Origin of the sequence: Streptomyces sp. 8N706 (assembly GCF_052245415.1) — a bacterium.
Taxonomy (GTDB): domain Bacteria; phylum Actinomycetota; class Actinomycetes; order Streptomycetales; family Streptomycetaceae; genus Streptomyces.
Genome location: NZ_JBQQBW010000018.1, coordinates 1 through 90185, shown reverse-complemented (window position 1 = coordinate 90185; position 90185 = coordinate 1). Strand labels below are relative to the sequence as shown.

The following is a 90185-nucleotide window of genomic DNA, read 5'->3' as shown; positions in this document are numbered from 1 at the left end:
GGGGTTTTTTTCCCGCTGCCGTGGGACCGGATCGGGTCAGGCGCTGAGAGCGCTGACCTCCACACCGTGATCGGCGGCCAGGCGGCGCAGGTCGTCCAGTTCGGACTGCTCCACCTCGGCGAGGAAGTCGTCGCCCGTCTCGCGAGCGCGCGTCAAATCGGACTCGGTGGTTCGTATACGCTGCAGAATTCCTGCGGTGAACGCGTCCATTGCGCCCCCTCGTCGTGGGTCGATGGCACGGGGGTGTGCCGACGGCGGGTGATCACGCCCCAGGGTCGTGCGGGGACAGCAGACCGCGGCGTGCCGCGAAACTGGGCGTGATCTCGGGTGTGCAATCGTCCTCCCCTCCCCCCGCCTCAAAGAAACCTCAACTCCCCGAGATTCCTGAATTTCCCGTTCGCCCGTAATCCGGCAGGCACCTTACCGCCGGTTTATCAGCGTTCGGGGCAGGATGGAGGGGCTCACCGAGAGACATCCGGCCTGCCCACAGGCCCGTAGGGAAGGACAAGCGCCGTGCGCGTACTCGTCGTCGAGGACGAGCAGCTGCTCGCCGATGCGGTGGCCACCGGACTGCGCCGGGAGGCCATGGCGGTCGACGTCGTGTACGACGGGTCCGCCGCCCTGGAACGCATCGAGGTCAACGACTACGACGTCCTCGTCCTCGACCGGGACCTCCCCCTGGTCCACGGCGACGACGTCTGCCGCAAGGTCGTCGAGCTCGGGCTGCCGACCCGGGTGCTGATGCTGACCGCCTCCGGCGATGTCAGCGACCGTGTGGAGGGGCTGGAGATCGGCGCGGACGACTATCTCCCCAAGCCCTTCGCCTTCAGCGAGCTCACCGCGCGCGTACGGGCCCTGGGGCGCCGTACGACAGTGGCGCTGCCGCCGGTGCTGGAGCGGGCCGGGATCAAGCTGGACCCGAACCGGCGCGAGGTGTTCCGGAACGGCAAGGAGGTGCAGCTGGCCCCGAAGGAGTTCGCGGTGCTGGAGGTGCTGATGCGCAGCGAGGGAACCGTGGTCTCGGCCGAGCAGCTGCTGGAGAAGGCCTGGGACGAGAACACCGACCCGTTCACCAATGTCGTCCGGGTGACCGTGATGACCCTGCGCCGCAAGCTCGGTGAGCCCGCCGTGATCGTCACGGTCCCCGGCTCCGGATACCGGATCTGACCCGCGATGGCACAGACCCCCGCGCCCCCCGCGGCGCCGCCCAAGCCCACCTGGGACCCCCCGCACCAGCCGGCCCGCCCCTTCCCCTGGCTGCGCCCCACCATCCGGATACGGCTCACCCTGCTCTACGGCGGGATGTTCCTGATCGCGGGCATCCTGCTGCTCCTGATCATCTACCTGCTGGCCGCCCAGACCCTGAACGTGGGCAACGAGCCGCTGTTCAAGCTCCTTCCCGAAAGCAAGGTGGCGCTGACCAGCAACGCCTGCCCGGGCCTGAAGGAGGGGATGTCGGCCAACGAGGCCAACGCCGTGCTCGACGCATGCATGGACCACCAGCGCCAGGTGGCACTGGACGATCTGCTGCGCCGTTCGCTGCTGGCCCTGGTCGGCCTGAGCGTCCTCGCCTTCGCCTTCGGCTACGCCATGGCGGGCCGGGTTCTCTCGCCGCTGGGCCGGATCACCCGCACCGCCCAGGGGGTCGTCGGCTCCGATCTCTCCCGCCGGATCGAACTCGACGGGCCGGACGACGAGTTGAAGGAGCTGGCCGACACCTTCGACGAGATGCTGGACCGCCTCGCCCGTGCCTTCGACGCCCAGAGACGCTTCGTGGCCAACGCCTCGCACGAGCTGCGCACCCCGCTGGCGATCAACCGCACCCTGCTCGAGGTCCAGCTCTCCGACCCGGCGGCGCCCCCCGAGGTGGCCCAGCTGGGCAAGACCCTGCTGGCGACCAATGAGCGCAGTGAGCAGCTGGTGGAAGGGCTGCTGCTGCTGGCGCGCAGCGACCACGAGATCGTCGACCGCAAGCCCGTGGACCTCGCCGAGGTCGCACTGCGCGCCATCGAGCAGGTCCGCGCGGAGGCCCGGGCACAGGGCGTGGAGCTGCGGGGTGAGCGGGCCGCGGTGATCGTCCAGGGCAACGGGGTCCTGCTGGAGCGGATCGCCCTGAACCTGGTGCAGAATGCCGTGCGCTACAACACGCCGGACGGCTGGGTCGAGGTCACCACCGAGGCCCGTGCGGGCCAGGCGGTGCTGCTGGTCTCCAACACGGGGCCGGTGGTGCCGGCGTACGAGGTGGACAACATCTTCGAGCCGTTCCGCAGGCTCCGTACGGAGCGGACCGGGAGCGACAAGGGTGTCGGTCTCGGTCTGTCGATCGCCCGGTCCGTGGCCCGGGCGCACGGCGGCCGGATCACCGCGGAACCGCGGGCGGACGGCGGTCTCGTGATGCGCGTCACTCTCCCTCTCTGAGATGCTGGGGCGAGTTCGCTTTGGGCGGAATTTTCGGAGTCCTCCCCGGGCGATTCGGTGTGCGATCGCTCACATGCGCGATTTCCAGCCATCTACGCTCCGTGGTCGTAATGGTCGTTGGAAAGCCGGGAAAATCCTGGTTTCCCGGGCCCCCGATCACGGGAAGTACACGGGGTGGCGCCCGTGAGTGCGACATTCGGACCGTGTACGGTCCCGATCGCCATCCAAGCCGATCACCTCTTCAGGGGTGCGGTTGGGTGTCGATTGAGTAACAGACCTTGATGTGAGGCAAAATCTCCGCCTCGGGTCGGGCACAAGTCCGGCCTCTCACGCGTTACGTGCGCTGAGACACTGCAGACACCCAGAGGGGGAGAGCGACATGGCAACGGACTACGACACTCCACGCAAGACCGATGATGAACTCAACGAGGACAGCATCGAAGAGCTGAAGGCTCGACGGAACGACAAGTCGACGTCCAGCGTCGACGTCGATGAGTTCGAGCAGGCCGAAGGCCTCGAGCTGCCCGGCGCGGACCTCTCCAACGAGGAGCTGTCCGTGCGGGTGCTGCCCCGCCAGGCGGACGAGTTCACCTGCATGAGCTGCTTCCTGGTGCACCACCGCAGCCAGCTGGCGGCGGAGAAGAACGGCCAGCCGATCTGCCGCGACTGCGCGGCCTGAGACCGGGTCGGGCCGTGACAGGCTCAACGCCGCCCCGGAAGGATCCCTCCGGGCGGCATGGCTCCCCTGCGGGCGCACGCGACGAGCGGGGCCGGGCGGCCTCGCTCGCAGCAGCCGCGCGCCGCGGCGTGAGGGAGGGGGGCAGAGGGGCGCGCCACGGACTCTCGCTGATCGTTGACCGGATCATCGAGAACGCGCCGCGGATCCCCGTGCGCGACCTGGCCACACTCCGCCGCCAGTTTCCGGGCATGGGCCCGGAGCAGATCGCCGACAAGCTGGTGGCGGGGGCCACCAGGAGCTCCGCGGCGGTCGGTGCGGGTGTCGGCGCGGCGGCGATGCTGCCCGTGCCACCCGCCATGCCTGCCGAGCTGGCGACCGAAGTGGTCGGCGTCGCCTCGGTGGAGTTCAAGCTGATCGCCGAGTTGCACGAGGTCTACGGGCTGCGGGCGCCCGGAGGCGTCACCCAGCGGGCCGCCGCGTACCTCGGCTCCTGGTCGGACGAGCGCGGTGTCGACGTCTCCAAGCCGTCGAGCGTGAACTTCGCCCTGGGCGGGCAGATGCGCCGGGAGCTGCGGCAGCAGATCCTCAAGCGCACGGTGCGCAATATGCCGAACCTGCTCCCGTTCATGGTGGGCGCCGCCGTCGGCGCCATGATGAACCGGCGCAGCACCAAGAAGCTCGCCGACAGGATCCGCAAGGACCTGCGCGGACGCCAGGTCCCGTGGGACGCGCTCCCTTCCCAGGACCTGGGCCTCATCGAGGGACTCGACGAGCTGGGCAGCCCCAAGGCGCTTCAGCACCCGGAACCCGAGAGCTGACCCGGCCCCGGGCAGGCGTGCGGGCCCGGACGGGATCAGGCCCGTACGGCCGCGAGGGCGGCCGCCAGGCCGCGTGGGTCCCTGGTCGAGAGATAGACGTACGGCGTCGGGTCCGCCGGATCCGTGACCTCCACCCGCAGCGCGGTGGGGATGTAGCTGCGCAGCAGCATGAACGCCCGGGGATCGGCCTTGTACGTCCGCCAGGCGGCCGCCTCTCCGGCGTCCAGCACCTCGGTGGCGCCCAGGGCCTGGACCGGGATCCGAGCGTCTCCGGCGACCAGCGAGCCCGCGACCACCCGGATTCGCGCCGAGCCGTACGCACTCACCGCGGCGGCGGCCACGGCGACGCCGCCGATCACCCCGCCCAGCATCGGCAGCACGCCGAGGGGGAGCAGGACGAGCCCGAGGGAGACCCCCGCGAGGGCCGCCACGAGCCACCACGAGCGGGGGGCCGTCAGGCGTTCATCGTAGGACTGCATGGCCACAAGCTTGGCACGGCAGCGCTGTCCCGACGCCCGCGCGGGTAGGGTCAGCACTCGTGAGTGCACCGACTTCATCGCTGAGGCCTCCGGCCGAGGCCACACCGCCTGTACGGCACCCCGACGCCCCCGCGCCCGGAGAGCTCCTCGGAGCCCACTACGACCACTGCTTCGGCTGCGGCGGCAGCCAGGCGCACGGGCTGCACCTGGAGACCCGTGCGGCGGAGGGCGTCGGCGTGGCCGCCGAGTTCACCGTCATGCCGGCGCACCAGGGCGCCCCGGGGCTCGCGCACGGCGGCGTACTGGCCACGGCGCTGGACGAGACGCTGGGCTCCCTCAACTGGCTGCTGCGGGTGGTCTCGGTGACCGGGCGCCTGGAGACCGACTTCGTCCGGCCGGTGCCGGTGGGTACGGTGCTGCACCTGGAGGCGCAGGTCACCGCCGTGGCGGGCCGCAAGATCTACGCGTCGGCGGTCGGCCGCATAGGCGGCCCGGACGGGCCCGTCGCGGTGCGTGCGGACGCGCTCTTCATCGAGGTGAAGACGGACCACTTCATCGAGAACGGCCGGGCCGAGGAGATCCGGGCCACGCTGGAGAACCCCGACTTGGACAAGGTCGCACGCGCGTTCGAGGTGAATCCGTGAGTCGTGCTCCTGTCGATGTACTGCTCCGGCGGCTGGACCCGGAGGTGCCGGTTCCCGCGTACGGGCACCCGGGGGACGCCGGCGTCGATCTCGTGACCACCGAGGGGGCGGAGCTGGCCCCGGGGGAACGGGCGGTCCTGCCCACGGGCGTGTCCCTCGCCCTCCCGGACGGGTATGCGGCGTTCGTGCATCCGCGCTCGGGACTCGCCGCGAGCTGCGGCGTCGCCCTCGTGAATGCGCCCGGGACGGTCGATGCCGGGTACCGTGGAGAGATCAAGGTGATCGTGGTCAATCTGGACCCGCGCGAGAGCGTGCGGTTCGCACGGTTCGACCGGATCGCCCAACTGGTCGTCCAGCAGGTCGAGAAGGTTCGCTTCCATGAGGTCGAGGAGCTTCCCGGCTCGGCACGGGCCGAAGGGGGCTTCGGGTCCACCGGTGGCCATGCCGCGGTGGACGGCTCCGTCGGGGGACATTACGCAGCGGTCGTTGCCGACCGGGAAGGACAGTGACGTGTTCGGACGTCGTCGCAAGGAAAGCGCAGACGCCAAGAGGACCGCGGGCGCAGCCGGCGAGCCGGTCGACGGCGTGGGCCCGGACGAGCACGAGCCGGACGAAGCCGCGCCGGACACGGGCCAGCACCGGGTGAACCTGCCGCCGGCGCCTCGCCCCGACGGCCCGTGGGACGTCTCCGAGGTCAGGAACCCCGCGGAGGGACGAGTCGACCTCGGCGGCATCCTCGTGCCCGGGATCGAGGGCATGGAGCTGCGGGTCGAGGTCGCCGGTGACGCGATCGTCGCCGCGACCGTGGTCGTGCGCGACAGCGCCGTACAGCTGCAGGCGTTCGCCGCACCCAAGAAGGAAGGCATCTGGGGCGAGGTGCGCGAGGAGATCGCCACCGGCATCACCCAGCAGGGCGGTGTGGTCGACGAGGTCGAGGGCCCGCTCGGCTGGGAGCTGCGCGCCCAGGTTCCGGTCCAGCTGCCGGACGGCACCAACGGTGTGCAGATGGTGCGCTTCGTCGGGGTCAACGGGCCGCGCTGGTTCCTGCGCGGCGTGATCTCCGGCCAGGGCGCGGTGCACCCGGAGGCCGCCGGTCTGCTGGAGCAGATCTTCAAGGACACGGTCGTGGTGCGGGGCGACGCGCCGATGGCGCCGCGCGACCCGATCGTGCTGAAGCTGCCGAACGACGCGCAGATGGTGCCCGAGGGCGTTCAGCAGGAGCAGGCGGACGAGGGCTCGCGGTTCGCGGGCGGCGTCGACCGGCTCACGCGCGGACCCGAGATCACCGAGGTGCGCTGAGGCACGGCGCGCCGGCAGTACGCGCGGAGGCCCGGCTGTACGCGCGGGGCTGTACGCGTGCGTGCGGGCCCGTGACCGGGGACTGTCCGGGCTAGGGCCCGCCTGCGCGCGTATGCGTGAGCGGGCGGCCGGAGCGCAGCGCGGACGGGGGACGGCCGTCGCCGGCAGTGACAGCGGTCCCCATGCGCCGCCTGCTGCCGGACGAGTGGATCCGACGCTCTATCGTGTGCCTATGCCCGTTGAGCTGATCCGTATCGTCTCCCGTTCGTCACCGATGGCTCTGGCCCAGGTCGAGCGCGTCCGCACCGAGCTTGCCGCCCTGCACCCCGGGATCCGTACGGAGGTCGTGCCGGTCACGACCTCCGGCGACCGGTGGATGGGCGATCTGTCGAAGCTCGGCGGGAAGGGCGCCTTCACCAAGGAGGTCGACGCGGCTCTGCTGGCCGGCGAGGCGGATCTCGCGGTGCACTGCATGAAGGACGTGCCCGCCGACCGGCCGCTGCCCGCGGGCACGGTGTTCGCGGCGTACCTCAAGCGCGACGACATCCGGGACGCGCTGGTGCACCCCGGCGGTCTGACCCTGGACGAGCTGCCGGCCGGGGCGCGGATCGGCACCTCGTCGGTGCGGCGCGTCGCCCAGCTCGCGATCTCCCACCCGCAGCTGGACTGCGTACCGATGCGCGGCAACGCCAACCGCCGCCTGGAGAAGCTGTACGCGGGCGAGGCCGACGCGCTGCTGCTCGCCGTGTCCGGGCTGGAGCGGATCGGCCGGACCTCGGAGATCACCGAGATCCTCCCGGCGGAGACGATGTGTCCGCCGATCGGCGCGGGTGTCCTCGGGCTGCAGTGCCGTGAGGACGACACCGCCACGATCGAGGCGGTGTCCGGGCTGGGCGACCACGACGCGTGGCGGGAGACCACGGCCGAGCGCATGTTCCTGCATGTTCTGCAGGGGCACTGCAACTCGCCGATCGCCGGATACGCGAAGGCCGAGCGCGACGGCCGGCTCTCGCTGCGCGCCCGGGCCTTCTCGCCGGACGGCAAGACCGTGCTGGACGCCCATGAGTGGGCCGGACCGCTCGACCCCGCCACGCTCGGCACCTCGGTCGCCGTGGCCCTGCTCCGCCAGGGCGCGCGGGAGCTGATCGACACCATCCCGCACTGACGTCCGGGGGACGGCCCGAGTGCGGCGCCGGCCGTCCGACTGGAGCGGCGGATGCCGCGCGCCGGTGCAACGGTGGGGCGTACTCCCTGGCGCGCGGGGGCCCACTGCCCTGTCGGCGGTCGCTCGACGGCCACCCCTCGGCGCATCCCGGGCTCCGGTGGCGCGGGCCGCCCTGCGCGGCGCCCGCCGTACCCGTTGGTGCCGTGCCGGCCAAGGCTTGCCGGTAGCGAGGTGACCTGGTGCGGTCAGTCGCAAGGCACCGGATCGGCCTCTGGGCCCCGTGCCGAAGGCCAGGGGTGCCTGCTCGGTCGATCGGGCAACACAACTGGGGGCCGCCCCTCCCAGCGGAAGCTGGGGGCCATGCCAGGGCGGCGAGCGGGGCGAACCTCGGCTGTCGCGGCCACAGAGCCGCCGTGGCCCGCTGCCCGGCCGCCGCACTCGCTACCAGACGTCGCCGTCCCGCCAGTCGCACACCAGCACGCCGTGGAGGTCCGGTACGGCACCCACCGGCAGTACGTAGGTGCTGCCGTCGTCCTCCGGGGTGCGCTCGATACCCGTCGGTGCCAGCACACACGTCCGGCCCTGCCAGAGCTGCCAGCCGCGGGCCCGGTAGAAACCGGCCGCTCCCTCCGCCGCGGACAGTGCCCCCAGGTCGTAGGCGCTCCGCACCACCCGCTCCAGCGCCGTCATCACGGCCGCGCCGTGTCCCTGCCCGCGCCGGTCCGGGCGGACCGCCACACCCTCGACGTAGCCGGTGCGCACGGCCCTGCCACCGAGCAGCAGGCGTCGCTGCACGACGGACCCGTGGCCGATCAACTCGCCGTCCTCCCGCACCAGGGCATGCATCCCGCCCAGGGTGTGGTCCCAGTCCGTTTCGGCGAAGTCGTCCTCGAACGCGGCGTCGAGCAGCATCCGTACCGCCTTGAGCTCGTCGGCGCCCAAGTCCGCGCTGTGCACGGTCCGTACCTCTGTCATACGGCCATCCTCGCAGCCCGGAGCCTCGGGTACTACTGATGGTCGCGGTGCCTCGGGGACCCGTGGGGTCCGGGCCCTGGGGCCCGGCACGGAGGGTCTCGAGGCCGTCGGGGAGCGGGCGGCGGACCTGGGCCCGAAGGCGTCGTGCGCTCCCTGTGCCGGAGGCGCGCGGTGCCGCCGCGGACCGGCCGGCTCCTCGCACCCACGGCAGCCGGGCACCGGCCCCGGCACGGGTTACCGCCGCGAGCAGTGATCCGGCGGGCCCGCCCCCGGTACGCTTCCCGTATGAGCGCTGTTCCCCGATCCGAGAAGCCGCCCGGCCGTTTCCGCCGGATGCTCGACCGGCTCTCCTCCAGCCAGGAGGAGCTGCACGCCGACGAGCTCCAGGAGGACGCCCGGGCGGAGGGCTGTACGCGGATCTCCGACTGCGACGACCGGCAGATCGTGAAGGTCACCGGCACCCTGCGGACGGTCACCCTGCGGCCGCGGGCCGGGGTGCCCGCGCTGGAGGCCGAACTGTTCGACGGCTCCGACGCGCTCGACGTGGTCTGGCTCGGCCGTCGGTCGATCGTCGGGATAGAACCGGGGCGCAGGCTCATCGCATCGGGCCGGATCTCCATGAGCCACGGCCGCCGGGTGCTCTTCAATCCGAAGTACGAACTCCGACCGCTCGGACAGGAGTAGCCGGTGACCTCTCCGGACAAGCAGACCGACCAGGACGCCGAATCGAAGGCCGTCACCGAGGCGGCCCTTTTCGAGGCCTTCGGCGGCGTGCGGGGCATGGTGGAGACCACCGTGCCGGGACTCGTGTTCGTCGCGATCTACACCGTCAACCGGGACATCCACTTCTCGGCCATCGCCGCGCTGGGCCTGTCCCTGCTGCTCGGCATCGCCCGGCTGGCGCGCAAGGACACGCTCAAGCACGCCTTCAGCGGTGTTTTCGGGGTCGCCTTCGGCGCGGTCTTCGCGATGATGTCGGGCGACGCCAAGAACTTCTATCTGCCCGGGATGCTCTACACCCTCGGGCTCGCGGTCGCCTACCTGGTCACGTCCATGACCGGCTACCCGCTGCTCGGGCTGATTCTCGGCCCGGTGTTCAAGGAGAACCTCTCCTGGCGCACCCGCAACCCCGGCCGCAAGCAGGCCTACACCAAGGCCAGCTATGCCTGGGGGCTGATCCTGCTCGCCAAGTCGGCCATCCTCTTCCCCCTGTACTGGTGGGGGGACGCCACCCAGCTGGGCTGGGTCAAGGTCGCGCTCGGCATCCCGCCGTTCCTGCTGGCCGTCTATCTGACCTGGATCTTCCTGGCCAAGGCGCCGGCGCCGATCGATGTGTTCGCCGAGATGGAGGCGGAGGAGCAGGCGGAGAAGGAGAAGGAGCGGGCCCGGGCCGCCGCGGCGGACTGACCCCGGGACCGACGCCGGCGGGCGGCTTCGGCTCCGGCGGCCAAATACGTCCCGTAGCGCGCCTGCGCCCTCCGTACCGCGCACACGCCCGCTGTACCGCGCACATGCCGGGACCCGGGAACCGCCGTCGGTTCCCGGGCCCCGGCCCTGTCCGGAGTGCTCCTCCTCCCGCCGGCTCAGCCCTCGACGGACTCCCGGCGGACCGAGAGCAGGTCCTCCAGCTGCTCCTCGCGTGCCTGCGCGGCGACGAACAGCAGCTCGTCACCGGCCTCCAGCGCGTCCTCGGGGTTCGGCGTGAGCACCCGGTTGCCCCGGATGATCGTCACCAGGGAGGTGTCCTCCGGCCAGTCGACCTCACCCACCCGCGTACCGGCCAGCGCCGATTCCGGTGGCAGCGTCAGCTCGACCAGGTTGGCGTCGCCATGGCTGAAGCGCAGCAGCCGCACCAGGTCGCCGACGCTGACCGCCTCCTCGACGAGCGCCGACATCAGACGCGGCGTGGACACCGCGACGTCGACGCCCCAGGACTCGTTGAACAGCCACTCGTTCTTCGGGTTGTTCACCCGGGCCACCACGCGCGGCACCCCGTACTCGGTCTTCGCGAGCAGGGAGACGACCAGGTTCACCTTGTCGTCTCCGGTGGCCGCGATGACCACATTGCAGCGCTGGAGCGCCGCCTCGTCCAGCGAGGTGATCTCGCAGGCGTCGGCCAGCAGCCACTCGGCCTGCGGCACCCGCTCCACCGAGATGGCGGTCGGTGCCTTGTCGATCAGCAGGACCTCATGGCCGTTCTCCAGCAACTCACCCGCGATCGAGCGGCCCACGGCGCCCGCGCCCGCAATGGCGACTCTCATCGCTGCTCCTCCTCGGGCCCCTCGGCGAACGCCGCCTCGACCTTCTCGACCTCGTCGCTGCGCAGCATCGCATGGACCAGGTCACCCTCCTGCAGCACGGTCTGCGAGGTCGGCAGTATCGCCTCGCCCAGCCGGGTGAGGAACGCGACGCGCACCCCGGTCTCATCCTGGAGCTTGCTGATCTTGTGGCCCACCCAGGCGGGGGAGGTGTGCACCTCTGCCAGCTGCACCGCGCCACTGGGGTCGCGCCACAGGGGCTCCGCGCCGGACGGCAGGAGCCTGCGCAGCATCTGGTCGGCGGTCCAGCGGACCGTGGCCACCGTCGGGATGCCGAGACGCTGGTAGACCTCGGCGCGGCGGGGGTCGTAGATACGGGCCGCGACGTTCTCGACGCCGAACATCTCGCGGGCCACCCGGGCGGCGATGATGTTGGAGTTGTCGCCGCTGCTCACCGCGGCGAACGCACCCGCCTCCTCGATGCCCGCCTCACGCAGGGTGTCCTGGTCGAAGCCGACACCGGTGACCCGGCGTCCGCCGAAGCCCGAGCCGAGGCGGCGGAAGGCTGTGGGGTCCTGGTCCACGACCGCTACGGTGTGGCCCTGCTGCTCAAGAGTCTGCGCGAGGGCGGATCCCACCCTGCCGCAGCCCATGATCACGATGTGCATGAGGCCTCTACCTTGCACCTTCCCCTAGTGCCGTGACCTGGGCAAACATCGCCATCATCCTTCCGTGCCCCCAGCGGGGGCAACCACTGGACCGAACCGTCGCCGGTAACGCTACCCGTCATGACCGGATCCGGGCCCCTCGCGGTTGCTCGGCCGCCGCCGCGATGTTCCGCGCCATCCCGCCGAACACCAGGGCGTGGAACGGCGACACGCTCCACCAGTAGGCATGCCCGGTCAGCCCGCGCGGATGGAAGACGGCCCGCTGCCGGAGCACGCTGCCGTGGGTCCCCTCGCGGGCGACGGTCATTTCCAGCCAGGCCGTACCGGGCAGCCGCATCTCCGCCCGCAGCCGCAGCAGTCGTCCCGGCTCGATCTCCTCCACCCGCCAGAAGTCCAGGGAGTCACCGACCCGCAGCCGCGCCGCGTCCCTCCGGCCCCGCCGCAGCCCGACCCCGCCGACCAGCCGGTCGAGCCGGCCGCGCACGGCCCACGCGTGGGGAGAGGAGTACCAGCCGTTCTCCCCGCCGATGCCCTCCACCACCCGCCACAGCGCCTCCGGCGGCGCGTCCACCGCGCGCTCCCGCCGGTCGCTGTAGAGGCTGCCGCCCGCCCAGTCCGGGTCGGTGGGCAGCGGATCGCTGGGCGCCCCCGGCACGGAGGCCGATGACCACCGGGTGGCCACCTCCGCCTCCCGGATGCGCTGGAGCGCCAGCCGCAGGGCGCGGTCGATCCCGGTCAGGCCCTCGGGCGGATCGGGCACCCACCGGGAGATGTCGTGTTCGCCGCAGACCACCTCGTGCCGCAGCGACTCGGCCAGCGGACGCGCGAGGGCACCCGGAACGGGCGTCACCAGGCCGACCCAGAGGCTCGACAGCCACGGGGTGAGCACCGGCACGGGCAGGATCAGCCGCTTGGGCAGCCCGGCCACGGCCGCGTACCGCTGCATCATCTCCCGGTACGTCAGCAGATCCGGGCCGCCGATGTCGAACGTCCGGTTCACCTCGGCGGGAAGGCGGGCGCACTCCACCAGGTACCGCAGCACGTCCCGGACGGCGACCGGCTGGATACGGGTGCGGACCCAGCTCGGTGTGACCATCAGCGGCAGCCGCTCGGTCAGATAGCGCAGCATCTCGAAGGAGACCGAGCCGGACCCGATGATCACCGCGGCCCGGAGCACGGCCGTCGGCACCCCCGAGTCCAGCAACACCCGGCCGACCTCGGCGCGCGAGCGCAGATGCGGCGACAACTCGCGCTCCGGCACTCCGGCCGGGGTGAGTCCGCCGAGGTAGACGATCCGCCGCACCCCGGCGGCGCGTGCCTGCTCGCCGAAGATCCGGGCCGCCCGCTCGTCGGTCCGCTCGAAACCGGAGCCCGTACCCAGCGCGTGGACCAGGTAGTACGCGACGTCGACACCCTCCATAGCGGCCCGTACCGACTCCTGGTCCGTCACATCGCCCGGTACCGCCTCCGCCTGTTCCGCCCAGGGGTGGTCACGCAGCTTGTCCGGGGTGCGGGCCAGGCAGCGGACGGAGTGGCCGGCGGCCAGCAGCTCGGGGACCAACCTGCCGCCGATATAGCCGGTCGCGCCCGTCACCAGGCACCTCAGGGGTGCGCCGGCCGGGGGCGAGGAAGCGGAGTCCGCCATAAAATCCATGCTGCTCCCGTCGCCTGTCAGCGGCGAGTGCGCATGCGGGTGGGCACGCGTCGGACCGAACGCTTACGATCCTCAGCGTGTCCAAACTGACCGACCTCCCTAAACGGATTCTGATCGGCCGGGCGCTGCGCAGTGACAGGCTCGGGGAAACACTCCTCCCCAAGCGCATCGCGCTCCCCGTCTTCGCGTCCGACCCGTTGTCGTCCGTGGCGTACGCGCCCGGCGAAGTACTGCTCGTGCTCTCCGTTGCGGGTGTGTCGGCATACCACTTCAGCCCGTGGATCGCGGCCGCGGTCGTCGTGCTGATGTTCACGGTCGTCGCGTCGTACCGGCAGAACGTGCACGCGTATCCGAGCGGGGGCGGTGACTACGAGGTCGCCAACACCAACCTCGGCCCCAAGGCCGGGCTGACCGTCGCCAGCGCCCTGCTGGTCGACTACGTCCTCACCGTCGCCGTATCGATCTCCTCCGGCGTGGAGAACCTCGGCTCGGCGATCCCCTTCGTCGTCGAAAACAAGACGCTCTGCGCCGTCGGCATGATCGTGCTGCTGACCCTGATGAACCTGCGCGGGGTCAAGGAGTCCGGCAAGCTCTTCGCCATCCCCACCTATGTCTTCGTCGCCGGTGTCTTCGCGATGATCGCCTGGGGGGCGTTCCGCGGGCTCGTGCTCGGTGACGACATGAACGCCCCCACCGCCGGCTTCGAGATCAGGGCCGAGCACTCCGGGCTGGCGGGCTTCGCGCTCGTCTTCCTGCTGCTGCGCGCCTTCTCCTCCGGCTGTGCCGCGCTCACCGGTGTCGAGGCCATCAGCAACGGCGTGCCCGCCTTCCGCAAGCCCAAGAGCAGGAACGCGGCCACCACGCTGCTGTTCATGGGCGCCCTGGCCGTCACCATGTTCTGCGGCATCATCGGCCTGGCCATGGCCACGGATGTGCGGATGGCCGAGAACCCGGCGCGCGACCTGCTGCGCGACGGTGCGCCGGTCGGTGCGGGCTACACCCAGAACCCGGTGATCTCCCAGGTCGCCGCGGCGGTCTTCGGCGACGGCACGTTCATGTTCGTGGTGCTGGCCGCGGCCACCGCGCTGGTGCTGTTCCTCGCGGCCAACACCGCGTACAACGGCTTCCCGCTGCTCGGCTCGATCCTCGCCCAGGACCGATACCTTCCGCGTCAGCTGCACACCCGCGGCGACCGGCTCGCCTTCTCCAACGGCATCGTGCTGCTGTCCGCCGCCGCCGCGCTGCTGGTCCATCTCTACGGCGCCGACTCGACGAAGCTGATCCAGCTCTACATCGTGGGGGTGTTCGTCTCCTTCACCCTCAGCCAGACCGGCATGGTGCGGCACTGGAACCGTCATCTGCGGACCGAGACCGACCGGGCCAGGCGCCGCCATATGATCCGCTCGCGCGCGATCAACACCTTCGGCGCCTTCTTCACCGGTCTCGTGCTGGTCGTCGTGCTCCTCACCAAGTTCACCCACGGCGCGTGGGTCGCCCTTCTCGGCATGGTCATCTTCTTTGTGACCATGAGCGCGATCCGGCGCCACTACGACCGCGTCGCCGAGGAGATCGCCGCCCCGGACGTGCCGGGCGACGACGCGGTGCGCCCCTCCCGGGTGCACTCGGTCGTCCTGGTGTCCAAGCTGCACAAGCCGACGCTGCGGGCGCTGGCGTACGCCAAGCTGATGCGCTCGGACAAGCTGGAGGCGCTCACCATCAACGTCGACCCCGAGGAGACGAAGGCGCTCCGGGAGGAGTGGGAGCGGCGCGGGCTCGACGTGCCGCTGAAGGTCCTCGACTCTCCGTACCGCGAGATCACCCGACCGGTCATCGACTACGTCAAGCGGCTCCGGCGCGAGAGCCCGCGGACCGCGGTGAGCATCTTCATCCCCGAATACGTCGTCGGGCACTGGTACGAGCATCTGCTGCACAACCAGAGTGCGTTGCGGCTCAAGGGCCGGCTGCTGTTCACCCCCGGCGTGATGGTGACCTCGGTGCCGTACCAGCTGGAGTCGTCCGAGGCGGCCAAGCTGCGGGCGCGCAAGCGGGCGGAGTGGAACGCACCCGGCTCCGTGCGGCGCGGCCCGGTGAACAACGCCCGGGACAAGGACCGGGACAGGGCCGCCAACCGGAAGTGAGGCCGAAGGGGCCGCCAACCGGACGTGAGGCCGGCCGCGGGCCGTAGACTGGACGGCTGCGGTCCGCAGCCGGACCACCCCGCCCCCACCTGCTCAGGAGCACCTCTTCCGTGACGAATCCATCCACCGCTTCGCTGGTCGGCGAGGAGTACGAGGTCGAGGTCGGCCCCGTCGCGCACGGCGGGCACTGCATCGCCCGGACACCGGGGGGCCAGGTGGTCTTCGTACGGCACACGCTGCCCGGCGAGCGGGTCGTCGTCCGCGTCACCGAGGGGCAGGAGGACTCCCGCTTCCTGCGAGCCGACGCCGTGCGGGTGCTGGAGGCGTCGGCGGACCGGGTCGAGGCCCCGTGCCCGTACGCGGGCCCCGGCAGGTGCGGCGGCTGCGACTGGCAGCACGCCGCCCCCGGAGCGCAGCGCCGGCTGAAGGTCGCCGTCGTCGCCGAACAGCTGAGCCGGCTCGCGGGGCTCACCCCCGAGGAGGCGGGCTGGGACGGCACGGTCGAGCCCGCGCCCGGGGACAAGGTGGCCAAGGGCGAGGTCCCGCAGTGGCGTACGCGCGTGCAGTACGCGGTGGACGCCGAGGGCCGGGCGGGTCTGCGGAAGCACCGTTCGCACGAGGTGCAGCCGATCGACCACTGCATGATCGCGGCGCCGGGGGTCAGCGAACTGGGCGTCGAGAAGCGGGAGTGGCCGCAGATCGCGGCGATCGAGGCCATCGCGGCGACCGGCTCGCACGACCGCCAGGTGATCCTCACCCCGAAGCCGGGCGGTCGGCTGCCGATCGTCGAGCTCGACAGGCCCGTGTCGGTGATGCGGGTCGAGGAGAAGGACGGAGGCGTGCACCGGGTGCACGGGCGCCCCTTCGTACGGGAACGCGCCGCCGGCCGTACCTGGCGGGTCGGCGCGGGCGGCTTCTGGCAGGTCCACCCCAAGGCCGCGGACCTGCTGGTCGAGGCGGTTCTCGACGGGCTGTCGCCCCGTGAGGGCGATATGGCGCTCGATCTGTACTGCGGCGTCGGGCTGTTCGCGGGCGCACTCGCCGAACGGGTCGGCGAACGGGGCGCGGTGCTCGGCATCGAGTCCGGCAAGCGGGCCGCCGAGGACGCCCGGCACAACCTCGCCGACCTGGAGCGGGTCCGTATCGAACACGGCAAGGTCGAGCAGGTGCTGCCGCGGACGGGGATCACCGAGGCGGATCTGGTGGTCCTGGACCCGCCACGGGCAGGCGCGGGCAAGCCCACGGTGGCGCACCTGTCGGGCCTGGGCGCACGCCGCATCGCCTACGTCGCCTGCGACCCGGCTGCCCTCGCCCGCGACCTGGCGTACTTCCGGGCCGAGGGCTACGAGCCGGTCGGGCTGCGGGCGTTCGACCTGTTCCCGATGACGCACCATGTGGAGTGCGTGGCGATCCTGAAGCCTGCGGCGGAGGGCGCCTGACCTCGGGTTTTTCGCGTGTGCGCCATGTGCGGTGTGGGGGTTGCGGGCGATCTCCTGGAGCGGAAATGACGCCCGTAACGCTCATGTGCCGCTCGTTCTGACATGGTGTCAGGTATGTCGTTGTGATGGTCGGGTGCCCGCGGTCGCTCCGACTCGACGGGTGGCTTACCGAAATGTTGCCGCCGATAGGCCCGGCTACCGCTTTCGCGGGGGCGGCCGGGCCTGTGGCATGTGGCGGCTTCGCGGCTCAGCGCGTACGCCACCGGTACGCATCGGCGAGTAGCCCTTCACATCCTGCAGGTAGTGCGTCAGGAAGAGGAAGACGAGACGCTCGGCGTCCGTCGTCGCCGAGCTTGGCCGGGCCGGCCAGGAGACCGGCGACGTCACTGGAGTCCGGAAGGAGCTCAGCAACACGCCTGTGCCGTGTGCGTTGCCGCGTGACAGAACGCGCGGATCTCGGCGGCCTGATGTCACGCCTTCACCTGCTCGATCAGGGCCGTCGCTCGGTGTGTTCCCTTGGTGCTCACGTGCCTGCGCAATGACCACGTACCACCGGCGCCGCTCCGCGGCCTCGTGTCCTCGTAGCCGGATTGAGGACGGTGATCTTCCCGAAGGCGGATCGCGCCGGGGCCGGTGCCGGACGGAAGGCGGTAGCGGGCGAGTCCATCTGGGCTCTCACAGCGGGTGTTATGAATGGGGTCATGAGGGATTTTTTCCGGCTGTATCGGAAGTCGTCGCGTCATCCGTACGCCGGGCGGCCGCGCAAGCGTCGCGAGTCCCTGCTGAACCCGCGCAGTGTCGCCGGGCAGGTGTTCCTTCTCGAGATCATTATCGTTCTGCTGCTGGTCGTGGGCGGGGTGGCGACCGTGGTGGTTCAAGGGGCGCATGACGCCCTGGAGCAGGGGCGTCGGGAGTCAGTTGTCGCGGCCCAGGCATTCGCGAATGCCGAAGGCACGGTCCAAGCGCTGCGCAGCCGAAACCCGACGGCGGTGCTGCAGCCGCGCGCGGAAGCGGCTCGGAAGCGTGCGGGGGTGGATTTCATCGTTGTCATGAACACAAAAGGGATTCGCTACACATACCCCTACCCGAAAGAGATCGGGAAGAAGTTCGTCGGCGATATCGAACCCGCGCTGGACGGCCGCACCACCGTCGAGGAGGCAGGCGGACCGCCCCTGCCGGCGGGCCGGGGAACGGGCGTCCAGGCGGTGGTACCGGTGACCGATGCCGGCGGCGAGGTCGTCGGCCTGGTGTCCGCCGGGATCACGGTCAAGAACGTGGCGAAACGGTGGGGGCCGCAGCTGCCGATCGTCTTCGGTACGGGCGCGGCCGCGCTCGCGGTGGCCACCGCCGGGACAGCGCTGGTGTCCCGGCGGCTGCTGCGGCAGACCCGTGGTCTGGGTCCGGCGGAGATGACGCGGATGTACGAGCACCACGAAGCGGTCCTGCACGCGGTGCGGGAAGGGGTGCTGATCTACGACGCCGAGGGGCGGCTGCTGCTGGGCAACGACGAGGCGAAGCGGCTGCTGGGCCTGCCGGCGGACGCGGAGGGGCGGCATCTGCGGGAGCTGGGACTGCCGGAGGAGATCACGCGCATGCTGGCGTCGGAGGAGGCGGTCACGGACGAGGTGCATCTGGCGGAGGACCGGTTGCTGGCGGTGAACAAGCGCCCCACGTTCCCGGACGGGACCCAGGGGGGCACCGTGGTGACGTTGCGGGACACCACGGAACTGGGGGCGGTGTCGGGGCGGGCGGAGAGGGCGCGGGAGCGGCTGCAGCTGCTTTACGAGGCGGGGGTGCGGATCGGGACGACGCTGGATGTGGTGCGTACGGCGCAGGAGCTGGCTCAGGTGGCGGTGCCGCGGTTCGCCGACGTCGTCACGGTGGATCTGCTGGACGCGGTGATGCGGGGGCAGGAGCCGACGGCGAAGCGATGGGGGCATCTGCGGCGTGCGGCGATCAGCGGTGAGCAGCGGATTGTGCCGCTGTTCCCGGTGGGCGAGAAGAGCACGTTCTCGTCGGCGACGCCGCAGATGCGGGCGTTGGAGCAGGGGCGGGCGGTGCTGGAGGCGGACCTGCGGCAGGCGCGGGAGTGGCAGGAGCAGGACCCGGATCGCACGAGGAGGGCACGGGAACACGGGTTGCATTCGCTGGTGACTGTGCCGCTGCAAGCGCGGGGGGTGCCGCTGGGCGTGGCGAATTTCTACCGAATGGGGGATTCGCCGGTGTTCGAGCAGGAGGACCTGTCCGTCGCGGAGGAGTTGGCCGTGCGGGCGGCGGTCACCATCGACAACGCGCGGCGGTTCACTCGGGAGCATGCGATGGCGGTGACGCTGCAGCGGAGTCTGCTGCCGCGGGGGCAGCCGGAGCAGGATGCACTGGAGGTGGCCTGGCGGTACCAGCCTGCGGAGGCGGGGGTGGGTGGGGACTGGTTCGATCTCATCCCGCTGCCGGGCGCACGAGTGGCGCTGGTGATCGGCGACGTCGTCGGTCACGGGCTGCACGCGGCGGTGACGATGGGACGGCTGCGCACCGCGGTGCAGAACTTCTCCGCGCTGGACCTCCCCGTGGACGAGGTGCTCTGGTACTTGGACGAACTGGTCGTGCGTATGGACAGCGAGGAGAACACCGACGAGGCCGCGGAAGCCCACGAGGGAGTGGGGGTGGCCGGAGCGACGTGTCTGTACGCGATCTACGACGCGGTGACGGGGACATGCACGATAGCCCGTGCGGGACACCCCGAGCCGGTGCTGGTGTACCCGGACGGGACCGTCACCTGTCCGGACGTCCCGGCCTCAGCGCCGCTCGGACTGGGGGACTACCCCTTCGAAACCGCCGAGTTGCACCTGCCCGAGGGTTCACGACTGGTGCTGTACACCGACGGGCTGGTGGAGGACCGGACCCGCGACATCGAGGTCGGGCTGGATGGGCTGCGCCGGACGCTGGAGCGAGCCGGGGGGCGCACTCCTGAAGAGACGTGCCAGGTGGTGATCGATGCGATGGTGCCGACACACCCCTCCGATGACATCGCGCTCCTGGTGGCGCACACCCGGTTGTTCCCGACATCGCACGTGGCGGAGTGGGACGTGCCGCCGGACGCGTCGGCGGTGGCCTCGGTGCGGGCGGGCTGCAGGGAGAAGCTGGGGGAGTGGGGGCTGGAGGAGATCGGGTTCACCATGGAACTGATCGTCAGCGAGTTGGTCACGAACGCGATCCGGTACGGATCACCTCCGATCAGGGTGCGGCTGCTGCACGGGCGCTCTTTGACCTGCGAGGTGTCGGACGGCAGCAGTACCTCGCCGCGTCTCCGGCGGGCGGCGACCACGGATGAGGGTGGGAGGGGGCTGTTCCTTGTGGCGCAGTTCGCTCAGCGATGGGGGACGCGGTACACACCCGGCGGCAAGGTCATCTGGACCGAACAGTCCCTGGACGACGGCGCGTCCGCCGCCGCGGTCAGCGCACCGGCCGACGTTCTCCTCGAACAGTTCGATCTCCTCGAGTAGTTCCCGTGGCCCCACCCGCTGAACTCGGACGGCGCTGCCCGCTCGTCGCGTGAGGAGGCGTGCCCGCCCTCACCTCGTCGGCCGACCACGCCCGGCTGACCAGGGGTGCGGTTTCCGGACGTGGGGTTATGCGCCTGGTGAGCGGCCTGCTGGAAAACGTACGGATTCCCCCAGAGCGGCACGGGCTCCGTCGAAGTCGGCGAGCCGGGCAGCGAACCGAGGACGAGGCACTGGGCGGGGAAGTGACCGTCGCGCACATCTTTTCGCGAACGGCCTAAGTGTGGTGTGCCGTCGCGGATGGACGAGGGGGCAGCTTCGCGCCGACGGTCTTGAGTCTCAGGAACAGCTCCCGGCGAAGATCCTGGGCCTCCACCTGAGGGGTCCCCAGCGACAGGTGCGCCGAAGAGGCACCGCCCGAAACGGCGGCGTGGGGGAACCCTCTGGGAACGTTTGTGAGGCGTACCGCAATTCGCGAGGTTTGCCACATCACTGGCGTACGTGGCGCGCCGGTGGCTGGCGGGCCAGGGTGAGGATGGGCGAGCAGCCATTCGAAGGGCGCGTGCCGGACGCGGCGCTCCAGGGTCCGTCTTCGGTGATCATCCGAGGTGGACGGCCGAGGATGTCTCGCCACGGCTGCGGCCGGACGCCAACACCTGCCCCCACCCGGCCTTCTGTCACATGTTCGGCCGGGGTGAGGGCAAGCACCAGATGGTGCCCGGCTGGCCGTATTCGGTCGTGGCAGCGCCGGAGACCGGCCGCACCTCCTGGACGGCGGTGCTGGATGCGCTCCGCGGCGTGACCCTGCGGGGGACGGGGGAGTCAGCCACGGCGGGAGAAGAACACGGTGGAGAGGATGTAGGTGATGCCGAGCGCGGCACCCAGCAGATCCCAGGGGTGACCGCTGTGCCCGCGAATCAATTCGATCACGAAACCGGACAGCAGCACCAACACGAGAACGTGCAGCGTGAACGCGGAAGCACGCTGGCTGATGGCCTGACGACGCTCGTCAGTGACCTCGCCGCGAAGCAGAGCGACACCCTCCCACCGGCGAGAGGCCGCGACGAGGAAGAGCGTATAGGCGGCCATGATCACAAAGCCACCGGCTGCCATTCCAGGCTCATTCCGGGCCAGGAAGATCGCCACATAGCCAACGCCGATTAACAGACCCACGGCCGGGACGACCCAGCGCCGGCCTCGGGTGGCCTCGGGCTTGTACTCAATCGACATGAAAGATCTCCTCCACCGTCTTACCGAAGTAACGGGCCATGCGGATCGCCAGGGGCAGTGAGGGGTCATAGCGGCTCTGCTCAATGGCGTTGATCGTCTGCCGGGAAACGCCGAGCGCCCGTCCCAGCTCCTGCTGAGACAGTGCCTTGACCATGCGCAGCTCACGTACGTCGTTCCGCATGCATGGAAAGTACGCTTTACATGCGCTCGCTGTCAAGCATGCTTTACATCAGGCGACACCGCGGCCGGCGGCGACTGAGCGGCGTAGTCGCCCGGTCCCACCAACTGCCCGTCGGCGTCCCAGGCGACCTGCCCGGACAGATACACCAGCCGCATGCCTTCGACGGCGACGACTTGGCTGATCTGGTCGGTCGGGGTTGAACACGGCAGGGGGATTGATGCGGGTCAGGTCATGGAGGATTCGGCCTGCGCCTGCTCATCCAGGGCCTGCGGGGACTGGCCCGGAACTACCCCTGACGTGACGCGGACCGGAGTGTCATGGGGCCTTGGCCCCGAATCTTGGACATCCGAGACGCTTGGATCTTGAAGGTCCGGGAGGACGGATGTCGCCCCGGGAGCGGACGGAGCGCGCGCTGCCCGTCCCTCCTTCCTTCCCCGTCCCGCCCCTCCTGCCCGTATCGCTCAGCAGCCGTCCCTCCGGCTGCGGGCGTTCGCCTCCGCGACGCGAGCGCTCAGGAGCTCGGCCGGACTGAGCAGTCGGACGCGGCTCGGGTCGGCGTCCCACTCGCGACCGCCGCTGAGCGGGCGGAGCTGGAGGTACGGACCCTCCTGGCCCATGACGACGCCGACGCGGTCGAGCACGGTATCGCGGACAGAGGCGCCGACTGCCGGTTCCGGTTGCGGGATGCCCGGCCCCGGCGGTGGGCTGCCGGTCACCGGCCGGCTCCCTTCACGATCACGGCGGCCAGGGCATGGGCGACGGGGGCGGAGCAGACGCCGAGGTGGACGAGGGCGTAGCGGACGGCTGATCCGGCATCTGATCCACCGTCGCCGTCGTCGGCGCGGCCCACCAGGTCCTGCCAGGGGGTACGTACGTCCATCGCGGGGAGCTGGATGCCCGCCCGGGTGAGGGCGGCAGCGAGGGCGTCGCGGGCCTCGACCGCCTCCTGAACCTTGGCCCTGCCGGCTCGCGCGGTGGTCGTGGCGGCCGGGTCTTCGGTCGTCCGGACGCCGGCGTCATGGATCGTGCGTCGCTGGGTCGCCATGGGCGTACTCCCTTAGCCGTTCGGTTGCGCGGTTTCCCTGCCCTGGTCGCGCAGGCTGAATTACCGTGCGTGATGAGGGCATCACGAGAATGCGTCCGGAGCGGGACGGGCACACCGCCGACGGGATGTGCTTCCCCGCAGGACAGCGCAAGTTCCACACCTTCCACGGAGAAGCACCATGCCGACGAGACGAGCGGTCACGGGCCGCAGCCGGGAACCACGCGCGCGGTTCGCGGAGGAACTGCGGTTACTGCGCACGCAGCGCGGTGACAGCCTGCGGCAGCTCGGCGAACGGCTCGGCTGGGACTGGTCGTTGTTCGGCAAGATGGAGAACGGGGAGACGGTGGGCGGCCCGGAGGTCGTCCAGGCCCTCGACCAGCACTACGGGACGCCGGGGCTGCTGCTGGCGTTGTGGGAGCTGGCGGTGAGCGACCAGACCCAGTTCCGGGAGCGGTACCGGCGGTACATGACACTGGAGGCGGAGGCCACGAGCCTGTGGCACTTCGCGGTGAGCGTGCTGCCGGGCTTGCTCCAGACGCCGGGGTACGCGCGTGAGGTGCTGGCCGCGGGAGGCCTCAAGGGCGAGGAACTGGAACAGCAGGTCGAGGCACGGATGGGACGCCGGGAGCTGCTGGAGGGGGACGATGCACCGCCGTTCCGGACGATCCTGTCGGAGGCGGTGCTGCGTACGCCGTTGCGCGACGCGGGGGAGTGGCGGGGGCAGTTGGAGTACTTGGGCGAGGTCGCGGAGCAGCCGGGGGTGACGGTTCATGTGCTGCCGCAGAGTGCTGGTTTGCACGGCTTGGTGAGCGCTGACATGTGGTACCTACGACTGCCGGACGGGCGTACCGTGGCGTACACGGAGAACGGCTACCGGGGCGAACTCATCGAGGAAACCGGCCCGGTTGAGCGACTACAGCTCGCGTACGATGCGGTGCGCGACTTGGCGCTGTCCCCGGCCGAGTCGCGGAAGTTCGTCCTGCGGATGTTGGAGGAAGTACCGTGCGATCCGTCGACCTGAGCGCCGCGACGTGGCGCAAGAGCAGTTACAGCAATCAGGACGGTGGCGCGTGCGTCGAGGTCTCCGACGACTTCGCCGCCGTCGTCCCTGTGCGTGACAGCAAGGACCCGCACGGCCCGGTGCTCGTGTTCCAGGCGGACGGCTGGTCGTCGTTCGTCGACGCCGTGAAGAACGGCGAGCTGGGCGCCTGAGTCGGGCCCGCACGGGGGCCGAGTCCCATGGGCCGGAGGTGATGGAGCCTCGGCTCCGCCTTGGATGTGGCCCTGGCGGCGGCATGGGCGCGGACTGCCTGGCCGATGTGGCGATGCTGGGGGCCGAGCCGGACCTGTTGGCCGGTGGCCTCCGCCCCGGCCGTCTCCCAGCTGATCGCTAATCGCCAGCGGGAATCGCTGGCTCAACGTGAGCCGCAGCGCGCGCTCCCACGTCCGCGTGTGCGTCCGGGCGCTCGGTTGATCGCACCGGGAATGATCGCGTCCGCCGTGTGCGTTGTGCGAAACGAAGACTTTTCGACAGCATGGAGATGGGCGACATGCCACTCAAGGGCGAGTACGAGCCGAGCACGGCGCAGTTGGTACGTGACCAGGTAGAGCTGTACGAAAGCTCCGGAGGTACGGAAGGAACGACGCTGAGCAGCCTGGTCGGTCCGGAACACCCGAAGCGGGACCTGCCTGTCATCATCTTGACCACCCTGGGCGCGAAGAGCGGCAAGATCCGCAAGACCCCGCTCATGCGGGTGGAGCACGACGGCTCCTACGCCGTGGTCGCCTCCTTGGGAGGAGCCCCCAAGCACCCGGTCTGGTACCACAACGTGGTGGCCGACCCCCGGGTAGAGCTTCAGGACGGCCCGGTGCGCCAGGACATGCTGGCACGCGAGGTGACCGGGGACGAGAAGGCCGTGTGGTGGGCTCGAGCCGTCGAGGCGTACCCTGATTATGCCGAATACCAGAAGAACACGGACCGTGAGATCCCGCTCTTCGTTCTGGAACCAACGGCCGAGGAGCACTGACGCGGCACAGCCGGTTGACAACTACTTCTTGGCTGTACGACGTCCGCGTGCCGCCGCTGGCGGGCGCCAGGCGCGCAGGTCGTCGGTGAGGCCGTGTTCGCCCTGGACTTCTGCCGGTCACCCCGGAAGAACGTGGCCGGAGAGGCACCGAAGATGGAGTCGAACTCGTCGTGCCACTGGTCCAGCCAGGGCTGGAGTTCAAGCAGTCCCGCGAGGAACGGCGTCAGCTCATCGGAGGTCAGTAGGCGGCAGGCCAGTGGGCCGGGATCTCGGTAATGGGCGTGGATCATGCCGCTTGAACCACTCGCCACTGACTTCACCTGCGACGACCCGGCGAGCGAGACAATCTCGAATTCCCCCTCCCCGAGGGCGAGTTCCGGGCGGTCGGGGGAGTTGGGCTCCCCGGAGACGCGGAGGTCTTCGGCGTGCAGGTTGTAGAGCGCGTAGACCTGCCAGTCCAGCTCCTCTTGGAGAGCGATCATGCGGGCGCGGGTGGAGTGCCAGGTGGCGCGGGCTTCGCGGAGGGTGGGGGCCGTGGGCAGAGCCTCTGACGCGACAGTAGCGGGGACTGTGGCAGAAAGCCGTGCAGCCCAGTCCGTCGCCTAACGAATTGGCGGCACACGAGTTGGTCGTGACACAGGAGGCAACGGGCGGGCGGCCTGCCCGGTGAGGGACCTGGTCACTGTCGTCCACATGCCTTGAACGCCTCCGGCCGGTCCGCGAGGCCGGGTTGGCCACAGTCGGGAAGCTCGGCATCGGCGGCGGAGAGGACGGCGAAGGCGACCTCGCGGCCGAGGTGCGCAGACGCCGGCATGTCGTCCGGAAACTGACGACCAGGAGCGGCAGCCTTCGGCGGGCTGGATCCGCTGGTGGGCCGTACCGCCGCCCGAGAGTGCCGACATCTCGAACAGGTTCAGCCACTGCGCCATCGCCTTCTCGCCGTCACCAGGCATCGCAGACAACAGCCGCCAACGCCCCAGTAGAGTCGACGAGTTAACAGCGCTGGTTCACGAAGGGCAGGTGCATTTCGATGGGACACAGAGCTTAACGCTCTGGCACGTCCGGCGGCCGCGGACGCTCGTGGAGAACCTGTTCCTTCGGTCCTGACCCCGAATCAGCCGCATTCGTGCCGAGAGGGGAAGGCCATCGGTCGCAGTCGGGACTCCGTGTGACGACGCTCTATGACGTGCTCGCCTTCATCTGCACCGTGGCGGGATTAGCCGCGTTCTGCTACAAGGTGCCCGAGTTGATGCGTCGGAGAACCGATCCGGCTCTCTGGGCGCTGGCCCTGTATTTTCTGTCCTCGGGACTGAGCTATGTGATCGACCTCAACTGGCTGCGGAACGATGTGTCCGAGCTCTTCGGATACGTGAACATCACCTCTCTTCTGACTCAATCCCTCGTGGTGATACTCACTGCGGCCCAGCAGGTTCTGCTCATTCACTGGTCCCACCCGCCCGAGCAGGCACGGATCACGGCGAGACGGCGGATCCTCGTGTTCTGCGTGGCCCTTGCTGTTCTGGTCACTCTGTTCTTCGCCATCGATCCGTACCGCCAGGACGTACGTGCCCAAGGGGCCCTCCCGGGCAGCATGCACAACGTGCAGTACGCGTCGTACACGCTCTTCTACATCACGATCTGTGCGGTCGGGCAGGTCGAGACCGTCCGTCTCTCTGCCCGCTACGCGCGTCTCGCGCATCGAAGCTCGCTCCGGGTGGGCATGTGGGCGGTCGCTGCCGGCGCCACGCTCGTGCTGGCGTACTGCCTGATCCGGTACATCCAGATCATCGGCACCCAGCTCGGTTTCGACATGGGCGCCTGGGACCCGGCCTCATGGCTGGCCGGTGATGTGGGTTCGCTTCTTCAGCTGTTCGGCTGGACGTTTCCGTCCTGGGGGGAAACTCCGTCCGCCTGGGTGGCCAACTGCAGGGCCTATACTCGGCTGCGACCTCTCTGGTGGGCCATGTACGAGGCGATGCCGGTTATTGCGCTGGAACCGCCTCCGAAGATGTGGCTCGACTGTTTGCCAGGCAATCTCGAGTACCGTCTCTACCGGCGTGTGATCGAGATACTCGACGGATATCTCGAACTTCGCCCCTACCTTTCGGATGTCGCGGCCCAACGCGGCATCGCCCTGCGGGAGATGCGAAATTCCCCCCAACGCGAGGCGTCTTTCCTGCATGCCGCGCTGAAGGCGCGAGCCGAAGCGGTGGATGCGGCGCGACCGGCCGAAGTGACCTCCGTGAAGGTGGAATCCGTCAGACCCATCAGCCCTTCTGCAGAAGGGTTCGAAGAAGAGAAGGAATGGCTGACACAGGTGGCCAAGTCGTTTACGCGCCTGACCCCGTGAGATGGAGAGCACACCGGATGACGAATCTGTCCGCAACGGAAATTGCCGCCATGACCGCCAGGCTCATCACGCTCGATGTAGCGTCCGGGGCCCGCCAGGCGGTACCCGCCGTGATGGATGTCATCAGAGAGGTGGGACGGCACCCCTCCCCGGTGCATGACCGGGAGCGAGCGGCTCTCGCGGAGTTGTTACAAGCCGCAGCGTGGATTCTTTTCGACGCCGAGGAACACGAAACATCGCACCGTCTCCATCTGAGGGCACTCGCCATGGCGCGAGATGGCAAGGACGGGCCCGCCCCCATCGAGCCCCTGATCCTCGCTGTGTTGAGCATGCAAGAGGCGCACCTCGGTCGGCCGGGCCGGTCTCTTCGGATCGCTTCGTCCGTCCTTGCCAGGAAGGACATCCCGGACCGCGTGGCGGCGATTTTCCATGTGCGGGCTTCCCGCGCGCTCGCCGGGCTCCAGCGGAGGACAGAGGCTTTGAGTTCCCTCCGTACTGCCCAGAACCTTTTCATGAGGGACCGTTCCGACCACGATCCCGCGTGGTGCTGGTGGTTCGACCAGACGGAACTCGACGGTCACCACGGGCTCGTACTGGCCGAGTTGGGCGACTTGGAGGACTCGGCGACGCTGCTGCACCGGGCTTCACATCCCGACGAGGGGCCTGCCTACCGTGCGCTGTTCGCCGGCGAGCTCGCTCGGGTTCTGGCGCTGGGGTCCGCCTGGCGGGAAGCCGACAGGGCCCTTTCCTCTCTGATGGGTACCGTTCCCACCATCGGCTCCGTGCGTGCGCTGCGCTCCCTGGGGCGGACGACCCGGATCATCGAGCAGGGCCGCGGCGTTCCGCGTGGTGCTCGTGACACTGCGCGGCACCTCGCCTTTCTGCTCCGGGAGATGGCATGAGACGACTGGCTTTCCTACGGCGTCTTCTCCTCACCGCTTTCGTCGCCGCCATCGCCGCTGTCGGTGCCGGCGCAACCACAGCCTGCACGCCGGCGAACCAAGACGCTTCGGTGCTGTCGCCCCCCCAAGTCGGCGAACCGTACGTGGAAACACAGCTCTTTCTCGGCACCGGTCGGCATGACGGTGCACCGCCGATCACCGAAGACGAATTCATGGAGTTCGTCCGCCAATACGTCACACCACGCTTCCCATCCGGGTTCACGTTACAGGAAGGCCGTGGTCAGTGGCGGGACCGCCAAGGCTCCATCAACCGTGAGCGTTCCTATGTGCTCACCGTGCTCTATCCGCGAACCGTTGCTGAGGGAAAGGACAATGACATCGAATTCATTCGCGATACGTACAAGCGGCTGTACGGCCTGGAGTCGGTCGGCAGAGCGGATGCCGGGGTAACAGCGGACTTCTGAGGGCCGAGCCCATCACCTGGGTTGAATCCCGGTCTCCTTCCGCGTCGTGTGAAATCCGATGGGCCACTGCGGTGCAGAGGACACCGGAGCAATGAGCACTGCCGTGACGCTCTTCGACGCTCCTGGCTCCTGCATTCAGTACCTGTGCCTGTTCCCCGGTTCTGAGTAGCCTCGGGGCCTACGCCGGCGTGATGTCCGAGGGTGCCCGGGCGGGTTGGGGAGAGGAGCCTGGTGCCCGGCCTCCTCCCACGTTCTGTCTCCTCATCGCCAGTGCCTGACCAGCCGTGGTGGCTACCCCGCGGGCAGCCACCACGGCTCCTAGCCAAGGATCGTCATGCGCCGTCCCCGCTATCTCCCGGGCAACCTTCGGCGCCGAGTGGACCCTGATCGAACCTCTCCTGCCGCCACTGGCCTGCGACACCCCCGCGAGCGGCCGCCCGGAAATGCACGTGCCCGCGGCGTCGCGTCTCCCCGAGGGTTTGTCCCGGGAATCAAGATCACTAAGTGTTCGAACAGTTGAACCTCCCGCCGTCTCCCCACTTTCCATCACCTCTCCCGACTCGCTGCCCGTACTCTGGATGATCGAGGTTTAGGGGCGAGGGGGACGGATGAGTCAGGAGCCGTGGGCAGAGCTTGCTGAGGCGATCAGCGCCGTCCGCTCAGAGCTGGAGCGGGCCATGGAGACCGGCAATGGAAAGAAGATTCAGTTCAAGACCGGGCCGGTGGAGATGGAATTCGTCGTGGACGTCAGGAAGGATGCCGAGGCTCGGGCGAAGGTGATGGTGCTGCCTTGGAGTGCCGAAGCCAAGGGCGGCTATGCGACGGGGCGTATGAGTCGCATCGTGCTCACCCTCCAGCCGGTTGACGAGAAGGGGGAGGACAGCACCATCAACGCACACACCGAAACCCGCCCGGAGTAGGCGTACGCGGCAAGCGCAGGCACAGGGCGGCTACTCGGGGGAGCGGGATGGACAAGCAGCGGGTCGTGGAGGTCTGGTTCTCGGCGGGGAAGGCCGGTACCGGCTATCTCGTCGCCGACGACCTCATCCTGACGGCCCACCACAACGTATGCGCGGATGATCCCGCGCACAGCATCGAGATCAGGCCGCTTGGTGGCACCGCGTGGGTGACGGCCGAGCGCATCTGGCCGGCGCAGGAAGGGGGCCCAGCACGGCCCCCGGGTGCAGACGCCGCCTTGTTGCGCATCACCGACCCGACATGGCGGCCGCCGTCCGGCAGTGCGCCCGTACGGTGGGGGCGTGTCGTCGGCCAGGACCGGATCTCGTGCCTGGCTGTCGGCTTCCCCGACGCGGAGCAGCGCGCCAGGACACGCGACACGAAAGAGATCCGCGGCCATGTCGAGACATTGACCGGTATCAAATCCGGCCTCATAACGGTCCATGTGGACCAAAGCGCCGTGCCGAGCGCGTTTGATGGTGGCTCCGGCTGGTCGGGGAGTTCTGGGGCCGCCCTCTTCTGCGGCCCGCTGCTGATCGGCGTGCTCACCACCGACCGCTCTGGCGCCTACCCGGCGAACCAACTCACCGCCGTTCCCATGGCTGGACTCGCCGACCGCCCCGGGTTCGAGGCGACGCTGAAGGACGCCGGAGTCGACCTGATCTTCAAGGACATCGCCCCGCCCCCACCGCCGCCGGCTCGAGGCGCGCCGTGGCGGCGGAAGGCGGCCGAGGACCTCGCCTCCCAGGTAGAGAAGCAGTGGCAGAAGGAGGAGCAGCGGCGGCAGGTGCACCATCCGTTCCCACTCGCCGTGCGCTTCCAGCCCGCCGAGACGGGCCTGTTCGATCACTGGGCCAACATCCGCCAAGCCCCGCCCGGGACGGACCCAGGCCCCCTTCCGCTGACGGGCCGGCTCGACCAGATCCTGGACGTGTACCGGTCCGTCCCGTCCCGTCGGTTGGTGGTGCTCGGTGCGGCCGGGTCGGGCAAAACGGTTCTGACCCTGCGTTTCGTGCTCGACTGGCTGGGCGACCGCGCCCCCGGCAACCCCGTACCGGTGATCTTCGGGCTGGGTTCATGGGACCCGACCACCATCTCGCTGCGCGACTGGATGTGCGGTCAGCTGGTGCGCGACTACGCCGGCCTGGCAGCCCCGGCCCCAGCCGCGCACGGAGGGAATCTGGCCGGCGCCCTGGTCGACGCGGGCTGGATCCTGCCTGTTCTCGACGGGTTCGACGAGATCGCAAGCGGCCTGCAGTGCAAAGCGCTCAAAGCGCTCAACCACACCACCACGGCACTGCTGCTCACCAGCCGCTCTGCGGAATACGCCGCAGCCGTGAAGCAAACCGCCGTGCTCACCGGCGCTGCCGTCGTCGAGCTGGACGCCCTCACTCCGGACGACCTCGCCGACTACCTGCCTCGCGCCAGCCGTCCGGGCAGAGATGGCGGCCTGCACAGCACCGCATGGGAACCCGTCCTGGCCAAGCTGCGCAAACCGTCGCCTGGCCCGGACGCGGTGAACGTCGCCACGGTGCTCACCACCCCGCTGATGGTCGCCCTGGCGCGCTCCGTCTACAGCGGCGCTCCCGGGCATGACCCTGCAGAGCTGCTGAAAACCGCCCGGTCCGCAACCCCCGAAGACCTACGGAAACATCTCCTGGCCGCGTTCACCCCCACCGCCTACGACCACCCGCCGACCGACCGCGGCACCGGCCGTCGCCGCCGGCGGCACTGGGACCCTGACCGTGCCCAACACTGGCTCGGCTACCTCGCCGCTCATCTGGACCAACTCGACACACCCAACCTCGCCTGGTGGCAACTGGGCACCACCATGAGCCGTGCTTCACGCATGCTCGTGGTCGGGTCCCTGGCCGCACTGGCCTTCGGGGTGACGACCGGGGTCGGGAACCTGCCCGTGGACTTGATCGGGACGTCGCACGGGCTCAAGTTCGCGCTCGTGCGGGGCCTCGTGGTGGGGCTCCTGCACGGGCTCGTGGCCGGGCTGGCCTTCGGGCTCGTATACGGGTTCGTATCCCGGGGTGCGGCAGAGCCGTCGCGCGTGCGCATACAGATCTTCGGCGGGACCAGGAAGGTGCGTGCGAGGTTCGTCCCCCGATTCATGGTCGGGTTCGGACTCGGGCTCCCGGCCGCGCTTGTGTTGGTGCTCGTGGACAGGTGCGTGGTCGAGCCGCTCGGGCTCGGGGACGGGCTCGATGGCGGGCTCGTGGGCGCGCTCGTGTTCGGGCCCCAGGTCGGACTCGGGGCCGGGCTGGTGCTGGGACTCATGGCCTGGCTCGAAGTTCCCATTGACATCAGATCTGCCGTCAGCCCCTCCGACCTGTTGGACATCAACCGCAGGAACGTGGTCTTCCATTTGCTCGTGTGGGCGCTCGTGTTCGGGCTCCTGGCCGGGGTCGTCAACGGGCTCATGGCCGGGCCTGTGTACGGGCTCCTGGCGGGGCTCGTGTTCGGGCTCGTAGCCGCGTTCGGGTGCGGACTCGGATACGGGCTCAGTTTGACTGCTTGGGGTCAGTGGGTGGCCCTATCGCGTATTTGGTTGCCGCTGACCGGGCGGTTGCCCTGGGCGCTGGTCGCTTTCCTGGAAGACGCCTGCGAGCGAGGTGTGTTGCGCCAGGCCGGTGCGGTCTACCAATTCCGCCACGCTCAACTCCAAGATCACCTGGCTCATGCATTCCAGGCGCGCCGCGACCAACAACCTGTCGGCTCCCGATGAGTTCGTATGCCGTGATCAACCAGGGACTTGCTTGCAGCCAGAACGTCGACCCTCCCGGCAACCCTGGTATGGGCACCACCAATTCCACGCAGGGCATCGCCGGCCCCCCGTCGGTCCGATGATGAGCTGGACCCGGATTCAACAGACCCGTCACTGCGGATTGTGCAATCCTTGTCCACACACCCACATGCCTGACGGGGGAATCGAGATGGCACCTGACAAGTGGATCCAGAACCTGCTTGAGCGGCGCGGGACATCCCGTGCCGTCCTGAGCGGTGCAGGGGCTCGTAGAGCTTTAGGATTGACGACGGCTGTAGGGGTTGCGGGCGCAATTGTGGGAGTTCCCGGAGCCGGACCCGCAGCCGCCGACCCGGTGTCGCTCACGCTGAGATACACCTGCTCAGTTCCGGCGATCGACGACCGGCCCGTCACAGTCATGATGCACTCGGATATCCCGCGGTCGACCGCGGTCGGCGAGCCCACCCCGAAATTCGTCATCCGTGCGGCGTTGCCGGTGAACGCGGCTGACACGAAGGGGCTGGGCAAGGCCGGTATCAAGACCATCGAAGGCACAGTGGACGCGAAAGTCCGCGTGGCAGCGCCGGAGGGCGACAGCGACGTCAGGGTGCCATTCCACGTGGCCAGGACCAACGTCCCGGCGTCCGGACCGTTCTCGGTCAAGGCGACCGGCGTCGCGCCGCCGCGCACCTTCAGCCAGCCGGGCAGGGCGAAGATCACCGTCGGTGACCTCGTCATGCGCGTCACCGCGAGCGGCGTCATGACTGTCAAACTCGACGTGCCGTGCAGGCTGGACGCCGGGCAGAACAACGTCGTGGCGTTGTTCGACATCACGGGGACGAGAACGACGGCCGGCCGGGCCACGTCCGGGACGACTGATACGTCCACCTCCGGCGCGACTCTGTCGCAGAACCCGAGCGAAGGTGTGAGGGAGGGCGCGACCACGAAGGGCTCGACCGCCTCCTCCGGCAGCCTGGCGACGGCCGGCAGCCAGGGCATCAAGAGTCTGCTCCCGCTGGCCGCAGGAGCTGTTGTCCTAGGCACTCTTGCCGTGGCCGCCGCCTTCCGCTTCCGATCACGCGTAAGGTAACCCTCTCCCACTCTCCGGGGGCGCGCGCACCCACACCGCCCGAGGCGCCAGGGAACGGAACGCGTGCTGGAATTCCTGGACTCATGGACGGTCCTTTGCGCCCGCCGACCCGCCGAGGGGATTCAGGCCCGCCCGACGGCGCCGGGCGGCTGTGCCGGAAAATCCGCGCGCTCTCCAGGTCGGAGCCGGGCCCGGCAGCCGTGCCCAGGCTCCCGCGCCCGGCCGTCCGGCTCAGCGGCCGCCGGGCCGTCGGGCTCAGCGGCCGCGCGCTCAGCGACCGGCGGCGCGTACGGTGTGCTGCAGCAGAAGCGCTGTCGTCACCGGGCCCACCCCGCCCGGCACCGGCGTCAGGGCGCCTGCCCTGGCGGTGACGGAAGCGGTGTCGACATCGCCGGCCAGCCCGCCGTCCTCGGTCGGGTTGGTGCCCACGTCCACCACGACCGCACCGGGCGCGATGTGCTCGGCGGTGAGCAGTCCGGCCCGGCCGACCGCCGCCACCACCACATCGGCCGCCGAGGTGACGGCCGCCAGGTCCTTCGTCCGCGAGTGGCAGACGGTGACCGTGGCGTTCCTGTCGAGGAGCAGGTGGGCGGCGGGCTTGCCGACCACCGTGGAGCGGCCGACCACGGCGATGTGCCGACCGGTCAGCTCGATCCGGTGTTCGTCCAGGATCCGGACGACAGCCTCGGCGGTCGCCGGAGCGAACGCCGGGAGACCGGCGGCGAGCCGTCCCAGGGACAGCGGGTTGGCGCCGTCGACATCCTTCTCGACGGCGATCGCGCCCGCCAGATCCTCGAGGACCGCGCCCTCCGGAAGCGGCGTCTGCAGCATGATGCCGTGCACGCTCGCGTCGGCGGAGAGTGCGGCCAGCCGTGCTCGGATGTCGTCCGGGGTGGCCTCGGGGCCGAGGTCGACGATGTCGCAGAGGACCCCGGCCTTCCCTGCCGCCCTGGCGATCGACCGGACGTACCAGGCGCTGGACTCGTCCGCGGTCGCGACGACGACCGACAGCTTCGGCGGGGTCCCGGCAGAGGTCAGCGAGGCGGCCCGCTCGGCGGCCTCCGCCCGGATCGCGGCGGCAAGTTCCTTGCCGGACAGGGCAATGGCGCTCACGTGGTGATCTCCTTGCGTACGGCCGCCGTGACCCGCTCGGCACGGGCGGCGATGTCGTCGGTTTTCGCGGCCTCGGCCGACAGCTCCGTGCGCACCTTCTCGTCCTTGATGCCGCCGACGTTGATCTCGACATTGACCCGGGCCGTGGTCGCCGCGGCACGGGCGGCCTCGGTGGCGGCGGCGATGTCCGTGATGACGTTGCGGTTGCCGATGGGCAGCAGCTCCTCGGCGAGGGCGACCGCCTCCTGGGCGACGGCGATGACCTCGGCCGGCGGCCTGCCCGCCCCGGCCAGGGCCTCCGCGATGGCGGCCGAGCGGGCCGCCTTCGCCTCGTCGGTGTCCTTGGGCATCTTGTAGGCGTCCGTGACGGCGGTGAACGCCGCCGCGTCCTCCTCCGCGAGACGCAGAGCGGTGGCGCGCAGCCGGTCCGTCGCGGCGATGATGCGCTCGATGACCGGCTTGTGTTCGGCGTACCGGTCCCCGGTGCTGTAGCGGGCGACCATCCCCAGCAGGGCGGCGGCCTGGGCGGCGTGCAGGGCCGCGGCGGCGCCTCCGCCGGGGGCTGGTACGCGATCGGCCAGTCGGGCCAGAAAGTCGCTGATGGTCTCGGAGCGCATGGGCGGTCTTCCTCCGGGTCGGTGGTTCGTCACGAACGCCCCGCCATCCTCCCAGGCCCGGCCCGGGGCGTGTTCACGTTCCCGTCAGTGGCCCTGCCGCCACCTCACCGGACGCGGGACCTCGGCGCGGAACGTCGTCTCCGGCCCCCTCCTCCGTTGCTCGAATATTGAGACAGACTGTCTCACCTGTCGGTAAGGCTGGCATAGTTGCGCTGAGTTGGCAGGCGAACGAGGAGGTCCCATGCGGCGTTGGATCATGCTCGCTCTCGGGACGGCCGCACAGACCGTCGCGTGCGTTTTCGTCTATGGGATCCCCTATATGTCGGACACCTTGCGACGGGATGAGCATCTGACGCTCGCCGAGGTCGGGCTCGTTGTCGCGTGCCCGACCCTGGGTCTGGTGCTCGCGCTCGTCGCCTGGGGCGCCCTGGCCGACCGCTACGGCGAGCGGAGTGTCATCGCCTCGGGGCTGTCCGCCTCGGCCCTCGTCCTGGCGGGTGCCTCCGCTGTCCACGGGATGGTCGTGCTGGGTGCGCTGTTCGCCCTCGCCGGGGCGTGCGGGGCTTCGGTGTTCGCGGCGAGCGGACGTCTGGTCGTCGGGTGGTTCCCGGCGCGGGAGCGGGGCTTCGCGATGGGGATCCGGCAGACGTCGACCCCCCTGGGTATGGCGGTCGCGGCCCTCGCCATGCCGCCGCTGGCCGGGCACTGGGGCGTACGGGGAGCCGTGGTCTTCACCGCGGTTCTGTGCGGACTGCTGGCCCTTCTGGTGCGAGTGCTGGCGGCCGACCCGCCCCGCCCGGAGCCTGCGGCGGACACCTCGCCGTCCGGCAACCCGTACCGGAACCCGGCCCTCTGGCGCGTCCATGCGTCGAGCGCGCTCCTGTGCGTACCGCAGTTCACCGCCGGTGCCTTCGCCCTGGTGCTGTTGGTGGACCTGCGGGGCTGGAGCGCCGTCCACGCGGGGCAGTTGCTCGCGGCGGCCCAATGCCTGGGTGCCCTGTCGCGCATCATCGCGGGCCGGTGGTCCGACCGCGTGGGAAGCCGGTTGCGCCCGATGCGTCAGTTGGCGCTGGGCATCGTGGCCATGATGGTGCTGACCGCGCTGGGTACGGCCTGGCCCTCGCCGGCGACCGACATTGCCCTGGTCGTCGCGTGCGGCATCACGGCGAGTACGAACGGCCTCGCGTTCACGGCCACCGCGGAGCTGGCGGGGCGGGCGTGGTCCGGACGGGCGATGGGGATCCAGAACACCGGGCAGAATCTCACCGCGTCGATCACTCCTCCGCTGCTCGGAGGGCTCATTTCGCTGTCCGGCTACACCTGGGGGTTCCTGGTGGCCGGTGCCATGGCCGCGGTGGCGGCGATGCTGATACCGGTGCCGAGTGCGGACCGCCCGAAGACCCGGATGGGCTCCGACGACGTACCCGCTGGAGTGGGTGGCCGAGTTCAGCCGCGCAGCGTCGCTGAGCCGCCTGCTCTTCCGCGGCGCGAGTGATGGACGTCGGATCCGTCGGCGGCACCCGAGCCGGAACGCGGCCATGGCCAACGGTCGGCGCGCCCCGTACGGCCCGGCGCGCCCCGACGACGTACGGCCCGGCGCGCCCCGACGAGGCTCCGGTACGGCCCGACGAGCTCCGTACGCCCAGGCGACCCTGGGGGGCGCCCAGGCGAGCCCCGGGTACGCCCCCGACGAGGTCCGGCGCGACGGACGCGATCCGGTCTGCGGCCTACGGGATCCGGCCCACCGGCGCATCTTCGAATTCCCACCCGTGAGGGGCACCGATGAGGGCCCGACGGCCGCGGTCACCCGACTGGCCGTAGTGCCGGACGACGGCCGAGGCGGCGGTATCGGCCGCCTCGGGGCCATCCTGCCGCCCGAGCCGACGGGGCTCCTCATACGGCTCGCGCCGCAGGCGGCCGGGGCCCAAGTGCCCTCCGTACGGCGGCAAACGGCCCCGGGCGGATACGAGTACCGGCGCCCAGGCGCGTTCCGTTCGGAACCGTCACGTGCCGCCCCCTGGCCCCTGCCGGTCCCTGCCGCGCGTGGGCACGGAGCGGCCCGGCAGCACCACGGTGGCGGGCCACTTCGCGCATCGGGCGGGTAATTTGGCTGAGTATGAGACGTTTTGTTTCCCTGGCCTCGCGGGCCTCGGCTGCTGCTTCGACCGCGGTCGCGGTCGGCACAAGCCTCATCCGTGCCCGTGGGCCGAGGGCCATCAGCAGCCTGCCGGCCGCCGCTACCGCCGCTGTCGTCCTGGGAGCCGTACTCCTCCCGGCCGGCGCGCACCCCCCCGCGGCCGCCGCTTCCATGGTGCGCACGGCGGCGGATTCCGGCGCGGTCGCGCAGCCGAGCGGCACGGCGGATCCCGTTCCGGCCGACGAACTGTTCGGTACGGACGTCCGGAGGATTCCCACCACGCGACGGGTGGTCGCGCTGACGTTCAACGCGGCATGGAACGGCGCCGGAGTGGATACGGTCCTGAAGGTCCTGCGCGAGCGGAAAGTACCTGCCACGTTCTTCCTGACCGGGCAGTTCGCCGACGCTCACCCCTCGGTGGCCCGGGCGATGGCGGCGGAGCACGGGATCGGCAACCACTCCTACAGCCATCCGCGGTTCGACGACCTCAGCAGTGAGGGGGCGCGGCAGGAGGTGCTGGAGGCGGACCGGGCGATCCGTGAGGCGACCGGGGCGGTGCCGCTGCCGTTCTTCCGCTTCCCCTACAGCGAGACCAGCCCGGAGAGGATCGCGGACGTCAACGCACTGGGATTCGCGGACATCGAGTTCACCGCGGACACCAACGGCTACCTCGGAACTGCCGGAGGCATGAGTGCCGACACGGTCGTCGCTCGGGCGCTGGACGCCCTGACACCGGGCGAGATCGTCCAGATGCACGTCGGCGCGCCCGACGGCGGTGGAACCGTCCTCGATGCCCAGGCACTGCCCCGGCTCATCGACGCCATCCAGGCCCGGGGGTACGAGATCACGGACCTGCGCACGCTGCTGAGCACAGCCACCCCGTAGCCCGACCGCCCCCGACCGTGAGGGGCCCGGCACAGGCACGCGGAGGAGCAGGACTGACGTCCGCCGTCCTGTGCGTGAGTCCGGACCCCTGACAGCGGTAGGTCAGGCCTCCGCCACGGCCGGACCCTGCGGCTTCCTCCTCGTTGCGATCCCTCGGGCTGCCTGATCGCGCGTCAAATCGGCGTGCGGCGCCCGCGGTTCAGAGCACAGATTCCAGAAGCTCCGCTTCCCCCTCCGGCGACAGTCCGACCCGGGGACGGTCGGGCCGTAGCGGCGGCTCCCCGTCCAACTCCCGCAGCCAGGACCACGTATCGGCCACCGTCTCCGCGACAGGGCGGCAGCGCAGCCCCGCGGAGACCGCCTTGGCAACATCCCCGCGGTGCATCGTGTCGTGATCCCCGCCCGGCGGTATCCAGATCGGCAGATCGGTCCAGGGCCGGACGTCGGCGGCGAGGACGCGTTCGGGGGCGATCCAGCGCAACTCGGCGTCGGCGCCCGTGACCTGCACACATGTCTCCAGCAACTCACCCATGGTGGTGTGTCCCGGAGGGCTGACGACGTTGAAGGGGCCGCCGAGCCCGCGTTCGACGGCGTGCAGGATCCAGCGGGCGAGGTCACGGGCGTCGATGTACTGGAGCTCCAGGCCGTGCGGTCCCGGCGCCGGCACCGGGCCGCCCCGGGCGATCCGCAGCAGCCACCAGGGCAGTCGTCCGATGTTCTCCCGGGGCCCCAGGACCAGTCCCGCCCGTGCCAGCAGAGCCCGGTCACCGAAGGCCTCCGATACGGCCAGTTCGCCGCCCCGCTTGGCCCGCGGATAGTCGGCCTCGCCGCCGTCGTCGGGGGAGGCGTCCACCAGCGGGCCGTCCTCGGCGAGACCCGCCGCGCACGGGAAGGGGTGCACGGACCGGCTCGACACATAGACGTAGTGTCCGGCCCGGCCGGCCAGCAACCGGGCCGAGTCCCGTACGGCCGCGGGCGCCCCCGTCCAGGTGTCGACGACGGCGTCCCACTCGCCGCCCCGCTCCAGGGCCGCCAGGCCGTCCGCCGCCGTGCGGTCGCCCCGCACGGCGGTCACACCGGGCGGTGGTTCATGGTGCCCTCGGTGGAAGACCGTCACCTGCCATCCATGCTCCAGCGCGGCATCGGTGACGGCACGACCGACGAACTCCGTCCCGCCCAACATCAGTAGTCGTCTCATGGCTGTGACTGTGCCCGCCGGTCGCCGCCGGGAGAACGGCAGCACGCTGACAGCGGAATCGCCAGGAGCGGAATCGGAATCGCCCGGAAAGGAATCGGAACCGCCCGGAACGGAAGTCGAAGCACCCTTGGCCCCCTCGCGGCCGGACGGCGTTCCGTGAGATGGGGCGTCCACCGGGAAGCCCGGGAGGCCGGGGGCCCGCTCGGACAGGGAGGCTTGTCCGGGGGCGGCCGTCGTGGAAGGGGGCCACGGGGCGTGCCGTGTCATGGTGTCGTCGTCCGCCGGTCACCCCCGTGATGGTCCTCATCACACCTGCGGTGCGCGAGACTTGTGTCGCTCCGCCCGATCTCGGTGTGGTTATCACTAGGCTGGCGGGATGCTGATATCCAGCCAGCTCACCTGCGGGGAGGTCCGGTGAACCGGCGAGACGTGACCGATGAGCAGTGGGAAGGGCTCGCCGAGGTCGTTCCCCTGCGCGGGGGCGACGCCTGGCCCTCCTGGTCCGGTCACCGCACCCTTCCGGACCAGCGGCGCGGCCAGGACCTGCGGCGCTTCGTCGTGATCCGGGTGCAGTGCTTCGCCGACGCCCGCGAGGTCGGGGAGTACCTCATGGGACAGGTCCCGGTGCTGCTCGATCTGACGGGTTCGGATGCGGATGTCGCCAAACGCATCCTCGACTTCGCCAGCGGAGTCGCCTTCGGTCTGAACGCGAAGATGCACCGTGTCGACACGAATGTCTTCCTGCTGACCCCGGCGGGCACCGAGGTCGAGCAGCCGCGGCTCGGGGCGCGGGCCGGCGCACTGGATTGATCAGGTAACTCGATCGTAGGAAGGGCGTTACGGCGGAACGGTTCAGCCGACCGGACACTGCATACGGTCCGATCATGGATCCCAACAGTGCGTGTGCCGGAACCGCGGACCGCCCGGCCCTGACCGAACTGCGACTCTCCTCCTACAAGTCGCACCGCGGCGCCGTCTTCCCGCTGAGTCCGATGACCGTGTTCGCCGGACCGAGCGGCAGCGGCAAGTCCACTGCCTTACAGGCCTGTACGGCGCTGGCCCGGCTCGGTGGCGGCGATGTGCTCGACGACGTGTTCGACGATGCACCGGCCTGTGTGCCCGAGCAGGCCAAGCCCGACGCCCAGCGGCGGCGCGGGTTCCGGATCGGCTGCACCGTGGACGGTCCCGTGGGCGCGGTACGGCTCGATCTCGCCGTCCAGGCCGAGCCGGAACTGCGCGTGGTGGGCGAGAGATTGACCCTGGGCGGGCAGGTCCTGCTGTCCACCGCGCTGCGCGATCCGGCCCGCCGTACGGTCCAGGCCGCCTGGCACACCGCCGGTGCCGTACCGGTGACGCGGGCACCCCTGCCGGACGACCGGCTGGGCACCGCGCTGCTGCCGTTGCGGGTCGCGGGCAAGACCGCGGGGCAGCGGCTCGTGCTGGCCGCGGCCGAACAGGCCGTCGTCGCGCTGCGCTCCGTCTTCGCCTGCGACCCGCAGCCGGAGCGGATGCGGACGCCGGTCGCCGTCGGGGCGGGCAGGCTCCAGGGCGGCTGCGGCAATCTGGCGGAGGTGCTGCGGCGGACCCGCACGGAGTGCGTCACCCGGCACGCGGCCCTGGTCGCCGCGGCGCGTACGGGGTGTGTGGGCGTGGTGGAGGATCTGGCGGCCGAGGATCTCGCCGACGGGACCGTACGGGCCGTACTGGACCGGGGAGCGCTCGGGGTCACGCCCCTCGGGCGGCTGGGCGACGGGGAGTTGCGGTATCTGGCGCTGGCCCTGGTGCTGTTGACCGGCCCCGGCGTGCTGGAGATGGAACCGGTGGCCGAGGTGCTGCCGGCCCGGCAGGCGCTGACGGTGCTCGCGGACGGCTTGGACCGCTGTCTGGACCGGAGGCAGGTGTACGAACTGCTGGAGCTGGCGGTACGGATGGGGCAACGCGGGCATGTGCGGCTGGTCGGGGCGGTGCAGGACGGGGCGGCCGCCGCCGGTGTGGCCGGGGTGTCGGTGGTAGACCTGGGGTGTGAACGACGCTGTTGAGAACGGCCCGGAGGGCCCCAGGAACGGCCCTGGGAACGGCCTTGCGAACGGCCCTGAGTCCGCCCGCGGAACCGCTCTTGAGACCGGCCCCGGGAAGGCCCCGGGGCGCGGACGCGGGGACGCTGCGGGGGTGGGACGCGTGGACGACTCGGGCCCCGGACCGGGGAACGCTGCGGGGGCCGGACGCGTGGGCCACACGGGGCCTGGATCCGGGGACGCTGCGGGGGTGGGACGCGAGGACGTCTCGGACGCCGGATCCGGGAACGCTCCCGGGTCCGGACGCGAGGACGTCCCGGGGGCGGGCCCCGGGAGCCGGCCCGGACCCCGGGGTGCGCCGGGGCCCGGATCTCCCGGGCAGGCCGGATCTCGGAAACAGACCGGACCGCCGGGGCCCGGGCCTGCGACCGCTCCTTCCCCCGGCAGCGAGGGAGCCCAGTCGCCCGGCCCCGTGACCGCACCTGCGCCCTGGCCTGCGACGGACCCTGACCCCGTCCCGGAGGGCGCGCACCGCCCCCCGACCACCGTTGCGTCCGGCCCGGAAGGCGCCGAGGCGCCCGGCTCCGGTAGCGGTCACGACGTGCGGAGGCTGCAGCGCCGGCTCGCCGAGTTCGCGGCGGTACGCGACTGGCAGCCGTACCACACGCCCAAGAACCTGGCCGCGGCGCTGAGCGTCGAGGCCTCGGAGCTGGTGGAGATCTTCCAGTGGCTGACGCCGGAGGAGTCGGCCCGGGTGATGGAGGACCCGGAGTCGGCGCACCGGGTGGCGGACGAGGTCGCGGACGTCCTCGCGTATCTGCTGCAGTTCTGCGAGGTGTTGGGGATCGACGCGCTCGCGGCGCTCTCGGCGAAGATCGACAGAAACGAGCAACGCTTCCCCGCGCCACCCGGAAAGTGAACCCTGTCGTCACTCCTTGGAGTGGCCGGGATATCAACAAGGGAACAGTTGTCCACAGATTTCGGAATCCCCCTAGCTTTTCGGGCCGTTCGGTATCACTCTGGGTAGTGGCAGGGCTACGGCTGGCGGTTGCCGCGCTGAGCGGGGTACGGGGCGAGGGGAACGGGCGGATGGACGCGGTTCGGTTGATCGGTGCCACCCGGCATGCCCTCGCGCAGTCGCGGGTGGCGGAGGAGATCGTCGCCGAGGCCTGGCAGGCTCAGGCGCTGGCCCAAGCTGTGGGCAGCCATCTGGCGCTCAACGGACCGGCGGAGCTCCGGTCGGAGGCGCACGGCCTGGAGGAGGCGGGTGGCAGAGCGTGCGGCGCGCTGTATGCGCCGGGGCAGCGGGACGGCGGTGTGCGGGCGTCGCAGCTGTCCGGGCTCCGGGATCCGCGGAGCGTGCTGCTGGGGCTGGGCGGACTGCTCGGAGAAGTGGGGATAGCACTCGTCGGCGTGGCCTGCTCGGCGGACGAGGAGACGCTCTACTGGCAGTGCATCGAGGCAATAGACGCCACGGACGAATCCAACGACCGGGTACGGGGGCTGCTGGCGAGGCTGGCGGCGAGGGAGCGCTCGCAGCCCGACTCGGCGGCGGAACCGTCGTGAGACGTCCTGATGCCGGCCGGCCCCCATGCCGGGAGTCCTCAGACGCAGGACGGTCCGGGCGAGGCACCATGGCCCGATGAGGGTCGACAGGCGCTCGAGCATGCAGGATGGGGATATGGAGCTTCGCATCTTCACAGAGCCCCAGCAGGGGGCGAGCTATGAGACCTTGCTGACCGTCGCCCAGGCCACCGAGGATCTCGGGTTCGACGCCTTCTTCCGGTCCGATCACTATCTGAGCATGGGAGGCTCCGGCCTTCCCGGGCCCACAGACGCCTGGATCACCCTTGCGGGACTCGCCCGTGAGACCCGGCGGATCCGGCTCGGCACGCTGATGACCGCGGCGACGTTCCGGCTGCCCGGTGTGCTGGCCGTCCAGGTGGCCCAGGTCGACCAGATGTCCGGCGGCCGCGTCGAACTCGGCCTGGGAGCCGGTTGGTTCGAGCAGGAGCACAAGGCCTACGGCATCCCCTTCCCCAAGGAGAAGTTCGGGAGGCTGGAAGAGCAGCTGGATATCATCACCGGGCTGTGGCGGACGGAGGCCGGCCGGACGTTCAGCTACGACGGGACGTACTACCGGCTTCAGGATTCCCCGGCGCTGCCGAAGCCGGCCCAGGCCACGGTGCCGGTGCTGATCGGCGGGCACGGTACGACCCGTACACCGCGGCTCGCGGCGCGATTCGCCGATGAGTTCAACATCCCCTTCGCCTCCGTGGCCGACAGCGAGCGGCAGTTCGGACGGGTACGGGCCGCCGCAGAGGAAATCGGCCGCGACGGCGGCGACCTGGTGTACTCGAACGCGCTGGTGGCCTGTGTCGGCAAGAACGACGCGGAGGTCGCGCGCCGCGCCGCTGCCATCGGCCGGGAGGTGGACGAGCTGAAGGAGAACGGCCTCGCGGGCTCGCCCGCCGAGGTCGTCGAGAAGATCGGCCGCTACACCGAGGCCGGTTCCTCCCGGATCTACCTTCAGATCCTGGACCTCGACGACCTCGACCATCTGGAGGTGATCTCGTCCGACGTCCAGTCCCAACTCACCTGACCTGACTGACCTCTGACCTCACGGACCCGACCCGACTTCACGGACCCGACCTCATCAACCTGACCTCACCGATACCCGACCCGACCTCATCAACCCTGACCTCACCGACCCCGACCGGCATCCGGCCCGTCCCGACTGGTCGGGAGACCCGAGGAGCCCACGATGACCGCCCCCGCCGCTCCGCTCGCCGCGGCTCTTGCCGAGGGCCCGGTCGTGCTCGATGGCGGGCTGTCGAACCAGCTCACCGACCAGGGCTGCGATCTGTCGGACGAACTCTGGTCGGCGCGGCTGCTGGCCGACGCGCCCGAGCAGATCGCAGCGGCCCATGCGGCGTATGTACGGGCAGGCGCGCGGGTTCTGATCACCGCCAGCTATCAGGCGACGTACGAGGGCTTCGCCCGGCGAGGGTTGGGGCGCGAGCAGGCCACGGCCCTGTTGCGGCGGAGCGTCGGCCTGGCACGGCAGGCGGCGGGGAGCCGCGAGGACGTATGGGTGGCGGCCTCCGTCGGGCCGTACGGTGCGATGCTCGCCGACGGCAGCGAGTACCGCGGGCGGTACGGGCTGAGCGTGCGTGAGCTGGAGCTCTTCCACCGGCCCCGTATCGAGGCGCTCTGCTCCGCCGGGCCCGATGTGCTCGCACTGGAAACGGTGCCGGACACCGATGAGGCGGAGGCGCTGCTCCGCGCCGTCGAGGGGACCGGGGTGCCCGTCTGGCTGTCGTACACCGTTTCCGGAGGCACGACACGCGCCGGGCAGCCGCTGGAACAGGCCATGGAGCTCGTGGCTCACGCGGACCACGTGATCGCGGTCGGCGTCAATTGCTGTGATCCGCTCGACGCGGACCTGGCGGTCGCCATCGCGGCCGAGACGACCGGTAAACCGGTCGTGGTCTACCCCAACAGCGGGGAGACCTGGGACGCGGAGCGGCAAGGCTGGCGGGGCGGCGCCACCTTCGACCCGGCCCGGGCCGGGGACTGGCAGGCCGCGGGCGCCCGGCTCATCGGCGGATGCTGCCGGGTGGGCCCGGACGCGATCGCCGCACTCTCCCGCCGGGTGGTGCCGCCCACCGGCCTGCAGTAACGGCAATGGGCGTCGGTGGCTGGAGCGCTGCGGGTCCGGCACGTGGGGCACAAACGCTCGCCGGCCTGGCGACGGGCCCCCGGGCGCGTACACCTTCGGGCTGAGGCCGGCGCCGGTGCAATCTCCGATGGGGCTGTCGGATTCGGTCCCGTCAGCGGCCCCCTTTCGTCCTCGCTTGAGGGCCCGATGCTCGGGGTGTGCCGGTGACCAGGAAGTGCGGGAAGTGGACTTGTCGATCTGTCCGTACATCGATCACGGCCTCATAGGGCCGCGTACCCGCGTTCCGGCCGGGCCGCATTCCCGGGATGCGGCGGGGAGAGCCCCGTCAGGTGAGTGAGCCACGTCTCACCGTCGTCGCGCGCTCTTGCCTATGCAACGAGTTGCATAGCAGGATGCCGGGCATGGCACTCGAGCACGCGATCCTTGTCTCCCTGCTGGAACAGCCGGGGTCCGGCTACGAGCTGGCCCGGCGGTTCGACCGGTCCATCGGCCACTTCTGGACCGCCACCCACCAGCAGATCTACCGCGTCCTCAAGCGCATGGAGGGCGACGGCTGGATCGATGTGCGCGACGTGCCCCAGGACGGGCGGCCGGACAAGAAGGTCTACTCCGTCGCCACCACCGGCCGTACCGCCCTCTCGGACTGGCTGCACGAGCCGGTGGAGCCCGAGAGCGTCCGCCACGACCTGGCGGTGAAGATCCGCGGAGCGGCCTTCGACGACCCCGCCGGCCTGATCGCCGAGGTCGAGCGGCATCGCACCGTCCACGCCGAGCGACTCGCCCGCTATCTCGCGGGGGAGCGGCGCGACTTCCCGGATTCCGGCGCGCTCGACACCGGCCAGGAGCTCCAGCACGTCGTGCTGCGCGGCGGAATCGAGTACGAGCGGATGACCCTCGCCTGGCTCGACGACGTGCTCGCGACCCTGCGCCGTATCGGCGACCCGACGAACTGACCACCTCACCCCTCCTCCAGGAAGGTGCCCCGCATCATGGCGGACCCCCTGCTCTTCAACCCGCGCACCTATGACCCCGCCCACTTCGACCCCGAGACCCGCCGGCTGCTCCGCGCCACGGTCGACTGGTTCGAGGGGCGTGGCAAGAGGCAGCTCATCGAGGACTACCGCTCCCGGGCCTGGCTCGAGGACTTCCTCGCGTTCTCGAAGAAGGAGGGCCTGTTCGCGACCTTCCTCACCCCGGCCCCCGACGCCCCCGGCCACCAGGACAAGCGCTGGGACACCTCCCGTATCGCCGCTCTCAACGAGATATTCGGGTTCTACGGTCTGGACTACTGGTACGCCTGGCAGGTCACCATCCTGGGTCTGGGGCCGGTCTGGCAGAGCGGCAACGCCGAGGTCCGCGCTCGTGCCGCCGAACTCCTCGAGCAGGGCGAGGTGTTCGCCTTCGGCCTCTCCGAGAAGGCCCACGGCGCCGACATCTACAGCACTGACATGGTGCTGACCCCGGACGCGGAGGGCGGCTTCCATGCGACCGGCTCCAAGTACTACATCGGCAACGGCAACGCCGCCGGACTGGTCTCCGTCTTCGGCCGCCGCTCCGACATCGAGGGCCCGGACGGCTATGTCTTCTTCGCCGCCGACAGCCGTCACCCCGACTACCACCTGGTCAAGAACGTCGTCGACTCCTCGAAGTACGTCAGCGAGTTCCGGCTCGACCGGTACCCCGTACGGGCCGAGGACGTGCTGCACACCGGCCGCGCCGCCTTCGACGCCGCCCTCAACACCGTCAACGTCGGCAAGTTCAACCTGTGCACCGGTGCCGTCGGCATCTGTGAGCACGCGATGTACGAGGCCGTGACGCACGCCCACAACCGCATCCTCTACGGCCGCCGCGTGACCGACTTCGCCCATGTGCGCCGCGAGTTGACCGACGCGTACGTGCGCCTGGTCGGTATGAAGCTGTTCAGCGACCGCGCTGTCGACTACTTCCGCAGCGCCGGGCCCGAGGACCGCCGGTACCTCCTCTTCAACCCGATGACGAAGATGAAGGTGACCACCGAGGGCGAGAAGGTCATCGACCTGCTGTGGGACGTCATCGCCGCCAAGGGCTTCGAGAAGGACACCTACTTCGCGCAGGCGGCCACCGAGATCCGCGGCCTTCCGAAGCTGGAGGGAACCGTCCATGTCAACCTCGCCCTGATCCTGAAGTTCATGGGGAACTACCTCCTCGCCCCCGCCGAGTACGCCCCGGTCCCCACCCGGCGCGACGCGGCCGACGACGCGTTCCTCTTCCGTCAGGGCCCGGCCCGCGGCCTGGGTGCCATCCGCTTCCACGACTGGCGTGCCGCCTACGACGCCCACGCGGACGTCCCCAACGTCGCCCGCCTCCGGGAGCAGGCCGACGCCCTGTGCACCTTCGTCACCACCGCCGCGCCCGACGAGGAGCAGGCCAAGGACCTCGATCTGCTTCTCGCCGTCGGACAGCTGTTCGCGCTCGTCGTGCACGGCCAGCTGATCCTGGAGCAGGCAGAGCTGACCGGCCTCGACCGCGATGTGCTGGACGAGCTGTTCGGCATCCTCGTCCGTGACTTCTCGGCGCACGCGGTCGAGCTGCACGGCAAGGACTCGGCGACCGACGCCCAGCAGCGGTGGGCGCTCGGCGCGGTCCGCCGGCCCGTCACCGACTCCGAGCGCACGGCCCGCGTCTGGGCCCGCGTCGAAGCGCTGTCGGACGCGTACGAGATGCGGCCCTGAGCCGCGGAAAACAGGCCCCATGGGCCGCGCGGGCCGCCTGCCTCGGCCAGGATGGAGAGATGGCATTCCATGTGGATTCCGAGGCCGGGCGGCTTCGCCGTGTCATCCTGCACCGCCCGGACCTGGAGCTGAAGCGGCTCACCCCCAGCAACAAGGACACGCTGCTCTTCGACGATCTGCTGTGGGTACGACGGGCGCGCCAGGAACACGACGGTTTCGCCGACGTGCTGCGCGACATGGGCATCGATGTGCACCTCTTCGGGGATCTGCTGGCCGACTGCCTGGAGATCCCCGAGGCGCGCAAACTCGTGCTGGACCGGGTCTTCCACGAGAAGGAGTACGGCCCGCTGGCCACCGACCATCTGCGGGCCGCCTTTGATGAACTGCCCGTCCCTGACCTGGTCGAGGCGCTCGTCGGCGGTATGACGAAGCGGGAGTTCCTGGAGCGCCACGCCGAGCCGACCTCCGTCCGCTTCCATGTCATGGATCTGGACGACTTTCTGCTCGCTCCGCTGCCCAACCACCTCTTCACCCGGGACACCTCGGCCTGGGTCTACGACGGTGTGTCGATCAACGCCATGCGCTGGCCGGCCCGGCAGCGCGAGACGGTGCACTTCGAGGCGATCTACCGGCACCACCCGCTGTTCAACCAGTCCGGCGCCTTCCACGTCTGGTCGGAGGGACAGAGCGCCTATCCCTCGACGATCGAGGGCGGCGATGTGCTCGTGATCGGCAACGGCGCGGTGCTGATCGGGATGAGCGAGCGGACCACCCCGCAGGCGGTGGAGATGCTCGCCCGCGGCCTCTTCGCGGCCGGCTCGGCGCGCACGATCGTGGCGCTCGACATGCCCAAGCGGCGTGCCTTCATGCACCTCGACACGGTGATGACGATGGTCGACGGGGACACCTTTACCCAGTACGCGGGGCTGGGCATGCTCCGCTCGTACACCATCGAGCCCGGCTCGAACGAACGGGAGCTCAAGGTCACCGACCATCCGCCGGAGCACATGTACCGGGCCATCGCCGCCGCGCTCGGCCTGGACGACATCCGGGTGCTGACCGCCCGCCAGGATGTGCACTCGGCGGAGCGCGAGCAGTGGGACGACGGATGCAATGTGCTCGCCGTGGAACCGGGCGTGGTGGTGGCGTACGAGCGCAACTCCACCACCAATACGTACCTGCGCAAGCAGGGCATCGAGGTGGTGACGATCCCGGGGAGCGAGCTGGGGCGCGGACGGGGCGGGCCGCGCTGTATGAGCTGTCCTTTCGAGAGGGATGCCGTATAGCCGTGTACAGGAGTGCGTCGAGGATGCCGTACGGGCGTGCCGCACAGGTGGGTCCCACGGCGACGGTGCATCGTCGCGCCGGGCGGGGGCCGGGCCGGGTGGCCGGGCACCGGGGGTGGGATCCGTATAGAGATGCGGGGTGTCGTATATACTTCCAGCGAACCATCCCCGCAGTCGTGACCGAGGAGCCCTACCCATGGCGACAGACCTCTCGGGCCGCCCCTTCCTCAAGGAGCTGGACTTCACCGCCGAGGAGTTCCGTCATCTCCTCGAGCTCGCCGCCCGGCTGAAGGCCGCCAAGCGGGCGGGCGCCGAGGTCCCGAGGCTGCGGGGCCGGAACATCGCCCTGATCTTCGAGAAGACCTCGACCCGGACGCGCTGCGCCTTCGAGATCGCGGCGGCGGACCAGGGTGCCTCCACGACGTATCTCGACCCGGCCGGGTCGCAGATCGGGCACAAGGAGTCGGTGAAGGACACCGCCAGGGTCCTCGGCCGGATGTTCGACGGCATCGAGTACCGCGGCCACGGCCAGGAGATCGTCGAGGAGCTCGCCGCGTACGCGGGGGTCCCGGTCTTCAACGGGCTGACCGACGAGTGGCACCCCACCCAGATGCTGGCCGATGTGCTCACCATGACCGAGCACAGCGACAAGCCCCTCGGGGAGATCGCGTACGCCTACCTCGGCGACGCCCGGTACAACATGGGGAACTCCTACCTCGTCACCGGTGCGCTGCTCGGCATGGATGTACGGATCGTCGCGCCGAAGTCGCTCTGGCCGGACGACGGCATCGTGGCGCGGGCCCGGGCACTGGCGGCCGGCAGCGGCGCGCGCATCACGCTCACCGAGGACGTCGCCGACGGTGTGCGGGGCGCGGACTTCGTCGCGACCGACGTATGGGTGTCGATGGGCGAGCCCAAGGAGGTCTGGGACGACCGGATCGAGCTGCTCGGCCCGTACGCCGTGACCATGGACGTGCTGCGCGCCACCGGCCGGCCGGATGTGAAGTTCCTGCACTGCCTCCCCGCCTTCCACGACCTCGGCACGGAGGTGGGCCGGGAAATCCACGAGCGGCACGGCCTGAGCTCGCTGGAGGTCACCGACGAGGTCTTCGAGTCCGCGCACTCCGTCGTCTTCGACGAGGCCGAGAACCGGATGCACACCATCAAGGCCGTTCTCGTCGCCACGCTCGCCGGGCCGGAGTAGGACCCGGGCGCGCGGAGCGGATCTCGCCGGGCGCCGGTAGCAGGCCGTCGGCCGCGGATGCGCGGGTCCGCCTGTTCCGGTCCGCGGGTCGTGGCAGGTCGCGGTGTGCGGGTCGCGGGGCAGGCCATCGCGGGTCGCCGGGTACGGGGATCGTGGGCGGGCGATCCGGCCGACGTCGGGTCAGCGGGACCGGCGCTGCGACGGCAGGGTGAACCAGACCGCCTTGCCCCGCGGTGTCGGCCGGTAACCGGCCCGTGAGCTGAGGGCGCGGATCAGCAGCAGACCGCGTCCGTGCTCCTCGAGGGCGTACGGGTCCGAGTGCGCGCCCGCGAGGTCGCCGGGCGGTGCCGGGTTGCGGTCGTGCACCTCGATCTGGCACCCGCCCGCCAGCAGCTCCACCACCAGCTCGATCGGCTCGTCCCCGTGCGTGTGGTTCACGGCATTGGCCACGAGCTCAGCGGTGAGCAGCTCCGCGGTGTCGCGGTCGGCGGGCTCGTCCAGCTCCGCCAGCGCGCTGCGGATCAGCGCGCGTGCCAGCGGGACGGCTGCCGTGGTGTGGGGCAGGTCGATCCGCCAGAAGGTGGGGGTGTCGGCGTCGGTCACGCGATAGTTCCGGTCCGGTCGGGGGCATATCCAGCGACGTTCCACCGTAGGAACCCGGGATACGGCCCGGCAGGGGTCGCCCGGCCGGAGGCGGCGGGACCGAGGTCCCGAACCGGACAAGGCGTTCGTCCCGCGGTCCTCATCCGGTGCTTATCGCGTACTCGTGACGACCGTCACCGATGAGCGATACGAGCGGACCGCGCGGGTGGGATGACCGACGGCGACGACATCGCTACAGACCGAGCTCACCGATGTGCCGCAGCCCTCGCCCGCGCCATTGCGGGACTCCCGGACCAGCTCATTTTCAGCGTGGCGGGCTCACATACCACTCCATGAGGGCCAAAATGTTGACATAGCGCTGCATTCTTTCGGATCGAGCGGGCGCCGCTCCATCCCGTGGGAGGTACGGGACGCCTCGGTCAGTCCTCGTTCCTGGCCTCGGCTTCCCCGCCGCGGCACTCGCTTCGTGCTCGGCCGTCAGTGTGCGGACCGACTCGAGGAGGACGGAGTAAGGAGCCGATGAGCGGAGTATCAGTGACCAAGGAAGATGCCGTACCGGGCATGGAGAACGCCCTGGTCGTGCTGGACAAGGTCAACAAGCACTTCGGCACGCTGCATGTGCTCCAGGACATCAACATGACCATTTCCCGTGGCGAGGTTGTCGTCGTCATCGGGCCCTCCGGGGGCGGAAAGTCCACGCTGTGCCGTGTCATCAACCGCTTGGAGACCATCGACTCGGGCGGGATCGCCATCGACGGCAGGCCGCTCCCCGCGGAGGGCCGTGAGCTGGCCCGTCTGCGGGCCGATGTGGGCATGGTCTTCCAGTCCTTCAACCTCTTCGCGCACAAGACCGTGCTGGAGAACGTGATGCTGGGCCAGGTCAAGGTCCGCAAGAAGGACAAGAAGGCGGCCGTGGAGCGGGCGCGCTCGCTCCTCGACCGGGTGGGCGTCGCCTCGCAGGCGGACAAGTACCCCGCGCAGCTCTCCGGCGGCCAGCAGCAGCGCGTGGCGATCGCCAGAGCTCTGGCCATGGATCCGAAGATCATGCTCTTCGACGAGCCGACCTCGGCGCTCGACCCCGAGATGATCAATGAGGTGCTGGAGGTGATGCAGCAGCTCGCCCGCGACGGAATGACCATGGTCGTCGTCACCCACGAGATGGGATTCGCCCGTTCGGCCGCCAACCGTGTCGTGTTCATGGCGGACGGACGGATCGTGGAGCAGACGACGCCGGACCAGTTCTTCAGCAATCCGAACAGCGACCGCGCCAAGGACTTCCTGTCGAAGATCCTTCACCACTGAGCCCGACGCTGTGCACCCGTCCCGCTCGGTAGATCAATCTCCACACGTCAATCCCTAGGGAAGTTCACCATGAAACTCCGTAAGGTCTCCATTGCGGCCGCCGCTGCGGTCGCGCTGTCCCTGACCGCCTCGGCCTGCGGCGATGACGGAGGCGACGGCGGTACGGGCGGCGGCAACAAGGTCACGGTCGGTATCAAGTACGACCAGCCGGGCATCGGCCTGAAGACTCCGGACGGCAAGTACACCGGCTTCGACGTCGACGTCGCCACGTACGTCGCCAGGCAGCTCGGTTACCAGCCCGGCGACATCGAGTGGAAGGAAGCCAAGAGCGCCGACCGCGAGACGCTGCTCCAGCGTGGCGACGTCGACTTCATCGCGGCCTCCTACTCGATGACCCCGGAGCGTCAGCAGAAGGTCGACTTCGCCGGTCCCTACTTCCTGGCACACCAGGACATCCTGGTCCGGGCGGACGACAACTCCGTCACCAAGCCCGCGGACCTGAACAACAAGAAGCTCTGCTCGGTCACCGGGTCGACTTCCGCGCAGAACGTCAAGACGGAGCTTGCGCCGAAGGCCCAGCTGCAGGAGTACGGCGGCTACTCGGAGTGCCTGACCGGCCTGGAGAACAAGGTCATCGACGCACTGACCACCGACGACGCCATCCTCGCCGGTTATGCCGCGCAGCCGGAGTTCAAGGGCAAGTTCAAGCTCGGCGGCTACAAGCTGAGCAATGAGAACTACGGCATCGGCGTCAAGAAGGGCAGCGAACTGCAGAACAGGATCAACACGGCCCTGGAGAAGATGGTGGCGGACGGCTCGTGGGACAAGGCCGTGAAGGCCAACTTCGGTGAGGCCAACTACAAGAACGAGCCCGCCCCCAAGATCGGCAACGTCGTCAGCTGAAGCACTGCGGCTGCAACACAGAGCACTACCGGCGCGCCGCCCACCAAGGCGGCGCGCCACCCCGTCCACACACGCGGAAGTGCGGGAGATCGTGTTCGACTTTCTTGAGGGTTACGACCTGTGGGGGGCCTTCTGGGTGACGGTACAGCTCACCGTCTACTCCGCCATCGGTTCCCTGATCTGGGGAACGCTCCTGGCTGCCATGAGGGTCAGCCCGGTGCCCCTGATGCGCGCCTTCGGCACCGGTTATGTCAACGTCGTGAGGAACATTCCTCTGACGGTGATCATCGTCTTCACCTCGCTCGGCCTCTTCCAGACGCTCGGCGTCAGGCTCGGCGCCGACGACTTCGAGACCATCAACTTCAGGCTCGCCGTGCTCGGCCTGACCGTCTACACCTCCGCCTTCGTCTGCGAGGCACTGAGGTCCGGCATCAACACGGTCCCCGTCGGCCAGATGGAGGCGGCGCGCGCCGTCGGCCTGAACTTCACCCAGGTGCTGCGGCTGATCATCCTTCCGCAGGCCTTCCGCTCGGTGGTGGGGCCGCTGGCGAGTGTGCTGATCGCGCTGACCAAGAACACCACGGTGGCGGCCGCAATCGGTGTCGCCGAGGCCGCGTCGCTGATGCGGACGATGATCGAGAACGAGGCTCAGCTCGTCCTTATCTCCGCCATCTTCGCGCTCGGATTCATCTGCCTCACCCTCCCGACCGGTCTGATCCTCGGCTGGGTGAGCAAGAAGGTGGCGGTGAAGCGATGACCTCCGTCCTGTACGACGCCCCGGGCCCCCGCGCCAAGCGGCGGAACGTCCTCTACACGGTGGTGTTCCTCGTCGCCCTCGCGGCGCTCATCTGGTGGGTGGTCCAGAGTCTCGCCGACAAGAACCAGCTCGAATGGGTCAAGTGGAAGCCGTTCTTCACCGACTCCCGCGCCTGGTCGACATACCTCTGGCCAGGGCTCTGGAACACGCTGAAGAGCGCCTCCCTCGCCATGGTCATCGCGCTGCCTCTCGGAGCGTTCTTCGGCATCGCCCGGCTCTCCGACCACTGGTGGGTGCGCGGCGTGGGCGGCACCGTCGTGGAGTTCTTCCGCGCCATCCCCGTGCTCATCCTGATGTTCTTCGCCAACGCGACGTACGCCGAGTACACCGACATCAGCCCTGACACCCGGCCGCTGTACGCCGTGGTCACCGGTCTCGTCCTCTACAACGCTTCGGTGCTCGCCGAGGTGGTGCGGGCCGGCATCCTCTCCCTGCCCTCAGGTCAGACCGACGCGGCCAAGGCGATCGGCATGCGCAAGGGGCAGATCATGCGGAACGTACTGCTGCCGCAGTCGGTCACCGCGATGCTCCCCGCGATCGTCAGCCAGATGGTGGTCATCGTGAAGGACACCGCCCTCGGTGGGGCGCTGCTCGGCTTCTCCGAACTGCTGGCATCGGTCCGCCCGATGAGCGCGAACTACGGTGCGAACACCATCGCCAGCTTCACCGTCGTCGCCGTCATGTTCGTCCTGCTGAACTTCGCACTCACCACCTTCGCGGGCTGGCTGGAGGGCAGGCTGCGTCGCGGCAGGAAGTCCACTGGCGCGGTGGTCACCGCAGGCGCGGTCGAGGAACTCGCGACGCCGGGCGAGCACATCGGCCCGACCGACGAGAAGAAGTGATGAAGGAGCCCCTGAACTGCGAAGACGTCAGATGTCGCGGAAGATCTCGATCTGCGCGCCGACCGAGTTCAGCCGTTCCGCCAGGTCCTCGTACCCCCGGTTGATCACATAGACGTTGCGCAGCACCGATGTGCCCTCGGCCGCCATCATCGCCAGCAGCACCACGACCGCGGGGCGGAGCGCCGGCGGGCACATCATCTCCGCCGCCCGCCAGCGCGTCGGACCTTCGACCAGCAGCCGGTGCGGGTCGAGCAGCTTCACCCCGGCGCCCAGGCGGTTGAGGTCGGTGAGATAGATCGCGCGGTTGTCGTAGACCCAGTCGTGGACCAGCGACGAGCCCTGTGCCGTCGCCGCGATGGCGGCGAAGAAGGGCACATTGTCGATGTTCAGCCCGGGGAACGGCATGGGGTGGATCTTGTCGATCGGTGCCCGCAGCTTCGACGGCCGTACGGTCAGATCGACCAGCCGGGTGCGCCCGTTGTTCGCCGCGTACTCCACGCCGCGTTCGTGGTCGAGGCCCATCTCCTCCAGCACGGCCAGTTCGATCTCCATGAACTCGACGGGCACGCGGCGGATCGTCAGCTCCGACTCCGTTATCACGGCCGCGGCGACCAGGCTCATCGCCTCCACCGGGTCCTCGGACGGCGCGTAGTCCACATCGCGGTCGATCTGCGGTACGCCATGCACGGTCAGCGTCGTCGTACCGATCCCCTGGACCTTGACGCCCAGCTGCTCCAGGAAGAAACACAGGTCCTGGACCATGTAGTTGGAGCTGGCGTTGCGGATCACGGTGACGCCGTCGTACCGGGCGGCCGCCAGCAGCGCGTTCTCGGTCACCGTGTCGCCGCGCTCGGTCAGGACGATCGGGCGGCCGGGGGAGACGCCCCGGTCGACCCGGGCGTGGTACGTCCCCTCGGTCGCCGTGACCTCCAGCCCGAAGTGCCGCAGCGCGGTCATATGCGGTTGTACGGTCCGAGTGCCCAGGTCGCAGCCGCCCGCGTACGGAAGCCGGAAGCGGTCCGTCCGGTGCAGTAGCGGTCCCAGGAACATGATGACGCTACGGGTCCTGCGCGCCGCCTCCGTGTCCATCGAGTCGAGGTCGAGCCGGGCCGGCGGGACGAGTTCCAGATCGCTGCCGCCGTTGATCCAGCGGGCGCGGACGCCGATGCTGCCCAGCACCTCCAGGATCCGGTACACCTCCTCGATCCGTGCGACCCGCCGGAGGGTCGTACGCCCCGAGTTGAGGAGCGAGGCGCAGAGCAGGGCCACGCACGCGTTCTTGCTGGTCTTGACGTCGATACTGCCGGACAGACGGCGGCCGCCGACGACGCGCAGATGCATGGGGCCCGCGTATCCCAGGGAGACGATCTCGCTGTCGAGGGCCTCGCCGATGCGGGCAATCATCTCAAGGCTGATGTTCTGGTTGCCGCGCTCGATACGGTTCACCGCGCTCTGGCTGGTGCCGAGCGCCTCCGCCAGCTCTGCCTGCGTCCAGCCTCTGTGCTGGCGAGCGTCACGGATGAGCTTGCCGATGCGTACGAGGTAATCGTCTGCCATGCGGGTGATGATATCTCGCATATGAGATGAGGTTGCTGTGGCCTCCGCTGGCGAGCCTCGCCACGGTCAGGCCCGTTCCAGCTCGTACGGGGCCACCGCCCGGGGGAGCGGTGCGCGCACCTCTCCACCCACATAGTGCATCGAGGCGCGGAATCCGGCCTTTCGGGCCGCTGCGGCAGCCCGCCGGACGTGGCCGGGCGGGCGGCCGCAGCAGCGGTGATGCCGCGGCTCGGCCTCCGGCAAACTCATCCCTCGGGGCGCGGCCGTACGGGTGAACGCAGGTCGTGCCGGACCGGCGCGGCGGCGCGGGTACGTGGACGGCCGCGACCGCCGCTCTTGACCGGGCGGACGGCGTGGGGCGTGAGTCACCTGCCGGCGCTGTGCGCTACCGGGCGTTGTCCCCCCAGCTGCTCACGGGGTGGTCGACAAGGCGGGCAAACCGTGGCTGACGCGGGACTCCGTGGCCCTTCCCGGCGTAGTACGTATCCGGCGGCCTACCCCCCGGCGACCGGCCGGTAGGTGCACACGTTCACGCCCGTGCCGCTGGTGACGGTCGAGACCAGCTCGAGCGGGCGGAGCGCACCGTCGTCGGGGAAGATCGTCTTGCCGCCGCCGAGGAGCACCGGCTCGATCATGAGCCGGAGTTCGTCGGCCAGGCCCTCGCGCAGGAGGGTGCGCACGAGCGTGGGGCTCCCCATGACCAACAGGTCGCCGCCGTCGGGCCCGTGCAGCTCCCGGATGCGGGCGACGGCCTCGTCGCCGGGGATGCGCGTGGTGTTGTCCCACGTCAGCTCGGAGTCGCCCAGCGTCGTGGAGACGACGTACTTCGGGATGGCGTTCATCCGGTCGGCGAACGGGTCGCCGGCCCGCTCCGGCCACGCCGCGGCCATCGTCTGCCAGGTGCGGCGTCCGAACAGCAGCGCGTCGGCCTTGGCCAGCGCGTCGTCGAAGGCACCGCCCATCACCTCCGGATCGAAGAACGGGTGCGACCAGCCGCCGTGGGCGAAGCCACCGTCGGTGTCCTCCTTGGGTCCGCCTGGCGCCTGCACGACGCCGTCCAGGCTGATGAACTCACTGATCACGATGCGCACGGGACTCGCTCCTCTTCTTCGCTTCGGGGATACGGAGATGGAGACTGTCGCCCCGCCCCGAAATCATCGCGCCCACTCGATCCGGCAGTGGTGCTGTAGAGCACATGGTCGTACGTCTCTCCGACTGCTGCCAGCCGCCGGCGTCGAGCAGCGGCGGCGGACTCGGCGGGTGTCCGCGTCCGCCGGGTACGACGGCTCGATGTACGGCCCGGTGGGATCCGCTCGACGTACGGTCCGGTGGGATCCGCCCCGGCCGGTATGGCCGCCCGCAGAACCGCCAAGTGTCCGCTCCCACGACTGCGTTCGCCGTCACGGAAGCGGGGACGACCGGGTTCGCCGGTGTGCGCCGTGCTCGATGTCAGCGGACAGGAGTCGGCAGGGCATGACCGGGCGGCGGTGATGTACTAGAGTTATCTCGACATCGAGATATCTGCCGAGGCGTACCACGGTTGGTATTCGTCGAAGGTCAGGCAAGGGTGATTCTGGTAAGGGTTGCCTAACTTAGCCTCACCTCAGCGGATCGGCAAGAAGCTGCACCGGCAGGATTGCGGTGGTACGCGCACATTGATGAAGGAGACTGTCGTGTCGGCGAACAGCTTCGACGCCCGCGCCACGCTGAGCGTGGGCGACGAGTCGTACGAGATCTTCCGGCTGGACAAGGTGGAGGGCTCCGCCCGTCTGCCCTACAGCCTGAAGGTGCTGCTGGAGAATCTGCTCCGCACCGAGGACGGCGCGAACATCACCGCCGACCACATCCGGGCCGTGGGCAACTGGGACGCGAGCGCCCAGCCCAGCCAGGAGATCCAGTTCACACCTGCCCGCGTGATCATGCAGGACTTCACCGGTGTGCCCTGTGTCGTGGACCTCGCCACCATGCGTGAGGCCGTCAAGGAGCTCGGCGGCGACCCGGCGAAGATCAACCCGCTCGCCCCGGCCGAGCTGGTCATCGACCACTCCGTCATCGCCGACCGCTTCGGCACCCCGGAGGCCTTCGTCCAGAACGTCGAGCTGGAGTACGGCCGTAACAAGGAGCGCTACCAGTTCCTGCGCTGGGGCCAGACCGCCTTCGACGAGTTCAAGGTCGTTCCGCCCGGCACCGGCATCGTCCACCAGGTCAACATCGAGCACCTGGCCCGTACCGTCATGGTCCGGAACGGTCAGGCGTACCCCGACACCCTCGTCGGCACCGACTCCCACACCACCATGGTCAACGGCCTCGGCGTCCTCGGCTGGGGCGTCGGCGGCATCGAGGCCGAGGCCGCGATGCTCGGCCAGCCGGTCTCGATGCTCATCCCGCGCGTCGTCGGCTTCAAGCTGACCGGTGAGCTGCCCACCGGCACCACCGCCACCGACCTCGTCCTCACGATCACCGAGATGCTGCGCAAGCACGGCGTCGTCGGCAAGTTCGTCGAGTTCTACGGCGAGGGCGTCACCTCCGTGCCGCTGGCCAACCGCGCCACCATCGGCAACATGTCGCCGGAGTTCGGCTCCACCGCGGCGATGTTCCCGATCGACCAGGAGACCATCAACTACCTCAAGCTCACCGGCCGCCCGGAGCAGCAGCTCGCGCTCGTCGAGGCGTACGCCAAGGAGCAGGGCCTGTGGCTGGACCCGGCTGCCGAGCCGGACTTCTCCGAGAAGCTCGAGCTGGACCTGTCCACCGTCGTCCCCTCGATCGCCGGCCCCAAGCGGCCGCAGGACCGGATCATCCTCGCCGAGGCGGCCGAGCAGTTCGGCCAGGACGTCCGCAACCACGTGCCCGTCGCCGACCTGGACGAGGCGGGCGTCGAGTCCTTCCCGGCCTCCGACGCCCCCGCCGTCACCAACGGCGTGCCGACCAAGCCGACGCCGGTCACCGCCCCCGACGGCACCACCTACGAGATCGACCACGGCGCCGTCACCGTCGCCGCGATCACCTCCTGCACCAACACCTCCAACCCGTACGTCATGGTGGCGGCGGCGCTGGTGGCCAAGAAGGCGGTCGAGAAGGGCCTTACCCGCAAGCCGTGGGTCAAGACCACCCTGGCCCCCGGCTCCAAGGTCGTCATGGACTACTACGACCGCGCCGGGCTCACCCCGTACCTCGACAAGCTGGGCTTCAACCTCGTCGGCTACGGCTGCACCACCTGCATCGGCAACTCCGGCCCGCTGCCGGACGAGGTCTCCAAGGCCGTCAACGAGGCCGACCTCGCGGTCGCCGCGGTCCTCTCCGGCAACCGCAACTTCGAGGGCCGGATCAACCCCGACGTCAAGATGAACTACCTGGCCTCCCCGCCGCTGGTCGTCGCGTACGCCATCGCCGGGTCCATGAAGGTGGACATCACCAAGGACGCCCTGGGCATCGACAAGGACGGCAACCCCGTCCACCTGACCGACATCTGGCCCTCCGAGAAGGAGGTCGAGGAGGTCGTCGCCTCCGCGATCGGCCAGGAGATGTTCAGCCAGAGCTACGCCGACGTCTTCGCGGGCGACGCCCAGTGGCAGGCGCTGCCGATCCCGACCGGCAACACCTTCGAGTGGGACCCGCAGTCCACCTACGTCCGCAAGCCCCCGTACTTCGAGGGCATGACGATGGAGACCAGCCCGGTCGGGGACATCACCGGCGCCCGCGTCCTGGCCAAGCTCGGCGACTCGGTCACCACCGACCACATCTCCCCGGCCGGTGCGATCAAGGCCGACACCCCGGCGGGCAAGTACCTCACCGAGCACGGTGTCGAGCGTCGTGACTTCAACAGCTACGGCTCGCGCCGCGGCAACCACGAGGTCATGATCCGCGGCACCTTCGCCAACATCCGTCTGCGCAACCAGATCGCGCCGGGCACCGAAGGCGGCTACACCCGCGACTTCACCCAGGACGGCGGTCCGGTGTCGTTCATCTACGACGCCTCGCAGAACTACCAGGCCGCGGACATCCCGCTCGTCGTCCTGGCGGGCAAGGAGTACGGCTCCGGCTCGTCCCGCGACTGGGCCGCCAAGGGCACCGCGCTCCTCGGCGTCAAGGCCGTCATCGCCGAGTCCTACGAGCGCATCCACCGCTCGAACCTCATCGGCATGGGCGTGCTGCCGCTCCAGTTCCCGGAGGGCGCGTCGGCGCTGTCCCTCGGCCTGACCGGCGAGGAGACCTTCTCCATCACCGGCGTGACCGAGCTCAACGACGGCACCACCCCGCGTACGGTCAAGGTCACCACGGACACCGGTGTGGAGTTCGACGCGGTCGTCCGCATCGACACCCCCGGTGAGGCGGACTACTACCGCAACGGCGGCATCATGCAGTACGTGCTGCGCTCGCTGATCCGCAAGTAAGCGCCACGGGCCGCGAGGCTCGGACGCTCACGCGCTCACGACCGAGGGCCGCACTCCGCTTGGGAGTGCGGCCCTCGGCCATGCCCGTGGGGGGCGTGATCAGGGGGTGTTACGGGTGCCGAACCCGGCCGCGTACGAGATGAAGGCAGCCCATGCTTGGGGCGTGAAGGTGAGGCGGGGGCCGGTCTTGTCCTTGGAGTCGCGGACGAGGACGGTGTCAGGGATGGCGGCGACCTCCACGCATTCAGGTCCTTCGTTGCTGCTGTGGCTGCTCTTGGTCCACGTCAGCTCGGACGAGCTCGAAGGTTTGATCGTCATGTCTCTCCCCGCAGTTTCTCGATGAAGGCAAGCGACTCTCGTGGTGTAAGAGCTTGAGCCCGGATGATCCCATACCGCATTTCCAGCCCCTGGATTTCCTTCCGGTCGCTGATCAGTCGGCTGATGTGCTGCACCTCGGTGTGGGCCAGCGACGGACCGTCCTTGAGCTTCAGGGATTCCAGCTGTCCACCCATACCGGCATGGTCTTCGCGATCGGTCGGCATCACCTGGATCTCCACGTTCCGCAACTGCCCGAGCGCAAGCAAGTGTTCGAGTTGGCGTCGCAGAACCATCTTGCCCCCGATGGGACGCCGCAGCGTCACCTCTTCTTGGACAAAGCTGAGAATGGGTGCGGGTGACCGACTGAAGATCTTCTGTCGCTCTGCACGAGCCGCCACCTGCCGTTCGATGACATCCTCGGTCAGCAGCGGTCGGCGCATCCCGAAGAGCGCCCTGACGTACTCTTCCGTCTGCAACAACCCATGAATGTTGTGGTTGCTGTACGCGCCGATCTCCACCGCCTCGGCCTCGACCTTGGTGAGGTCGCGTACCTTCTTCGGGTACCGCGCGTGAGTGACGTCCTCGATGAAGGCGGCCAGGATGCCGCCCGCACCCAGCACTTCGTCCGCCAGTTCCAGGAACTGTGGCTTCGGTACCCGGCGTCCGCGCTCGACCGAGGACACGAGGTCCTCGCCGTACCCGATGGCATCGCCCAGTTCGGCCTGGGTCTTCCCAGCTCGTTCTCGCCACAACTTGATCTGTTTGCCGATGGACTTGAGGAGAGCCGCCGTCTCCTCGTCCCCCTCCGGCAGTTCCGCACTGCTACCCGCCGACTGTCCGGCACTCGTCATCTTCGCCACCTCCGAGGTCCTCTTGCACAACGCCGTCCTCGCAGACAGCGTCACGCGGACCGGCCCGGACAGATCGCCCGCATCACCCGACAGTTACGCTCCGTACCGGTGGCGCAACTCGTCACCAGGCCTTCACCCGGCCACGATGGCCCGCATGATGTCCGAAACCTTCGCCCCCGCAGGGCATTTCACCGTCCTGCTCAGTTCCACCCGGCGGGGTGCACGGCTCGCCCGGAGGTTCGCCGCGCGGCAACTCGCCGAGTGGGGCTGGCCGTACGACAGCGATGCCTCCCGCGACGCCGCACTGATCGTCGGCGAACTCGCCACCAACGCGGCCACCCACGGCCGTACCCCTGGCCGGGACTTCCGCCTGCGGCTCGCTCTGACTGAGCACCGACGACGGTGGCGTCCCCGTACTCCGCGTCGAGGTCTCCGACACCAGCCCCGACCGGCTACCGCCAGAGCCCGCCGAGGTCATGGCCCCCGCACCCGACGCGGAGTCCGGCCGGGGGCTCGTCCTCGTGGACGCGCTCGCCGACCGCAGAGGCTCCATTGCCAACGGCCCGTTCACCAAGACCGTCTGGTGCGAACTTGCCTTACGCTGACGCAGATGCACTGACACAGATGCACCGGTCGGCGCCTCGTCGCACCCGACCGGACCGGGCACAGGATGTCGGGTCCGGTGGGATGGGCCCTTCCTAACGTGGTGGTCGAAGGGAAGGAGTCCAAGTGCTGGAGCGGTTGAACCAGGCGATGGACCACATCGAAACGCATCTCGATCAGCAGATCGACGTGGCCGGGCTGGCGCGGATCGCGGTGACGTCGGAGTACCACTTCCGGCGGATGTTCTCCGCGCTGGCGGGGATCCCGTTGTCGGAGTACATCCGGCGCAGGCGGCTCACCGTCGCCGGTGCCGAGGTGCTCTCCGGCGAGCGGACCCTGCTGGACGTCGCGGTCCGCTACGGCTACAGCTCGGGGGAGGCGTTCGCGCGTGCGTTCCGCGCTGTGCACGGGGTGGGGCCCGGTGAGGCCAGGCGGACCGGTGCGGCTCTGCACGCCCAGCCACGGATGTCCTTCCGCCTCATCGTGGAAGGGAGTAGCAGTATGCGATACAGGGTCGTGGAGAAGGGGGAGTTCCGTGTGGTCGGCAAGAAGGCCCGCGTCCCTCTCGTTTGTGAGGGGGTGAACCCGGCGATCGCCGACTTCATCCGGGGGATCGGCCGGGAGACGATACGGCGCATCTCGGCGCTGTCCGACCAGGAACCGGACGGGATCGTCTCGGTGAGTGACGACCTCGATCCCAGCCGGGCGGAGGGGACCGAACTCGACTACTACCACGGCGTGGTGACGCGCGCCGAGGTGCCCGGGGACCTCGACGCCCTTGCCGTCCCGGCGGGGACCTGGGCGGTCTTCGAGAGTTCCGGTCCGTTCCCGCAGACGCTCCAGCATCTGTGGCGGGACGTGTTCACGCAGTGGTTCCCGTCCAACCCGTATGAGAGCAGGCCGGGACCGGAGATCCTGAGCGTCCAAACGTCGCAGGACGGGACGCAGGCGGACGCCGAGCTGTGGATACCTGTGGAGCGGACCACGGCCTGAGTGGTAGCCGTACGGCGTGGTCGTGGGCCACGCGTACGCCGTTCGCCGTACGCGTGGGCCGCGCCTGGGACGTCATGTCCTGGGAGCGGCCCACCGCAGGAAGCGAGCCCGGTCAGGCGAGCAGTTCGACCTCCGCCAGTGTCGCCCGGCCGCCCACCGCTTCGAGACGGTAGTGGCGGTAGGTGCCGGGGCGGTCGACGGCGAAGACCCGCGTCTGCCGGTCCCAGGTGAACGACTCGTCGGTCCGCCGGTCCAGGACCGTCCACGTCTCACCGTCCCGCGAGCCCTGCAGGATCCAGCCCGCCGGGGCCCGGTCCTTCTCCGACGAGGTGAGGGTGTAGTACGGCACGGGGGAGGCCGTCGGCAGCTCCACGTCCGTCGAGGTGAAGGAGTCCGCCGTGCTGGAGGTGTTGTCGAACAGCGCGGAGCCGTCGGCCGTCGCCGCGTCGTCCATCGGCACCGGCGGCTTGTCGCCCTGGGTGATGGACGTCGGACCGGCGTTCTTCCCCGTGCCCCAGGAGGACGGCTTCGGGCCCATCGCGAACTCCAGCGTGCCGCCCTTGGCGAGGGCGGAGTGCGGGAGGGCGGTGGAGGTCCACTTCTTGCCGTTCACCGTCAGCCCCTGGACGTAGATGTTCCGCGCGCTGTTCTCCGGTGCCTTGACGACCAGGTCACGGCCGCCGGGCAGATGCAGCGTGGCCTTCCGGAAGAGCGGTGAGCCGATGGCGTACTCCGGGCTTCCCATCACCAGCGGATAGAAGCCGAGGGCGCTGAAGACGTACCACGCGGACATCTCGCCGTTGTCCTCGTCGCCCGGGTAGCCCTGGCCGATCTCGCTGCCGAGATAGAGCCGGGAGAGCACCTCGCGCACCTTTTCCTGGGTCTTCCAGGGCCGGCCGGCCGTGTCGTACATGTATGGGATGTGGTGCGACACCTGGTTGCTGTGCCCGTACATGCCCATCCGGACGTCCCTGGCCTCGGTCATCTCATGGATCACACCGCCGTACGAGCCCGCGAACTCGGGTTCGGCCGTCTCCGGGGTGGAGAAGAAGGCGTCGAGCTTCTTGGCGAAGGCACCCCTCCCGCCGTAGAGGTTGGCGAGGCCCTGGGTGTCCTGGGGGGCGGTGAAGGCGAAGTTCCAGCCGTTCGTCTCGGTGTAGTCGTGTCCCCAGACCCGTGGGTCGTAGGACGAGGCCGGGAGCCGCCAGTCGCCCCCGGGGTCCTTGCCCTGGAAGAACCCGATCGACGGGTCGAAGTGCTTGACGTAGTTCTGGGCGCGGTTGAGGAAGTACGCCGACTCCGTTCTGTAGCGGGCCTTCTTGGTTTTCTCGTAGAGGGCCTTGCCCATGGTGGCGAGGCCGAAGTCGTTGAGGTATCCCTCCAGCGCCCAGGACATCCCTTCCCTGGTCGCGGTGGAGGTGTAGCCCTGGAAGACGGAGGTCTCCATGCCCTTGCGGCCGACGCCGGGGAAGGGCGGGGTGACGGTGGCGTTCTTCAGCGCGGCCTCGTACGCGGCCTCGGTGTCGAAGTCGACGCCCTTGAGGTAGGCGTCGGCGAAGGCCACATCCGAGCTGGTGCCCGTCATCAGGTCGGCATAGCCGGGGGAGGACCAGCGGGAGATCCAGCCCCCGTCCTTGTACTGCTGGACGAAGCCGTCGACCATGCGTCCCGCGCGTTCCGGGGTGAACAGGGAGTACGCGGGCCAGGTCGTCCGGTAGGTGTCCCAGAAGCCGTTGTTGACATGGACCTCGCCGTCCACGATCTTCGCGCCGGTACGGGTCGGGGTGTTCTCGCCCGTCGGCGGGGAGAACGGGCTGGCGTAACGGTGCTTGGGCCTCCCCGTCGTCCCGGTGTTCTCGAATCCCGAGTTCGGATAGAGATACAGCCGGTAGAGGTTCGAATAGAGGGTGGTGAGCTGGTCCCGGGTGGCGCCCTCGACCTCGATGCGACCGAGGATGTCGTCCCAGGCGGCCTGCGCACGGGCCCTGACCGAGGCGAGTGACGCCGCCGCCGGGATCTCCTGGGCGAGATTGGCCCTGGCCTGGTCGACGCCGATCAGGGAGGTGGCGATCCGCAGAGTGACCGTGCGGTCCGCGCCGGGCCGGAACCGGAAGAAGCCGCCGACGTCCTTGCCCCCGCCGCCGGTGAGCCGGCCGCTGTCGCTGACCGGCGCGTCGAAGACGCCGTACACGAAGAGCCGGGTGGCCCCGGTGGACAGCCCGCTCTTGACATCGGAATAGCCGGTGACCACGCCGCTCTCCGGGTCGAGCGCGAGCCCGCCCTGGTTGTTGACGTTGTCGAACATCACGCTCGCGTCATCACGCGGAAAGGTGAAGCGCATCAGCGCCGCGTGGTCGCTCGGCGCGATCTCGGCCTTCAGCCCGTTGTCGAACGTGACGCCGTAGTAGTGGGGGCGGGCGGTCTCGTTCTCATGGTGGAAAGGGAGGGCGCGGGCCTTGCGCGAGGCGTCGGGGGTGCCCGTGGCCGCGGACGGCATCACCTGGAAGGTCTGCCGGTCGCCCATCCAGGGGCTGGGCTCATGGCTGGCGCTGAAGGCCTGGACCGTGGGCAGATTGTCGGCGTTGTTGGCGCGGGCGTACTCGTAGAGCCAGCTGGAGGAACCGGCGTTGGTGACCGGCGTCCAGAAGTTGAAGCCGTTGGGAACCGCGGTGGCCGGGAAGTTGTTGCCACGGGAGAAGTTGCCGCTGGAGTTGGTGCCCCGGGTGGTCACCGCGTAGTCGGAGAGATGGGCCGGAGGCTGCACAGGGGGCTCGGGCGCGATGGCGATGTCGTCCACCCAGCCCCGGAACTTCGCCGGGCCCTCGGGGGAGTCGTACGCGACCAGGATCCGGTCGATCGTCTTTCCTGCCGCGACCCGGCCGATCGAGGACTCCTTGTGGTTCCACTGGTTGACGTACAGCGTCTTCGAGGCGGCCTGGCCCTGCGGGGTGAGCCGGGCACCGTGCTGGTCGACCGCCCCCAGCTCACTCAGATACGTGCCGTCGGTGAAGGCGAGGTCGAGCGCGACATGGGTGGCCGGATAGCTGAGGTCGTTCTCCGACAGCGAGGGATGGACTCGGTAGGAGAGCCGGGTCGCCGCGGTGACGGCCGCGTCCACGTCGAAGACCTTGTTGTACGAGTAGGCGTGGCCGTCCGGCTGATGGACGCCCGCGTAGCGCAGGGCACGGGTCCCGGTGAAGCCCGCGTTCGCCTTGGCGGTGGGCGAGCCCGCCGGGCCGCGGTCGGGATAGGTCCGCATGTCCGAGGCGGGGGGCGTGCTGGTGTCCCCGTTCGAGAACTGCACCTCGGCGAGCTGGGTGAACTCCTCGCCGGCATTGCGGGTGATCTCCAGCCGGTAGTGCCGGTACGCCGTGGAGTTCCCCGAGGCGAACTCCCGTGTCTGCAGGCGGTCCTCGAAGGACTCGGACGTGCGGGAGTCCAGGCTGGCCCAGTCCTCGCCGTTGCGGGAGCCCAGGAGGGTCCAGTCCCGCGGGTCACGGCCGGGGGCGTCATGGGCCGAGGTCAGGGCGTACCGGACCACCGCGACCGGTTCGTCGAGATCGAACTCCAGCCAGGCGGTCTTCTCGAAGACCAGCCATTTGGTGCCGGTTTCGCCGTCGACGAGATTCTCCTTGATCTCCCCGCCGCCGGTGTTCTCGGCGCTCGCCCGTACCTCGGTGACCTTGTCCGTCACATTGCCGGGGATACCGGAGGAATAGCCGCCGTCGACACCGGAGGCCTTCTTCCTCCCGTCCGGGCCGGTCTCCACGGCATTGCTCCAGGTCGGCTGTGGGTCGCCCTTCTCGAAAGAGGAGGCGAACTCCTGGACGGCCCGTACGGGTTGACGGGGCAGCGCCATCGCCGCCCCCTGGACCGTCGAGGTGAGCATGACGACGGCCGCCACCAGGGCGGCCGTACGTCCGTGACCTCGCCGTCGTCTGCGCTCCATATCCAGCCCCTCGAACGATCTTGACAACGTTGTCAAACTCGTCGCGCAGAGATAAGTAATGGTTGATGGGGCCAATGGTGTCAAGGGAGTTGGCGTTTCCACTCTGACGGGCCATCGGAGAGGGAGGCCGGGAGTGCAGGGATGGCACCCGTTTGGTCCCGGCGCCCGGCGCCGGCATTTCCCCGAGGTCTCAACTCGGGAAAGACTGCCGTCCAAACCTGTATTCGATCTTGCTCAGTCGGTGGCGAGTGGACTATACCTGTCGGCGTCCGAGGGGCCGTACGAGGCGGCCGCGGACGGGGGCGAGGTGCGGCGGCGCGAGGGGCGCCGGTCAACCGCGGCACCCCCACCATTCCGGCGCACACCCTGCACGACCCGAGCTTCGATGACCGCGGTGCCGGGGAGGCTCCCGTACACCGCCGTCCTGGAGAAGGCGAGGACTTGAGCATGGGATCCACCTCTGACTACGGGCGGCGTGACCTGATCAGGAGAGCCGCGGCCCTCGGGCTGATCGCGGTGCCGTCGATGGGCGCGCTCTCGGCGTGCGCCAGCGGCGACAGCGGCAGCGACAACAAGGTCGCCAAGGGCAGGAAGAGCAAGGACAACCCGCTCGGCGTCAATGAGAGCGCGGCCCTGGAGGTCGTCATCTTCGACGGCGGCTTCGGCGAGGAGTACGCCAAGGACGCCGAGGACCTCTACCGCAAGGCGTTTCCCCGGGCGAAGGTCGAGCACGCCGCCACGCAGAAGATCCAGTCGGTGCTGCAGCCGCGCTTCAACGGCGGCACCCCGCCGGACCTCATCGACAACTCGGGTGCCGAGCAGATGGACATGGGTGTGCTCGTCGGCAAGAACCAGTTGACCGACCTCACTCCGCTGCTGGACGCGCCGTCCCTCGACGATCCGGCCAAGAAGGTGCGCGACACCCTGCGGCCCGGTGTGGTGGAGATGGGCCAGTTCGACGGCAAGCCGGTCTGGATCCTCTACTACGCGTACACCGTCTACGGCGTGTGGTACTCCCGGACGGCGCTCGACAAGCTCGACGCCGAATACCCCGAGACGTGGGACGCCATGCTCGCCGTCTGCGCCAAGGCGAAGAAGAAGGGGATCGCGGGCTGGACGTACGCCGGCAAGTACCCGTACTACCTTCCCTTCTCGCTCTACCCGTTCATCGCCAAGATCGGTGGCCGCGAGGTCCTCGACGCGATCGACAACCTCGAGCCGGGCGCCTGGAAGCACCCCGCGGTCAAGGCCGCCTTCGAGGCCTACTACGAGCTCTACCAGAAGGGTTATGTGCTCCGGGGCACCCCGGGGCTGGACCACATCCAGTCGCAGACAGCCTGGAACGAGGGCAAGGCGCTGTTCCTGCCCAATGGCTCCTGGGTCGAGAACGAGGCGTCGAAGACCACACCGAAGGACTTCGAGATGCGGGTGGCCGCCCCGTCGGGACTGGACAGCTCCGACAAGATGCCGTTCGGCACGATCTGGGCCTCCGGTGGTGAGCCCTTCATCGTCCCGGCCAAGGCCAAGAACCCCGACGGCGGCATGGAGCAGCTGCGCATCATGCTCGGCGAGGCCTCGTCGAAGAACTTCACCCAGCAGGTCTCCTCGCTGACCTCCTTCAACGGCGGCACCGACGGACTGACCCTGCCCCCGGGTCTGACCTCGGCCATAGCGGCTCTGGAGAAGGCCGGTGACAACGTGGTGAACCCGCGGATCCAGGACTGGTACGTGGCGCTGGAGAAGGAGAAGATCGGCGTCGCCGGGCTCGGCGAGATGATGGCCGGCCGGCTCACCCCGGCGGAGGCCGTCAAGAAGATCCAGGGCTTCGCCGACGCCGCGGCCAAGGACAGCTCCATCAAGCACTACAAGCACCAGTGAGCGTGTGTCCCCAGTGGCCCATCCGCGGGAAGATCGGGGTACGTGACCATGCGGCACGGTAGGTACCGGTTCATCGCGGGGTTCCTGGTGGCTCCGCTGACGATCTACACGCTCTTCGTCATCTGGCCGTTCGTCCAGTCCATCTTCTACGCGTTCACGGACTGGACGGGGCTGAGCCCGGAATTCGCGATGGTCGGCTTCGACAACTTCACCCGGCTGTGGGACGACGAGGTCTTCTGGAAGTCGTTGGAGCACAGTCTGCTCTTCGCCGTGCTGCTGCCGCTGGTGACACTCGCCCTTGCGCTGTTCTTCTCCTTCATGATCAATGTCGGCGGGCGGCGCGGCAAGGGCGCCGCCATCGCCGGCGTGCGGGGCTCGTCCTTCTACAAGATCGTGTACTTCTTTCCGCAGGTGTTGTCGATCGCGATCGTGGCCCTGCTCTTCCAGTTCGCCTACAACCCGAACAGCGGTGCGATCAACTCGGCGCTTCAGGCCGTCGGGCTGGACGGCGTCCAGCCGAACTGGCTGGGCGACCCGGGCCTCGCCCTCTGGTGCGTGATGGCGGTCCTGGTCTGGAGCACGGTCGGCTTCTTCGTGGTGCTCTTCTCCGCGGGGATGTCGTCCATCCCCAAGGATTTCTACGAGGCGGCGCTGCTGGACGGCGCGGACCGTATCACCACGTTCTTCAGGATCACCCTGCCGCTCCTGTGGGACACCGTGCAGTCGGGCTGGGTCTACATGGGGATCCTGGCGCTGGGCGCGGAGTCCTTCGCGGTCGTACAGATCATGACCGTGGGCCCGGGCGGGCCCGACTACTCGACCACGATCCTGCCCCTGTACGTCTACCAGCGGGCCTTCCGTGACGGGCAGGCCGCCTACGCGACCACCATCGGTGTCGCCCTGCTCGTCCTCACGCTGGCCTTCGCCGCCGTCGTGATGCGGCTGGGCCGGCGAGAGCGGCTGGAGTACTGATGAAGACGACGGACTCTCCTCCGGCCGGCCTCGCCGGTGGCGACGGGCACCGCACCGTGGAGAAGGCGGGGGCCCCGGCCGGACGGCCGGGCAGGTCGGCCGAGGGCAGGGTCCTCAACGCCTTCTCGCACGGGATGCTCGTCCTGTGGGCCGTCATGGTCGTCCTGCCGCTGGTGTGGGCGGTGATGACCTCCTTCAAGACCGACAGGGACATCTTCTCCTCGCCCTGGGCGCTCCCGGGCACCCTGCACCTCGACAACTGGTCGCGTGCGTGGACCCAGGCGAACATGAGCGACTACTTCCTCAACACCCTTTTGGTGGTGGGCGGTTCGCTGACCGGCACGATGCTGTTCGGCTCCATGGCCGCCTACGTGCTGGCGCGCTTCGCATTCCCCGGGAACCGGTTCCTCTACTTCCTCTTCATCGGGGGAATGAGCTTTCCGATCATCCTGGCGCTCGTTCCGCTGTTCTATGTCATGAGCAATATCGGCATGCTGAACACGGTCCACGGCCTGATCCTGGTCTACATCGCGTACTCGCTGCCGTTCACCGTCTTCTTCCTCACGGCTTTCTTCCGTACGCTGCCGAGCTCGGTGGCCGAGGCCGCTCTCATGGACGGCGCCTCGCACTCCCGGACGTTCTTCCAGGTCATGCTGCCGATGGCCAAGCCGGGGCTGATCAGTGTCGGCATCTTCAATTTCCTCGGGCAGTGGAACCAGTACATGCTGCCGACCGTGCTCAACACGGACCCGGACCGGAAGGTCCTCTCCCAGGGGCTGGTGCAGCTGGCGGTCAGCCAGGGCTACAAGGGGGACTGGTCCGGACTCTTCGCCGGGCTGGTGATGGCGATGCTGCCGGTCCTGGCCGCGTACATCGTCTTCCAGCGCCAGGTGGTGGCGGGTCTGACCGCCGGTGCGCTGAAGTAGCCGCGGCGGAATCGTGACGGGCCGGGCGGCCCTTGCCCGTACGCTCCGGCTGGCGGCACCCTGGCCCGTACAGGGGGCAGCAGGCCGCCCGAGTGGGCAGTATGCGCCCTTGTGTGATCGCGCTCATGTGTTGGCGGACCCGCTCAAGGCCTTGACGGGAAACAACCTCTGGGGCTCTGCTTAGAGTTCACAGGTTGTATAGACGGGGTCTCATAGGCGCGGCTCCGTCCTGCCCCAGCTGGGAGTGATCAGAGCGTGGTGGAGACTCCGGGATCGCAGTCGTCGCTGCACCGGGCCAATCTCGAGCGGGTCGTCCGCGCGGTGCGGCTGGCCGGCTCGCTCACCCAGGCGGAGATCGCCCGGACCACCGGGCTGTCGGCCGCCACGGTCTCCAATATCGTCCGGGAGCTCAAGGACGGCGGAACGGTGCAGGTCACGCCCACTTCGGCGGGCGGGCGGCGGGCGCGCAGCGTCTCGCTGAGCGCCGACGCCGGGATTGTCGTCGGCGTGGATTTCGGCCACACCCACCTCCGGGTCGCGATCGGGAACCTGGCCCACCAGGTGCTCGCCGAGGAAGCGGAGCCACTGGATGTCGACGCCTCGGCCGCCCAGGGCTTCGACCGGGCGGAAGTGCTGGTCAACCGGCTGATCGCGACCAGCGGCATCGGTCCGGAGAAAGTCATCGGGGTGGGGCTGGGCGTGCCCGGCCCGATCGATGTGGAGACCGGTGCCCTCGGGTCGACCGCGATCCTCCCCGGGTGGACGGGGACCAATCCGCGCGAGGAGCTGTCGGGCCGTCTCGGCGTGCCGGTGCACGTGGACAACGACGCCAACCTCGGAGCCCTGGGCGAGCTGGTCTGGGGCAGCGGCCGCGGCGTCAGGGACCTGGCGTACATCAAGATTGCCAGCGGCGTGGGCGCGGGTCTGGTGATCAATGGGCAGATCTACCGCGGCCCCGGCGGCACGGCCGGAGAGATCGGGCACATCACGCTCGACGAGGCCGGGCCGGTGTGCCGCTGCGGCAACCGGGGCTGCCTGGAGACCTTCACCGCCGCCCGCTACGTCCTCGGTCTGCTGCACTCCAGCCACGGCCCCGATCTGACGGTGGAGCGCATGGTCCAGCTCGCCCGTGAGGGCGACCCGGGCTGTCGCCGGGTCGTCGGCGACGTGGGCCGCCACATCGGTAGCGGCGTGGCGAATCTGTGCAACCTTTTGAACCCGAGCCGGGTGGTCCTCGGCGGGGATCTCGCGGAGGCGGGCGAGCTGGTGCTGGCGCCCATCCGGGACTCGGTCGCGCGCTATGCGATCCCCAGCGCCGCCCGGCAGTTGACCGTTGTACCGGGGGCCCTCGGGGGCCGCGCGGAAGTGCTCGGCGCGCTGGCGCTCGTACTGAATGAAATGGGTGATTCGACCCTTTTGGACGGGTCGATGTCCCCTGCGGCGCCTGCCTTCACTTAGATAACGAATGGCACCGTTGCCATCTCGTTAAGGATTTACTTCTTGACGCTCAGCTTGCGGCCGAGTTGACTGCCAGCCACCTCGGCCGCAAGGACGCGGCCTCGTCAGGGAGGTTCCACAGATGAACGCCACGATGCGTCGCGTTGTGATCGGTTCGGCCGTTGTCTCCATGGCGCTGTCCATGGCCGCCTGCGGCAAGGCCGGCAGCGACAGCGGTGACAGCGGAAACCAGACCATCGGTCTGCTGCTGCCGGAGAACAAGACGACCCGGTACGAGACCTTCGACCGGCCGCTGATGGAAGCGAAGATCGCATCACTCTGCAAGGAGTGCGATGTCGCCTACAACAATGCGAACCAGGACACCGAGACCCAGAAGAAGCAGTTCGACGCCCTGATCACCAAGGGCGTGAAGGTCATCATCCTGGACCCGGTCGACGCCACCGCCACCAAGTCCTGGGTCGACGCGGCCGCCAAGAAGGACGTCAAGGTCGTCGCCTACGACCGGCTCGCCGAGGGCGACATCTCCGCCTACGTCAGTTACGACAACGAGAAGATCGGCCAGCTCCAGGGCGAGGGCGTGGTCAACGCGCTCGGCGACAAGGCCGCCGACAGCCGGGTCGTGATGATCAACGGCTCGCCGACCGACCCCAACGCCGGTCTCTTCAAGTCCGGTGCGCACAAGGTCCTGGACGACAAGGTCAAGAAGGTCGTCTACGAGCAGGACATCCCGGACTGGTCGCCCGACGAGGCCAACAAGAAGATGTCCGCCGCCATCACCTCCCTCGGCAAGAACGGCTTCGACGCCGTCTACTCCGCCAACGACGGCATGGCCGGCGGTATCACCACGGCGCTGAAGCAGGCCGGCATCAAGGACATCCCCGTCGGCGGCCAGGACTCCGAGCTCGCCGGTCTGCAGCGGATCCTCTCGGGCTCCCAGACCTTCACCATCTACAAGGGCATCAAGCCGGAGGCCGAGACCACCGCCGAGATCGCGGTGAAGCTCCTCAAGGGCGAGAAGATCGACTCGATCGCCCCGGAGAAGATCGACAGCAAGAGCAAGAAGGGCATCCCCACCAAGCTCTACGACGCCACGATCGTGACCAAGGACAACATCCAGGACACGATCATCAAGGACAAGGTCTACACCGCCGACAAGATCTGCACGGCCGACTTCGCGAAGGCCTGCAAGGACGCCGGCATCAAGTAGCCGAAAGGCCGTCAGTTCACCGGCTGCCCTTCGTCCATGGCATCAGCCCGTTGGGCTGACACGCCATAGGGCCGACAGGCGTACGGCCACCCGACCGTACGCCGGAAGCCTGTCCCGGCACCCGCCCCGCCTCCGCCCTGCCGGCGGGGCGGGTGCCGGACAATCCCCGCGGTTCCTCTTGTCTCGCACTGTCCACCGCGCGATCCTCAACTGCGCGGCACCCCCCGCCGGTCCGGCGGCGAAGGAGATGATTCACGTGTCCGCTACGCCCGTGCTGGCGTTGCGCGGGGTCTCCAAGCGGTTCGGCGCCGTCCAGGCGCTCACCGACGTCCATCTGGAGATCCACCCCGGTGAGGTGGTCGCCCTCGTCGGCGACAACGGCGCCGGGAAGTCCACCCTCGTCAAGACGATCGCGGGTGTGCACCCGATCGACGAGGGCGTCATCGAGTGGCAGGGCCGGCCGGTCCGTATCGACCGGCCGCACGACGCCCAGGACCTGGGCGTCGCCACCGTGTACCAGGACCTGGCCCTGTGCGACAACCTCGATGTCGTCGCCAACCTCTTCCTCGGCCGTGAGCTGCGCCGCGTCGGCGTCATCGACGAGGTGGGGATGGAGAAGCGCGCCAAGGAGCTTCTCAACACGCTGTCCATCCGCATCCCCAGCGTGCGTATTCCGATCGCGTCCCTCTCCGGCGGTCAGCGCCAGGTCGTCGCGATCGCCCGCGCCCTGATCGGAAACCCGCAGGTCGTCATCCTCGACGAGCCCACGGCCGCCCTCGGCGTCGAGCAGACCGCGCAGGTCCTCGACCTGGTGGAACGGCTCCGTGAGCGCGGTCTCGGCGTCATCCTCATCAGCCACAACATGGCCGATGTGAAGGCCGTCGCGGACCGGGTCGCGGTCCTGCGCCTGGGGCGCAACAACGGTGTCTTCTCCGTCAGGGACACCTCCCATGAAGAGATCATCGCGGCGATCACCGGCGCCACGGACAACGCCGTGACCCGTCGTCAGGCGCGGACCGCGGAGGCGGCGAAATGAGTGACACCCTGAAGGACCGCGGCCGGAGCACGACCACGCAGGTCGTCGACGACAGCGCGGCCCCCGTCCCCGCGGTCGACCCGCGGCTGCTCGTCCGCGAACAGGGCCTCAAGGGCTATGTGACCGAGTTCAAGCGGAAGGTGCGCGGCGGCGAGCTCGGCTCGATCCCCGTCGTCCTCGGCCTGATCGTCATCGGGGTCATCTTCCAGTCCCTCGACGCGAGCTTCCTGTCGGCCGACAGCCTCAGCAACATCAGCATCTACATCGCCGGCCAGGGCATCATGGCCGTCGGCATCGTCTTCGTCCTGCTGCTGGGCGAGATCGACCTGTCCGTCGGCTCGGTGGCCGGTGTCGGTGCCGCCATCTGGGCGGTGCTCAGCGTCTCCCACGGGATGAGCGACGAACTCGCGGTGCTGCTCGCCATCCTCGCGGGCGCCGCGATCGGGGCATTCCACGGATTCTTCTTCGCCAAGATCGGTGTGCCCGCCTTCGTGGTCACGCTCGCCGGGTTCCTCGGCTGGAGCGGTCTGCAGATCTGGCTGATGGGCAACGAGGGCAGCATCAACACGCCCAGTGGCAGCATCGTGGAGAACCTCACCAACTACTACTTCGAGGACATCGCCGCGGCCTACGGTCTGGCCCTCGTCACCGTGCTCGGCTACCTCCTGTCGATGCTGCTGGACAGCGGACGCCGGCGCGCCGCCGATCTGCCCGCCCGCCCGTTCAGCGAGATCCTCCTGCGGACCGTCGTCCTCGCCGTGGTCGTCTTCGCGGCGGCCTACGAGCTCAACCAGTCGCGGGGACTGCCGCTCGCCCTGGTGATCTTCCTGGCGGTACTGGTCGGCACCGACTTCATCGTCCGCCGTACCTCCTACGGCCGGCAGATCTTCGCCGTCGGCGGCAGCACCGAGGCCGCACGCCGCGCCGGTATCAGCGTGGAGAAGGTCCGGATCTCCGTCTTCGCGATCGCGGGCACGCTCGCGGTGGTCGGCGGCCTGTTCATCGCCAGCCAGTCCGGCGGTGCGACCAAGTCGCTCGGTGCCGGAAATGTCCTGATGAACGTCATCGCCGCGGCCGTCATCGGTGGCACCAGCCTCTTCGGCGGACGCGGCAAGATCTGGTCGGCACTGCTGGGCATGCTGGTCATCCAGTCGATCCAGCAGGGCCTGAACCTGCTCGGTATGGCCAGTGAGATCCAGTTCATGATCACCGGTGCGGTGCTGCTGGCCGCCGTGGTGATCGACTCGGTCTCGCGCAGGACCCAGAAGTCGGCGGGCCGCACCTGACGGCCCAGCCCGTCCCTGAAGTGCCCGGCACCGAGAGTCGGTGCCGGGCACAGGTGCGTCGGTCGGTACGGCGGCCGGGGCGGGCGGTCATCACGATCGTCACCGCGGTCGTCACGGAATGGGCCATTCGCGTGACGTAGATCGCGACGGCCCGCTCCACGCCCTCCTGGGCGGAACATTAGACTCGTCGGACCGGCACGTCTCGACAGGCAAGCTCGACAGCAAGGAGGCACGGGTGGCGCTGCTGACCCGCATCACGGGACCGCGCGATCTGGACCGGCTCGGCCCGGAGCAGCTGGACCAGCTGGCGCGCGAGATCCGCACCTTCCTCGTCGACGCCGTCTCCAAGACCGGCGGACACCTCGGACCCAACCTCGGTGTCGTCGAACTGACGATCGCCCTGCACCGTGTCTTCGACTCCCCGAAGGACAAGGTGCTCTTCGACACCGGGCACCAGTCGTACGTCCACAAGCTGCTCACCGGCCGCCAGGACTTCTCGAAGCTCAAGAGCAAGGGCGGTCTGTCCGGTTACCCGTCGCGCGCCGAGTCCGAGCACGACGTCATCGAGAACAGCCACGCCTCGACCGTGCTCGGCTGGGCGGAGGGCATCGCCAAGGCCAACGAGGTCCTGAAGAAGGACGACCATGTCGTCGCGGTGATCGGTGACGGCGCGCTCACGGGCGGCATGGCCTGGGAGGCGCTGAACAACATCGCCGCCGCCAAGGACCGCCCTCTCGTCATCGTCGTCAACGACAACGAGCGCTCCTACGCCCCGACCATCGGCGGTCTCGCCAACCACCTCGCCACGCTCCGTACCACCGACGGCTACGAGCGCTTCCTCGCCCGCGGCAAGGAGGTGCTCAACCGCACCCCGGTGGTCGGCAAGCCGCTGTACGAGACCCTGCACGGCGCCAAGAAGGGCCTGAAGGACTTCATCGCCCCGCAGGGCATGTTCGAGGACCTGGGCCTGAAGTACGTCGGCCCCATCGACGGCCATGACCTCGAGGCCCTGGAGTCCGCTCTCGCGCGGGCCAAGCGGTTCGGCGGTCCGGTCATCGTGCACTGCCTCACCGAGAAGGGCCGTGGCTACCAGCCCGCCCTCCAGGACGAGGCCGACCGCTTTCACGCGGTGGGCAAGATCCACCCCGACACGGGTCTGCCGATCGCCGCGTCCGGCGCCGACTGGACCTCGGTCTTCGGCGAGGAGATGGTCAAGCTCGGCAGGGAGCGCGAGGACATCGTCGCGATCACGGCGGCCATGCTCCAGCCGGTCGGCCTCGACAAGTTCGCGAAGGCCTTCCCGGACCGCGTCTACGACGTCGGTATCGCCGAGCAGCACGCCGCCGTCTCGGCGGCGGGCCTGGCGACCGGCGGACTGCACCCGGTCGTGGCCGTCTACGCCACCTTCCTCAACCGCGCCTTCGACCAGGTGCTGATGGATGTGGCCCTGCACAAGTGCGGGGTGACGTTCGTACTCGACCGCGCGGGGATCACCGGTACGGACGGGGCCTCGCACAACGGCATGTGGGACATGTCGATCCTCCAGGTCGTGCCCGGCCTGCGGATCGCCGCCCCGCGCGACGCCGACCAGGTGCGCGCCCAGCTGCGCGAGGCCGTGGAGGTGGACGACGCCCCCACCGTCGTGCGCTACTCCAAGGGCGCGGTCGGCCCGGCCGTGAAGGCCATCGGCCGGATCGGCGGCATGGACGTCCTGCACAGGACGGACGACGAACCCCGCCCCGACGTCCTGCTGGTCTCCGTCGGTGCCCTCGCCCCGATGTGCCTGGAGATCGCGGACCTTCTGGACAAGCAGGGCATCTCCACGACCGTGGTCGACCCGCGCTGGGTCAAGCCGGTCGACGAGCATCTGCCCCCGCTCGCCGAGCAGCACCGGGTCGTTGTCACGGTGGAGGACAACAGCCGCGTCGGCGGCGTCGGTTCGGCCATCGCCCAGGCCCTGCGCGACGCGGGGGTGGATGTGCCGCTGCGCGACTTCGGCATCCCGGCCCGCTTCCTGGACCACGCGTCCCGCAAGGAGGTCATGGCCGAGATCGGGCTGACCGCACCGGACATCGCCCGGCAGGTCACCGGCCTGGTCGCCAAGCTCGGCGGCCGCTACGAGGACGAGCCGGCCGAGGCCACCCGCGACTGACGCCCACGGGACGCAGTACGACACCAGACGGGGCTCCGGACCGACACACGGTCCGGAGCCCCGCCTGGTGTCATGACGTGCGGTCCGGGTGCCGCCGGGGCACCTACTCCACCCGGCCCACCGTCAGCGCCTCTCCGGCTTCCCATCGGGTGAATCGCTTCTCCCCAAAGGGTGTAGTCCGCGCCCTGCTGTCCGGGTAGATGACGATGGCGCTGACGGGCAAGCGTGGAGGTGCGCCGGTGAGCATGCAAGAACCAACCAGCCGCGACGCCGGAGGCGGCTACTTCCGGACCAAGACGGTCGAGGAGTCCATCCAGGACACCGAGGAACCCGAGCACCAGCTACGGAGGTCGCTGTCCGCCTTCGACCTCATGGTGTTCGGCGTCGGCGTCATCATCGGCACCGGCATCTTCGTCCTCACCGGGTCGGTGGCCAAGGAGAACGCGGGCCCCGCGACCGCCCTGGCCTTCGTGGCCGCGGGTGTGGTGTGCGCCCTGGCGGCCCTGTGCTACGCCGAGTTCGCCTCGACGGTGCCGGTGGCCGGGTCCGCGTACACCTTCTCGTACGCCTCGCTCGGTGAGCTGCCCGCGTGGATCATCGGCTGGGACCTGGTCCTGGAGTTCGCGCTCGGCACCGCCGTGGTCGCCGTCGGCTGGTCCGGCTATGTGCGTTCCCTGCTGGACAACGCGGGCGCGCAGCTGCCTGACGCTCTGTCGGGTCCGGATGCGGCGGAGGGCTTCGGCTTCGATCTGCTCGCCTTCCTGCTGGTGCTCCTGCTGACCGCGATCCTGGTGGTCGGTGTGAAGCTCTCCGCACGTCTCACCGCACTCGTTGTGGCGATCAAGGTGACCGTGGTGCTGATCGTCATCATCGCCGGAGCCTTCTTCATCAACGGGGACAACTACGACCCCTTCATTCCCGAGGCGTCGGGCACGCTTGCCGGTTCCGGTCTCGACGCACCCCTCGTCCAGCTGATGTTCGGCTACGAGCCCACGACCTTCGGCTGGCAGGGCATCTTCACCGCGGCCTCCGTCGTCTTCTTCGCCTTCATCGGCTTCGACGTCGTGGCCACCACGGCGGAGGAGACCAGAAACCCGCAGCGCGACATGCCCCGCGGCATTCTCGGCTCGCTCCTCATCTGCACCGTGCTCTACGTCGCCGTGTCGATCGTGGTCACGGGCATGCAGAAGTACACGGAGCTGTCGGTGGAAGCTCCGCTCGCCGACGCCTTCAAGGCGACCGGCCACCCCTGGTACGCGGGCGCCATCAGCTTCGGCGCCGCGGTCGGACTCACCACGGTCTGCATGATTCTGCTGCTCGGCCAGACCCGGGTGTTCTTCGCGATGAGCCGGGACGGGCTCCTTCCCCGGTTCTTCTCCAAGACCCACCCGCACTTCGGGACGCCGTACCGGCCGACCATCCTGCTCGGCTGTGTCATCGCCGTCATCGCGGGCTTCACCAGCATCAGCGAGCTGGCGACCCTGGTGAACATCGGCACGCTCTTCGCCTTCGTCATCGTGGCCATCGGCGTCATCATCCTGCGCCGGACCCGTCCCGAACTGCCTCGTGCCTTCCGCACTCCCTGGGTGCCGGTGCTGCCGATCCTCTCGGTCTGTGCCTCGCTGTGGCTGATGCTCAACCTGCCCGCCGAGACCTGGGTGCGGTTCGGCGGCTGGATGATCGTCGGCATCATCGTCTACTTCCTCTACGGGCGCTCCCACAGCCGCATGAGCACCCCCACACGGCGCTGACCGCTACGGGCGCGCGCCCGGAGCCCGTACGCCATGGCACGCGCGCCGTGACGTACGGGCTTGCACGTGCGCCCCGCGGCCGGACGGGGGGTGTTCAGAGGCCGCGGCGGACCACCGACGGGCCGATGACCTCCGCGCCGTGTGCCGCCACCCGTCGCCGGAGTTCCCGGTCGGCCGTCACCACGAGAGCCGGCCGTCCGGACGCCTCCCGTGCCAGCTCGACGATCCGGTCGTCGCCGCTTCCCGGCGCCGCTTCCACCCCTACGCCCGGCACGGACTCCACGCCCTTGGCCGCGCCCTCCACCACGAGCACGACCTCCGGCGGCGTACTCGTGGCCCATGCGGGGACGCCCGCGCCCGGGGGGAGTCCGTCCTTCGCCACCGTCTCCGCGAGGTGATCCCGCAGACGCTCCGTGGCGCCGCGGCGGTCCCGCCACCAGCCGTCCGGGACCGAGCCCACCGTATTGGCCGCGTCCACGATCAGCAGCGGCCGTTCTGCCGTACTCACGGCAGCCACCCTGCCACGGCCGTCACCGCGGCGCCTGCCACGCTCGCGGAGCACCCTCGGGGGCGGGCAGCACGAAAAGCGCCGGGCCCGGACTTCCGAAGAAGCCGGACCCGGCGCCTCATGCCTGCGGGGGAGCCCTACGCCGGGACGCTCGCGACGCCCGGGGCCAGGAACCGCTTGCCGTTCACACGCTCCGCGACACCCTCACGGTCCAGGTACGGCGTGATGCCGCCCAGGTGGAAGGGCCAGCCGGCGCCGGTGATCAGGCACAGGTCGATGTCCTGGGCCTCGGCGACGACGCCCTCGTCCAGCATCAGCTGGACCTCCTGCGCGATGGCGTCCAGCGCGCGGTCGCGGACCTGCTCCTCCGTCAGGACGGTGTTCCCGACCTGGAAGAGGGCCGCCACCTCGGGGTCCAGCTCCGGCTTGCCCGAGTCGTACACGTAGAGGCTGCGCTTGCCCGCCTCCACCACCCGGCCGAGGTTCTCGGAGACGCCGAAGCGGTCCGGGAACGCGGCGTGCAGGGTGCCCGCCACATGGTGGGCGACCGCCGGGCCGACCAGCTCCAGCAGCACGATCGGCGACATCGGCAGACCCAGCGGGGCCAGCGCCCTGTCGGCGACCTCGACCGGAGTGCCCTCGTCGATCGAGGCGAGGACCTCGCCCAGGAAGCGGGTCAGCACACGGTTGACGACGAACGCCGGGGCGTCCTTCACCAGCACCGCGGTCTTCTTCAGCTTCTTGGCGACGCCGAAGGCGGTGGCGAGCGACGCGTCGTCGGTCTTCTCACCACGCACGATCTCCAGCAGCGGGAGGACGGCGACCGGGTTGAAGAAGTGGAAGCCGACGACCCGCTCCGGGTGCTGGAGCTTCGACGCCATCTCGCTGACCGACAGCGAGGAGGTGTTGGTGGCGAGGATGGCGTGCTCCGGCACGACCGCCTCGACCTCGGCGAACACCTTCTGCTTGACGCCCATCTCCTCGAAGACGGCCTCGATGACGAAGTCCGCGTCGCCGAAGGCTGCGGCCTTGTCGAGCGAGCCGGTCACCAGGGCCTTGAGGCGGTTGGCCTTGTCCTGGTTGACGCGGCCCTTGAGCAGCAGCTTGTCGATCTCGCCGTGGACATAGCCCACGCCCTTGTCGACACGCTCCTGGTCGATGTCGGTCAGCACGACCGGCACCTCCAGGCGGCGGGCGAAGAGCAGCGCCAGCTGGGAGGCCATCAGACCCGCGCCCACGACGCCGACCTTGGTGACCGGGCGGGCCAGCTTCTTGTCCGGCGCGCCGGCCGGACGCTTGGCGCGCTTCTGCACCAGGTTGAAGGCGTAGATACCGCTGCGCAGCTCGCCGCCCATGATGAGGTCGGCGAGGGCCTGGTCCTCGGCGTCGAAGCCCTGGCGCAGGTCGCCGTTCTTGGCGGCCGCGATGATGTCCAGCGCGCGGTACGCGGCCGGGGCCGCGCCGTGCACCTTGCTGTCGGCGACGGCCCTGCCGCGGGCGACGGCCTGGTCCCAGGCCTCACCGCGGTCCACCTCGGGCCGGACGACCTCGACCTCACCGCGCAGCACCGACGCGGTCCAGATCAGCGACTGCTCCAGGAAGTCCGCGCCCTCGAAGATCGCGTCGGCGATCCCGAGCTCGTGCACCTGGGCGCCCTTGAGCTGCTTGTTCTGGTTGAGCGAGTTCTCGACGATGACCGAGACCGCACGGTCGGCGCCGATGAGGTTCGGCAGGATCGTGCAGCCGCCCCAGCCGGGCACCAGACCCAGGAAGACCTCGGGCAGCGAGAAGGCCGGCAGGGCCGCGGACACGGTCCGGTAGGAACAGTGCAGACCGACCTCGACGCCACCGCCCATGGCGGCACCGTTGTAGTACGCGAAGGTCGGCACCCCGAGGGACGACAGACGCTTGAAGACGTCGTGGCCGCCCTTGCCGATGGCCAGCCCGTCCTCGCGGCGCTTCAGCAGCTCGACACCCTTGAGGTCGGCGCCGACGGCGAAGATGAACGGCTTGCCGGTGATGCCGGCGGCGACGATCTCACCGTTGGCGGCCTCCGCCTCGACCTGGTCGATCGCGACGTTGAGGTTCGCGAGCGACTGCGGGCCGAACGTGGTCGGCTTCGTGTGGTCCAGGCCGTTGTCCAGGGTGATGAGCGCGAAGCGGCCCGCGCCCTGGGGGAGGTCGAGGTGACGTACATGAGCCTGCGTCACGACCTCGTCGGGGAACAGCTCGGCGGCTCCCTTGAGAAGCTCTGCGGTGGTACTCACTTGTCCCCCTCGAAGTGCGGGTTCTCCCAGATGACGGTTCCGCCCATGCCGAAGCCGACACACATGGACGTCAGGCCGTAGCGGACGTGCGGCTGCTCCTCGAACTGCCGGGCCAGCTGCGTCATCAGACGGACACCGGAGGAGGCGAGCGGGTGACCGAAGGCGATCGCGCCGCCGTACTGGTTGACGCGCGGGTCGTCGTCGGCGATGCCGTAGTGGTCGAGCAGCGCCAGCACCTGGACGGCGAAGGCCTCGTTGATCTCGAACAGGCCGATGTCACCGATGGACAGCCCCGCCTTGGCGAGGGCCTTCTCGGTCGACGGGACCGGGCCGATGCCCATGACCTCGGGCTCGACACCCGCGAAGGCGTACGACACCAGGCGCATCTTGACCGGCAGGCCCAGCTCCTGGGCCACGTCCTCGGCGGCGATCAGCGAGGCGGTGGCGCCGTCGTTGAGGCCGGCGGCGTTGCCCGCGGTGACCCGGCCGTGCGCGCGGAACGGGGTCTTCAGGGAGGCCAGGTTCTCCAGGGTGGTGCCCGGGCGCATCGGCTCGTCCTCGGTGGCGAGGCCCCAACCGATCTCGCCCGCCTCGGCGTTGGTGCGGCGGACGGAGACCGGCACCAGGTCGGCCTGGATCTTGCCGTCGGCGTACGCCTTGGCGGCCTTCTCCTGGCTGCGCACCGCGTACTCGTCGGCGCGCTGCTTGGTGAGGTGCGGGAAGCGGTCGTGCAGGTTCTCGGCCGTCATGCCCATGGACATCGCGGACTGGTCGACCAGCTTCTCGGACACGAAGCGCGGGTTGGGGTCCACACCCTCGCCCATCGGGTGGCGGCCCATGTGCTCGACGCCGCCCGCGACGACGAGGTCGTAGGCGCCGAAGGCGATCGAGCCCGCGGTGGTGGTGACGGCGGTCATCGCACCGGCACACATGCGGTCGATGGAGTAGCCGGGGACGGTCTGCGGCAGACCGGCCAGGATCCCGGCGGTGCGGCCCAGGGTCAGGCCCTGGTCGCCGATCTGGGTGGTGGCGGCGAGGGCGACCTCGTCGATGCGCTCGGCGGGCAGGTCCGGGTTACGGCGCAGCAGCTCGCGGATGCACTTGACGACCAGGTCGTCGGCCCGGGTCTCGTGATAGATGCCCTTCGGGCCCGCCTTGCCGAACGGGGTGCGGACGCCGTCGACGAAGACGACGTCCCTAGCGGTACGAGGCACTTGGCTCTCCTCCTGATGCGGAACGGGCACGGTGCTGCCTGCGGCGGCTCTGACGGCCATGCTACTTGCGGGTAACCAGCCTGCACAGTGTTGCCGCGCGGAGCGGTGCAGATCACAGTCGACGCGCCGCCGGAGCCGCTCGTCCGGACCCTCGGGAAGCCCGTGGCCGCCCGTCCGTACGCGGACGGGCAGCGGGGGAGAGCGGGGGAGAGGTGAACAAAAGCGGAAGCTCGGCCGCCCGGCCGGCCGGGCAGTGGGGCGCCCGGCCGCACCGCGATCCCGTACGTCCGCGGTGCGGGCCCGGCCGTCAGACGGCGGTGATCGACAGGGCCCCCGCCAGAAGCGGTGCCGTCTGGTCGATCTGCCACGGCCGGGCGCCGTGCGCGGCGAGGAACGCGGAGACCTCCTCGAGCGTCGGCTCGGACGGGGGCTCCCAGCACAGTCGCCGCACGGTGTCCGGAGTGATCAGGTTCTCCTGCGGCAGATTGAGGCTTTCGGCGAGAGCCGTCACCGCCGCCCGTGCCGCGGAGAGCCGGGACGCGGCGGCCGGGTCCTTGTCGGCCCAGGCGCGCGGCGGCGGCGGCCCGGCCACCGGCTGCCCCGGCTGGGGGAGTTCGGCGTCGGGAAGCGTACGGGCCCGGTCCACGGCAAACTGCCACTGGTCCAGCTGCTTGCGCCCCATCCGGTGCCCGAAGCCGGGCAGGGCCGCGAGAGCCTGTACATCGGCGGGGAGGGCGAGGGCGGCCTCCACGATGGCCGAGTCCCCCAGCACCTTGCCGGGCGAGACGTCCCGCCGCTGGGCGATCCGGTCACGGGCCGTCCACAGCTCCCGTACGACGGCCATCTGACGGCGCCGCCGTACCTTGTGCATACCGGACGTACGGCGCCACGGGTCCTTGCGGGGCGGGGCCGGGGGCGCCGCGGCGATGGCCGCGAACTCCTGGCGGGCCCAGTCCAGCTTGCCCTGCCCGTCCAGCTCCTCCTCCAACGCGTCCCGCAGGTCGATCAGCAGTTCCACATCGAGAGCGGCGTAGCGCAGCCAGGGCTCCGGCAGGGGGCGGGTCGACCAGTCGACGGCGGAGTGACCCTTCTCCAGGGCGTAGCCGAGGACGTTCTCCACCATCGCCCCCAGGCCGACCCGGGCGAACCCGGCGAGCCGCCCGGCCAGCTCGGTGTCGAAGAGCCTGCGCGGGGTCATGCCTATGTCGCGCAGGCACGGAAGGTCCTGGGTGGCGGCGTGCAGCACCCATTCGGCGTCGCCGATCGCCTCGCCCAGCCCGGACAGGTCGGGGCAGCCGACCGGATCGACCAGGGCACTGCCCGCTCCGGCGCGCCGGAGCTGGACGAGATAGGCGCGCTGCCCGTAGCGGTAGCCGGAGGCCCGCTCGGCGTCGACGGCCACGGGGCCGGTGCCGGCGGCGAAGGACGCCACCACCTCGGCGAGCGCCTCGGGCGTCGCGGTCACGGGAGGAATGCCCTCACGGGGCTCCAGCAAGGGGACCGGCGCGGACGGGAGGTCCGGGCTCGCAGTGGCTGCTGCTGCTGCTGCTGTCGCAGCGCCACCGGCAATTCGCAGTGACTGGTCTGCTGCGGTCTCTTGGGCGTCGGTCACACCCGCCGACTGAACGTTCTGTCCGCGGGCGTCTGTGCGATGCCGGGGTCAGTGGATGATGCCGGTACGGAGGGCGACGGCCACCATTCCGGCCCGGTCGCCGGTGCCCAGCTTGCGGGCGATCCGGGCGAGATGGCTCTTCACGGTCAGGGCGGACAGCCCCATGGAGACGCCGATGGCCTTGTTGGACTGGCCCTCCGCAACCAGCCGCAGGACCTCGACCTCCCGGCCGGACAGTTCGCGGTAGCCGCCGGGGTGCCCGGGGGCGCCCGGCGGACGGCGCTGCATCCGGGCCGCGGCCGCGCCGACCGGTACGGTGCCGGGACGGCCGGGGATACCCAGATTGGTGCGGGTGCCCGTGACGACGTACCCCTTGACGCCCCCGGCGAGCGCGTTGCGTACGGCGCCGATGTCGTCGGCGGCGGAGAGGGCGAGGCCGTTCGGCCAGCCGGCCGCGCGGGTCTCGGACAGCAGGGTCAGGCCTGAGCCGTCGGGGAGGTGGACATCGGCGACGCAGATGTCGCGCGGGTTGCCGACTCGGGGACGGGCCTCCGCGATCGACGACGCCTCGATGACATCACGCACGCCGAGCGCCCACAGGTGACGGGTGACGGTGGAGCGGACGCGGGGGTCGGCGACGACGACCATGGCCGTCGGCTTGTTCGGGCGGTAGGCGACCAGGCTTGCGGGCTGCTCGAGAAGAACGGACACCAGGCCTCCTGGGGGGGAGTGGCGGGACGTGGGCCGACCATGGGGAAGTCGGGGCGATCCATGCGGGAAGGGTCACAGGTTCCTTCGGCAGCAAAACCGGGCAGCTTTAGTAAATGATCACGATTTGGTGAGTAACAATTCGGGCAATTCGGAAGCGTGATCGATCATCAGCGGAGAAGTGGGTGCGACGCCCCCGGGTGACGGTGTACGGGGCGTCGGGCCCCGGAGGGTGTCGGGCCCCGCAGGGTGGACGGGCCCCGGAAGGCGGACGGCGCGGGCGGGGAGGGTGTACCGGCGTCGCCCGGAGCGTCAGCGGGACTGCGGGCCGCGGCGCTGGGGCAGTGAGACGACGCCCCCGTCGGACCCGTTCGCCGGCGGCAGCCCCCCGATCTGGCACAGCAACTCGCACCAGGCAGCGAGGTGCGCGGCCGTGTCCGGCACGCCCCCCGTGCCCTCGCGCGGCGTCCATGACGCCCGGATCTCGATCTGTGTCGCCGGGGCCCTGTCCGCCAGCCCGCCGAAGTAGTGCGAACCGGCCAGCGTCACGGTTCCGCTCGCCTCCCCGTACTCCACGCCGCGCGCCTCGAACGCTCCCGTCAGCCACGACCAGCAGACCTCGGGAAGCAGGGGGTCGGCCGCCATCTCGGGCTCCAGCTCGGCCCGTACGAGCGTCACCAGCCGGAAGGTGCCCTTCCAGGCGTCGTGTCCCTGGGGGTCGTGCAGGAGGACGAGCCGACCGTCGGTGAGGTCCTCGCCGTCCGCGACGACCGCCGCCTCGAGGGCGTAGGCGAAGGGTGCGAGCCGCTGCGGCGGCCGGGTCGGGTCGATCTCCATCTCGGGCCGCAGCCGAGCGGTGCGCAGCGCCTCGACCGCCTGGCGGAAGGGCAGCGGGGCCTCGTCCCCGGCCGTGTCGTCCGTATCGTCAGCGCCATCCGAAAGTCGTCCCTGAGCCGCAGCCATGCGGGGAAGACTAGGCGGAACGGGAGCCCGTGACGGGTAGGGACACCCGGGAGGCGACAGCCTCTTGGGGCCGCGTGCGAAGATTCTGTGCGTGAGTGCCAACGACCGCCCGACGGGCCAGCAGCAGACCAGCACAGCAGTCGCCGAGTCGGCGTTCCTGAAGGCGTGCCGCCGGGAACCGGTGCCGCATACGCCGGTCTGGTTCATGCGGCAGGCCGGACGCTCACTGCCCGAGTACCTCAAGCTGCGCGAGGGCATCCCCATGCTCGACTCGTGCATGCGTCCCGACCTCGTCACCGAGATCACGCTGCAGCCGGTCCGCCGCCACAAGGTCGACGCCGCCATCTTCTTCAGCGACATCGTCGTACCGCTCCGGGCCGTCGGCGTGGACCTCGACATCAAGCCGGGCGTGGGGCCGGTGATCGGCCAGCCGATCCGTACCCGCGCCGATCTGGACCGGCTGCGTCTGCTGGAGCCGGACGATGTGACGTATGTGACCGAGGCCGTCGGCACGCTCGTGGGAGAGCTGGGCGCCACCCCGCTGATCGGCTTCGCGGGCGCGCCCTTCACCCTCGCGAGCTATCTCGTCGAGGGCGGGCCGTCCCGTAACCACGAGCACACCAAGGCGCTGATGTACGGCGACCCGGACCTGTGGGCCGATCTGCTCGACCGGCTCGCGGACATCACCGCTGCCTTCCTGAAGGTGCAGATCGAGGCGGGCGCGTCGGCGGTGCAGCTGTTCGACTCCTGGGCCGGTGCGCTCGCCCCGTCCGACTACCGCCGCTCCGTCCTGCCCGCGTCGGCCAAGGTCTTCGACGCGGTCGCCGGATACGGCGTTCCGCGCATCCACTTCGGCGTCGGTACGGGCGAGCTGCTCGGCCTCATGGGCGAGGCGGGCGCGGACGTGGTCGGCGTCGACTGGCGGGTACCGATGGACGAGGCCGGCCGCCGCGTCGGCCCCGGCAGGGCGCTGCAGGGCAACCTCGACCCCGCTGTGCTGTTCGCTCCGCGCGAGGCCGTGGAGACCAAGGCCCGCGAGGTGCTGGACGCGGCCCGCGATCTGCCCGGCCATGTCTTCAACCTGGGGCACGGCGTGTTGCCGAGCACGGACCCGGACGCGCTCACCCGCCTCGTGGAGTTCGTCCACACCGAAACGGCGCGCTGACGGCCGGCGCTCCGCCGGATGTGCCCCCGGGCTCCGGCCGGGGGCACACCCGACTCGCACCCGGCAGTGGTGCGCCGCCTGATCACCGGGGCCGTGTGTGCGGCTCCTTGCCGGTGGTCCGTTCCGCCGTGAGCGCCGCGATTCGCCCCGACTGCAGCGGCCGGTGCGGCTGTTGTGCCCACCCGTTCCGCCCGGCGGAACGACGGCCCGCACCTATGGCGGGCCCGAGCCGAGGAGGGTGAAGGCCCCGTACGACCCGGAGGCGAGCGCCGCCGCGACGAGAACGGCAGTGGTCCGCGCCGGGCGCAGCCTCAGCAGGGCGACCGCCGCGGGCAGCAGCAGGGGGAACGCGGGCATCATCAGCCGCGGCCGCGAGCCGAAGTAGCCCGCCCCGACCAGGGAGATCACCACCATCGCCGCCGTGTACACCAGCAGCGGCAGGGGCTGCCGCTGCCGTACGCACAGCCACAGCAGCCAGCCCACGAGAGCCAGTGCGGCGCACAGGGCGAGCCCCGCGAAGAGGTTCGTGGTGAGGTTCTTCCAGACGAAACCGGCCAGCGCTCGGCCGCCGTCGAAGCCGTTGCCCCAGCGGCCCTGCACTTCGAAGTAGGCGAACGGGCTGCCGTTGCGCACGGCCACGTACACGACATATCCCAGCCAGCCCAGGGGGGCCAGGACGACGCCCGCGAGCACGCGGCGGTGCCGGCGCAGCAGCTCGCCGGGGCGGGTGCCGTCCCGGTACTCACGGATGAGGAGGACGGCGGCCGGTATCCAGATCGCCGCGACCACGGCCGCCGCGGACGGCCGGGTCAGCCCGGCGAGCACCGCCAGGCCCCCGGCCCACACCCAGCGCCGCCGCAGCACCGCGTACACCGACCAGGCCGCGAGCGCCGTGAACAGCGTCTCGGTGTAGGCCATCGACTGCACGAACGCCGTCGGGTACGCCCCCCACAGCACGGCGAGGACGAGCCCGGCCCGGCGCCCGTACAGCAGCGTGCCGATGGCGTGGATCCCCCAGGCGGCGAAGAGGGAGGCGAGCCAGCTCACCAGGAGTCCCGCGTCGGGAACGCTCAGCGGACCGACCGTGGAGATCAACCACTCCAGCCCCGGCATCAGCGGGAAGAAGGCGAGGTTGGAGTGGATGTCGCCGTCGGGCAGACGGACCTCGTATCCGTATCCCTGCGTGGCGACACGGGCGTACCAGAGGGAGTCCCAGCGCTCGCTGAGCAGCGTGTGCGGGCTCTTCCCGGCGACCCCGGCGGAGATACCGAGGATGACCAGTCCCACAAGCCGTACCCCGGCGTACGCCAGCAGGGCGGGCGCCGCCGCCCGCAGCGACGCGGTGGCGCGCTCGCGGAGGGAGGGGCTGCCCGGCGGGGGCGCGGTCGATGTCCGGGTGAGTTCGGGCATGGGGGCGATTATCACCCGTCCGGGGATCCGCCCCGGGACACGGGTCCAAGGGACCGGGCCGCCGCGCGGGGACACGGGCCTGACCGCGGGGCCCCGGGCGTGCACCGGGCCGCCGTGCCGGTACGCGGGCCTGCGCGCCGCTCGGGGCGCGCAGGCCGAGCGGCGGCCCGATACGTGGGTCCGGGCGCCGCCGTCCGGGGAAGCGCGCCCGGCGACAACTGGTGGCCGCGCCGGCCACGGTGCGCCCCGCTCGCTGCCCCTGGCACGGCCATATGCCGTATTGCCCGAGCGGCCGAGCAGGCCCTCCCCCGGCCTTCGGCACGGGGAACGCCAGAGGCCGATCCGGGCGCCTTGCAGCTGACCGAACCCTCGTACCGGGCGGACCTCGGCTGACGCGGTCCTAGGGCGTGTTTCGAAAGTCCCGCCTGGCCCGCGGCGCCTGGCACGCACGCTCGCTGCGTTGTCGGGCTCGTCCGAGTACGCCCAGTACGAGGACGACCCTCCGCCTTGCGATCGCACGCACCAGCCGCCGCGACCCCCGCCCTTCGGGCGGACGGCGCTAC

The 90185-nt window shown here is 69.8% G+C and carries 76 protein-coding genes and 3 pseudogenes; 52 read left to right on the top strand and 27 right to left on the bottom strand.

Going from position 1 to position 90185, the window contains the following annotated elements; genetic code table 11:
- Positions 1–36: 36 nt before the first annotated feature.
- Positions 37–210 carry a hypothetical protein gene (locus ACTWQE_RS10135; protein WP_443328520.1) on the bottom strand — a complete coding sequence of 58 codons (174 nt, stop codon included), beginning with the start codon at positions 208–210 and terminating at the stop codon, positions 37–39.
- A gap of 303 nt (positions 211–513) precedes the next feature.
- On the opposite strand from ACTWQE_RS10135, the gene ACTWQE_RS10130 reads away from it, so the two are divergent.
- The 4 genes from ACTWQE_RS10130 to ACTWQE_RS10115 all read left to right on the top strand — a co-directional run bounded on the left by ACTWQE_RS10130 (position 514) and on the right by ACTWQE_RS10115 (position 3915).
- On the top strand, positions 514–1167 hold the full coding sequence (locus tag ACTWQE_RS10130) for a response regulator transcription factor (RefSeq protein WP_443328519.1): 654 nt from the start codon (positions 514–516) through the stop codon (positions 1165–1167).
- Positions 1168–1173: 6 nt separating this feature from the next.
- Complete coding sequence (locus ACTWQE_RS10125) at positions 1174–2418, top strand: sensor histidine kinase (protein WP_443328518.1); 1245 nt, start codon at positions 1174–1176, stop codon at positions 2416–2418.
- A 379-nt stretch (positions 2419–2797) separates the two neighbouring features.
- Positions 2798–3097: a DUF4193 domain-containing protein gene (locus tag ACTWQE_RS10120; protein WP_098754027.1), complete on the top strand. Its 300-nt coding sequence runs from the start codon at positions 2798–2800 to the stop codon at positions 3095–3097.
- Positions 3019–3915, top strand: a complete 897-nt coding sequence (locus ACTWQE_RS10115; protein WP_443328526.1) for a hypothetical protein — start codon at positions 3019–3021, stop codon at positions 3913–3915. Before ACTWQE_RS10120 ends, ACTWQE_RS10115 begins: the two co-directional genes overlap by 79 nt.
- 35 nt (positions 3916–3950) lie before the next feature.
- Here the strand turns inward: ACTWQE_RS10115 and ACTWQE_RS10110 are convergent, their stop codons facing one another.
- Positions 3951–4394 (bottom strand): DUF3093 domain-containing protein, encoded by a 444-nt coding sequence (locus tag ACTWQE_RS10110; RefSeq protein WP_443328517.1) that lies wholly within the window; start codon positions 4392–4394, stop codon positions 3951–3953.
- Positions 4395–4453: 59 nt separating this feature from the next.
- Between ACTWQE_RS10110 and ACTWQE_RS10105 the strand changes: the two genes are divergently transcribed.
- From ACTWQE_RS10105 to hemC, 4 genes are all read left to right on the top strand, one after another.
- The gene (locus tag ACTWQE_RS10105) at positions 4454–5038 is read left to right on the top strand and encodes a PaaI family thioesterase (protein WP_443328516.1); all 585 of its coding nucleotides are present in this window, start codon (positions 4454–4456) and stop codon (positions 5036–5038) included.
- Positions 5035–5547: a dUTP diphosphatase gene (dut, locus tag ACTWQE_RS10100; protein WP_443328515.1), complete on the top strand. Its 513-nt coding sequence runs from the start codon at positions 5035–5037 to the stop codon at positions 5545–5547. The genes ACTWQE_RS10105 and dut overlap by 4 nt, the downstream gene beginning before the upstream one ends.
- A gap of 1 nt (position 5548) precedes the next feature.
- Positions 5549–6337, top strand: a complete 789-nt coding sequence (locus ACTWQE_RS10095) for a DUF3710 domain-containing protein (protein ID WP_443328514.1) — start codon at positions 5549–5551, stop codon at positions 6335–6337.
- Positions 6338–6569: 232 nt separating this feature from the next.
- Positions 6570–7502, top strand: a complete 933-nt coding sequence (gene hemC, locus ACTWQE_RS10090; RefSeq protein WP_443328513.1) for a hydroxymethylbilane synthase — start codon at positions 6570–6572, stop codon at positions 7500–7502.
- A 441-nt stretch (positions 7503–7943) separates the two neighbouring features.
- Here the strand turns inward: hemC and ACTWQE_RS10085 are convergent, their stop codons facing one another.
- Positions 7944–8477, bottom strand: a complete 534-nt coding sequence (locus ACTWQE_RS10085) for a GNAT family N-acetyltransferase (RefSeq protein ID WP_443328512.1) — start codon at positions 8475–8477, stop codon at positions 7944–7946.
- A 285-nt stretch (positions 8478–8762) separates the two neighbouring features.
- Here ACTWQE_RS10085 and ACTWQE_RS10080 point away from each other — a divergent pair, with 285 nt between their 5' ends.
- Entirely contained in the window at positions 8763–9161 is a 399-nt protein-coding gene (locus tag ACTWQE_RS10080) for an OB-fold nucleic acid binding domain-containing protein (protein ID WP_443328511.1), read from the top strand.
- A 3-nt stretch (positions 9162–9164) separates the two neighbouring features.
- The gene (locus ACTWQE_RS10075) at positions 9165–9884 is read left to right on the top strand and encodes a DUF3159 domain-containing protein (RefSeq protein WP_443328510.1); all 720 of its coding nucleotides are present in this window, start codon (positions 9165–9167) and stop codon (positions 9882–9884) included.
- Between the two features lie 176 nt (positions 9885–10060).
- On the opposite strand, the gene ACTWQE_RS10070 is transcribed toward ACTWQE_RS10075, so the two are convergent.
- The 3 genes from ACTWQE_RS10070 to ACTWQE_RS10060 form a co-directional block, all read right to left on the bottom strand.
- Positions 10061–10738: a potassium channel family protein gene (locus ACTWQE_RS10070; RefSeq protein ID WP_443328509.1), complete on the bottom strand. Its 678-nt coding sequence runs from the start codon at positions 10736–10738 to the stop codon at positions 10061–10063.
- A complete protein-coding gene (locus ACTWQE_RS10065; protein ID WP_443328508.1) occupies positions 10735–11403 on the bottom strand; it encodes a potassium channel family protein in 669 nt (222 codons plus the stop codon). The genes ACTWQE_RS10070 and ACTWQE_RS10065 overlap by 4 nt, the downstream gene beginning before the upstream one ends.
- A gap of 118 nt (positions 11404–11521) precedes the next feature.
- Complete coding sequence (locus ACTWQE_RS10060) at positions 11522–13057, bottom strand: SDR family oxidoreductase (protein WP_443328507.1); 1536 nt, start codon at positions 13055–13057, stop codon at positions 11522–11524.
- A gap of 77 nt (positions 13058–13134) precedes the next feature.
- Between ACTWQE_RS10060 and ACTWQE_RS10055 the strand changes: the two genes are divergently transcribed.
- From ACTWQE_RS10055 to ACTWQE_RS10040, 4 genes and pseudogenes are all read left to right on the top strand, one after another.
- Positions 13135–15195: an APC family permease gene (locus ACTWQE_RS10055; protein WP_443328506.1), complete on the top strand. Its 2061-nt coding sequence runs from the start codon at positions 13135–13137 to the stop codon at positions 15193–15195.
- 110 nt (positions 15196–15305) lie between these two features.
- Complete coding sequence (locus tag ACTWQE_RS10050; protein ID WP_443328505.1) at positions 15306–16634, top strand: class I SAM-dependent RNA methyltransferase; 1329 nt, start codon at positions 15306–15308, stop codon at positions 16632–16634.
- Positions 16635–17335: 701 nt separating this feature from the next.
- Complete coding sequence (locus ACTWQE_RS10045) at positions 17336–20134, top strand: SpoIIE family protein phosphatase (protein WP_443328504.1); 2799 nt, start codon at positions 17336–17338, stop codon at positions 20132–20134.
- A gap of 522 nt (positions 20135–20656) precedes the next feature.
- Positions 20657–20926: pseudogene (locus ACTWQE_RS10040) on the top strand (transposase); the annotation flags it as partial.
- 27 nt (positions 20927–20953) lie between these two features.
- On the opposite strand, the gene ACTWQE_RS10035 reads toward ACTWQE_RS10040, so the two are convergent.
- From ACTWQE_RS10035 to ACTWQE_RS10020, 4 genes are all read right to left on the bottom strand, one after another.
- Complete coding sequence (locus tag ACTWQE_RS10035) at positions 20954–21361, bottom strand: DUF2178 domain-containing protein (RefSeq protein ID WP_443328503.1); 408 nt, start codon at positions 21359–21361, stop codon at positions 20954–20956.
- Entirely contained in the window at positions 21351–21542 is a 192-nt protein-coding gene (locus ACTWQE_RS10030) for a helix-turn-helix transcriptional regulator (protein WP_443328502.1), read from the bottom strand. The genes ACTWQE_RS10035 and ACTWQE_RS10030 overlap by 11 nt, the downstream gene beginning before the upstream one ends.
- A gap of 461 nt (positions 21543–22003) precedes the next feature.
- Positions 22004–22258 (bottom strand): hypothetical protein, encoded by a 255-nt coding sequence (locus tag ACTWQE_RS10025; RefSeq protein WP_443328501.1) that lies wholly within the window; start codon positions 22256–22258, stop codon positions 22004–22006.
- Positions 22255–22587: a hypothetical protein gene (locus ACTWQE_RS10020; RefSeq protein WP_443328500.1), complete on the bottom strand. Its 333-nt coding sequence runs from the start codon at positions 22585–22587 to the stop codon at positions 22255–22257. Before ACTWQE_RS10020 ends, ACTWQE_RS10025 begins: the two co-directional genes overlap by 4 nt.
- Before the next feature lie 178 nt (positions 22588–22765).
- Here ACTWQE_RS10020 and ACTWQE_RS10015 point away from each other — a divergent pair, with 178 nt between their 5' ends.
- The 3 genes from ACTWQE_RS10015 to ACTWQE_RS10005 all read left to right on the top strand — a co-directional run bounded on the left by ACTWQE_RS10015 (position 22766) and on the right by ACTWQE_RS10005 (position 24614).
- A complete protein-coding gene (locus ACTWQE_RS10015) occupies positions 22766–23608 on the top strand; it encodes a helix-turn-helix domain-containing protein (RefSeq protein ID WP_443328499.1) in 843 nt (280 codons plus the stop codon).
- Positions 23590–23799 (top strand): DUF397 domain-containing protein, encoded by a 210-nt coding sequence (locus ACTWQE_RS10010; RefSeq protein ID WP_443328498.1) that lies wholly within the window; start codon positions 23590–23592, stop codon positions 23797–23799. The genes ACTWQE_RS10015 and ACTWQE_RS10010 overlap by 19 nt, the downstream gene beginning before the upstream one ends.
- A 338-nt stretch (positions 23800–24137) precedes the next feature.
- A complete protein-coding gene (locus ACTWQE_RS10005; RefSeq protein WP_443328497.1) occupies positions 24138–24614 on the top strand; it encodes a nitroreductase family deazaflavin-dependent oxidoreductase in 477 nt (158 codons plus the stop codon).
- 21 nt (positions 24615–24635) lie between these two features.
- Here ACTWQE_RS10005 and ACTWQE_RS10000 read toward each other — a convergent pair.
- Positions 24636–25204, bottom strand: a pseudogene (locus ACTWQE_RS10000) (DUF7008 domain-containing protein); the annotation flags it as partial.
- 578 nt (positions 25205–25782) lie between these two features.
- On the opposite strand from ACTWQE_RS10000, the gene ACTWQE_RS09995 reads away from it, so the two are divergent.
- From ACTWQE_RS09995 to ACTWQE_RS09970, 6 genes are all read left to right on the top strand, one after another.
- On the top strand, positions 25783–26964 hold the full coding sequence (locus ACTWQE_RS09995; protein ID WP_443328496.1) for an MAB_1171c family putative transporter: 1182 nt from the start codon (positions 25783–25785) through the stop codon (positions 26962–26964).
- Between the two features lie 50 nt (positions 26965–27014).
- Positions 27015–27866 (top strand): hypothetical protein, encoded by an 852-nt coding sequence (locus tag ACTWQE_RS09990; protein WP_443328495.1) that lies wholly within the window; start codon positions 27015–27017, stop codon positions 27864–27866.
- The gene (locus ACTWQE_RS09985; RefSeq protein ID WP_443328494.1) at positions 27863–28330 is read left to right on the top strand and encodes a DUF3574 domain-containing protein; all 468 of its coding nucleotides are present in this window, start codon (positions 27863–27865) and stop codon (positions 28328–28330) included. Before ACTWQE_RS09990 ends, ACTWQE_RS09985 begins: the two co-directional genes overlap by 4 nt.
- A 608-nt stretch (positions 28331–28938) precedes the next feature.
- Entirely contained in the window at positions 28939–29250 is a 312-nt protein-coding gene (locus ACTWQE_RS09980) for a trypco2 family protein (RefSeq protein WP_443328493.1), read from the top strand.
- 47 nt (positions 29251–29297) lie between these two features.
- Entirely contained in the window at positions 29298–32021 is a 2724-nt protein-coding gene (locus ACTWQE_RS09975) for an NACHT domain-containing protein (RefSeq protein WP_443328492.1), read from the top strand.
- A gap of 301 nt (positions 32022–32322) precedes the next feature.
- Complete coding sequence (locus ACTWQE_RS09970) at positions 32323–33129, top strand: DUF6801 domain-containing protein (protein WP_443328491.1); 807 nt, start codon at positions 32323–32325, stop codon at positions 33127–33129.
- Between the two features lie 270 nt (positions 33130–33399).
- Here the strand turns inward: ACTWQE_RS09970 and ACTWQE_RS09965 are convergent, their stop codons facing one another.
- Together ACTWQE_RS09965 and ACTWQE_RS09960 are read right to left on the bottom strand one after the other, a co-directional pair.
- Positions 33400–34242 (bottom strand): bifunctional 5,10-methylenetetrahydrofolate dehydrogenase/5,10-methenyltetrahydrofolate cyclohydrolase, encoded by an 843-nt coding sequence (locus ACTWQE_RS09965; RefSeq protein ID WP_443328490.1) that lies wholly within the window; start codon positions 34240–34242, stop codon positions 33400–33402.
- Positions 34239–34859 (bottom strand): cyclodeaminase/cyclohydrolase family protein, encoded by a 621-nt coding sequence (locus ACTWQE_RS09960; RefSeq protein ID WP_443328489.1) that lies wholly within the window; start codon positions 34857–34859, stop codon positions 34239–34241. The genes ACTWQE_RS09965 and ACTWQE_RS09960 overlap by 4 nt, the downstream gene beginning before the upstream one ends.
- A gap of 241 nt (positions 34860–35100) precedes the next feature.
- On the opposite strand from ACTWQE_RS09960, the gene ACTWQE_RS09955 reads away from it, so the two are divergent.
- On the top strand, positions 35101–36354 hold the full coding sequence (locus tag ACTWQE_RS09955; protein ID WP_443328488.1) for an MFS transporter: 1254 nt from the start codon (positions 35101–35103) through the stop codon (positions 36352–36354).
- 621 nt (positions 36355–36975) lie between these two features.
- Complete coding sequence (locus ACTWQE_RS09950; RefSeq protein ID WP_443328487.1) at positions 36976–37881, top strand: polysaccharide deacetylase family protein; 906 nt, start codon at positions 36976–36978, stop codon at positions 37879–37881.
- Between the two features lie 199 nt (positions 37882–38080).
- Here the strand turns inward: ACTWQE_RS09950 and ACTWQE_RS09945 are convergent, their stop codons facing one another.
- Positions 38081–39064, bottom strand: coding sequence for an NAD-dependent epimerase/dehydratase family protein (locus ACTWQE_RS09945; protein WP_443328525.1), 984 nt, complete (start codon positions 39062–39064; stop codon positions 38081–38083).
- A 429-nt stretch (positions 39065–39493) separates the two neighbouring features.
- Here ACTWQE_RS09945 and ACTWQE_RS09940 point away from each other — a divergent pair, with 429 nt between their 5' ends.
- The 10 genes from ACTWQE_RS09940 to argF all read left to right on the top strand — a co-directional run bounded on the left by ACTWQE_RS09940 (position 39494) and on the right by argF (position 49977).
- Entirely contained in the window at positions 39494–39889 is a 396-nt protein-coding gene (locus ACTWQE_RS09940; protein ID WP_443328486.1) for a cell division protein SepF, read from the top strand.
- A gap of 74 nt (positions 39890–39963) precedes the next feature.
- Positions 39964–41118: an AAA family ATPase gene (locus ACTWQE_RS09935; RefSeq protein WP_443328485.1), complete on the top strand. Its 1155-nt coding sequence runs from the start codon at positions 39964–39966 to the stop codon at positions 41116–41118.
- A gap of 577 nt (positions 41119–41695) precedes the next feature.
- Complete coding sequence (locus tag ACTWQE_RS09930; RefSeq protein WP_443328484.1) at positions 41696–42013, top strand: nucleotide pyrophosphohydrolase; 318 nt, start codon at positions 41696–41698, stop codon at positions 42011–42013.
- 170 nt (positions 42014–42183) lie between these two features.
- A complete protein-coding gene (locus tag ACTWQE_RS09925) occupies positions 42184–42660 on the top strand; it encodes a DUF6099 family protein (RefSeq protein ID WP_443328483.1) in 477 nt (158 codons plus the stop codon).
- A gap of 115 nt (positions 42661–42775) precedes the next feature.
- Positions 42776–43696: an LLM class F420-dependent oxidoreductase gene (locus ACTWQE_RS09920; protein WP_443328482.1), complete on the top strand. Its 921-nt coding sequence runs from the start codon at positions 42776–42778 to the stop codon at positions 43694–43696.
- 162 nt (positions 43697–43858) lie between these two features.
- The gene (mmuM, locus tag ACTWQE_RS09915; RefSeq protein ID WP_443328481.1) at positions 43859–44776 is read left to right on the top strand and encodes a homocysteine S-methyltransferase; all 918 of its coding nucleotides are present in this window, start codon (positions 43859–43861) and stop codon (positions 44774–44776) included.
- A gap of 401 nt (positions 44777–45177) precedes the next feature.
- Positions 45178–45729, top strand: a complete 552-nt coding sequence (locus tag ACTWQE_RS09910; RefSeq protein ID WP_443328480.1) for a PadR family transcriptional regulator — start codon at positions 45178–45180, stop codon at positions 45727–45729.
- A gap of 36 nt (positions 45730–45765) precedes the next feature.
- The gene (locus ACTWQE_RS09905) at positions 45766–47487 is read left to right on the top strand and encodes an acyl-CoA dehydrogenase family protein (RefSeq protein ID WP_443328479.1); all 1722 of its coding nucleotides are present in this window, start codon (positions 45766–45768) and stop codon (positions 47485–47487) included.
- Positions 47488–47546: 59 nt separating this feature from the next.
- Positions 47547–48773 (top strand): arginine deiminase, encoded by a 1227-nt coding sequence (locus ACTWQE_RS09900; RefSeq protein ID WP_443328478.1) that lies wholly within the window; start codon positions 47547–47549, stop codon positions 48771–48773.
- 196 nt (positions 48774–48969) lie between these two features.
- Entirely contained in the window at positions 48970–49977 is a 1008-nt protein-coding gene (argF, locus tag ACTWQE_RS09895) for an ornithine carbamoyltransferase (protein ID WP_443328477.1), read from the top strand.
- 180 nt (positions 49978–50157) lie between these two features.
- Here argF and ACTWQE_RS09890 read toward each other — a convergent pair whose 3' ends face one another.
- A complete protein-coding gene (locus tag ACTWQE_RS09890) occupies positions 50158–50580 on the bottom strand; it encodes an ATP-binding protein (RefSeq protein WP_443328476.1) in 423 nt (140 codons plus the stop codon).
- Positions 50581–51141: 561 nt separating this feature from the next.
- On the opposite strand from ACTWQE_RS09890, the gene ACTWQE_RS09885 reads away from it, so the two are divergent.
- The 4 genes from ACTWQE_RS09885 to ACTWQE_RS09870 all read left to right on the top strand — a co-directional run bounded on the left by ACTWQE_RS09885 (position 51142) and on the right by ACTWQE_RS09870 (position 54444).
- Entirely contained in the window at positions 51142–51882 is a 741-nt protein-coding gene (locus tag ACTWQE_RS09885) for an amino acid ABC transporter ATP-binding protein (protein WP_443328524.1), read from the top strand.
- A 69-nt stretch (positions 51883–51951) separates the two neighbouring features.
- Positions 51952–52785, top strand: a complete 834-nt coding sequence (locus ACTWQE_RS09880) for a glutamate ABC transporter substrate-binding protein (RefSeq protein WP_443328475.1) — start codon at positions 51952–51954, stop codon at positions 52783–52785.
- Positions 52786–52876: 91 nt separating this feature from the next.
- Entirely contained in the window at positions 52877–53542 is a 666-nt protein-coding gene (locus tag ACTWQE_RS09875; RefSeq protein WP_443328523.1) for an amino acid ABC transporter permease, read from the top strand.
- The gene (locus ACTWQE_RS09870; RefSeq protein ID WP_443328474.1) at positions 53539–54444 is read left to right on the top strand and encodes an amino acid ABC transporter permease; all 906 of its coding nucleotides are present in this window, start codon (positions 53539–53541) and stop codon (positions 54442–54444) included. Before ACTWQE_RS09875 ends, ACTWQE_RS09870 begins: the two co-directional genes overlap by 4 nt.
- A 27-nt stretch (positions 54445–54471) precedes the next feature.
- On the opposite strand, the gene ACTWQE_RS09865 is transcribed toward ACTWQE_RS09870, so the two are convergent.
- Positions 54472–56001, bottom strand: a complete 1530-nt coding sequence (locus tag ACTWQE_RS09865) for a helix-turn-helix domain-containing protein (protein ID WP_443328473.1) — start codon at positions 55999–56001, stop codon at positions 54472–54474.
- Between the two features lie 494 nt (positions 56002–56495).
- Positions 56496–57092, bottom strand: a complete 597-nt coding sequence (locus ACTWQE_RS09860; protein ID WP_443328472.1) for a dihydrofolate reductase family protein — start codon at positions 57090–57092, stop codon at positions 56496–56498.
- A 582-nt stretch (positions 57093–57674) separates the two neighbouring features.
- Between ACTWQE_RS09860 and acnA the strand changes: the two genes are divergently transcribed.
- On the top strand, positions 57675–60395 hold the full coding sequence (acnA, locus tag ACTWQE_RS09855) for an aconitate hydratase AcnA (protein ID WP_443328471.1): 2721 nt from the start codon (positions 57675–57677) through the stop codon (positions 60393–60395).
- A 99-nt stretch (positions 60396–60494) separates the two neighbouring features.
- Here the strand turns inward: acnA and ACTWQE_RS09850 are convergent, their stop codons facing one another.
- Positions 60495–60713 carry a DUF397 domain-containing protein gene (locus tag ACTWQE_RS09850; RefSeq protein ID WP_443328470.1) on the bottom strand — a complete coding sequence of 73 codons (219 nt, stop codon included), beginning with the start codon at positions 60711–60713 and terminating at the stop codon, positions 60495–60497.
- Complete coding sequence (locus ACTWQE_RS09845; RefSeq protein WP_443328522.1) at positions 60710–61564, bottom strand: helix-turn-helix domain-containing protein; 855 nt, start codon at positions 61562–61564, stop codon at positions 60710–60712. Before ACTWQE_RS09845 ends, ACTWQE_RS09850 begins: the two co-directional genes overlap by 4 nt.
- 145 nt (positions 61565–61709) lie before the next feature.
- On the opposite strand from ACTWQE_RS09845, the pseudogene ACTWQE_RS09840 reads away from it, so the two are divergent.
- A pseudogene (locus ACTWQE_RS09840) lies at positions 61710–62169 on the top strand (ATP-binding protein).
- A 124-nt stretch (positions 62170–62293) separates the two neighbouring features.
- On the top strand, positions 62294–63160 hold the full coding sequence (locus ACTWQE_RS09835) for an AraC family transcriptional regulator (protein WP_443328469.1): 867 nt from the start codon (positions 62294–62296) through the stop codon (positions 63158–63160).
- Between the two features lie 112 nt (positions 63161–63272).
- On the opposite strand, the gene ACTWQE_RS09830 is transcribed toward ACTWQE_RS09835, so the two are convergent.
- On the bottom strand, positions 63273–67109 hold the full coding sequence (locus ACTWQE_RS09830; protein ID WP_443328468.1) for a GH92 family glycosyl hydrolase: 3837 nt from the start codon (positions 67107–67109) through the stop codon (positions 63273–63275).
- Between the two features lie 447 nt (positions 67110–67556).
- Between ACTWQE_RS09830 and ngcE the strand changes: the two genes are divergently transcribed.
- The 9 genes from ngcE (at position 67557) to ACTWQE_RS09785 (ending at position 79775) form a co-directional block, all read left to right on the top strand.
- Entirely contained in the window at positions 67557–68987 is a 1431-nt protein-coding gene (gene ngcE / locus ACTWQE_RS09825; RefSeq protein WP_443328467.1) for an N-acetylglucosamine/diacetylchitobiose ABC transporter substrate-binding protein, read from the top strand.
- A gap of 48 nt (positions 68988–69035) precedes the next feature.
- A complete protein-coding gene (locus ACTWQE_RS09820) occupies positions 69036–69959 on the top strand; it encodes a carbohydrate ABC transporter permease (protein ID WP_443328466.1) in 924 nt (307 codons plus the stop codon).
- Positions 69959–70885, top strand: a complete 927-nt coding sequence (locus ACTWQE_RS09815) for a carbohydrate ABC transporter permease (RefSeq protein ID WP_443328465.1) — start codon at positions 69959–69961, stop codon at positions 70883–70885. The genes ACTWQE_RS09820 and ACTWQE_RS09815 overlap by 1 nt, the downstream gene beginning before the upstream one ends.
- A gap of 258 nt (positions 70886–71143) precedes the next feature.
- A complete protein-coding gene (locus tag ACTWQE_RS09810) occupies positions 71144–72343 on the top strand; it encodes an ROK family transcriptional regulator (protein ID WP_443328521.1) in 1200 nt (399 codons plus the stop codon).
- A 121-nt stretch (positions 72344–72464) separates the two neighbouring features.
- Entirely contained in the window at positions 72465–73550 is a 1086-nt protein-coding gene (locus tag ACTWQE_RS09805; RefSeq protein ID WP_443328464.1) for a sugar ABC transporter substrate-binding protein, read from the top strand.
- A 247-nt stretch (positions 73551–73797) separates the two neighbouring features.
- Positions 73798–74586: an ATP-binding cassette domain-containing protein gene (locus ACTWQE_RS09800; protein ID WP_443328463.1), complete on the top strand. Its 789-nt coding sequence runs from the start codon at positions 73798–73800 to the stop codon at positions 74584–74586.
- Positions 74583–75872, top strand: a complete 1290-nt coding sequence (locus tag ACTWQE_RS09795; RefSeq protein WP_443328462.1) for a sugar ABC transporter permease — start codon at positions 74583–74585, stop codon at positions 75870–75872. The genes ACTWQE_RS09800 and ACTWQE_RS09795 overlap by 4 nt, the downstream gene beginning before the upstream one ends.
- A 235-nt stretch (positions 75873–76107) precedes the next feature.
- Positions 76108–78024: a 1-deoxy-D-xylulose-5-phosphate synthase gene (gene dxs, locus ACTWQE_RS09790; protein ID WP_443328461.1), complete on the top strand. Its 1917-nt coding sequence runs from the start codon at positions 76108–76110 to the stop codon at positions 78022–78024.
- A gap of 245 nt (positions 78025–78269) precedes the next feature.
- Positions 78270–79775 carry an amino acid permease gene (locus ACTWQE_RS09785; protein WP_443328460.1) on the top strand — a complete coding sequence of 502 codons (1506 nt, stop codon included), beginning with the start codon at positions 78270–78272 and terminating at the stop codon, positions 79773–79775.
- 94 nt (positions 79776–79869) lie between these two features.
- On the opposite strand, the gene ACTWQE_RS09780 is transcribed toward ACTWQE_RS09785, so the two are convergent.
- The 6 genes from ACTWQE_RS09780 to ACTWQE_RS09755 all read right to left on the bottom strand — a co-directional run bounded on the left by ACTWQE_RS09780 (position 79870) and on the right by ACTWQE_RS09755 (position 87047).
- Entirely contained in the window at positions 79870–80283 is a 414-nt protein-coding gene (locus tag ACTWQE_RS09780) for an NTP pyrophosphohydrolase (protein ID WP_443328459.1), read from the bottom strand.
- 137 nt (positions 80284–80420) lie between these two features.
- On the bottom strand, positions 80421–82550 hold the full coding sequence (locus ACTWQE_RS09775) for a 3-hydroxyacyl-CoA dehydrogenase NAD-binding domain-containing protein (protein ID WP_443328458.1): 2130 nt from the start codon (positions 82548–82550) through the stop codon (positions 80421–80423).
- Positions 82547–83764, bottom strand: a complete 1218-nt coding sequence (locus ACTWQE_RS09770; RefSeq protein ID WP_443328457.1) for a thiolase family protein — start codon at positions 83762–83764, stop codon at positions 82547–82549. The genes ACTWQE_RS09775 and ACTWQE_RS09770 overlap by 4 nt, the downstream gene beginning before the upstream one ends.
- A 307-nt stretch (positions 83765–84071) precedes the next feature.
- A complete protein-coding gene (locus ACTWQE_RS09765) occupies positions 84072–85376 on the bottom strand; it encodes an HRDC domain-containing protein (protein ID WP_443328456.1) in 1305 nt (434 codons plus the stop codon).
- A gap of 48 nt (positions 85377–85424) precedes the next feature.
- Positions 85425–86087 (bottom strand): LuxR C-terminal-related transcriptional regulator, encoded by a 663-nt coding sequence (locus ACTWQE_RS09760; RefSeq protein WP_443328455.1) that lies wholly within the window; start codon positions 86085–86087, stop codon positions 85425–85427.
- A 309-nt stretch (positions 86088–86396) separates the two neighbouring features.
- A complete protein-coding gene (locus ACTWQE_RS09755; RefSeq protein WP_443328454.1) occupies positions 86397–87047 on the bottom strand; it encodes a DUF3000 domain-containing protein in 651 nt (216 codons plus the stop codon).
- 91 nt (positions 87048–87138) lie between these two features.
- Between ACTWQE_RS09755 and hemE the strand changes: the two genes are divergently transcribed.
- Positions 87139–88212, top strand: coding sequence for a uroporphyrinogen decarboxylase (hemE, locus tag ACTWQE_RS09750; protein WP_443328453.1), 1074 nt, complete (start codon positions 87139–87141; stop codon positions 88210–88212).
- Between the two features lie 213 nt (positions 88213–88425).
- Here hemE and ACTWQE_RS09745 read toward each other — a convergent pair whose 3' ends face one another.
- Entirely contained in the window at positions 88426–89622 is a 1197-nt protein-coding gene (locus ACTWQE_RS09745; protein WP_443328452.1) for a hypothetical protein, read from the bottom strand.
- Between the last annotated feature and the right edge of the window lie 563 nt (positions 89623–90185).

Coding starts and splice junctions, on each gene's coding strand:
- ACTWQE_RS09845 (WP_443328522.1), bottom strand. CDS start 61,564: ATGACGAGTGCCGGACAGTCGGCGGGTAGCAGTGCGGAACTGCCGGAG.
- ACTWQE_RS10135 (WP_443328520.1), bottom strand. CDS start 210: ATGGACGCGTTCACCGCAGGAATTCTGCAGCGTATACGAACCACCGAG.
- ACTWQE_RS09800 (WP_443328463.1), top strand. CDS start 73,798: ATGATTCACGTGTCCGCTACGCCCGTGCTGGCGTTGCGCGGGGTCTCC.
- argF (WP_443328477.1), top strand. CDS start 48,970: ATGGCGACAGACCTCTCGGGCCGCCCCTTCCTCAAGGAGCTGGACTTC.
- ACTWQE_RS09935 (WP_443328485.1), top strand. CDS start 39,964: ATGGATCCCAACAGTGCGTGTGCCGGAACCGCGGACCGCCCGGCCCTG.
- ACTWQE_RS09820 (WP_443328466.1), top strand. CDS start 69,036: ATGCGGCACGGTAGGTACCGGTTCATCGCGGGGTTCCTGGTGGCTCCG.
- ACTWQE_RS09955 (WP_443328488.1), top strand. CDS start 35,101: ATGCGGCGTTGGATCATGCTCGCTCTCGGGACGGCCGCACAGACCGTC.
- ACTWQE_RS10120 (WP_098754027.1), top strand. CDS start 2,798: ATGGCAACGGACTACGACACTCCACGCAAGACCGATGATGAACTCAAC.
- ACTWQE_RS09920 (WP_443328482.1), top strand. CDS start 42,776: ATGGAGCTTCGCATCTTCACAGAGCCCCAGCAGGGGGCGAGCTATGAG.
- ACTWQE_RS10005 (WP_443328497.1), top strand. CDS start 24,138: ATGCCACTCAAGGGCGAGTACGAGCCGAGCACGGCGCAGTTGGTACGT.
- ACTWQE_RS09850 (WP_443328470.1), bottom strand. CDS start 60,713: ATGACGATCAAACCTTCGAGCTCGTCCGAGCTGACGTGGACCAAGAGC.
- ACTWQE_RS09815 (WP_443328465.1), top strand. CDS start 69,959: ATGAAGACGACGGACTCTCCTCCGGCCGGCCTCGCCGGTGGCGACGGG.
- ACTWQE_RS09960 (WP_443328489.1), bottom strand. CDS start 34,859: ATGCGCTCCGAGACCATCAGCGACTTTCTGGCCCGACTGGCCGATCGC.
- ACTWQE_RS09795 (WP_443328462.1), top strand. CDS start 74,583: ATGAGTGACACCCTGAAGGACCGCGGCCGGAGCACGACCACGCAGGTC.
- hemC (WP_443328513.1), top strand. CDS start 6,570: ATGCCCGTTGAGCTGATCCGTATCGTCTCCCGTTCGTCACCGATGGCT.
- ACTWQE_RS09745 (WP_443328452.1), bottom strand. CDS start 89,622: ATGCCCGAACTCACCCGGACATCGACCGCGCCCCCGCCGGGCAGCCCC.
- ACTWQE_RS09900 (WP_443328478.1), top strand. CDS start 47,547: ATGGCATTCCATGTGGATTCCGAGGCCGGGCGGCTTCGCCGTGTCATC.
- ACTWQE_RS10125 (WP_443328518.1), top strand. CDS start 1,174: ATGGCACAGACCCCCGCGCCCCCCGCGGCGCCGCCCAAGCCCACCTGG.
- ACTWQE_RS10080 (WP_443328511.1), top strand. CDS start 8,763: ATGAGCGCTGTTCCCCGATCCGAGAAGCCGCCCGGCCGTTTCCGCCGG.
- ACTWQE_RS10020 (WP_443328500.1), bottom strand. CDS start 22,587: ATGGCGACCCAGCGACGCACGATCCATGACGCCGGCGTCCGGACGACC.
- ACTWQE_RS09865 (WP_443328473.1), bottom strand. CDS start 56,001: ATGGCAGACGATTACCTCGTACGCATCGGCAAGCTCATCCGTGACGCT.
- ACTWQE_RS10085 (WP_443328512.1), bottom strand. CDS start 8,477: ATGACAGAGGTACGGACCGTGCACAGCGCGGACTTGGGCGCCGACGAG.
- mmuM (WP_443328481.1), top strand. CDS start 43,859: ATGACCGCCCCCGCCGCTCCGCTCGCCGCGGCTCTTGCCGAGGGCCCG.
- ACTWQE_RS09870 (WP_443328474.1), top strand. CDS start 53,539: ATGACCTCCGTCCTGTACGACGCCCCGGGCCCCCGCGCCAAGCGGCGG.
- ACTWQE_RS10065 (WP_443328508.1), bottom strand. CDS start 11,403: ATGCACATCGTGATCATGGGCTGCGGCAGGGTGGGATCCGCCCTCGCG.
- ACTWQE_RS10110 (WP_443328517.1), bottom strand. CDS start 4,394: ATGCAGTCCTACGATGAACGCCTGACGGCCCCCCGCTCGTGGTGGCTC.
- ACTWQE_RS10030 (WP_443328502.1), bottom strand. CDS start 21,542: ATGCGGAACGACGTACGTGAGCTGCGCATGGTCAAGGCACTGTCTCAG.
- ACTWQE_RS09945 (WP_443328525.1), bottom strand. CDS start 39,064: ATGTTGGGCGGGACGGAGTTCGTCGGTCGTGCCGTCACCGATGCCGCG.
- ACTWQE_RS10070 (WP_443328509.1), bottom strand. CDS start 10,738: ATGAGAGTCGCCATTGCGGGCGCGGGCGCCGTGGGCCGCTCGATCGCG.
- ACTWQE_RS09980 (WP_443328493.1), top strand. CDS start 28,939: ATGAGTCAGGAGCCGTGGGCAGAGCTTGCTGAGGCGATCAGCGCCGTC.
- ACTWQE_RS09985 (WP_443328494.1), top strand. CDS start 27,863: ATGAGACGACTGGCTTTCCTACGGCGTCTTCTCCTCACCGCTTTCGTC.
- ACTWQE_RS09805 (WP_443328464.1), top strand. CDS start 72,465: ATGAACGCCACGATGCGTCGCGTTGTGATCGGTTCGGCCGTTGTCTCC.
- ACTWQE_RS09975 (WP_443328492.1), top strand. CDS start 29,298: ATGGACAAGCAGCGGGTCGTGGAGGTCTGGTTCTCGGCGGGGAAGGCC.
- ACTWQE_RS09990 (WP_443328495.1), top strand. CDS start 27,015: ATGACCGCCAGGCTCATCACGCTCGATGTAGCGTCCGGGGCCCGCCAG.
- ngcE (WP_443328467.1), top strand. CDS start 67,557: ATGGGATCCACCTCTGACTACGGGCGGCGTGACCTGATCAGGAGAGCC.
- ACTWQE_RS09830 (WP_443328468.1), bottom strand. CDS start 67,109: ATGGAGCGCAGACGACGGCGAGGTCACGGACGTACGGCCGCCCTGGTG.
- ACTWQE_RS10060 (WP_443328507.1), bottom strand. CDS start 13,057: ATGGATTTTATGGCGGACTCCGCTTCCTCGCCCCCGGCCGGCGCACCC.
- ACTWQE_RS09905 (WP_443328479.1), top strand. CDS start 45,766: ATGGCGGACCCCCTGCTCTTCAACCCGCGCACCTATGACCCCGCCCAC.
- ACTWQE_RS09880 (WP_443328475.1), top strand. CDS start 51,952: ATGAAACTCCGTAAGGTCTCCATTGCGGCCGCCGCTGCGGTCGCGCTG.
- ACTWQE_RS09755 (WP_443328454.1), bottom strand. CDS start 87,047: ATGGCTGCGGCTCAGGGACGACTTTCGGATGGCGCTGACGATACGGAC.
- ACTWQE_RS10015 (WP_443328499.1), top strand. CDS start 22,766: ATGCCGACGAGACGAGCGGTCACGGGCCGCAGCCGGGAACCACGCGCG.
- ACTWQE_RS09910 (WP_443328480.1), top strand. CDS start 45,178: ATGGCACTCGAGCACGCGATCCTTGTCTCCCTGCTGGAACAGCCGGGG.
- ACTWQE_RS09925 (WP_443328483.1), top strand. CDS start 42,184: ATGGACGCGGTTCGGTTGATCGGTGCCACCCGGCATGCCCTCGCGCAG.
- ACTWQE_RS09885 (WP_443328524.1), top strand. CDS start 51,142: ATGGAGAACGCCCTGGTCGTGCTGGACAAGGTCAACAAGCACTTCGGC.
- ACTWQE_RS09785 (WP_443328460.1), top strand. CDS start 78,270: ATGCAAGAACCAACCAGCCGCGACGCCGGAGGCGGCTACTTCCGGACC.
- ACTWQE_RS10035 (WP_443328503.1), bottom strand. CDS start 21,361: ATGTCGATTGAGTACAAGCCCGAGGCCACCCGAGGCCGGCGCTGGGTC.
- ACTWQE_RS09950 (WP_443328487.1), top strand. CDS start 36,976: ATGAGACGTTTTGTTTCCCTGGCCTCGCGGGCCTCGGCTGCTGCTTCG.
- ACTWQE_RS10045 (WP_443328504.1), top strand. CDS start 17,336: ATGAGGGATTTTTTCCGGCTGTATCGGAAGTCGTCGCGTCATCCGTAC.